This window comes from Burkholderia sp. PU8-34 (assembly GCF_053427725.1).
In genome coordinates this window covers 57,672-173,014 of the sequence record NZ_JBSAXC010000009.1, presented here as the reverse complement: position 1 = coordinate 173,014, position 115,343 = coordinate 57,672, and the positions used below count along the sequence as shown (strand labels likewise).

The 115,343-nt window shown below is 63.3% G+C and carries 86 protein-coding genes, 9 pseudogenes and 2 riboswitches (1 of these 97 only partly in view); of the genes and pseudogenes, 57 read left to right on the top strand and 38 right to left on the bottom strand.

The window, feature by feature from the left end:
- Positions 1-240 precede the first annotated feature (240 nt).
- The 3 genes from phbB to ACV22Z_RS21945 all read right to left on the bottom strand — a co-directional run bounded on the left by phbB (position 241) and on the right by ACV22Z_RS21945 (position 2,613).
- Entirely contained in the window at positions 241-984 is a 744-nt protein-coding gene (phbB, locus tag ACV22Z_RS21955) for an acetoacetyl-CoA reductase (protein WP_448078378.1), read from the bottom strand.
- 722 nt (positions 985-1,706) lie between these two features.
- Positions 1,707-2,267: a TIGR01841 family phasin gene (phaP, locus tag ACV22Z_RS21950; protein WP_448078377.1), complete on the bottom strand. Its 561-nt coding sequence runs from the start codon at positions 2,265-2,267 to the stop codon at positions 1,707-1,709.
- A gap of 148 nt (positions 2,268-2,415) precedes the next feature.
- Complete coding sequence (locus ACV22Z_RS21945; protein WP_448078376.1) at positions 2,416-2,613, bottom strand: hypothetical protein; 198 nt, start codon at positions 2,611-2,613, stop codon at positions 2,416-2,418.
- Positions 2,614-2,882: 269 nt separating this feature from the next.
- Here ACV22Z_RS21945 and ACV22Z_RS21940 point away from each other — a divergent pair.
- The 7 genes and pseudogenes from ACV22Z_RS21940 to ACV22Z_RS21910 form a co-directional block, all read left to right on the top strand.
- A pseudogene (locus ACV22Z_RS21940) lies at positions 2,883-3,185 on the top strand (lyase); the annotation flags it as partial.
- 81 nt (positions 3,186-3,266) lie between these two features.
- On the top strand, positions 3,267-5,288 hold the full coding sequence (locus tag ACV22Z_RS21935) for a thioredoxin domain-containing protein (RefSeq protein ID WP_448078375.1): 2,022 nt from the start codon (positions 3,267-3,269) through the stop codon (positions 5,286-5,288).
- 55 nt (positions 5,289-5,343) lie between these two features.
- Positions 5,344-6,528, top strand: coding sequence for an FIST signal transduction protein (locus tag ACV22Z_RS21930; RefSeq protein ID WP_448078374.1), 1,185 nt, complete (start codon positions 5,344-5,346; stop codon positions 6,526-6,528).
- A 90-nt stretch (positions 6,529-6,618) separates the two neighbouring features.
- A pseudogene (locus ACV22Z_RS21925) lies at positions 6,619-6,915 on the top strand (MBL fold metallo-hydrolase); the annotation flags it as partial.
- A gap of 249 nt (positions 6,916-7,164) precedes the next feature.
- Positions 7,165-7,854: an ABC transporter ATP-binding protein gene (locus tag ACV22Z_RS21920; protein WP_448078373.1), complete on the top strand. Its 690-nt coding sequence runs from the start codon at positions 7,165-7,167 to the stop codon at positions 7,852-7,854.
- Positions 7,855-7,857: 3 nt separating this feature from the next.
- A complete protein-coding gene (locus ACV22Z_RS21915) occupies positions 7,858-10,437 on the top strand; it encodes an FtsX-like permease family protein (protein WP_448078372.1) in 2,580 nt (859 codons plus the stop codon).
- A gap of 4 nt (positions 10,438-10,441) precedes the next feature.
- Positions 10,442-11,599: a lipocalin-like domain-containing protein gene (locus ACV22Z_RS21910; RefSeq protein WP_448078371.1), complete on the top strand. Its 1,158-nt coding sequence runs from the start codon at positions 10,442-10,444 to the stop codon at positions 11,597-11,599.
- A gap of 253 nt (positions 11,600-11,852) precedes the next feature.
- Here the strand turns inward: ACV22Z_RS21910 and ACV22Z_RS21905 are convergent, their stop codons facing one another.
- The 6 genes from ACV22Z_RS21905 to ACV22Z_RS21880 form a co-directional block, all read right to left on the bottom strand.
- Entirely contained in the window at positions 11,853-14,375 is a 2,523-nt protein-coding gene (locus tag ACV22Z_RS21905; protein ID WP_448078494.1) for an EAL domain-containing protein, read from the bottom strand.
- Between the two features lie 823 nt (positions 14,376-15,198).
- Positions 15,199-16,302, bottom strand: a complete 1,104-nt coding sequence (locus ACV22Z_RS21900) for a YncE family protein (protein WP_448078370.1) — start codon at positions 16,300-16,302, stop codon at positions 15,199-15,201.
- Positions 16,303-16,399: 97 nt separating this feature from the next.
- Positions 16,400-16,930 (bottom strand): hypothetical protein, encoded by a 531-nt coding sequence (locus ACV22Z_RS21895; RefSeq protein WP_448078369.1) that lies wholly within the window; start codon positions 16,928-16,930, stop codon positions 16,400-16,402.
- Positions 16,931-17,297: 367 nt separating this feature from the next.
- Positions 17,298-18,398, bottom strand: coding sequence for a PstS family phosphate ABC transporter substrate-binding protein (locus tag ACV22Z_RS21890; protein ID WP_448078368.1), 1,101 nt, complete (start codon positions 18,396-18,398; stop codon positions 17,298-17,300).
- Positions 18,399-18,719: 321 nt separating this feature from the next.
- Complete coding sequence (locus ACV22Z_RS21885; protein ID WP_448078367.1) at positions 18,720-19,184, bottom strand: hypothetical protein; 465 nt, start codon at positions 19,182-19,184, stop codon at positions 18,720-18,722.
- 85 nt (positions 19,185-19,269) lie between these two features.
- The gene (locus ACV22Z_RS21880) at positions 19,270-20,466 is read right to left on the bottom strand and encodes a PstS family phosphate ABC transporter substrate-binding protein (RefSeq protein WP_448078366.1); all 1,197 of its coding nucleotides are present in this window, start codon (positions 20,464-20,466) and stop codon (positions 19,270-19,272) included.
- 325 nt (positions 20,467-20,791) lie between these two features.
- Here ACV22Z_RS21880 and ACV22Z_RS21875 point away from each other — a divergent pair, with 325 nt between their 5' ends.
- The 5 genes from ACV22Z_RS21875 to ACV22Z_RS21855 all read left to right on the top strand — a co-directional run bounded on the left by ACV22Z_RS21875 (position 20,792) and on the right by ACV22Z_RS21855 (position 26,383).
- Positions 20,792-22,369: a substrate-binding domain-containing protein gene (locus ACV22Z_RS21875; protein WP_448078365.1), complete on the top strand. Its 1,578-nt coding sequence runs from the start codon at positions 20,792-20,794 to the stop codon at positions 22,367-22,369.
- A gap of 201 nt (positions 22,370-22,570) precedes the next feature.
- Positions 22,571-23,578 (top strand): ABC transporter substrate-binding protein, encoded by a 1,008-nt coding sequence (locus tag ACV22Z_RS21870; RefSeq protein ID WP_448078364.1) that lies wholly within the window; start codon positions 22,571-22,573, stop codon positions 23,576-23,578.
- A 108-nt stretch (positions 23,579-23,686) separates the two neighbouring features.
- The gene (locus tag ACV22Z_RS21865; protein ID WP_448078493.1) at positions 23,687-24,499 is read left to right on the top strand and encodes an ABC transporter ATP-binding protein; all 813 of its coding nucleotides are present in this window, start codon (positions 23,687-23,689) and stop codon (positions 24,497-24,499) included.
- Between the two features lie 27 nt (positions 24,500-24,526).
- A complete protein-coding gene (locus ACV22Z_RS21860) occupies positions 24,527-25,396 on the top strand; it encodes an ABC transporter permease (RefSeq protein ID WP_448078363.1) in 870 nt (289 codons plus the stop codon).
- A 192-nt stretch (positions 25,397-25,588) separates the two neighbouring features.
- Positions 25,589-26,383, top strand: coding sequence for a hypothetical protein (locus tag ACV22Z_RS21855; RefSeq protein WP_448078362.1), 795 nt, complete (start codon positions 25,589-25,591; stop codon positions 26,381-26,383).
- 18 nt (positions 26,384-26,401) lie between these two features.
- On the opposite strand, the gene ACV22Z_RS21850 is transcribed toward ACV22Z_RS21855, so the two are convergent.
- Complete coding sequence (locus ACV22Z_RS21850) at positions 26,402-27,820, bottom strand: ATP-binding protein (protein ID WP_448078361.1); 1,419 nt, start codon at positions 27,818-27,820, stop codon at positions 26,402-26,404.
- On the bottom strand, positions 27,817-28,482 hold the full coding sequence (locus ACV22Z_RS21845; protein ID WP_448078360.1) for a response regulator transcription factor: 666 nt from the start codon (positions 28,480-28,482) through the stop codon (positions 27,817-27,819). Before ACV22Z_RS21845 ends, ACV22Z_RS21850 begins: the two co-directional genes overlap by 4 nt.
- Here ACV22Z_RS21845 and ACV22Z_RS21840 point away from each other — a divergent pair.
- From ACV22Z_RS21840 to ACV22Z_RS21820, 5 genes are all read left to right on the top strand, one after another.
- Positions 28,481-28,666 carry a hypothetical protein gene (locus ACV22Z_RS21840; protein WP_448078359.1) on the top strand — a complete coding sequence of 62 codons (186 nt, stop codon included), beginning with the start codon at positions 28,481-28,483 and terminating at the stop codon, positions 28,664-28,666. The genes ACV22Z_RS21845 and ACV22Z_RS21840 overlap by 2 nt on opposite strands.
- A 92-nt stretch (positions 28,667-28,758) precedes the next feature.
- The gene (locus ACV22Z_RS21835; protein ID WP_448078358.1) at positions 28,759-30,819 is read left to right on the top strand and encodes a PepSY domain-containing protein; all 2,061 of its coding nucleotides are present in this window, start codon (positions 28,759-28,761) and stop codon (positions 30,817-30,819) included.
- Positions 30,820-30,879: 60 nt separating this feature from the next.
- A complete protein-coding gene (locus ACV22Z_RS21830; RefSeq protein ID WP_448078357.1) occupies positions 30,880-33,786 on the top strand; it encodes a TonB-dependent siderophore receptor in 2,907 nt (968 codons plus the stop codon).
- A gap of 43 nt (positions 33,787-33,829) precedes the next feature.
- Entirely contained in the window at positions 33,830-34,630 is an 801-nt protein-coding gene (locus ACV22Z_RS21825) for a hypothetical protein (protein ID WP_448078356.1), read from the top strand.
- A gap of 25 nt (positions 34,631-34,655) precedes the next feature.
- A complete protein-coding gene (locus ACV22Z_RS21820) occupies positions 34,656-35,693 on the top strand; it encodes an ABC transporter substrate-binding protein (protein ID WP_448078355.1) in 1,038 nt (345 codons plus the stop codon).
- A 116-nt stretch (positions 35,694-35,809) separates the two neighbouring features.
- Here ACV22Z_RS21820 and ACV22Z_RS21815 read toward each other — a convergent pair whose 3' ends face one another.
- Both ACV22Z_RS21815 and ACV22Z_RS21810 read right to left on the bottom strand, forming a co-directional pair.
- Complete coding sequence (locus ACV22Z_RS21815; RefSeq protein ID WP_448078354.1) at positions 35,810-37,249, bottom strand: sensor histidine kinase; 1,440 nt, start codon at positions 37,247-37,249, stop codon at positions 35,810-35,812.
- Positions 37,236-37,922, bottom strand: coding sequence for a response regulator transcription factor (locus tag ACV22Z_RS21810; protein WP_448078353.1), 687 nt, complete (start codon positions 37,920-37,922; stop codon positions 37,236-37,238). The genes ACV22Z_RS21815 and ACV22Z_RS21810 overlap by 14 nt, the downstream gene beginning before the upstream one ends.
- A 143-nt stretch (positions 37,923-38,065) precedes the next feature.
- Between ACV22Z_RS21810 and ACV22Z_RS21805 the strand changes: the two genes are divergently transcribed.
- From ACV22Z_RS21805 to ACV22Z_RS21725, 17 genes and pseudogenes are all read left to right on the top strand, one after another.
- Positions 38,066-38,743 carry a response regulator transcription factor gene (locus ACV22Z_RS21805; RefSeq protein ID WP_448078352.1) on the top strand — a complete coding sequence of 226 codons (678 nt, stop codon included), beginning with the start codon at positions 38,066-38,068 and terminating at the stop codon, positions 38,741-38,743.
- A 115-nt stretch (positions 38,744-38,858) separates the two neighbouring features.
- Positions 38,859-40,376: an efflux transporter outer membrane subunit gene (locus ACV22Z_RS21800; protein ID WP_448078351.1), complete on the top strand. Its 1,518-nt coding sequence runs from the start codon at positions 38,859-38,861 to the stop codon at positions 40,374-40,376.
- The gene (locus ACV22Z_RS21795; RefSeq protein WP_448078350.1) at positions 40,373-41,581 is read left to right on the top strand and encodes an efflux RND transporter periplasmic adaptor subunit; all 1,209 of its coding nucleotides are present in this window, start codon (positions 40,373-40,375) and stop codon (positions 41,579-41,581) included. The genes ACV22Z_RS21800 and ACV22Z_RS21795 overlap by 4 nt, the downstream gene beginning before the upstream one ends.
- The gene (locus ACV22Z_RS21790) at positions 41,578-44,703 is read left to right on the top strand and encodes an efflux RND transporter permease subunit (protein ID WP_448078349.1); all 3,126 of its coding nucleotides are present in this window, start codon (positions 41,578-41,580) and stop codon (positions 44,701-44,703) included. Before ACV22Z_RS21795 ends, ACV22Z_RS21790 begins: the two co-directional genes overlap by 4 nt.
- A 617-nt stretch (positions 44,704-45,320) precedes the next feature.
- Complete coding sequence (locus tag ACV22Z_RS21785) at positions 45,321-45,563, top strand: AbrB/MazE/SpoVT family DNA-binding domain-containing protein (protein WP_448078348.1); 243 nt, start codon at positions 45,321-45,323, stop codon at positions 45,561-45,563.
- A complete protein-coding gene (locus ACV22Z_RS21780; protein WP_448078347.1) occupies positions 45,560-45,991 on the top strand; it encodes a PIN domain-containing protein in 432 nt (143 codons plus the stop codon). Before ACV22Z_RS21785 ends, ACV22Z_RS21780 begins: the two co-directional genes overlap by 4 nt.
- 473 nt (positions 45,992-46,464) lie before the next feature.
- Positions 46,465-47,043, top strand: coding sequence for a DUF4337 domain-containing protein (locus ACV22Z_RS21775; RefSeq protein ID WP_448078492.1), 579 nt, complete (start codon positions 46,465-46,467; stop codon positions 47,041-47,043).
- A 242-nt stretch (positions 47,044-47,285) separates the two neighbouring features.
- A complete protein-coding gene (locus tag ACV22Z_RS21770; protein ID WP_448078346.1) occupies positions 47,286-47,681 on the top strand; it encodes a group II intron maturase-specific domain-containing protein in 396 nt (131 codons plus the stop codon).
- Positions 47,682-48,765: 1,084 nt separating this feature from the next.
- Positions 48,766-49,011: an AbrB/MazE/SpoVT family DNA-binding domain-containing protein gene (locus ACV22Z_RS21765; RefSeq protein ID WP_448078345.1), complete on the top strand. Its 246-nt coding sequence runs from the start codon at positions 48,766-48,768 to the stop codon at positions 49,009-49,011.
- On the top strand, positions 49,008-49,406 hold the full coding sequence (locus ACV22Z_RS21760; RefSeq protein ID WP_448078344.1) for a PIN domain-containing protein: 399 nt from the start codon (positions 49,008-49,010) through the stop codon (positions 49,404-49,406). Before ACV22Z_RS21765 ends, ACV22Z_RS21760 begins: the two co-directional genes overlap by 4 nt.
- Positions 49,407-49,438: 32 nt before the next feature.
- Positions 49,439-49,663: a hypothetical protein gene (locus ACV22Z_RS21755; protein ID WP_448078343.1), complete on the top strand. Its 225-nt coding sequence runs from the start codon at positions 49,439-49,441 to the stop codon at positions 49,661-49,663.
- A 12-nt stretch (positions 49,664-49,675) separates the two neighbouring features.
- Positions 49,676-49,879 carry a hypothetical protein gene (locus ACV22Z_RS21750; protein ID WP_448078342.1) on the top strand — a complete coding sequence of 68 codons (204 nt, stop codon included), beginning with the start codon at positions 49,676-49,678 and terminating at the stop codon, positions 49,877-49,879.
- Between the two features lie 20 nt (positions 49,880-49,899).
- On the top strand, positions 49,900-50,163 hold the full coding sequence (locus tag ACV22Z_RS21745; RefSeq protein WP_448078341.1) for a hypothetical protein: 264 nt from the start codon (positions 49,900-49,902) through the stop codon (positions 50,161-50,163).
- Positions 50,159-50,525 (top strand): annotated as a pseudogene (locus ACV22Z_RS21740) (stress response translation initiation inhibitor YciH). The gene ACV22Z_RS21745 and the pseudogene ACV22Z_RS21740 overlap by 5 nt, the downstream one beginning before the upstream one ends.
- A 188-nt stretch (positions 50,526-50,713) precedes the next feature.
- A complete protein-coding gene (locus ACV22Z_RS21735; protein WP_448078340.1) occupies positions 50,714-52,366 on the top strand; it encodes a SagB/ThcOx family dehydrogenase in 1,653 nt (550 codons plus the stop codon).
- Positions 52,367-52,457: 91 nt separating this feature from the next.
- Positions 52,458-53,447, top strand: a complete 990-nt coding sequence (locus ACV22Z_RS21730) for a methyltransferase domain-containing protein (RefSeq protein WP_448078339.1) — start codon at positions 52,458-52,460, stop codon at positions 53,445-53,447.
- The gene (locus ACV22Z_RS21725; protein WP_448078338.1) at positions 53,444-54,487 is read left to right on the top strand and encodes an alpha/beta hydrolase; all 1,044 of its coding nucleotides are present in this window, start codon (positions 53,444-53,446) and stop codon (positions 54,485-54,487) included. The genes ACV22Z_RS21730 and ACV22Z_RS21725 overlap by 4 nt, the downstream gene beginning before the upstream one ends.
- A gap of 17 nt (positions 54,488-54,504) precedes the next feature.
- Here ACV22Z_RS21725 and ACV22Z_RS21720 read toward each other — a convergent pair whose 3' ends face one another.
- The 4 genes and pseudogenes from ACV22Z_RS21720 to ACV22Z_RS21705 all read right to left on the bottom strand — a co-directional run bounded on the left by ACV22Z_RS21720 (position 54,505) and on the right by ACV22Z_RS21705 (position 56,603).
- Positions 54,505-54,690, bottom strand: coding sequence for a hypothetical protein (locus ACV22Z_RS21720; protein ID WP_448078337.1), 186 nt, complete (start codon positions 54,688-54,690; stop codon positions 54,505-54,507).
- Between the two features lie 118 nt (positions 54,691-54,808).
- On the bottom strand, positions 54,809-55,261 hold the full coding sequence (locus ACV22Z_RS21715) for a hypothetical protein (protein WP_448078336.1): 453 nt from the start codon (positions 55,259-55,261) through the stop codon (positions 54,809-54,811).
- A gap of 198 nt (positions 55,262-55,459) precedes the next feature.
- Positions 55,460-56,464 (bottom strand): annotated as a pseudogene (locus ACV22Z_RS21710) (glucokinase); the annotation flags it as partial.
- Positions 56,445-56,603 carry a hypothetical protein gene (locus tag ACV22Z_RS21705; RefSeq protein WP_448078335.1) on the bottom strand — a complete coding sequence of 53 codons (159 nt, stop codon included), beginning with the start codon at positions 56,601-56,603 and terminating at the stop codon, positions 56,445-56,447. The pseudogene ACV22Z_RS21710 and the gene ACV22Z_RS21705, both read right to left, overlap by 20 nt.
- A gap of 515 nt (positions 56,604-57,118) precedes the next feature.
- Here ACV22Z_RS21705 and ACV22Z_RS21700 point away from each other — a divergent pair.
- From ACV22Z_RS21700 to ACV22Z_RS21685, 4 genes are all read left to right on the top strand, one after another.
- A complete protein-coding gene (locus tag ACV22Z_RS21700) occupies positions 57,119-58,756 on the top strand; it encodes an NADP-dependent glyceraldehyde-3-phosphate dehydrogenase (RefSeq protein ID WP_448078334.1) in 1,638 nt (545 codons plus the stop codon).
- A gap of 11 nt (positions 58,757-58,767) precedes the next feature.
- Positions 58,768-60,186 (top strand): pyruvate kinase, encoded by a 1,419-nt coding sequence (gene pyk / locus ACV22Z_RS21695; RefSeq protein ID WP_448078333.1) that lies wholly within the window; start codon positions 58,768-58,770, stop codon positions 60,184-60,186.
- Positions 60,187-60,381: 195 nt separating this feature from the next.
- Complete coding sequence (gene fucP / locus ACV22Z_RS21690) at positions 60,382-61,677, top strand: L-fucose:H+ symporter permease (protein ID WP_448078491.1); 1,296 nt, start codon at positions 60,382-60,384, stop codon at positions 61,675-61,677.
- A gap of 1,385 nt (positions 61,678-63,062) precedes the next feature.
- The gene (locus tag ACV22Z_RS21685; RefSeq protein ID WP_448078332.1) at positions 63,063-64,637 is read left to right on the top strand and encodes a UvrD-helicase domain-containing protein; all 1,575 of its coding nucleotides are present in this window, start codon (positions 63,063-63,065) and stop codon (positions 64,635-64,637) included.
- 175 nt (positions 64,638-64,812) lie between these two features.
- Here ACV22Z_RS21685 and ACV22Z_RS21680 read toward each other — a convergent pair.
- Positions 64,813-65,469 (bottom strand): annotated as a pseudogene (locus tag ACV22Z_RS21680) (ISNCY family transposase); the annotation flags it as partial.
- On the opposite strand from ACV22Z_RS21680, the gene ACV22Z_RS21675 reads away from it, so the two are divergent.
- A complete protein-coding gene (locus tag ACV22Z_RS21675) occupies positions 65,372-65,872 on the top strand; it encodes a group II intron maturase-specific domain-containing protein (RefSeq protein ID WP_448078331.1) in 501 nt (166 codons plus the stop codon). The pseudogene ACV22Z_RS21680 and the gene ACV22Z_RS21675 sit on opposite strands and share 98 nt — an antisense overlap.
- A 247-nt stretch (positions 65,873-66,119) precedes the next feature.
- Here ACV22Z_RS21675 and ACV22Z_RS21670 read toward each other — a convergent pair.
- Both ACV22Z_RS21670 and ACV22Z_RS21665 read right to left on the bottom strand, forming a co-directional pair.
- Positions 66,120-66,278 (bottom strand): annotated as a pseudogene (locus ACV22Z_RS21670) (IS6 family transposase); the annotation flags it as partial.
- Positions 66,279-66,622: 344 nt separating this feature from the next.
- Positions 66,623-67,627, bottom strand: coding sequence for a helix-turn-helix domain-containing protein (locus tag ACV22Z_RS21665; RefSeq protein ID WP_448078330.1), 1,005 nt, complete (start codon positions 67,625-67,627; stop codon positions 66,623-66,625).
- A 351-nt stretch (positions 67,628-67,978) separates the two neighbouring features.
- On the opposite strand from ACV22Z_RS21665, the gene ACV22Z_RS21660 reads away from it, so the two are divergent.
- Together ACV22Z_RS21660 and ACV22Z_RS21655 are read left to right on the top strand one after the other, a co-directional pair.
- The gene (locus tag ACV22Z_RS21660; RefSeq protein ID WP_448078329.1) at positions 67,979-69,229 is read left to right on the top strand and encodes a D-arabinono-1,4-lactone oxidase; all 1,251 of its coding nucleotides are present in this window, start codon (positions 67,979-67,981) and stop codon (positions 69,227-69,229) included.
- Between the two features lie 34 nt (positions 69,230-69,263).
- A complete protein-coding gene (locus ACV22Z_RS21655; RefSeq protein WP_448078328.1) occupies positions 69,264-70,043 on the top strand; it encodes an SDR family NAD(P)-dependent oxidoreductase in 780 nt (259 codons plus the stop codon).
- A 372-nt stretch (positions 70,044-70,415) separates the two neighbouring features.
- Here the strand turns inward: ACV22Z_RS21655 and ACV22Z_RS21650 are convergent, their stop codons facing one another.
- Both ACV22Z_RS21650 and ACV22Z_RS21645 read right to left on the bottom strand, forming a co-directional pair.
- Positions 70,416-71,948 (bottom strand): amino acid permease, encoded by a 1,533-nt coding sequence (locus ACV22Z_RS21650; RefSeq protein WP_448078327.1) that lies wholly within the window; start codon positions 71,946-71,948, stop codon positions 70,416-70,418.
- Positions 71,949-72,308: 360 nt separating this feature from the next.
- The gene (locus ACV22Z_RS21645) at positions 72,309-73,331 is read right to left on the bottom strand and encodes an ABC transporter substrate-binding protein (RefSeq protein ID WP_448078326.1); all 1,023 of its coding nucleotides are present in this window, start codon (positions 73,329-73,331) and stop codon (positions 72,309-72,311) included.
- A 136-nt stretch (positions 73,332-73,467) separates the two neighbouring features.
- Positions 73,468-73,590: riboswitch (guanidine-I (ykkC/yxkD leader) on the bottom strand.
- A 455-nt stretch (positions 73,591-74,045) separates the two neighbouring features.
- Positions 74,046-74,181, top strand: a riboswitch (guanidine-I (ykkC/yxkD leader).
- A 59-nt stretch (positions 74,182-74,240) separates the two neighbouring features.
- Between ACV22Z_RS21645 and ACV22Z_RS21640 the strand changes: the two genes are divergently transcribed.
- From ACV22Z_RS21640 to ACV22Z_RS21600, 9 genes are all read left to right on the top strand, one after another.
- Positions 74,241-74,996 carry an urea amidolyase associated protein UAAP1 gene (locus ACV22Z_RS21640; protein WP_448078325.1) on the top strand — a complete coding sequence of 252 codons (756 nt, stop codon included), beginning with the start codon at positions 74,241-74,243 and terminating at the stop codon, positions 74,994-74,996.
- Positions 74,997-75,007: 11 nt separating this feature from the next.
- Positions 75,008-75,664 carry an urea amidolyase associated protein UAAP2 gene (locus ACV22Z_RS21635; protein ID WP_448078324.1) on the top strand — a complete coding sequence of 219 codons (657 nt, stop codon included), beginning with the start codon at positions 75,008-75,010 and terminating at the stop codon, positions 75,662-75,664.
- 154 nt (positions 75,665-75,818) lie between these two features.
- Positions 75,819-79,433 (top strand): urea carboxylase, encoded by a 3,615-nt coding sequence (uca, locus tag ACV22Z_RS21630; protein ID WP_448078323.1) that lies wholly within the window; start codon positions 75,819-75,821, stop codon positions 79,431-79,433.
- On the top strand, positions 79,430-81,445 hold the full coding sequence (atzF, locus tag ACV22Z_RS21625) for an allophanate hydrolase (protein ID WP_448078322.1): 2,016 nt from the start codon (positions 79,430-79,432) through the stop codon (positions 81,443-81,445). The genes uca and atzF overlap by 4 nt, the downstream gene beginning before the upstream one ends.
- Before the next feature lie 65 nt (positions 81,446-81,510).
- Complete coding sequence (locus ACV22Z_RS21620) at positions 81,511-82,485, top strand: ABC transporter permease (protein ID WP_448078321.1); 975 nt, start codon at positions 81,511-81,513, stop codon at positions 82,483-82,485.
- Between the two features lie 42 nt (positions 82,486-82,527).
- Entirely contained in the window at positions 82,528-83,442 is a 915-nt protein-coding gene (locus ACV22Z_RS21615; protein ID WP_448078320.1) for an ABC transporter ATP-binding protein, read from the top strand.
- A gap of 418 nt (positions 83,443-83,860) precedes the next feature.
- On the top strand, positions 83,861-84,568 hold the full coding sequence (gene phoU, locus ACV22Z_RS21610) for a phosphate signaling complex protein PhoU (protein ID WP_448078319.1): 708 nt from the start codon (positions 83,861-83,863) through the stop codon (positions 84,566-84,568).
- A gap of 319 nt (positions 84,569-84,887) precedes the next feature.
- Positions 84,888-86,579, top strand: a complete 1,692-nt coding sequence (locus ACV22Z_RS21605) for a phage integrase family protein (protein WP_448078318.1) — start codon at positions 84,888-84,890, stop codon at positions 86,577-86,579.
- 63 nt (positions 86,580-86,642) lie between these two features.
- Positions 86,643-87,113, top strand: coding sequence for a hypothetical protein (locus ACV22Z_RS21600; RefSeq protein ID WP_448078317.1), 471 nt, complete (start codon positions 86,643-86,645; stop codon positions 87,111-87,113).
- A gap of 98 nt (positions 87,114-87,211) precedes the next feature.
- On the opposite strand, the gene ACV22Z_RS21595 is transcribed toward ACV22Z_RS21600, so the two are convergent.
- The 4 genes and pseudogenes from ACV22Z_RS21595 to ACV22Z_RS21580 all read right to left on the bottom strand — a co-directional run bounded on the left by ACV22Z_RS21595 (position 87,212) and on the right by ACV22Z_RS21580 (position 92,733).
- Complete coding sequence (locus ACV22Z_RS21595) at positions 87,212-88,261, bottom strand: PDDEXK nuclease domain-containing protein (RefSeq protein WP_448078316.1); 1,050 nt, start codon at positions 88,259-88,261, stop codon at positions 87,212-87,214.
- 1,294 nt (positions 88,262-89,555) lie between these two features.
- Positions 89,556-89,825, bottom strand: a complete 270-nt coding sequence (locus ACV22Z_RS21590; protein WP_448078315.1) for a hypothetical protein — start codon at positions 89,823-89,825, stop codon at positions 89,556-89,558.
- Positions 89,822-90,319, bottom strand: a pseudogene (locus ACV22Z_RS21585) (electron transfer flavoprotein subunit alpha/FixB family protein); the annotation flags it as partial. The pseudogene ACV22Z_RS21585 and the gene ACV22Z_RS21590, both read right to left, overlap by 4 nt.
- A 1,544-nt stretch (positions 90,320-91,863) precedes the next feature.
- Complete coding sequence (locus tag ACV22Z_RS21580; protein WP_448078490.1) at positions 91,864-92,733, bottom strand: LysR family transcriptional regulator; 870 nt, start codon at positions 92,731-92,733, stop codon at positions 91,864-91,866.
- A 111-nt stretch (positions 92,734-92,844) separates the two neighbouring features.
- On the opposite strand from ACV22Z_RS21580, the gene ACV22Z_RS21575 reads away from it, so the two are divergent.
- Positions 92,845-93,831, top strand: coding sequence for a zinc-dependent alcohol dehydrogenase family protein (locus ACV22Z_RS21575; protein ID WP_448078314.1), 987 nt, complete (start codon positions 92,845-92,847; stop codon positions 93,829-93,831).
- Between the two features lie 185 nt (positions 93,832-94,016).
- Here the strand turns inward: ACV22Z_RS21575 and ACV22Z_RS21570 are convergent, their stop codons facing one another.
- The 5 genes and pseudogenes from ACV22Z_RS21570 to ACV22Z_RS21550 all read right to left on the bottom strand — a co-directional run bounded on the left by ACV22Z_RS21570 (position 94,017) and on the right by ACV22Z_RS21550 (position 100,819).
- The gene (locus ACV22Z_RS21570) at positions 94,017-94,643 is read right to left on the bottom strand and encodes a tyrosine-type recombinase/integrase (RefSeq protein WP_448078313.1); all 627 of its coding nucleotides are present in this window, start codon (positions 94,641-94,643) and stop codon (positions 94,017-94,019) included.
- Between the two features lie 164 nt (positions 94,644-94,807).
- A pseudogene (locus ACV22Z_RS21565) lies at positions 94,808-95,994 on the bottom strand (adenylate/guanylate cyclase domain-containing protein).
- On the bottom strand, positions 95,991-97,604 hold the full coding sequence (locus ACV22Z_RS21560) for a PAS domain-containing hybrid sensor histidine kinase/response regulator (protein ID WP_448078312.1): 1,614 nt from the start codon (positions 97,602-97,604) through the stop codon (positions 95,991-95,993). The pseudogene ACV22Z_RS21565 and the gene ACV22Z_RS21560 overlap by 4 nt, the downstream one beginning before the upstream one ends.
- Before the next feature lie 616 nt (positions 97,605-98,220).
- A pseudogene (locus tag ACV22Z_RS21555) lies at positions 98,221-99,664 on the bottom strand (IS1182 family transposase).
- A gap of 261 nt (positions 99,665-99,925) precedes the next feature.
- Complete coding sequence (locus tag ACV22Z_RS21550; RefSeq protein WP_448078311.1) at positions 99,926-100,819, bottom strand: LysR substrate-binding domain-containing protein; 894 nt, start codon at positions 100,817-100,819, stop codon at positions 99,926-99,928.
- A 528-nt stretch (positions 100,820-101,347) separates the two neighbouring features.
- Between ACV22Z_RS21550 and ACV22Z_RS21545 the strand changes: the two genes are divergently transcribed.
- The 4 genes from ACV22Z_RS21545 (at position 101,348) to ACV22Z_RS21530 (ending at position 104,382) form a co-directional block, all read left to right on the top strand.
- Positions 101,348-101,986 carry a hydrolase gene (locus ACV22Z_RS21545; RefSeq protein ID WP_448078310.1) on the top strand — a complete coding sequence of 213 codons (639 nt, stop codon included), beginning with the start codon at positions 101,348-101,350 and terminating at the stop codon, positions 101,984-101,986.
- Between the two features lie 232 nt (positions 101,987-102,218).
- Positions 102,219-103,337, top strand: a complete 1,119-nt coding sequence (locus tag ACV22Z_RS21540; RefSeq protein ID WP_448078309.1) for a porin — start codon at positions 102,219-102,221, stop codon at positions 103,335-103,337.
- A 373-nt stretch (positions 103,338-103,710) separates the two neighbouring features.
- Entirely contained in the window at positions 103,711-103,878 is a 168-nt protein-coding gene (locus ACV22Z_RS21535; protein WP_448078308.1) for a DUF1427 family protein, read from the top strand.
- A gap of 231 nt (positions 103,879-104,109) precedes the next feature.
- Positions 104,110-104,382 carry a XapX domain-containing protein gene (locus ACV22Z_RS21530; protein ID WP_448078307.1) on the top strand — a complete coding sequence of 91 codons (273 nt, stop codon included), beginning with the start codon at positions 104,110-104,112 and terminating at the stop codon, positions 104,380-104,382.
- A gap of 430 nt (positions 104,383-104,812) precedes the next feature.
- Here ACV22Z_RS21530 and ACV22Z_RS21525 read toward each other — a convergent pair whose 3' ends face one another.
- On the bottom strand, positions 104,813-106,624 hold the full coding sequence (locus ACV22Z_RS21525; RefSeq protein ID WP_448078306.1) for an ABC transporter transmembrane domain-containing protein: 1,812 nt from the start codon (positions 106,622-106,624) through the stop codon (positions 104,813-104,815).
- Positions 106,625-106,855: 231 nt separating this feature from the next.
- Between ACV22Z_RS21525 and ACV22Z_RS21520 the strand changes: the two genes are divergently transcribed.
- Positions 106,856-107,065, top strand: a complete 210-nt coding sequence (locus tag ACV22Z_RS21520) for a hypothetical protein (protein WP_448078305.1) — start codon at positions 106,856-106,858, stop codon at positions 107,063-107,065.
- Between the two features lie 539 nt (positions 107,066-107,604).
- On the opposite strand, the gene ACV22Z_RS21515 is transcribed toward ACV22Z_RS21520, so the two are convergent.
- The 3 genes from ACV22Z_RS21515 to ACV22Z_RS21505 form a co-directional block, all read right to left on the bottom strand.
- Positions 107,605-108,816: an MFS transporter gene (locus tag ACV22Z_RS21515; RefSeq protein WP_448078304.1), complete on the bottom strand. Its 1,212-nt coding sequence runs from the start codon at positions 108,814-108,816 to the stop codon at positions 107,605-107,607.
- A 170-nt stretch (positions 108,817-108,986) separates the two neighbouring features.
- On the bottom strand, positions 108,987-109,871 hold the full coding sequence (locus tag ACV22Z_RS21510; RefSeq protein ID WP_448078303.1) for an NAD(P)-dependent oxidoreductase: 885 nt from the start codon (positions 109,869-109,871) through the stop codon (positions 108,987-108,989).
- Between the two features lie 99 nt (positions 109,872-109,970).
- Entirely contained in the window at positions 109,971-110,954 is a 984-nt protein-coding gene (locus tag ACV22Z_RS21505) for an aldo/keto reductase (RefSeq protein WP_448078302.1), read from the bottom strand.
- Between the two features lie 136 nt (positions 110,955-111,090).
- Here ACV22Z_RS21505 and ACV22Z_RS21500 point away from each other — a divergent pair, with 136 nt between their 5' ends.
- Positions 111,091-111,993 (top strand): LysR family transcriptional regulator, encoded by a 903-nt coding sequence (locus ACV22Z_RS21500; RefSeq protein WP_448078301.1) that lies wholly within the window; start codon positions 111,091-111,093, stop codon positions 111,991-111,993.
- 143 nt (positions 111,994-112,136) lie between these two features.
- On the opposite strand, the gene ACV22Z_RS21495 is transcribed toward ACV22Z_RS21500, so the two are convergent.
- From ACV22Z_RS21495 to ACV22Z_RS21485, 3 genes are all read right to left on the bottom strand, one after another.
- Positions 112,137-112,382, bottom strand: coding sequence for a DUF6429 family protein (locus ACV22Z_RS21495; protein ID WP_448078300.1), 246 nt, complete (start codon positions 112,380-112,382; stop codon positions 112,137-112,139).
- 5 nt (positions 112,383-112,387) lie between these two features.
- On the bottom strand, positions 112,388-113,473 hold the full coding sequence (locus tag ACV22Z_RS21490; protein WP_448078299.1) for an IS630 family transposase: 1,086 nt from the start codon (positions 113,471-113,473) through the stop codon (positions 112,388-112,390).
- A 968-nt stretch (positions 113,474-114,441) separates the two neighbouring features.
- Positions 114,442-115,343 carry the 3' portion of a zinc-binding dehydrogenase gene (locus ACV22Z_RS21485; RefSeq protein ID WP_448078298.1) on the bottom strand. The gene runs 112 nt beyond the window's last position, so only the last 902 of its 1,014 coding nucleotides appear in the window; its start codon lies off the right edge, out of view; the stop codon is at positions 114,442-114,444.

Below are 115,343 nucleotides of genomic sequence, written 5' to 3'. Positions count from 1 at the left end.
TATGTCGATACTGGGCGGGAGTATACGACACAATTGTCGATGTTGGCCTGATATGCGATCAAACCGATCTCCACGCAAACGGCCGATGCACTTGAGACCGCCTGTCCGGTGCGACGGCCCGGTCTGCGCCAGGCTCCGACGAAATCGGCAGGCAGGTCGGCAACAGGCCGAGACGATGGCGGCGTGAGGAACAGTCGGTTTTGTGGACAGGACTGCCAGGGCACATCCACTGCGCGCGCATCAGTGCATGTGCTGGCCACCGTTGATGGCGATGTTCGAGCCAGTCACAAACCCTGCGTCTTCCGAACACAGGTACACGACCAGCGCCGCAACCTCGTCGGGCCGGCCAAGACGCCCCACGGGAATCTGCGGCAGGATTTTTGTGTCGAGAATATCCTGAGGGATCGCCGTCACCATCTTCGTAGCGAGATAGCCGGGCGAGATCGTGTTGACCGTCACCCCCTTGCGCGCGACTTCGAGCGCAAGCGCCTTCGTGAAGCCATGCATACCCGCCTTGGCCGCCGCATAGTTGGTCTGCCCGATGGAACCCTTCGAGCCATTGACTGACGAGATGTTGATAATGCGGCCCCATCCTCGTTCAACCATGCCGTCGCACAATGGCTTGGTCATGTTGAACACAGAATCCAGATTGGTGCGAATCACCGCATCCCAGTTGACCTTGTCGAGTTTGCGCAGCGTCATGTCGCGTGTGATGCCGGCGTTGTTCACCAGAATGTCGATCGGGCCAACATCATGCTGAATCTTCGTTGCACATTGCAGGCACGAGTCGTAGTCGGCCACATCCACGGCATAGGCGCGGAAGCTGCGCCCTTGCGTGTCCATGCCGATCAGCCAGTCGGTCACGCCGGCGTTGGCCGGCGAGTGGGTAACGACGACCTCATAACCCGCGTCGTGCAGCTTCGTGCTGATGGCTTCTCCCAGCCCGCCCATGCCGCCCGTTACCACCGCAACACGTTTCGTCATGTTCTCACCCGTAATGGTCAATATGGCGGGAATGATCCATACCCGATGGCCGCCCCGCTCAACCGGCCACCGGCACGCCAGCACCAGGCCGCCCGCTCCAGGACGACACGGACTGCATGCCGCGCGAGCAGAATCGGCTGGCTTCGATCTAAACCGCGTGTGGATCGTGGCAGGCGCATCTGAGTGATGCACAAACGGCGTTCACCCGGTCAAGCAGCGCGCGGCCCAGCGATGCGAGGTCGCGCAGCAAGTTCGCCGCCTGGAGCGCATGGATCGGAGCGTGCCAGTAGTCTGGCGATGTCACCGGGATTGACCTCCGGTACCGTGATCGTGATTCACGTGCTCGAGTTGCCTGATGATGGCGTGGAGATGCAGCAGTTCCTGCACGGCTTGATCGTAAGCGCTTGTCTGTTTCCCACGCCGATTCATCTTGCCGTGCCGTGCGGATAGATCGTGCGCGTCGACGCTCCCGTCGATAATGGCCGACCACGTAGCCGACCGCGACCACCACCCCCGCCAATCCCATCGCCATGCTCACGCAGCGGTCGTCCATCAACGTCGCCTCCTTTATCGCGGCGACGAGCGGCCCGATCAGTCAGCCCGGTAAGAGCAGCCTGACTGTGCTGTCGCGTGACACGAATCACCTCCGCCTCTCCGTCAAAGATCCAAGGTCTCTGGACGTTGACGAGTGAGCGATTGCGCTCGGCACCCCATGCCAGTAATTAACGCTTCGTGGCCTGTGCCGCCGGCTCGACGCCGCGCTTGACCGATTTCGCGGCCGCGACTGCGGCCATGTCAAAACCGCTCCGGGTCACCTCGACCGCCTGTTGGCCAGTTCGCTGCAGCGTTTCGTAGAGCGTGCTGGCGGCGGTCATCGCCGAATTCAACGCCGCCATGGCGGCCTCTGAGCCGGCGGGCGCGCCTTTCGCGACATCCGCCACCAGCGTTCTGGCCTGGTTACCGTACGCTTCCCACTGAGCCAGCCCCAACCGCGCGATTTCGGCCTGGGTCGCCGTCACGATTTCGACCAGCTGACGACTGTAGGCTTGTATCTTTTCCGCCGTGGGCGCGACAAGGCCGGCCTGCAGTTCGAGCCAGTCGTGCGGCTCTTTGACCGACAAGGATTTCTTGGCCTGATCGAGCGTATCGTCCATCGCGGACCGCATCGCCTGCATGTTCAGCTGGGTGAGCTTCTCGACGCTCTCGACGATGCTATTGGACACGCCGAAGAGCATGTCGAGGTTGGCCTTCTGGGTCGCAGCAAACTGCTCAGGGGTGTTCATGATCAAGCTCCTGTAAGAGGCCGCGCGCGTGCGACACGACGGCCGTCGAGCAATACCACGTGGGGGATCGCGCAGACGAACAGGCCATGCGCTGCATAGGTAGCAACGTCACCTGCGAACGCAGGTGGTCAAGCTTGGTGGATCCGCTTCAGCGATACCGTGCGACGGCCTGCAGCACGGCATCGCCGTCGCGGGTGAGCCGCGGACGCTGCTGTCCCGACGCGAGCTGTTCCAGTGCAACCAGTTGCTGTTCCAGCAGGGTGTCAAGCTCTTCGCGACTGAGATCGATCTGATCAGGTGCGGACTTGACCAACATCAGCGTGGCGAATTCATGGGGACTCAGCATGGCTGTCTCGCAGATGATCTGGATCAACGTTGCTGGAAGGTAGGAATTGCCACTGTCGCGCCGGCGGCACTCCGGTGTCGGTCGCAATTCCTGTCGTTCTGGTCTTGCGAAATCCGCGTTTCCCAACACCAGAATGACTATGCTAGTCCGCGATCAGGAACGGTGCCAGATGAATATTATTGATAAATGACACATTGTTGATAGGTCACATGCTTGTAAGATGACGCGATGACCTTGTTTAGCGCCGCCAATGGGTGTTGCAATGAAGCAAAGTCGGCGTGTTCGACACCGCAACGCATCAATGTCACGAATGGCGACTGCCTGGCCATGATCCGCATGCGTACGCGGTATTCGACGACGACCCGGACATCGTCTGGCTCAGTGAAGGGAACGCAAACGCGTTAGTGCGCTTCGACCCGCGAGCCGAGCGGTCCGAAGTGTTCAAGCTGCCGCGCCCACACGCGAACGTACGCCAGATAATGGGGCGCTCGGGAGAAGTCTGGCTGTCCGAATCCGGCACCGATCATCTGCTGCGCGACCAGACTCGCGCAGGAGATGCCAGCGGCAACTGACCAGCCACGCCCTTGCAGGGCGCGCGAGTCTGCGCGATATTGGTCGTGATGGCTGGCGCATGCGCCTGCCTGGAGACCGCGATGACAAACCGGCTCGCTGCAGAAACCTCGCCTTACCTCCGCCAACATGCGGATAATCCGGTGGACTGGTATCCGTGGAGCGAAGAGGCATTTCGCCGCGCCCGCGACGAAGACAAGCCGATCCTGCTCTCCGTGGGCTACGCCGCGTGCCACTGGTGCCACGTCATGGCGCACGAGTCGTTCGAGAACCCGCGTATTGCCAGCCTGATGAACGAGCACTATGTCAACATCAAGGTCGATCGGCAGGAGCGTCCCGATATCGACGACATCTACCAGAAATTCAACCAGATGACGGGACAAGGGGGCGGCTGGCCGCTCACCGTGTTTCTCACGCCGCAGGGTGACCCGTTCTTCGGTGGCACCTATTTCCCGCCGAACGACCGCGTTGGCCGCCCGGGGCTCGCACGCGTGTTGATAAGTCTGAGTGAAGCCTGGCAGCATCGGCGAGAGGGGCTGCGCGACATTGTTGCGCAGATTCAGGAGGGCTTCCGACAGCTCGATCAAGCAAACCTGGGCGGGCAAGCCGCCGAATTCGAGGAGCTGCCGGCACAGACGGCCCGCGCCCTGGCAACGGACACTGACCCGGTCCATGGCGGGCTGGGCGGCGCGCCCAAATTTCCGAACCCGAGCTGTTATGACCTCATCCTGCGCGTCTATGAACGAAGTGGCGAGCCTGCGCTCCTTGACGCACTGGAACGCACGCTCGATTACATGGCGGCCGGTGGAATCTACGACCAGCTTGGGGGAGGGTTCGCCCGCTATAGCGTCGACCCGCACTGGACCGTGCCGCACTTCGAGAAAATGCTCTATGACAATGGCCAGCTTGTGAAGCTGTACTCGGATGCCTACCGCCTGACCGGCAAGCTGGCGTGGCGCCACATCGTCGAGGAGACCGTCGCGTATGTTCTGCGTGACATGACGCACCCCGATGGCGGCTTTTATGCCGGCGAAGATGCGGACAGCGAAGGCGAGGAAGGCAAGTTCTATGTCTGGACGCCCGCCGAGATCAAGGCAGTCCTTGGCGAATCCGAAGGTACACTGGCGTGCCGGGCCTACGGTGTGACAGAACACGGCAACTTCGATCACGGCGCCACGGTGCTCCACCGCGCGGTCGAGGAGGACGCGCTGGAAGCGCAGTTGGCGGGCTGGCGCGAACGGATGCTGGCGGCGCGCGCCCAACGTGTGCGTCCGGCGCGGGACGACAACATTCTCACCGGCTGGAACGGCCTGATGATCGAGGGGCTCTGTGCCGCCTTCCAGGCGACGGGCCGGTCCGAGTATCTCGGCGCGGCAAAGCGTGCCGCGATTTTCATCGAGAACAGGCTGACACTGTCCGACGGCGGCGTGTTCCGGGTCTGGAAAGACGGCATGGCCAAGGTGCCGGGGTTTCTCGAAGACTACGCCTTCCTCTGCAACGCGCTGCTCGACCTCTACGAATCATGCTTCGACAAGCGCTTCCTCGATCGTGCGATCGAACTTGCGACGCTCATCCTCGACAAGTTCTGGGACGACGGGCTGTATTTCACACCGCGCGACGGCGAGCGACTGGTGCACAGGCCCCGCGCACCATACGACGGCGCGTGGCCGTCGGGCATCTCGTCGAGCGTGTTTGCCTTCCTGCGTCTGCATGAAGTCACCGGCCTCGACTTCTACCGTGACCGCGCCGACCACGAATTCCGGAGATACGCGGCCGCGGCCGGCAGAGCGCCAGCCGGCTTCGCTCATCTGCTGGCCGCCAGAGACTTCGCGCAACGCGGCCCGCTCGAGATCATCTTTGCAGGCGACAAATCGGCCGCTGACGCACTCGTCACCCGCGTTCACCGCGCATACCTCCCCGCGCGCGTGCTGGCCTTTGCCGAAGACGTGCCGATCGGGCGGGAGTGCCACCCGGTCAAGGACAGGCCTGCGGCATATGTTTGCCGAGATCGCACGTGCGCTGCGCCGGTAACCGACGGCAACGCGCTCCTTGAACTTTGTGCATCCGGCAGGGCATCGAGCGCGGGTATTGAACCGGCGGGCTGAACATGTCGTGCCAGCCGAGAGTCCAATGGATTGTTGTCTTCGACAGGGTTCTGCCATGTCTCACGCTTCATTTGTCCACGCTCACGCTGCCCACTCCGATTGGCGGGTGGCCCTGGCCGAGTGCCAGAGGCAGATTCAAGCCAAAATTGCGGCGCGTGCGGCCATCCAGGATGAAACCGAGCTGTTCACCCTCGGTTGGTGCTACCTGAGCGACTATTACGCACCCGAGTCCGAGGCAATCCTCGATGAACTGCACCGCGCTCTGCCGGGCGTCGCGTGGGTCGGCACGGTCGGTGTCGGTGTGGCCGCGAGCGGCATCGAATACATCGACGAACCGGCCCTGGTTTTGATGGTCGCGCCGCTGCCACGGGACTCGTTCCGGCTATTCTCCGGCCTGCAGCCGCTGCCTGCGATATCCTCCGGGTTCGTGCCCCATACGGCGCTGGTTCACGCCGAGGGCAGCACGCCGGACGTGCAGGAGTTGCTGCACGAGCTGAGCGCACGCACGACCACCGGTTATCTCTTCGGCGGCCTGTCCTCGGCGCGAAACCGTCCGCTGCACATCGCGGACGGCGTGTTGACCGGGGGGCTGTCAGGCGTGCTCTTCGGCCCCGAGGTCAGTCTGATCTCACGCGTGACGCAGGGCTGCCAGCCCATCGGGCCGGTGCGCACCATTACCCAGGCCGATCGCAATCTGGTGGTCACGCTGGATGACAAGCCCGCACTCGATTGCGTGCTCGAAGATCTCGGGCTCGACCGGGATCTGCCACCCGATGCGTTGTCGGAGGGGCTGTCAGGCACCCTGGCGGGCTTGAGCATCGGCGCCGAGGACGTGCCGAAGGGACCCGGAAAGTTCGGCGCGGATACACTCGTGCGGCACCTGGTAGGCGTGGATCCTCAGCACCGGATCCTGGCGGTTGCGGATCTGGTCGAGCCCGGCATGCATCTGGCCTTTTGCACGCGCAACCCCGAAGCCGCGCGGGCCGATCTGGTGCGCATTGCAACGGAAATCCGCAGGGAGCTGGAGGGCGGCACGGCGGGACACGTGTCGGGCGCCCTGTATGTCAGTTGCTCGGGACGGGGCGGCCCGCACTTCGGAGCGCGGCATGCGGAGTTGCAGACGGTGCGGGATGCGCTGGGCGACGTACCTCTGGTGGGATTCTTCGCCGGCGGCGAGATCGCAAGGAATCACCTTTACGGCTATACCGGGGTACTGACGGTCTTTACGAGCGGGAATTGAGGCCCCCGGACATGGGTATACAGTGGGAATTCCGCAAAGACCGCTGCCGCACACGTGTAAATCGAGGCGATGCCTGCGCCTCCATCTTGCCAGCGCATTGGCTACGTAACGGACTTGCGCTACACGGAATCGAATGTAGAGACACTGTGTCAGTTGATGCACGATGTGGACCTGCTTTTTATCGAGAGTGTCTTTCTTGACGAGGACAAGGCGCACGGTCTGCGCAAGAACCACCTGACTGCCCGCCAGGCCGGACTGATTGCGCGCCGGATCGGCGCCCGGGCGGTCGTGCCGTTCCACTTTTCGCCGCGTTACGAAGGACGCTCGGCAGCACTGATTGCCGAAGTGCAGGGGGCATGGTCCGGGATGTCGGCGCTGGATGGGTAAAGGCCTGGTGAGACGAGGGAAGCTTCACGAACTGTCGCGCGCTCATCGTGCATTCGGGGCCGACGATTTCCTTTCCGGGGAGCCCAGTCGCGCCAACGACCAGTATGCGCAACCATCCCTCTATACTCACAGGTGGACGTACGTCCATTCTGGCGCGCGGATGCCATGCGGTTCGACCGCGCGTTGTGCAGCGCGCAAACGCCGAACCGGCCCAGTGCGCCTCGCGCGCGGGCGCCGACCTGGGACACCATGCTGACGCTATCGAACGTTTCGAAAAGCTATCCGGGCACCCAGCCGCGCAATGTGCTGAGCGGCGTCAACCTCGAATTGAGCGCGTGCGAGTGTGTGGCGATCATGGGTGAATCCGGCGTGGGCAAGTCGACCCTGCTGAATCTGGCAGCCGGGCTCGACCGCCCCGATACCGGGCAGATCGTTTTCGACGGACAGGATCTCGCGTCGCTCGACGACGATGCCACCACGCTGCTGCGCCGGCAGAAGATGGGCTTCGTGTTCCAGGCGTTTCACGTGCTGCCGAATCTGAGCGCGGCGCAGAACATCGCGCTGCCGTTACTGCTGAACGGCGTGCGCGCAACGGATGCGTCGGCGCAGGTGGCGGCCGTGCTTGCATCGGTCGGACTCGAAGGACGCGCCGATACGATGCCGCGCGAGCTCTCCGGCGGCGAATTGCAGCGCGTGGCGATTGCGCGTGCGCTGGTACACCGGCCACGCCTCGTGCTTGCGGACGAACCAACCGGCAACCTGGATCACGACACCGCGATGCGGATCCTGCGCCTGCTGCGCGAGTTGACGCAACAGTGCCGCGCTGCCGCATTGCTCGTCACGCACTCGGCGGTGGCGGCCGCGACGGCCGACCGTATCCTGCGACTGACGCCGCGCGGGCTCGAGCCGCATGGTCTCGGGCACCATGGAAGCGCATGAGCGATGCGTGCCCCGCAAGCCGTGCCAGCCATTCGTTCACGCAGACGATTCGCCGGACCCGGTGCATACGGGACCGTGCTCGTCTTCGGCGAGACGCGCCGCCACCCGTTGCGGGCATTGGTGGCGATGCTTGCGATCGCAGTCGGCGTCGCGATGGGCTACGCGGTCGATCTAATCAACCGCGCGGCGCTCACCGAACTGTCATCGACGGTCAATTCGCTGATGGGCAATGCCGACGTCGAGATTCGCGGCCCGCGCGCAGGCTTCGACGAAGCGCTGTACCCAGCCATCGCGCGCCTGCCGGACATCGCGATGGCAAGCCCTGTCGTCGAGGTCGATGCGCCGGTGGCGGGCCGCAGGACACCGTTGAAGCTGCTCGGAATCGATGTCTTTCGTGCTGGCTTCGTGACGCCGAATCTGGTCGGACGAAGCGGGGACGCAGGTGCCGGCAGGCTCGACCTGCTGGACCCGGATGCGGTGTTCCTGTCGCCGGCGGCAATGGCATGGACCGGCCTGCGGCCGGGCGAACGCCTTGTGGTGCAGGTCGGGCTTCAATCCGTCGTGTTGCGCATAGCCGGCGCGCTGCCTGCAACGGGCGAGGCCGTGCGCGTCGGCGTGATGGATATCGGCGCGGCGCAGTGGCATTTGCAGCGGCTCGGCACGTTGCAGAGGATCGACATCAAGCTCAGGCAGGGTGTCGACGTCGACGCGTTCAAACGCTCGGTCGTCCAGCTTCTGCCGGCCGGCGTCGCTGCGGTAACGCCGCTCGACAATGCGCGCCGCACGTCACAGCTGTCACGCGCATATCGCGCGAACCTGAACGTGCTGGCATTGGTCGCGCTGTTCACGGGTGCGTTTCTCGTCTTCACGATGCAGGCGCTCGCCGTGCTGCGGCAGCGCACGCAGTTCGCGTTGCTGCGCGCGCTCGGCGTGACACGCCGTGGCGTGCTCGGTCTCGTCGTCGCCGAGGGCGCCGTACAGGGCGCGCTCGGCGCGCTGCTGGGTATCGCGCTCGGCTTCGCACTTGCCGCAGCCGTGCTGCGTTTTGCCGGCGGCGATCTCGGCGGCGGCTATTTCGAAGGCGTGCAGCCGGCGGTGCACTTCACCCCGGGGGCCGCGTCGATGTTCTTCGCGCTCGGCCTGTGCGCGGCGCTGCTCGGCAGTGCCGCGCCGGCAATCGAAGCCGCGCGCGCGCAGCCCGCGCAGGCGCTGAGAGCAGGCGATGAAGAAAAGCCGCTCAAACGCCTGCACGCATCGTGGGCCTGGACGAGCGCACTATGCGCAGTCGGCGCGGGTCTCGCGCTGACGCAGCTGCCGCCTGTCGGCGGATTGCCGGTGTTCGGCTACATGGCGATCGCGTTGCTGCTGCTCGGCGGCATTCTTGCAATGCCCTTTGCCGCCCGTGCCGTGTTCGACGCGCTGCTACCTTCACAACGTGCACTGCCGCAGTTGGCCCTCGCCCAGCTAGCTCACGCGCCCGGTCGCGCGGCGATCGGGCTGGCCGGCATCGTCGTGAGCTTCAGTCTGATGGCGGCAATGACGATCATGGTGTCGAGCTTTCGCATTGCGGTGGACGACTGGCTGCAAGTGCTGCTGCCCGCGCCGCTTTACCTGCGCGCATCGCCAGGCGGCGACAGCGCGTACCTGTCCGCAAACGATCAGGCTGCGATCGTGGCGACACCCGGCATCGAGCGCGCCGAATTTCTGCGCGCGACGCAGATTTCGCCCGACCCGCGCCTGCCGCCAGTCAGCCTGATTGCACGGCCGATCGACCCCCGCAATCCCGGCGCACGCTTGCCGCTCGTAAGCGGGCCTGTCATGCCGCGCGATGGTGAACCTCCGCCGGTGTGGGTCAGCGAGGCGATGACCGATCTGTACGGCCTGCATCCTGGGCAGACCGTGGCATTGCCGGTCGCCGGCCAACGCGTCACGTTCACGGTGGCCGGCATATGGCGCGACTACGCACGCCAGTTTGGCGCGGTGGTGATCGACGAGCGCGACTATCGGCGGCTCACGCATGATATGCGTGTCACCGATGCGGCGTTGTGGCTCGCGTCAGGCGTCACGCCATCACAGGCGATGACGCGTCTGCGCGCGCGCATCGCCGGCGGACAGCAGCTCGCGTTCGCCGAGCCCGGCGAGATTCGCGCGGTAACCCTCAAGATCTTCGATCGGAGCTTCGCTGTCACCTATCTGCTGGAAGCGGTCGCGGTGTTGATCGGCCTGTCCGGCATCGGCGCGAGCTTCAGCGCGCAGGCGCTGGCGCGCGCCAGAGAGTTCGGCATGCTGAGACACATCGGCGTCACGCGCCGTCAGATCGCCGCGATGCTTGCGCTCGAAGGCGCGCTCCTCGCCCTGCTTGGCGTGCTGTCCGGTTTGCTGCTGGGATCGGTGATCGCGGCGGTGCTCGTGTATGTGGTCAATCCGCAGTCGTTTCACTGGACCATGAGCCTGCATATGCCATGGGGACTGCTGGTTGCACTTGCGTCGGCAGTCATCTGCGCCGCCGCGCTCACCGCACTATGGAGCGCTCGCGCGGCCATGCTGGTGGACGCGGTGCGTGCCGTGCGCGACGACTGGTGATGCAATGAACCGGCGCACGTTTCTGCTCGTTCCTGCGGCGCTGGCGCTTGGCTCCCGCGCGTCGGCCGGCACACCGGACTATCCTCAAGTGGTGAACGGACACGCGCTCGAGTTTCCACGCGACTACGGCGCGCATTCGCGCTATCGGACCGAATGGTGGTATGCGACCGGCTGGCTGCAAACCGATACGAGTCCCGCACTGGGTTTTCAGGTGACGTTCTTTCGTTCGCGGCCCGCCCTGGACGATGCGAACCCAAGCCGGTTCGCTCCGTCGCAGTTGCTGTTTGCGAATGTCGCACTAAGCGATACTCAGGTGGGCAGATTGCAGCACGCCCAGCGCGCCGCGCGCAGCGGTTTCGGCCTCGCCGAAGCGAGCGAAGCGGATACCGACGTGCACGTCGGAGATTGGTCGTTTCGGCGTGACGCCAACGGACATTACGGTGCCCGTGTCGCCGCGCCCGATTTCACGTTCGCGCTCACGATGCGCCCGGCGCATCCGGTGCTGCTCAACGGCATATCGGGCTACAGCCGTAAAGGCCCGCTCGCGAACGAGGCGAGCTACTACTATAGTGAGCCGTGGCTGCACGTGAGCGGCACCTTGTTTCGCCGGGACAAGGCCAACGGCCGGGCGGAGCCCGTGCGCGGTCACGCATGGCTCGACCACGAATGGTCGTCGGCGCTGCTGGATGACAACGCTGTCGGCTGGGACTGGATCGGCATCGATCTCGATGACGGCGGCGCGGTGATGGCGTTCGTGATTCGCGACAAGGCGGGCCGCAAGTTCTGGGCGGGCGGCACGCTGCGGGACGCGAATGGTAATACCCGCGCGTTATCGCCGGAGAACGTCCGCTTCACGCCGCTGCGCTGGTGGCGCTCGCCGCATACGGAAACACGCTATCCGGTTGCAATGCGCGTCGATGCGGGTGAGGTGCGGCTGCTGCTCACGCCGTTGATGGACGATCAGGAGCTCGACAGTCGTGCGAGTACGGGAGCGGTGTACTGGGAGGGAGCGGTGACTGCATTCGAAGCGCCGAATCGGGTGCATGCCCGGGGGGCGGCAAGCGCGATTGAAGGAACAAGCGGAACTGACGCGCGCGCCGGAAAGAAGCTTGGGCGGGGGTACCTTGAATTGACCGGGTATTTCCGCCGGCTGGATCTGTAGCTCAGAAATGCTTTGCGGTGCAGAGCGGCGTATCAGCGCAATCTTCTCGCAGCACATCATGCTGCTCAGAAACTGTCGGCGTCGCTGAGTGACCTTCTGATCTTCCGCAAGGGGGCGCATGACGATCTGGATCGGGAGTTGATTGCCAGCATCCACGCGTTGGCGAGTTGCTGAATGCGGCTCACCGATTGCCTTTCGTCGATGTGCCGAGGCCTGTCTACGGCAAATTCCTCATCGTCAGTGATGCACACGATCAATCCGGCTGTTGGATGAATGCGTCGCAATCGTCGAGCATGAGCTCGGTCAGCCGTTCCGCAGGCTGCGGTCTCGCCAGCAGATAGCCTTGCCCCTGGTGGCAACCCGCCTCCCGCAGAAACGCGAGTTGCTCCGTCGTCTCCACGCCTTCCATCACCACGTCGAGGCCGAGCGCGCGTCCCATGGCCACGATCGCGCGAATGATCGCGCGGTCCGGCGTGTGCGCGTCGTTGCCGCTGAGAAACGACCGGTCGATCTTCAACTTGTCGACCGGCAGGTCCTTCAGGTACGCGAGTGACGAGTAGCCTGTGCCAAAGTCGTCGATCGCGAGGCTCACGCGCCGTGCCGCCAGCTCCCGTAGTAGCGTTCCGATCTCTTCACGCGAATTCATTGCCATGCTTTCCAGGAGTTCGAGCTGCAGCCGCTCCGGCGGCAACGCGGTCTCGCTGAGGATCGCCGTCAAGTCGGACAGGAACCCGTCGATGAAGCACTGCCGCGCCGACAGGTTTACCGCGACGCGGCCAAACTCCAGGCCTGCATCGAGCCAGCGGCGCGCCTGCTGGCATGCCTCGCGCAGGACCCAGCGGCCGAGCGGCACGATCAGCGCGAACTGCTCGGCAAGGGAGATGAATTCGCCCGGCGAGATGAGTCCGCGGTGCGGGTGATCCCAGCGCAGCAGGGCTTCGACGCCGACAATGCGGCCGTCCGAAAGGTCATACTGTGGCTGGTAAAAGAGGCAGAATTCATTTTGATCGAGCGCGCGGTGAAGTTCGCCGAGCATCTCGAGCTGCGCCATCGCCGACGACGTCATCTTGCCCTCGAAGAACTGGAACACGTTGCGTCCACGGCTTTTCGCGCCATACATCGCCTGATCGGCGAGCATCATCAGTTGCACGGCCTGCGTAGCGTCGTCCGGATAAATGCTGATGCCGATGCTCGGCGTGGTAAAAATCTCGCGGCTGTCGAGGCTGATTGCCTGCCCCACCAGGTCGAGCAGCTTCTGCGCCAAGTGGCCGATGTCGCGGACATCGGTGAATTCCTCGAGCACGATTGCGAACTCGTCGCCGCCGAGCCGCGCGACGGTGTCGCTCGCGCGCAGGCCGGCCAGCAGCCGCTCGGCCACCGCTTTCAGAACTTCGTCGCCGGCGTTGTGGCCGAGCGTGTCGTTGACGAGCTTGAACCGATCCAGATCGAGATACATCACGGCGACTTTGCGTCCGCTTCGGCTCGCGTGGACAATTGCTCGCTCGAGCCGCTCCTCGAACAGCGCGCGGTTCGCGAGCCCGGTAAGCACGTCGTGCGTCGCGAGATAGCGCAGCCGCTCTTCGTTCTGGCGTCGCTGGGTGATGTCGGCGAAGATGCCTGCGTAGTGCGAGATGTTGCCTTCGTTATCGCGAATGCTCGTGATGGTCAGGTACTCGAGGTAGAGTTCGCCGTTCTTGCGGCGGTTCCAGATCTCGCCTCGCCAGTGTCCGTCTGTCGCGAGCGAGTGCCACAGGTCCTTGTAGAACGTTGGGTCCTGACGTCCCGAGTTGAGCAGGCTCGGGTTGCGCCCGAGGACTTCCTCCTCCGTATAGCCGGTGAGGCGCGTGAATGCCTGATTGACGCGTTCGATCCTCGCATTCCGGTCGGTCACCATGATTCCTTCGAGCGCCGATTCGAATACGCGATCCGCCATGCGCAGGCTGAAGCGCGCACGGCCGAGCGCTTCGTCGCGCTCGCGCAGCGCACTCTCCAGTTCATTGACGTACTCCTCTTCGATGTTCTGCAGGATGTCCGTAAAGCTCAGCAACCTGGTCAGGCGGCCTTCGCGGTCGCGCACGCCGACATGCCGGATATGCTGCTGCAGCATGAAGCGCTGCGCGGCATATAGGCTCTGGGTCGCCGCGAGCACCTGCAGGGGGCGGCTCGCATGATCGCCGACCAAGCCGCCGAGCGCTTCGTTTGCGATCAGGCGTACCACGTCTCGCTCGGTCAGGATGCCGTGCTCGCCGTCCGCATATGCAACGACGAGCGCATCGAGCTTCTGTGTCCGCATCCGCGCGATCGTATCGTGCAGCGAAAGATCAGCCGGCACAACAACGGGAGGGCGCAAGTTAACCGACTCCAACGGCCTCAAGCGCAGAAAAAACTCGGCGCCCTGGTTCACGACCACGTCGGTTTGGGTCAGCACGCCGATGCACGCGCAGTCCCTGACGATGCCGAAGTGGCGGATGCCCGACTGCTTGAAGCGGACCGCCGCTTCGCCGAGCGACGTGTCCGCATCCAGCGTGAGCAGCGGCGCGCTCATTGCGGTGCTGATCGGGCGTTCGAGTGAACGAGCGTCCTCGCCGACGGCCAACGCGTCCTGTTCAGTCCAGATACCGACGGCCTTGCCGCCGTCCATCACGACGATCGAACTGCAGCGCTCGGCGAAGATGCGCCGTGCAACTTCGCGCACGGGCATGGTGGGCGTGCACGTCAGCATCGGGCGCGCGATCAGACGGGAAATGGGAATAGCGTAATTGCTCGTCGTATACATATACTCGGACCCAAGGCGGTGAACCGTTGCAGCGTGCGTCTGTCCGATGCACCGGCGAAACGCCGCACGCGGATGGCTGGCGCATGTGCCGCCGTTCCCGCATTCGTCCGCGGCACGCATATGCGGGAGCGGTTGCGCCGCGCGCGCACGATTCGGATCGGCAGGGTGCCGATCGGGGCAAGCGCGGGGGAATGCGTTGCGTCACGACCATCGAGGCATTTCGGCGGCGCCGCCGGTCTGGCTGATGCGCGTGTAGCGATTTCGCCTGGCTGGCGACGACGGACAATACGCCGTAACTCGTTCTCCGTTAACGGCAGGCGAAGCTGGAAATTGAGCGTCAAAACGTCGCATGGCGCGACGGGGGGCTCGATGCCGTATCGGTGCGGGCCGGCATGCAAGGGGGCGCCGTCTAGCCACGGAAGGAGGTGCGAGCGCGAGCCCGCTCAGCGCGGGTGCGAAGCGCGTGCGATTTGTGGCCCGAGTCCAGGGGAGGCCGCACTGACATCCATCGATTGTCAATTTCGTCGCAATCGTCGCGCACATGTGAGCCACGTTGCATGCTGCGTCCGGTGTCAGGGCGGATTTACCCCGGTGGATCTTCCGGCAAGGGTCGGTTTTCCTCGTGCAGTAACAGAAATTAAACTGTCACTACAGCATCATTCAGCTACAAAATTGCCTAGCAGGAAACCGCGCCCGACCTGGCGTATGTCGATCAGACAGAAAGGCGATCCGACAGGGAATCGCATCGCTTTTTTCTGTCTTCTCGCCAATTTGTAGGGGTCGAGAGTCTCCAACCCGACGCAACATGACACGCAGCGAGCATCTACTTCCCGGCAACCGTCTTCACGCTCCCATTCGGTAACACATCGAAGCGCAGCATTTTTCCGCCGCCGCCTGAATCGCCAGGCGAGACCGCAACATAGAGGCACCTGCGCGCAGGCACGAGAATCGCGGTTTTGGCACCCTTGGCCGTCGGCACGCGCGCGATCTCCTCATAGTGGTCCGCATCCTTCTGCTGGATCACGCCAAGGTAATCGTCGCCGGCCATGTAGATGCGGCGGTTGACTTCGTCGAAGATTACTTCGTTTGTGCGCTGCGGTGCATCAAAAGACGCCAGCGTGTTGCCGTTGGTGGCATCGAGCACCAGCAGCTTGAACGGCTTGCGTGTGCCGACGAACAGCCGTTGATGCACCTCGTCGAACGCGATCGGTGCATTCAGCTCGGCGCCCTGGACCGGCCAGCGGGCGATCACGTCGCGCGTCGCCTTGTCGACGACGGCCAGCGTGCTCTTGCCCGTCACGTTGACGAACAGGCGGTGGCCGTGCTGCTCGGCCGCCATCGCCTCGGTGAAGTCGGTGTCGAACGTCACGTCGCCGACGTGGCGTCCGGTGCGCGGATCGACCTCCGACACCACGGTCTGCTGCATCTTCGGTTCCGCGTTCTTGCCGCCGGTGACGATGTACATGTGGCGGCGCGACGGATCGTAGCGCATCGAGTCCGCGCCGACGGTGAGCGGGATCGAGCCAGTGATGCGATAGCTCGCGCCGTCGACGATGCGCGTCATGCCGGCGCCGCTGTCCGTGACGATCAGCCGGTTCAGGTCCGGCAGGTACAGGATCGCGTGCGGCTGGTCGAAGCCCTTGACCGTGCGCAGATGCTTGCCGCTGCCAAGGTCGAACACTTCGAGCGTGCCGCCGTCCTCGCCAGCGAGGAACAGCCGCCCGCCGGCGACGTCGGCGGCGAAATGGTCGAAATCGCCTTTGTAGTCGGGCAACGCCGTGCTGCCGATCAGCCGCAACGGCTCGCCCGCCGCGCCGGCGGCGTCGGCCGCGAGTGTCGCGGCATCGGCGGCCGGCAGCACCGTCGCGCACAGGGCCGCGACTGCGAACGTCGTCAGCCCCACGATCGCGGAAATTCGCAAACGCATGTTCAGCCTCCTGAACAGGGGGTGAATCGGTGAGGGAGGCATCCACTCCGTCACGCGGGAGGGATGCCTCGTATGCACACGGCGGACCGAGCGTGGCTTACTTCGCGGGCTCGAACAACGCGCCGTAGGTCGGGATCTGTTTCTGCAGCGCATCGCGCAGCGCCGTCGACGCCAGGAAGAAGGCCTTCTCGCCCTTCGCATTCGCGCCGTCGTTCTTGTACGCGAGCACGATCTCGCCGACGTTCTGGCCGTTCACGTCGCGCAGCGGCAGCATCATCACGAACTTCTTGACGGTATCGTTGGGGCGGTGCCAGCGCGGGTCGACGATCGTGATGCCTTTCTTCGAGATGTCGATGTCGTCCGGGTCGTCGGCATTGCCGATCCGGTCGAGGTAGGAGCCCGCGAACATCGTGTAGTTCTCGGTCATGCCCGGCGGGACACCGTGAAACGTCACGCTGAGGAGCTCGGGATGCTGGCTCATGATCTGCTCGGACAGCTTCTGCGCATAGATCTTCGCCGTCGGCGGCGTCCAGTTCCGCGGGTGCGGTGCGGGGTCGGCGGCATACAGCACGGATGCCGTCATCACGCCGAGCGTCGCGGCGATCAAGGTCTTGGTCAGGGTCTTCATGTGTCTCCTCTCTTGGCCCGGCGGGCGTTGTCGAAGCAGGTGAAATCGAGTGTAGGGGCGTCACCTTGAACGAGCGTTAACGCGATCTGAATGCAAATTCAGCTTGAGGGAGCGGGGGCTTCTGCGACGCAACGGGCGAACCCGATTCCGCATCCGAAACCGGTCTCGGGTCGGTTCCGGTCGCTGCGCAAGCAGCGTGAAGTGCCATGAACAGCGAAAGCACGCCCGCCGTGCAGAGCGCGATGCCGACCCAGTCATGGCGGCCATTCCTCGTGGACCACTTCATTGAAACCTCGCCGATGCTGCACGTAGGGAAGGAGGCCGGCGCGAACGACGCAGGCGGCCGATGCGCACCCGCGTCGAAGGATCAATCCGCGCTGTCGAGCTTCGCCAGTTCTTCCTTCACCACGGCCGGCGTCAGCGGGATATAGACACCTTCCTTGGCGACCACGTCCTGGCCCTGCCGGCTCAGCACCAGCTTCAGGAATTCCTTGATCTTCGACTGCAGCGGCTCGCCCGGCTTCTTGTTGACGAAGATGTACACATAGCGCGAGAGCGGATACTTGTGCGTGTATACGTTCTGCAGCGTCGGCGCGAGGTACGGCCCGCCCTGGTTGGCCGCCAGCGGCACGACTTTCACGTTGGGCGTGACGTTCGCGAGCAGCGCATACGTGAGGCCGCCCGGATGCGTGGCCATGTCTTCGGCGGCCACCGTAAACGCGTGCGTGAAGCCCTTGCCCTTCACGAACTGGATGTTGTCCTTGTATTCGCCACCCTCCAGCAGGTTGATCCTGAGGAAGTACTCGATGCCGTTGACCGGTTTCAGGCCGTACAGGTGAATCGGCCGGTCGGCCCATTCGCCGCCGAGGCCGAGGTCGCCCCATGTGTTGATGTCGGCGTGGCCGCGATTGCGCGTTTTCGAATAGATCGCGTCGAGCTGCGCCATCGTCAGGCCCTTGATCGGATTGTCCTTGTCGACCAGGATGACCGACGTCGCGGTCTTGCCGAGCGAGCCGACGCTGCCCGTGGCGACGCGGATCGCGAGTGGCTTGTAGCCGTACTTGTCGACGAACGCCTTTTCCTCGGCCGGCAGCAATTCGCGCCCGACCGGCGCCAGGTCCGCCGTATCGTTGGTCAGCGCGGGGCCGCCCGAGCCGGACGCCTTGGCCTCCATCGTGACGCTCAGGTGCGGGTAGGCCTTGCGATACATCTTGATCCAGCCGAGCGTGATCTCGTCCATCACGTCCGCGCCGACCAGCCGCAGTTCCTCCTCAGGCACCGACTGGACCTCGCCCGGGTGCCAGTTCGGTATCGACGGATCGACCTTCAGATGGTGCTCCACCGCCGCGTACTTCAGCGCGAATGCTGGCGGCGACGTCAGTGCGCCCAGCATCCCCAGCCCGATCATCGCCGCGGCCGATGCCGCCGCGGTCCTGCGCAACCCGCCGATCTTCTGCGTCTGTTTCATGAGTGTCTCCTGAATGAACCGAAGCCAAGGTGGATTCGTATGGTTGCCCTCTGCGGGGCGATGAAGGTGTTGCGGGTTGGCGTGCCCGGGCCGGCTTGGCTTGTCGCCGGGGTTGCCGTCGCGCCGTGTGCGCGACGATCTTTCCGCCTTGTCACCATGGTGGGCCACGAAGTTAAACGTGACCTGAAGGATTTCTGAATGAAATTTCAGGCGGCCGGCTAGGTGCGGCCGGCTAGGTGCGGCCGGCCAGGTGCGGCCGGCCAGGTGCGGCCGGCCAGGCGCGACCCTTCGGGCGCAACCGGCCAGGGCGTCCTGGGAGTGTCATCGCGCCGGCTGGAACAGCGCCGCGAGCGACGGCGTGCGTCCCGCCAGCTCGTCGCGCACCTGCTGGGCGCGGCGCACGATCGCGTCGCGTTCGATGCCCGGCGCGTAGCGGAACGTCGAGCCGATGACGCCGATGGTCTTGCCTCCGGCGTCGCGCATCGGCAACTCGACCGACAGGTCGCCGGTCTTCGTCACCTCGACACGCGGCCGGCCGCTGTCGAGCACGGCGAGGTCGTCGGCATCGGCCGGCTTGCCGATGCGGCCGATGTTCGACGCGATGATGACGTTCTCGCCGCCGGCCGGCGGCGTGACGTGCAGCGCGAGGATCGTCAGCTCGGGATGCGCGGACAGTGTGGTATTGACGAGTTGCTGCGCGTACGGCGCGGCGGGCGTGTCGGCGTGCGCCGACCAGGCGAGCGCGAGCAACAACGCCGCCGTGGCGGCTCTGGGAAAGCGGTGCATGTGAAGACTCCTGGAGACGGCGCCGCGCGGCAGGACGGGCAGGCGGCGCCGGATGGGCGGGGGACGGAAGATGGGGCGTGCGGCGTCAGTTGGCGAGCATTGCGCGCGAGGTTTCGGCCTGCTGCGCGCGCAGCGGCACGTACATTGCGTGGTCGAGCACCGCCTGCTGTCCCTGCCTGCTCAACACATAGTGCAGGAATTCGGCGATGGCCGGATTGAGCGGCTTGCCAGGCGCCTTGTTGGTGTTGAAGTAGATCAGGCGGCTCAGCGGGTAGGTTGCCAGCGCTACGTTCTCGTACGTCGGCGCGACGTACGGGCCGCTTTCCGTTGCGCCGAGCGGCAGCATCTTGACCGGCGCGTCGATGTACGCGATTCCCGAGAATCCGATGCCGTAGCGATCGTCGGCGACGTTCTTCGCGAGCGGGAACACCAGCTTGTCGTAGTGGATATCCTCGCGCCACTCGCCGCGCTTGCCGTCGGCGCTCAGCACGCGCTGCCGGACGAACTCCTCGAAGCCGTTCCATGGCTTGATCGCATAGACATGCACGGGCTTGTCGGCCCACTCGCCGGTCAGCCCGAGGTCGCCCCAGGTCTTGATCGGCTTGCCGCCGCGCAGGTGCGTGCGCGAGTAGAGCGCGTCGATCTGCGCATAGCTCAGCTTCTCGATCGGGTTGTCCTTGTTGACGAAGAAGCCGATCGCGTCGAGGAAGCCGAAATGCCGGTACGAGCCACCGGAGATCGGCACGCTGAGCGGGTCGTAGCCGAACTTGGCCTTGAAGTCGGTGACGTCGTCCGGCTTCAGCTCGCGCGAGACGAACACGAAGTCGAGCTTCTCCTTGACCAGCTCCTTCGCGCCGAGACTGCCCGCGTACGGCGGGGAAATGTGGATGTCGACGTCTGGGTAGTACTTCCTGAAGCCTTCGATCCAGCGGTTGACGAGCGACGGCAGCACGTCGGAAGCCGCGCCCGCGAACGTGCCGGAGAGCTTGACGTCGGTGCGCGGCCGGTAGTCGGGCAGCGCGGCGTCGAGTCGCGGCTGCAGGATTTCCGGCTCGAGCAGCGCGCGGCCGACCTTCATGCCTTCGTCGGCCTGCTCCTTGGTCTGCGGGGTCGCCGTCTTCAGCGCGGGCACGACCCACTCGACCATCGGCGCGTCGGCCGCTGCGGCGGCCATCGTCCAGGACGCCGCGAAGGCCGTGGCCGCCGCGGAAGCGGCCAGTCGGCGCAGGCGGCCGGAAGACGCGAGCGGGGCGCCCGCGGAACGGTGTTCGATTCGATTCACGTGATGTCTCCTCCTTTATTCATGCAAGCCTCGTACGGCTACCGCGCTATTGTGCGGCCGGCGCGAGTGCCCGGAAACCGGGGTACGTGCCGATGCGTTGTGTCCAACGATAGTGTTGCTGGATGAATGCAGTCTGAAGAGATCCTGAAAATTCGTTCATGAAAGATCCGCGCCGAGCATGAATGAATATTCAGCATCGGTTCAGGTTCGCTTCAGCGTCGCGCCGTAACGTTGGGTCGACTTTCTCCATGCGCGATGGCGGGGCGGTGTTCCTGACCGGAAGCCGGGCCGTTGCGCGATCTCACCCCACCGGCAGGAGACCCTCGTGCTTGCTTCCGATTTCTTCTCGCGGCGCGCATTGCTGTCGATGTGGCCGCTGCCGCATCCATCCCGCTTGCAGCGCGCGCGTTCGGCGCGGTCTGGCGCGTGTGGTGCCGGTCGCGGCTTCATGCTCGCCGCATGCCTGGCGCTCGCGGCGCCGTGTGTCGCGCAGGCGGCCGACAGCGTTGCCGGCCCGCCGGCCTATCGACCGCAGGCCCATTTGAGCGGCACGCTCGACAGCGTCGGCGACGACGCGATGGGCCCGCTGCTCGACGCGTGGCTGGCGGCCTTCGAGCAGCGTCAGCCGGGCATCCGGCGCGGGCCGCACTGGCGCCATGCGGGCAGCGCGACCGCGTTCGGCGCGCTGATGTTCGGCGACGCCGACATCGCGCCGCTCGCGCGCGAACCGTTGCCGACGGAACTGCAGCCGTATGCGCACCAGTTCGCCGGCGACATGATGAAGACGCCGCTGCTCGTGCGCGTCGCGACGCTCGACGGGCACGCGGCCTATGTCGCGGTGAACCGGCGTCCCGGTGCGCCACTGCCTCCGAAGATCAAGGCCTTCCTGACGTTCGCGCTGAGCGGCGACGGGCAGGCGATCGTCGCCGCGCAACAGGGCTTCGCGCCGCTCGATGCAAAGGCCGCCGCGCGGGAACGTGCGAAGCTCGACGGCTTCTTGCCGCCGCTCGACGCGGCGCTGCCCGCCTATCGCCCGGTGGCCGGCCTGCACGGCGCGATCGACAGCATCGGCAGCGACGGCATGAAGTCGCTGATGGATACGTGGATCGACGCGTTCACGCAGGTGCAGGCCGGCGTGCGCAAGGGCAGCCGGTGGGAGCATCTCGGCACGCTGAACGGCTTTCACGCGCTGCTCGCGGGCGACACCGAGATGGCGCCGATGGGCCGCGAGCTTTGGCCGGACGAGCGGGCTGCCTATGCGCAAGTCCGGCATCGCGTGGAACCGCTCGAGATCCGCGTCGCACGCGGCGGCTTCGACACGCCACAACGGACTACAGCACAGGCGATCTTCGTGCATCCGGACAACCCGCTCGACGGCATCACGCTCGCGCAGCTCGCGTCGATCCTGCAGCGCAACCCGGGCATCACGCGCTGGGGCCAGCTCGGCCTGACCGGCGAGTGGACGGACCGTCCGATCACGATTTACATGCCGCCGCACGTCGCGCCCAATGCGATGTCGATGCAGGTCATGGTGCTGCACGGCGGCGCGTGGAATGCCGCCGTGCACGAGGGATCGATCGACGATACCGCGCGCGCGATCGCCCGCGATCCGGGCGCGATCGGCTTCGGCGGGCTCGAGGAAGGCATCCCCGGCCTCAAGACGCTGGCGGTCGCGCGCGGCGCGGGCGAGCCGTTCGTGGCGCTCGACGCGGAGAACGCGGCAAGCGGCCGGTACCCGCTCACGCGCTACATGTACATCCGCCTGAACCAGCCGCTGGCGCCGCCGGTGAAGGCATTCCTGCGCTACATCCTGAGCCGCGAGGGCCAGGAGCCGGTGCGCTATTCGGCGTACTTCCCGCTGACCGCGGCCGAAGCACGCGAAGAGCTGGCGAAGCTCAAATGACCGCCATGCGCGGCCGTCCCGCCGCGGGCCGCGCATGCGCTGGCCCGTCCCTGAACAGAGATTCATTTTCCGTTCAGCCTGATTTTAAGGTTGCTCCGTATAACTGAAACCGTTCCGTGAACCGATGCGCGCCGCCCGCGAAAGGGCGCAAGCGCATGGCAGGCGGTACGCCACACCTATCGACTCAGGAGGAGACATCCCATGAAACGCACTGTCCTGCGCATTGCCCTCGGCGCGTTGGCACTCGGCACCTTGGTCCCGGCCGCGCAAGCCGGCGAGAAGATCACGCTGATGGTCGGTGGCATGGAAAAGCAGATTTACCTGCCAGCCAAGCTCGCCGAGCGGCTCGGCTATTTCAAGGAGCAGGGCCTCGACGTCGAGCTCGTCAACGAGGCGGCCGGCGTCGATGCCGAGAACGAGCTGATCGCCGGCGCGGTGCAGGGCGTCGTTGGCTTCTACGACCACACGATCGACCTGCAGGCGAAGGGCAAGTACATCCAGTCCGTCGTGCAGTTCAGCCACACGCCCGGCGAAGTCGAGCTGATCTCGACGAAGCTTGGCGACAAGGTCAAGTCGCCCGCCGATTTCCGCGGCCTGACGCTCGGCGTGACGGGGCTCGGCTCGTCGACCAACTTTCTCACGCAGTACCTCGGCGTATCGCACGGCGTGAAGACGTCGGAGATGACGTCGCTGCCGGTCGGTGCCGGCAACACGTTCATCGCCGCGATCAAGCAGGGCAAGATCGACGGCGGCATGACGACCGAGCCGACCGTGTCGCGCCTCGTCAACGGCGGTGACGCGAAGGTGCTCGTCGACCTGCGCTCGCCGGAAAGCACGCAGAAGTGGCTCGGCGGCCTCTACCCGGCCGCGAGCCTCTACATGGAGAACGGCTGGGTGCAGTCGCACAAGGCGACGGTGCAGAAGCTCGCCAACGCGTTCGTCAAGACGCTGCGCTATATCAACACGCACAGCGCCGACGAGATCACCGCGCAGATGCCGGCCGACTACTACGCGGGCGACCGCGCGATGTACGTGAAGGCGCTGGCGGCCGGCAAGGTGACGTTCATCCCGGACGGCCGCATGCCCGATTCGGGCCCCGCGACCGTGCTGAAGGTGTTGTCGTCATTCGACAAGGCCGTGTCCGGCCACAAGATCGATCTGGCGAAGACCTACACGACCGAGTTCGTCAACGCCGTGCAGGTCAAGTAACCGCGCGCGCCGCGGCGGCCCGGCAGCGGGCCGTCGCGGGCGCATCGTCGATTCCAACCCGGTTCTAAAGGTGGCAACCCCATGACAGCCCCAGCTTCCCTGGCAACCATGCCGAATTCCGCCGCCGCGCCAGCCGACGTCCCGGCCGACGTCCCGGCCATCGAACTCGATCGCGTCAGCCGCCGCTTCGTCAGCCCCGAAGGCAAGGCGATCATGGCGCTGCAGAATTTCAGCATGCGCGTCGCCAAGGGCGAATTCTGCGCCGTCGTCGGCCCGACCGGCTGCGGCAAATCCACCACGCTCAGCCTGATCACCGGCCTCGCCACGCCGAGCGCCGGCGCTGTCAGGATCTGGGGCGAGCCCGTCACCGGCATCGACCGCCGGATCGGCTTCGTGTTTCAGTCCGACGCGGTGTTCCCGTGGAAGAGCGTGCTCGACAACGTCGCGGCCGGCCCGCTCTATCGCGGCGAGAACAAGGCGCAGGCGTATGACCGCGCGATGGAGTGGATTCGCCGCGTCGGCCTCGCGCGTTTCGAGCATCACTATCCGCACCAGCTCTCCGGCGGCATGCGCAAGCGCGTGGCGCTCGCCCAGACCTTCATCAACGAGCCCGAGATCCTGCTGATGGACGAGCCGTTCTCGGCGCTCGACGTGCAGACGCGCACGCTGATGCAGGACGAGCTGCTGCATCTGTGGAGCGTGAACGGCGCGTCGGTGGTGTTCGTCACGCACGACATCGAGGAGGCCATCGCGCTCGCGGACAAGGTGTTCGTGCTGACGTCGGGCCCCGCGACCGTGAAGACATCGTACGAAATCGACCTGCCACGCCCGCGCGACGTGGCGGAATCGCGCTATTCCCCGCGCTTTATCGAACTGTCGCGCCAGATCTGGAACGATCTGCGCGACGAGGTCCACATCTGAGCGCCTGCGGGCGCGTTGAGGAACAGCATGAATACCCCGATGACAGGCGCCGCCTCGAACGAACTCGAGCTGCGGCAGGTGGAAGTGCGGGCCCAGGCGACCATGCGCCGGCGTCAGACGCTCGTGCATGTGCTGCGGCTCGCTGTGCTGGTCGTGACGCTGGGCGGCTGGGAGCTCGCCGGACGTATCGGCTGGATCGATCCGTTTTTCTTTTCGACGCCGTCGCTGATCGTTGCGCAGATCTGGCAGTGGCTGACCGAGGGGACGTCGCAAGGGCCGTTGTGGGTCCAGGTGCTCGTGACCCTCGAGGAGACCGCGCTCGGCTTCCTGATCGGCAGCGTGGGCGGCGTGATTGCCGGGATCGCGCTGGGCCGCAACAAGCTGCTCGCGGACGTGTTCAGCATCTACATCAAGATCGCGAACTCGATCCCGCGCGTGGTGCTCGGCTCGGTGTTCATCATCGCGCTGGGGCTCGGCATGGCGTCGAAGGTCGCGCTGGCGGTCGTGATGGTGTTCTTCGTCGTGTTTGCCAACGCGTTCCAGGGTGTGCGCGAGGCCGATCGCAACCTGATCGCGAACGCGCACATCCTTGGCGCGTCGAGACGCGACGTGACGCTGACGGTCGTGTTGCCGGCCGCGATGAGCTGGATTCTCGCGAGCCTCCACGTGAGCTTCGGGTTCGCGCTCGTCGGCGCCGTGGTCGGCGAATTCCTCGGCTCGAAGCAAGGCATCGGGCTCCTGATTTCGACCGCGCAGGGCGCGTTCAACGCGGCCGGCGTGTTCGCCGCGATGATCGTGCTCGCCGTCGTCGCACTGGGCGCGGAGTTCGTGCTCACGCAGCTCGAGAACCGGCTCCTCAAGTGGCGTCCGCCGCAATTCTCCGACGCCGGCCATTGATTGCCGCGCGCCGGGCCGGTCCGCAAGCGTGACGGACCGGCCACCAGCGTCCGGTATCCGCCATTCGCGCGGCCGCCTCTGCGCCGCGCTTCTTCTGCCCCGCCTGTCTTTCATCCGATCTATCGCGGTCCTGCGTGACGGCGGGCGTTCGCCCGCGGCGCATTCCATCTGTCCGTCAGGAGATTCCGCCTCATGCCATTTGCCCGTGATCCGGCCGCGTGCCGCACGCAGCGTCGTGCGCGTTTCGTCAACGCGGCGCTCGCCGTCGGCGCGTGCCTTGCCAGTCATGCCGCGCTTGCCGGCCCCCCGTTCGTGACCGACGATCCCGAGCCCGTCGAGCGCGGGCATTTCGAAATCGATGCCGCGGCATCGGGCACCGTGCGGCAGGGAAGTCACGCCGGCCTGCTGCCGGGTATCGAGGTCAACTACGGGCTGCTGGACAACCTGCAGGTCAGCGTCAATGCCGGGATGGCCTTCATGCACGACAGCGGGGACCGCACGCATTACGGCTTCGGCGATACCGAGCTCGGCGCGAAGTACCGCTTCGTTACCGAGGACGACGCGGGCTGGCGTCCGCAGGTCGCGTTCGCGCCGGGCGTCACGCTGCCGACCGGCAACGATCGCCTCGGCCTCGGCGACGGGCACGCGCACGTGCTGTTGCCGCTGTGGATGCAGAAATCGATCGGCGACTGGACCACGTTCGGCGGTGGCGGATACGTCGTCAACCATCATGCGGGCCAGAAGGGCTACTGGACTGCCGGCTGGGCCGCGTTGCGCAAGTTCGGCGACAGGCTTCAGCTCGGCGGCGAAGTCTTCTACACGGGGGCGGCGAGCGTGGACGACCCGTCGGCAGTCGGCTTCAACCTCGGCGGCATCTACGGACTGACCGAGCACGACCGCATCCTGTTCTCGTTCGGGCGCGGCATCACGCACGTGAGCGACACCAACCGCTTTTCCTACTACGTCGGCTATCAGCGCGACCTGTGACGCCCGCATGCGGCGCGCTCAGGTGGCGTCGGTCGGGTGAAACGCCGCGTTGGTCGGGACGTTGCCGGCATGCGCGGGCGCTGTCGTCGCGGGAATTTCGAAGATGACGGACAGTCCGCGGCCGCCCGGCCCTGCCTCCGCGAAGATGCGGCCGCCGTGCAGCTCCACGATGCTGCGGCAGATGGCGAGGCCGAGGCCGCTGCCCTTGTCCTCGTTGCCCGGACGATTGACGCGCACGAAACGTTCGAAGATGTGCTCGCGCTGTTCAGCCGCGACGCCGGGTCCTTCGTCTTCCACGCACACCTGCCAGCATTGGTTCATCAGCGTCGAGCGCAACGTGACGCGGCTGCCGGCTGGCGAAGCGGCGAGGGCGTTGCTGAGCAGGTTCAGCAGCACCTGCCGGATCCACTTCGGCTCGATCGCGACGAGGCCGTTGCCGTGATGCGTGAGGAAGAAGCGCTGCTCGCGGTATTCGGCGAGCACATGGGCGTCCTGCGCGAAGCCTTGCAGGAACGGTTCCGGATCCTGCGGTCGCAGATCGAGACTGATCGCGCGCGCGTCGGCGCGCGACAGGAACAGCAGATCCTCGATGATGCGGTTGAGCTGCGCCAGTTCCTTGATCTGGATCTGCACCGCCTGTTCCTGCGCTGGCGTGAGCTGGCCGTCGACGACGAGCTTCTCGGCCTGCAGGCGCACCAGCGTCAGCGGCGTCTTCAGCTCGTGGGACGCTTCCGCGGTAAACCGGCGGATCTGGTCGAACGAATTCTCGAGGCGGTCGAACATCTGGTTGAGCAGGCGCGCGAGGTCCGAGATCTCGTCGCGCGCGCGGGACACCGGGATGCGCTCGCTCAGGTTGTCGGAGCGAATGCGGTCGGCCGTGTCCTGGATCAGCCGCAGCGGCCGCAGTGCCATGCGGCTCAGACCATAGCCGATCACGCTGCTGACCGCGATCATCACGACCAGCAGCCCGTAGAACGTGCGTTCGTACGCGCTCATCACCACGCGCACGTGGCGCTTCGACGTCGCGATCGCGGCCGTATAGGGACCGAGCGCGAATGTGCCGGCACGCAGCTCGCCCAGGCCTTCGACATTGGCGTTGAAGGCCTGCCGCTTGGGCGCGGGCACGATGTCGTGCCCGCGCAGCCCCGGCGAACGAAACACGACCGTGCCGCCGGGCCCGTAGATCTCGATGAAGAACAGCTCCAGGTTGTCGCTCGTCATCGCCTGAACGCGCTGGCGCCACTCCGCCTCCGACGGCGTTGCGCCGAGCGGTGCGATGCTTGCGCGGATCTGTTCGAATTCCGAACGATTGAGCAGGTCCAGCGCGTGGATCGCATGGCCTTCGATGAAGTAGCGCCCGGCCAGGAACAGCGATGCGAACGTGACGGTCGACGCGAGGACGTAGCAGATCGCGAGGCGCGCGCCGATGGATTTCATATGAGCTGGTAGCCGACGCCGCGCACCGTCTTGAACAGTGGCTTGCCGAGCGGCGCCTCGAACTTGCCGCGCAGCCGGCTCATGTAGACGTCGAGCAGGTTGGTGTCCACGTCGTAATGCGATTCCCAGATCTTCTCGGCGATGAGCGTGCGCGTCAGGATGCGGCCGGGATTCTGCAGGAAGATTTCCAGCAGCGCGAACTCGCGGCTCGTCAGGTCGATCGGCTTCCCGTTCAGGTGGACAGTACGGCTCAGCAGATCGAGCTTGATGCCCTGGTGCTGCAGCACGGTCTCCTTGACGGACGACTGGCGGCGCAGCAGCGAGCGCATGCGCGCGAGCAGTTCCTCGAGGCTGAACGGCTTCGGCAGGTAGTCGTCGGCGCCGACGTCGAGCCCCTTCACGCGATCCTCGACGGCATCGCGCGCGCTCAGGATCAGCACGGGCTCGTTGAAGCCGGCCGCGCGCCATTCGCGCAGCAAGTCGAGGCCGTCGCCGTCGGGCAGGCCGAGGTCAAGCACGATCACGTCGTAGCTCGACTCGCACAGCGCTTCGCGTGCCTGTGCGCAGTTCTCCACCCATGTCACCGTGTATGCGCGTTCGGTCAGCGCCTGCTTGAGAAACAGGCCGAGCTTGCGCTGGTCTTCCAGGATGAGGATCTTCATGATGAAACTGCCTGTCGGGGGTGGTTTCAGGCTAGCGCAGGCCGTTCTTCGTGACAAGCGAAGCGTGGGCCGGGGCCGGGTTTTCCTGATCAACCTGAACGCGAATTCAGGAAGCGTTCATGTCCGTTTCAGGATCGCGGCGCGTGCGCATGTCGAGGCGATTTCGACGACGCGCGGCGAATGAGGACTTACCCCGATATCCGCCCCAAATTCAGCTTTCATTCAGGTTTGCCGACAAAGATGATGACCATGCAACGTCGTCGCCTTGGCTACCCCATGACACCTGAAATCCATCGCCTCGTTCTGCAGGTCCATCGCTGGTGCGGCATGACCGTCGGGCTCGTGATCCTGCTGATGGCGATCACCGGCGCATCGATCGTGTTCCGTCCCGACCTCGAGCCCGTGCTCAATCGCGATCTGCTGACGGTGCCGGCTTGCACGGCGCGCGTGCCGCTCGATACGCTGGCCGCAAATGCCGCCGCGTCGCGGCCCGGCACGACGCTCGATTACATCCGGCTCGTCGCAGGTAAGCGCGATGCGCAGCGCATGCCGTCCGCGATGGTACGCTTCACCGACCAGCACTTCATCTATGTCAATCCGTGTACCGGGGACGTAGTCGGTGAGCGCTCGCGCTATGGCGGCCTGCTCGGCACAATCGAGCAGATCCATCGATTCCGCTTCATGCGGAACGGCAGCCTGATTACCGGTACGAGCGCGCTGCTGTTCGGCCTGTTGCTCATCGTCGGCGGCGTCGCGCTCTGGTGGCCGCGCACGCGCCACGGCTGGCGCCATGCGTTCACGCTCCGGTCCGGCGCGCGCGGCGTGGTGTCCGCGTTTCGCCTGCACCGGACGGCCGGCGCGTACGCAAGCGTGGTGCTGCTGTCGATGGTGCTGACCGGGCTGCCGTGGGCATTCGACTGGTACGCGCACGGCATCTACACGATCGCGGGCTCGCCGGTGCCAGCTAAACCGCCGAAGTCGGCCGTGCCTGCACATGGCGCGACGCGCATGCCGCTCGAGAGCTTCTGGCGCACTGCGCAGTCGCTGTCGCCCGATCCGCAGGATGCGCTGCTGCATATCCCCGAGAAACCGCGCGACCCGGTCGAGATGTACCTGATCGATCGCGACGCGCCGCATCCGAACGCCCGCACGATGCTGTTCGTGGACGCGTACACGGGCCAGGTGCTGCGGTTCGTGCCGTATCGGGACAGCAGCCTCGGGCACAAGCTGTATTTCTGGGCGCTGTCGTGGCACACCGGCGCGGTTGGCGGTGTGTTCGGGCAACTGCTCCTGCTGGCCGCTGCGCTGTGCGTGCCGGTGCTCGCGTTCACCGGCATCCGGAACTTCCTGCGCCGCACGCGGCATACGGCATCGAACAAGGCTCGCATGACCGTGCGCGTCGCGAGCAAGACGATCGAGGCTGACGGCGTGTGTGCGTTCGAGCTGACCGACCCGGCCGGACGCAAGCTGCCGCCGTTCACGGCCGGCGCGCATATCGATGTGCATCTCGGCGACGGCCTCGTGCGCCAGTATTCGCTATGCAACGATCCGCGCGAGCGCCGTCGCTACCTGATCGCCGTGCTGCGCGTCGAGCACTCGCGCGGCGGCTCGGCGGCGATGCACGACCGGGTTCGCGAAGGCGGCCTGCTCGAGATCGGCGTGCCGGGCAATCACTTTGCGCTCGACGAATCCGCGCCGCGCTCGCTGCTGATCGCGGGCGGCATCGGCATCACGCCGATCGTCGCGATGGCGGAGCGGCTCGCATGGCGCCGCGCCGATTTCGAGGTGCATTATTGCGTGCGCTCGCGCTCGCGCGCGGCGTTCCTGCCGCGGCTCGCGCGAGCGCCGTTCGCGGGCCGCGTGCGCTGCCACTTCAGCGACGGACGCCCCGAGCAGCACTTCGACATCGAGCGCGTGCTCGACAGCCAGTCGCCGCGCACGCATCTTTATGTGTGCGGTCCGGCCGGCTTCATCGACCGGGTGCTGTACGCGGCGCGGCAGCGCGGCTGGCCGGAACGGCAATTGCACTGCGAGCGCTTCGCGTCGCACGCGCAGAAGCCGGCGTCGACGCATGCATTCGACGTCAAGCTCGCCAGCACGGGCAAGGTGTACCGCATTCCCGGGCACAAAACCGTCACCGCGTCGCTGGCCGAACACGGCGTCAGGATCCCGACGTCGTGCGAGCAGGGCGTCTGCGGCACCTGCGTCACGCGCGTGATCGCGGGCGAGGTCGAGCACCTCGACTGCGTGCTGACGGACGCGCAGCGGGAGCGCCACCGGCACTTCACGCCGTGTTGCTCGCGAGCGAAGGGCGACCTGCTCGTGCTGGACATCTGACCGGGCGCCCACGGCGGCCGGATCGAATACCGATATATCAAAAGCAACCTGGAGGAGACCGTGATCAGAAAGACGATGGTGGCAATGGCCGTCATGGCCGTGTTTTCCCCCGCGCTCTACGCGCAGGCCGACGGCGGCCCGCGCGCGGATGCCCAGGTGTCGCAGCCCGGACAGGCGAATAACTATGCGCAGCTGTTGGTGGAACGGACGGTCGGGCTACACCCGGAGCTCATCGAGCTGGACCTGCACATACGTCCGCCCGGCGAGTCGGAAAGCATCATCGTCGCAGCGAAGTCCGCGAAGCGGATCGGCATGAAATCAGACCGCGACGATCTCGACGTGGTCAAGACCGGCACGCCGTTCGTCGAAGTGAACAAGCGCGCCGACCAGAACGTCGAGGTTCACCTGCCGCTGCTCGACGTCACGCGCAAGGTGATCGGCGAGATCGAAGTGACGTTTCCGTACCCGCCCGGATCGGGACTGGACAAGGATGCGCTGATCCGTGCAGGCGCGGTGATCCGCGACGAGCTGAGCCGGCAGATCCGCTACGGCAACGAGCTGTTCGATCCGGTGCCGACGAACACGGGCATTCCGGCCAATCCGTACGCACAGACGCTCGTCGACGACGTGATCCGCAAGCGCCGCGACGTGATGGTGATCGCGATGCATGTCGCGCGTCCGGGCGCCAGTGGCGACTATCCGATCGTCGCGTCGAACATCGGCCGCATCGGCAAGCCCGCTGACACCGACGACCGCGACGTCATCGAGACCGGCAAGACGCATCTCGCGGTCGGCCGCGACGGCGATCGGCTCGAGGTGGAACTGCCGCTGCAGGATGCGGCGGGCCGCACGGTCGGCGCGCTCGGCGTCGTGATGCCATACCGCGCGGGTGACGAGCAGGCCACGCTCGTCAAGAAGGCCGAGGCGATCCGCAACGAGTTGCGCAAGCGGATCCCCGACGCCGCCGCGCTGTACGAGCCGAGGCGGCTCGAGCCGGCAACGGCGGTGGTCGCGGCGCAGCTCAACGATGAGGCGCTCGGCAACAAGGAATCGCTCCCGATGACCAAGGAAGTGATGGGCGCCGCGACGCTGCAGACCGCGCAGGAAGGCGTGACGGACGCAGTCAAGAACCAGGCCGGCGTCACGCCGACCAACTCGTCGGGCAGCCCGGCCGATGCGGCGAGCATTCGTGGCATCAAGGTCAACCTGTTCGCGAACTACCGGCTCAACGGCGGCCTGCCGACCGCGAATGTGATGTCGGTGCCGGCGGAGAACAAGCAGCGCGTCGAGACGCTGAAGGGCGCGAACGCGCTGATGTTCGGCGTCGCGAGCCCGGCCGGCATCATCAACATGGTGACGAAGCGCGCGCCTATGGAGAAGGACGTCGCGTCGATCGCGGTGCTCGGCAATTCGTTCGGGCAGATCGGCGTCGCGGCCGACGTCAGCCATCGCTTCGGCAGCGAGAAGCAGTTCGGCCTGCGCGTGAACGCGTCCGATACGCACCTCGAGAACGGTGTGCACGGCGCGTCCGGGCGCGGCTGGTTCGGCAGTGTCGGCGCCGACTGGCAGGTCACCAATCGCCTTCACTTCCAGTTCGACGTCGAGACGTTTCGGAAGGAGGTCGTCGAGCAGGGCAGCATCAGCCTGCCGACGGCGGTCAAAGGGCACATTACGCTGCCGCGCGTACCGGATCCGCGGAATCTGCTGTCGGGCCCGTGGGCGGTTTTCTCCGCAAAGACGACGAACGTGCAGGGTCGCGTCGACTACGACATCGCGCCGGGCTGGAAGGCACTCGCCGAAATCGGCCAGTCGGATTCGGATCGTTCGCGCTTTACGACGCGGATCGGCGGATACAACGTGTTCACCGGTGCGGGTGGCATCCCGACGGTCAACGAGGTGACGCAGGTCTATTTCAACAAGTACAAGCGGGCGGAGCTGCTCGGCCAGTTCGCGACCGGCCCGCTCACGCACGATATTACGTTCGGCGTGTCACGCAGCGAACGGATCGCCGAGACACCCGCGCAGAATACGATCGTGCTGCCAGTGCGCGTCAACATCTTCGATCCGATCGCGCTGCCCGCGCCGGTGCCGACGAAGCCCGACACATCATTGCCGAAGCAGGTCAACGCGGATACGGGCCTCTATACGTACGACATCGTCGGCGTCGGGCAGAAGTGGAAATTCCTGCTCGGGTTCCGCGAGAGCCGGTCGTCCGCGAACGACGGCGTCGTGTCGACGTCATCGTGGGTCGGGTCGCCGGCATTCGGCATCCTCTACGACGTGCTGCCGACCACTACGCTGTTCGCGAGCTACATGAAGGGGCTCGAAGACGGCGGCGTCGGGCCTGCGAACGCGAAGAATGCGTATCAGATCCTTGCGCCGGCCGTGTCGACGCAGTACGAATTCGGTATACGCGATCACTACTTCAAGTGGCTGCAATTCAGCGCGTCGGTATTCGACATCAAGCGTGCGAACGCGGTGACGAACTCGGTCACGCAGATCTTCGCGAACGACGGCACGATCGAGTACCGGGGGGCGGAAGCGGTGCTCACGCAGGACATCACGCGCCAGTGGTCGCTGTCCGAGGCGATCCAGTACCTGCACGCGGTGCAGAATCCGGTGAACGACATGACGATCAAGGGCCTCACGCCGGAGAACACGCCGAAATGGATCGGCAACATCGCGCTGACGCACCGCCCGTCCTGGCTGCCCGGCCTGTCGCTGACGGTACGCGCGTCGTTCGTCACGAAGCGCCCGGTCAATCCGCAGGACCAGGGCTACATCCCGGGGTACACGATCTATTCGCTCGGCGCGAGCTACTCGACGCGAATTGGCGGCAAGCATGTCGACTTCAAGGTCGCCGTCGACAACCTGTTCAACAAGCGCTACTGGAACTCCGTGCAGACCGGCACGCTCGGCACCGGCATGGACCGCAGCATCAAGATGCTCGCCAAGATCGACTTCTGACGTGCCGACTTTCAACCGCAACACGCTTTCGACGAAAACCATCATGAAACCCATCTCGATTCGGGCATTCGGCCGGACCGTTGCCATCGCCGTCGCCGTCGCGCTGACGGGCGCGCTGCATGCCGGCGCAGCCAGCCTCGCTGCGCCGTCGGACACCGACGCGCTATCGCTGATCATCACGTACCAGACTGCGCCCGCAAACCGGCCGGCGCTGCGGCACGAACTGGCGCAGTCCACAGCGCGCGAGCTCGCACGGTGGAAACACGACGGACGGATCCGGCAATACAGCCTGCTGTTCAATCGCTATGCCGATTCCGGCAACTGGGATGCGATGGCCGTGCTGACGTTCGCGTCGCCAGATGATCTCTACCGGTGGCGCACGGTAGAGCAGGCGCAACCCGCAGCACTGTCCGGCAAGGCGCTGGGGGTGACGACCGCGATCCGCACGACGCCGGTCGATACGAAGCGCGTGGAAATGCCCGGCAAGCGATCGCCGAACGCCGTGTACGTCGTGATTCCGTACAAGACGCTGGTGTCGGCGGGCGAGTACGAGCAGTATGCGGACGGCTACGTGATTCCGCAGTTCAAGGGATGGATGGACGAAGGCGTGCTGTCCGGCTATTCGCTTTATACGAGCCAGTTTCCGGCGGGCCGGCCCTGGACCGCGATGGTGGTCCTGCAATACAAGGACGAGGCCGCGCTCAGCGCGCGCGAGGCGGTGGTCGCGAAGGTGCGCGAGCGGCTGAAGAGCAATCCGGAATGGAAGGCGATCAGCGACAGCAAGAAGAGCGTGCGCACCGAGGAACAGGTAGTGATCGCCGATCCAATCGCCGTGAATCAATGAAGCATCTGCTCCGATGGAATTTCCGATGAAAAAGCCCACTCTCGCTTTCGTATCCGCATGTCTGATGGCCGGCCACGCATGGGCCGCCGACCCCGCCGGCCCGGCTGCGCCTGCGGCCGACACGCCGCCGCAACGCATCGTCCTGCTGGTCGACGAGATCAAGGCGATCCGCAACTTCCCGGTCGTGCTGGCCGAGCGCCTCGGCTACCTGAACGACGGCAACGCGACCGTCACGGTGATGAACATCCGCGACGACGTGTCGACCGCCGACATGCTGAAGGACGGGCGTGTCGATGCGGTGGTCGCGTACTACCATCACAACGTCGTCAACCAGGCGCACGGCATCGACACAGAGGCGGTCGTCACGCTGGGCGTGACGCCGGGGGCAAAGGTGCTCGTCGCAAACCAGGTGAAGGAGAAGTACCGGAGCGTGGCCGACCTCAAGGGCGCGCGCTTCATCGCGGGCGGCGCCGGCTCGTCGAAGAGCACGGTCGCGAACGCGCTCGTGCTCGCGGGCGGTCACGCGATCGGCGACTACACGCGGCTCGGGACCGACGGCAAGGACCGGAACGTCGACGCGCTGCGCAACGGCGCAGCCGATTTCGTCGTCGCGCCGACACCCGACGGCGATGTCTACGAGTCAAGAGGCGTGGCCACGGTATTCGCGGACCTGACGTCGGTCGACGGCACCCGCCAGGCGCTCGGCACGCTGTTCCCGTCGAGCACGGTCTACATGTCGAGCGCGCGCGTTCGCGCGCATCCGGAGATCGCCCAGCATCTGGCGGGCGCGTTCGTGCGCACGCTGCAGTACATCAACACACATGCGCCTGAGCAGATCATGGCCATGATTCCGCCGGAGATCGTCGGCAAAGACCGAGCCGCATACCTGAAGGTGCTGAAGGAAGAGATCCCGATGTTCGCGAACGACGGACGCATGCCGGCCGACGGCGCGACGAAGGAGTGGCAGGTGCTCGCTGCGGCCACGCCGGCCTACGCGTCAGTGAAGGTCGACCGGACCTATACGAACGCGTTCGTCGACGCGGCGCTGCGGGCGCGGCAGTGAGCGAGCGCATGCGGTAATGCGTGTCGCCGGGCCGGTGTGGGCGGCTGTTGAAGATCGGCGACGTCGCGGGGCCTCGCGCCATGCCCGGCATCCCGGCGCCGAAACTGGCGGGGAAACTAAGGTTTCGATTCGAGTTTCGACTCGACCGGCTTCACCGGTGCGGCGTCCGGCGGCGCCGGCGCGCGGCTGCGTTCCGGCCGCGCGCGTGGCGCATAAAGCGTGATGCTGCAGCCGGCGGCGACATCGTTGAAACGCAGCGTCATCCCGTGCATCGTCGCGATCGCGGAGGCGAGACTGAGCCCGAGGCCGCTGCCGGCCGTATGGCGGCTGGTCTCCGCGCGATAGAACCGTCGCAGCACCGCCTGCCGTTCCTCGGGCGCGATGCCCGGGCCGTCGTCGGCGATCGTGATGCCGACGCCTGCCGCGTCGCGAAACGACTGGATCGACACGTGACCGCCGTCCGGCGCGAACTTGATCGCATTGTCGACGAGATTGGCCAGCGCTTCAAACAGCAGATTGCGATCGCCCAGCAATTCGAACGGCTCATCCTGTGCGCGGCGATAGTCGAGCGTGATGTCCTTGTTTTCGGCAGTGGGCTCGTAGTACTCGACGACGTCGTCGGTGACGGTGGCGAGATCCACGAGGGCAAAGCTTTGCTGGCGCGCGTGCGATTCGATCTCTGAAATGCGCAGCAGCGCGTTGAACGTGTGCAGGATGCTGCCGGCTTCGGCGATCGTATCGTCGATCGCGGCGCGATAGTCGGCATCGGTCCGCGCACGTCGCTGCGCACGTTCGAGCCCCGCGAGCAGGCGCGTGAGCGGCGTGCGCAAGTCGTGCGCGATCGCGTCGCACACGCCCTTGACTTCGTGCATCAGCCGTTCGATTTCGTCGAGCATGCCGTTGACGACATGCACGAGCCGCCCCATGTCGTCGTGCTTCGTATGGACCGGCAACCGCTGGCTCAGGTTGCCGGACACGATCTCCTCGATCGAGCGCGTGACGGCGTCGAGCCGCCGCACCGCGCCAACGCCGACGAACGCCGCACCGACGAGCCCCGTCAACAGCATCAGCAGCCCGGCCATCACCAGCACGTGCAGCAGCTCCTCGTCGAAGTGGTCGAGATCGCGGGTGTTCTGGCACTGCAGCGCGGTGCGGCCGTCCTGCAACTGCGTGGCGATGCAGCGGCCCGGCACGCGGTGCTCGCCATTCACGATCAGCCGCATCGAGAAAGGCTTGTCGAATACCGGGATTGGCGGCCGGTCGCCCACGTAGCCGCCCGCGAGGTGCTTGCCCTGCGGGTCGAACAGGCCGAACGGCCGCTGCTGGCGCGGATCGAACTGGCTCTGGTGCGTGAAGCGCGCGACCAGGTCGGCCTGGGCGTCGCGCACGGTGGCGGCGTGTTCCCGCACCAGCCAGTCGTCGACGCGTTCCGTTTCGAAGCCGGTGATCTCGACGTACAGGTAGGCGAACAGCACCAGCGAGACGACGCCGAACATCGCGAGGAACAGCGTCGCGAGCCGGAAGCTGGTGGTGCGATGGAGGTCAGTCAGCTGCACGGAGCGTATATCCCGAGCCGCGTACCGTCCGGATCAGCGACAGCGTGCCGGTCGGATCGAGCTTCTTGCGCAAGCGGCTGACATGCACGTCGATCACGTTGGTCCGCTCGTCGACCCGGTAGCCCCAGACGGCCTCGAACAGCATCGTGCGGCTCACGGTCTGGTCGGCATGCCGCATCAGGAATTCGAGCAGCCGGTATTCGCGCGGCAGCAGCGAGACGGGCTGCCCGGCGCAGGTGACCTCGCGCGTCAGCAGGTTGAGCGACAGCGGTCCGACCTGGTATTCGTGCACGGCGCTCGCCGGCGCGTCGCGGCGACGCATCAGCGCGTCGAGGCGGGCGGTCAGTTCGATGAAGTCGAACGGCTTCGTCAGATAGTCGTCGCCGCCCGCGCGCAGGCCGCGCACGCGCTCGTCGACCGCGGACAGCGCGCTCAGGATCAGCACCGGCGTGGTTACCCCGGCGCTGCGGATCGCCGCGAGCATGCCGAGACCCTCGAGGCCGCCGGGCAGCATCCGGTCCAGCACGATCGCGTCGTACCGCTTCGCGACGGCGAGCATGAGGCCGTCGCGGCCCGTCCGCGCGGATTCGACCACCCAGCCGTAGTCGCTGAGCGCACTGACGATTTCGTCGAGGGTCTGATGATCGTCTTCGACGACCAGGATATCGGGCATCTGGAATCCGCCAGGGAAGGAGCGTCGGCCGCCGGCCCGCTGACCGGGCGCGAAGCGTAAACTAAGCGCTGGCAGTATGCACCGGCTTGTCCAACATCCGGTTCGCGCCAACATGAAATAAATTTAACCTAATTCGTTCCAGCATGCGGATCCTGATCGTCGAAGACGACACACGCGGCGCGCAGTTCATCGCGCGCGGCCTGACCGAGAGCGGCCACGTCGTGGACACGGCGGGCGACGGCGCGCTCGGCCTCGCGCTCGCACGCGAAGGCATCTACGACGTGATCGTGACCGATCGCAAGCTGCCCGGGCTCGACGGCGCCGAGCTGGTGCGGCGCCTGCGCGAGCAGGATCGCGCGACGCCGGTGTTGATGCTGTCGGCGATCGCCGGCCTGGGCGACCGCGTCGATGGAATCCGCGCCGGCTGTGACGACTACCTCGCCAAGCCTTATGCGTTCTCGGAACTGCTGGCGCGCGTCGAGGCGCTGGCGCGCCGCGCCGACCGCTCGCGGCTGCAGGACGAGTTGCGCGTGGCCGACCTGTCGCTCGACCGGCGCACGCGACGCGCGAGCCGTGGCGGGCGCGACCTGCAGCTTCAGCATCGCGAATACCTGCTGCTCGAATGCCTGATGCGGCACGCGGGGCAGGTCGTCACGCGCAGCATGCTGCTCGAGGCGGCCTGGGACTATCAGTTCGAGCCCCGCGGCAACGTGATCGACATGCACATGCACCGTCTGCGCGGCAAGGTCGACCGCGAGTTCACGCAGCCGCTGATCCATACCGTTGTCGGCGCCGGCTACATGTTGCGCGCAGGCGATTGAGCGAGCGCGCGGCGCCTGCCGGCGCGCGCATGAAATTTATTTCATCTTCGAGCGAAAGGCCGGACAGGAAGGCGTCGCTATCCTCGTCGCATCATAGTTGCGAGGGAGTCGATCCATGCTTCGGTCGAATGGTCCGCCGCCGCTGCGCATCGCGCGGCGCGTGTCGTTGCGCGGCCTGGTTGCCGTCACGGTGCTGTCGGCAACGCTCGCAGGCTGTTCGTTCGTGCCTGCCTACCAGCGGCCGGCGCCGCCCGTACCGGCCGCGTGGGACGATGCCGCGCAATCGCCGCTTGCCGGCACCGTGCCGGTGGCGAGCGGCTGGTGGCGCGCGTACGGCGACTCTGCACTCGACACGCTCGTCGAGCGCGGACTGCAGCACAACTATTCGCTCGCGTCGGCGCTCGCCAGTGTCGACGAGGCGCGCGCCAACGCGGAAAAAGCCGGTGCGCCGCTCTATCCGTCACTGACGCTGAACGGCACGTTCGATCGCAGCCATCGTCGCAGCGGCAGCAGCGGTTCGTCGGGCTCGGGCAGCTCGAGTCGCGGCCAGAGCCTGTTCGCCGAGGCGAGCTACGAAATCGATTTCTGGGGCCGAAACGCGGCCAACGCGAACGCGGCGGGCACGCTGGCGCACGCCGCGGGCTTCGACCGCGACACGGTCGCGCTGACATTGACCGCGTCAATCGTCGATACCTATTTCCAGGTGCAGAGCCTGCGGCAACGGGTGGCGCTCGCGCAGACGATCTCGGCCAATGCCGCGCGCATCCTCGCGTTGCTGCAGGCGCAGCAGGCAGCGGGCGTGGCGACCGAGCTCCAGGTGCAGCAGCAGAGCAATGCGCTCGCGAGCTTCGACGCGTCGATCCCGGCGCTGCGCCAGCAGCTCGACCAGAACCGGCATCTGCTCGCCACGCTCGTCGGCACGGTACCGGAAGGCTTCGACGTCGCGGCAGTGCCGCTGGCCGGCATTGCGGTGCCGCAGCCGCGCGCGAACCTGCCGGCCAGCCTGCTCGACACGCGTCCCGACATCCGCGCGTCCGAGGCGCGCCTGCAGGCGGCCAACTACGACGTCGGCGCCGCGCGCGCCGCGTTCTTTCCGAACCTCATGCTGACGGCGGACAGCGGCCTGAGCAGCAGCGCGCTGTCGCGCTTCCTGTCGAGCCCGTTCGCGAGCGTGGCCGCCGCGCTGACTGCACCGATCTTCGATGGTGGCGCGCTGCGCGGCCAGCTGCACGCGAGCGAGGCGGCGTCCGCGAAGAGCGTCGCCGACTACCGGCAGACGATCGTCGCCGCGCTGCAGGACGTCGAGGACATGCTGAGCGCCGCCACGCAGCAGCAGCAGGTCGAGACGGCCGACGAGCAGGCCGCCGACGCGGCGCGCAAGGCCGCGCAGCTTGCCGAAGCGCAGTACCGCGCCGGCACCGTCGATTTCCTCACCGTGCTCGATACGCAGCGCACGCGCTATCAGTCCGAGGACGCGCTCGTGCAGACGCGTCTCGCGCGGCTGCAGGCGTCCGTCGGGTTGTTTCGCGCGTTCGGCGGCGGCTTCGGCGTGACTGAACACGCGCCGGCGCTGGCCAGCACGGCCGTTCCCGCCGCGTCGCCCGTCACTCCATTCCATTCCATCGCGCCATGAATCACGCTGCCGATCTTCCTCCGCAACAACCGCCACGGCGCGGCCATCGTCTGTCACCGCGATACGCCGCCGGCATTGCCGCCGCGCTCGCGCTCATTGTCTGGTGGCAGTGGCCGAAACACGCCGCGCAGGCCGCCGCGCCGGCGGTGCCCGTCGTCGCCGGCCATCCGGTGCTGGCCGATTTCCCGATCCGCGCCGTCGCGGTCGGCACCGTGCAGCCGCGCAACAGCGTCGACGTGAAGGTGCGCGTCGATGGCCAGTTGCAGCGCGTGCTGTTCGCCGAAGGGCAGGACGTCAAGGCCGGACAGATACTCGCGCAGCTCGACCAGGGGCCGCTCACCGCGCAGCTTCATCAGGCGGAGGCAACGCAAGGCAGGGACCAGGCAAGCCTCGAGAACGCGAAGCTCGATTTCGACCGCTATTCGAAGCTGGTCGGCATCGGCGCGGCGACGACGCAGAGCGTCGACACGGCGCGCGCGCAGGTCAAGGCGCTGACGGCGACGGTCGCGGCCGACGCTGCGATCGTGCAGAACGATCGCCTGCAACTGGGCTTCACGACACTGACGGCACCGTTTGCCGGGCGCGTCGGCGCGCGCGAGGCCGACATCGGCGCGATCGTGCATCCGGGCGACGCGACGGGCATCGTGACCGTCACGCAGATGGAGCCGATCGACGTGCAGTTCTCGGTGCCGCAGGACGTGCTGCCCGACCTGCTCGCCGGCCAGCAGAACGCGCCGCTGCCCGTGACCGTCACGGCGCGCGCGGGCAACGCGCCGCTTGCGCAGGGCATATTGAGCTTCGTCGACAGCCAGGTCGACCGGACCACCGGCCAGATCAGGCTGAAGGGTGCGTTCGCCAACACCGATCGCAAGCTGTGGCCGGGCGAGCTCGTCAACGCGCAGGTGCTGCTGCGCACCGACCGCCAGCGGCTCGCGGTGCCGAGCCGCGCGATCGTCAACACGCAGGCGGGCCCGCAGCTCTATGCGATCGATGCGTCCGGCAAGGCGCGGCTGTGCGCAGTGCGGACGGGTGCCGCGGTCGACGGCATGACGGAGATCGTGAGCGGCGTTACCGCCGGCGATCTCGTCGTGTTCGAAGGGCAGAGCCGTCTCAATCCGGGTAAGCCGGTGGCGGCGAAGCGCGTCGACGCGCGCGAGGAGGCCGCGACACTCGCGCCGGCTGCGACGCTGGATGCATCGTCATGAGCCTGCTAGAACTGTTCATCCGCCGGCGCGTCGCGACGTCGTTCCTCGCGGTCGCCGTCCTGCTCGTCGGGCTCGTCGCGTACTTCCTGCTGCCCGTCGCGCCGCTGCCGCAGGTCGATTTCCCGACCATCCAGGTCGTCGCGAAGCTGCCGGGCGCGAGCGCGGACACGATGGCGACCTCGGTCGCGACGCCGCTCGAGCGGCAGCTGTCGAACATCTCCGGCATCACGCAGATGACGTCGTCGAGCTCGCTCGGCACGACCTCGATCGCGATCCAGTTCGACCTGTCGCGCGACATCAACAGCGCGGCGCAGGACGTCCAGACAGCGATCAACGCGGCCGGCGGCACGCTGCCGAAGAACATGCCGAATCCGCCGACCTACGAGAAGGTCAACCCGGCGGACTTCACGATGCTGTCGCTTGCACTGACCTCGCCGTCGCTGACTCTCACTCAGCTCGACAGCTATGCGGAGAATTTTCTCGCGCAGCAGATTTCGCAGATGCCTGGCGTCGGCCTTGTCGATTTCCACGGGCAGCAGCGGCCATCGGTGCGGATTCGCCTCGACCCGGACAAGCTCGCCGCGCGCGGGCTCACGCTGGAGGACGTCCGCTCGATCGTCGGCGTGCAGACCGTCAACGCGCCGAAGGGCAATCTCAACGGCGCGGACCGCTCGGTCGTGCTCAACGCGACCGATCAGCTCACCTCGGCTGCGGGCTACCGCAATCTCGTCGTCGCCTACAAGAACGGTGCGCCGGTCCGGCTCGACGATCTCGGCACCGTGGTCGAAGCGGCGGAGGACACGCAGCAGGCCGCATGGCTGCAGCACGAGCGCGCGATCATCATCGACGTGCACAAGCAGCCCGGCTACAACGTCGTCGAGACGATCCGCAACATCACGTCGCATCTGCCGCAGCTCGAGGCGTCGCTGCCCGCGGCCGCGCACGTGCACGTCGTCGGCGACCGCACGCAGACGATCGACGCGTCGGTGCATGACGTGCAGTTCACGCTGATGCTGACGATCGCGCTCGTCGTGATGGTGATCTTCTCATTCCTGCGCAACGTCTGGGCCACCGTGATTCCGAGCCTCACGATCCCGCTGTCGCTGGTCGCGACATTCGGCGTGATGTACCTGCTCGGCTACAGCCTCGACAACCTGTCGCTGATGGGGCTCACGATCGCGGTCGGCTTCGTGGTCGACGATGCGATCGTGGTGATCGAGAACGTGATGCGCCACATCGAGGAAGGCGTGCCGAAGTTGCGCGCCGCACTGCTCGGCGCGCGCGAGGTGCGCTTCACGATCGTCTCGATGACGATCTCGCTGATCGCCGTGTTCATTCCGATCCTGATGATGGGCGGCATCGTCGGCCGCCTGTTCCGCGAGTTCGCGGTGACCGTCAGTGTCGCGATCGTGATGTCGGCGCTGGTGTCGCTGACCGTCACGCCGATGCTGTGCGGCTGGCTGATCCGCCCGCCGGGTTCGGACGGCGCCAGGCTGCGCACGCTCGAACGCTGGCTCGAAGTCGCGTTCGTCGCGGTCGAGCGCCGATACGAGCGCGGCCTCGACTGGGCGCTCGCGCATCGCAGGATCATGCTGGCCGTGACCGTCGCGACCGTCGCGCTGACGGCCGCGCTGTTCATCTACATGCCCAAAGGCTTTTTCCCGCAGGAGGACTCGGGGCTGATCATGGGCGTCGCGCAGGCGGCGCCCGACATCTCGCCTCAGTCGATGGCGGAGAAGATGCAGCAGCTCGGCCGCATCGTCGAGGCCGATCCGGCCGTCGACAACACCTATTACTGGATCGGCCCGAACCCCACCGTGAGCCAGGGACGCGTGATGATCAACCTGAAGCCGTTCGGCCAGCGCACGGCAAGCGCGGCGCAGGTGCTCGCGCGGCTGCGGCCAAAGGTGGGAAAGGTCATGGGCATCACGCTGTCGATGCAGGTCAGGCAGGACATCCAGGTCGGCGGACGGATCAGCGCCGCGCAATACCAGTACACGCTGCAGGACGCGGACGTCCAGGAGCTGAACCTCTGGGCACCGCGCCTGACGAAGCGCTTCGCCACGCTGCCGCAGCTGACCGACGTGAGCTCCGACCAGCAGGCGTCGGCAACGAGCGCGACGCTCGTGATCGATCGCAGCACCGCATCGCGCTTCGGCATCACCGCGCAGGCAATCGACGACACGCTCTACGACGCGTTCGGCCAGCGCCAGATTGCGACGCTCTTCACGTCGCTGAACCAGTACCACGTGGTGGAGGAGGTCGATCCGGCATTCCAGATGACGACCGACGCGCTCTCGCATCTGTACGTGCGTTCCCCGCTGACCGGCGAGCTCGTGCCGATGGACATGCTGGTCAAAATCGAGAACAACGTATCGCCGATCTCGATCAACCACCAGGGCCTGTTCCCCGCGGTGACGATCTCATTCAATCTCGCGCCGGGGCAATCGCTCGGCAACGCCGTGACGGCCATTCGAGCGGCCGAGGCGGCTGCGGCCAAGCCGGACACGCTCACCGGCACGTTCCAGGGTACGGCGCAGGCGTTCCAGGCATCGCTGGCGAGCGAGCCGTACCTGATTATCGCCGCGCTCGTGGTCGTGTACCTCGTGCTCGGGATGCTGTACGAGAACCCGATCCATCCTCTGACGATCATCTCGACGCTGCCATCGGCAGGCGTGGGTGCGTTGCTTGCGTTGTTGCTCTGCAGACAGGACCTGTCCATCATGGGCATGATCGGGATCATCCTGCTGATTGGCATCGTCAAGAAGAACGCGATCATGATGATCGACTTCGCGCTCGTGGCCGAGCGGGAGCAGGGCCTTGCACCTGTCGCAGCGATCCGCCAGGCCTGCGTGCTACGTTTCCGGCCGATCATGATGACGACGCTTGCCGCGCTGTTCGGTGCGCTGCCGCTCGCGATCGGGCACGGCGCGGGCGCCGAGTTGCGTGTGCCGCTCGGGATTGCGATCGTCGGCGGACTGATCCTGTCGCAACTGCTGACGCTCTTTACGACACCCGTCGTCTATCTGTGGTTCGATCGCTTTGCGCGGCGTTTTGAACGCGGGGCGCATGGTGACGATCCGTTGCTCGAGCCAGTGGTCGAGACGGAGCGATTGTCATGACACCGCGGCGTTGGCGGTGCCCGACGCAAACATTGAAGGATGCCGCCTGATCGAAAACGGAATGGGCACGGCGAAGTGGACGAATGCTGCATGTGACCTTCAAAAACCCTGGCGCGCTGCGCATTCGTCTCGAAGATGTGGTCGTCGACTACGTGAAACAGACGAGCGACGAGTTTCGTGACAAGGCATCCGACATTTCACTTTGCATGATTATCTTTGACACTTTTTTCGATCGATCGATCGATCGATCGATCGATTCGAGGCGACTCGGCGTCTTCCTGGGCCGGCATCAGTCACTTTTTGAACACCGCCACCGTGTGTTGATCGGCTCGCCAAGCCGAGACAGACGGGGAAGTCGATGGGCTGTTGGAAACAGTAGGCCCTGCGCTTCGCGACCCTGTTCCTGCTCGTGATTTGGTCGCAGACCAGTCCCGCCCCGTGATGGACGGGCGTCCTGATCACTTCCGCCCAAGCACGAGACCCTCATGGTCCCAGCCTGCGCTTGCAAGCGACGTGCTGATTAGTCGCCCACGTGGTGACCATCGAAACCGCCATCGGACTTGAAAAACGTCGGGCTGGATATACAGTGCGCTTTATGTGTATCCATTGGGGTAATCATGCAAGTCGCAAATTGGGGCAACAGCCTTGCAGTCCGACTGCCTGCGAGCGTCGTCGATGCACTCGGTTTGAAGGAGGGCGACGACATTGAGATCTATGCCGACCAATCCGGCGCGTTCTCGGTCGGTAAAAAGCCGACAGCCGCTGAGCGGATCGAGCGCTTGCGCAAGTACCGCGGACGATTGCCTGCCGACTTCAAGTTTGATCGGAAATCGCTCAGCGACAGGGGAAACGCTGAATGACCGTCGAGGCACCGACGCGATTTGCCGTCGATAGAAACGTCATCGCCTGTCTGTTCTCCCGCGACGCTGCGAAGGCTGACAGGGCCGAGGCGCTGCTGGTGCAGCGGACTCCGAAGCCCGTCATCAGCACGCAGGTCATGAACGAGGTCACGCTCGTCATGAGCCGGAAAATGGGCCTGTCGTGGCCAGAGATCAATGTCCTCCTGAGCGATCTGGAGGAGTTTTGCGAGATCTTGTCACCGACCCTTGAAGTCCACAAGGAGGCACGCCGTATCGCCGAACACTACGGATTGCGGTTCTACGATTCGTGCATGATCGCCTTCGCGTTGCTCGAGGATTGCGAAGTTCTCTACAGCGAAGACATGCAACACGGCCAAGTGATCGGTGACCGGCTAACGGTGGTCAATCCGTTCCGATCACCCGGTTGAACGCCGCCTGATTTTTCGTCAGCCGTCGCACAGTTTGTACCGTCGACGCTTTTCCCATCCGGCGCGGCCGACTGCCATGCCTGGAAGCCGCGCCAGCTGCTCGCGCACACGAGGGTGCGCGGCTTTCGGGCGTGAGCCGAAGTGGGGCGTTGGCTCGTGCGCCCCAGGCGCGTGGGAATGACCGGACGGGGAAAACGAAACCTACGGCCAAATTTGTCGCGGCCGTTTGACGCGCCGCGTGAAAGTATCGCCAGCGAGCAAGCCTGTGTCAGACTCGCGGCGATCGCACGGCGCCGCCGGACGCGTCGGAAGTCTTATGTGCGATTGAGAGTCTGCGCGCGTGCTGTCGAACGACGCCGGCGCTCCGAGAATCTGGAGCGCCAGTTTATTTTGTCGCCTTGCCGAATTCATTTACTGTTAGCCATACGGTCGGCCGGCGACGGATTCATTCAACTCTTGCGGGTTTGCCACGGATGTCTGAAGAATACGAAGTTCATGGCCCTCACGACGATGCGGTGGAACATCACGCGGCTCACGGTGGCGATCAAGGTACGTCGCGCATCGCTGTGCTGACGGCCGTGCTTGCCTGCTTCGGCGCGATTTCTGCCTATCAGAGCGGTGCCGAAGAGAGCCTCGCGCTGCTCTACAAGAATGACGCCGCGATCCGGAAAACCGAGGCTGCGAACCAGTGGGCCTACTATCAGGCGAAGGGCGATAAGCAGAACCTCGCCGAACTCGGTGCGGCGTTGAGCCCGGACACGTCGCCGCAGCGGAAGCGGTTCGAGGCGGACGCCGCGCGATACCGCGCCGACAAGGAACCGATCCGCGCACGTGCCGAGGCGCTCGAAAAGGAAGTCGAAAAGAACAACGCGGCGAGCGAGGAGCGGATGCACCGACACCATCGATGGTCGCAGGCGACGACCGTCATCCAGATCTCGATCGCACTTGCGGCGATCACGATCCTCACGCGGCGGACATGGATGCAGGGTCTGTCGATCGGCGTGGCCGCGATCGGCATCGTGATGGCGGGGTTGGCGTTGTTTGGGGTTTGATTGACGGCAAGGCCTGAGCAGGCTAGTCGTATCGAGCCTGTGTATGCGCGAGGTCACACGCAGACCTGTGAACCAAGCCCAGGGAGTCAGGGTGCCCAGTGCTTCAAACCGCCACAAGCTGCGCGGGTAAAGAGCCCCCGTGGTGAGCGTTGTTGGAAAAGTCGGGGTTTAGCCCGGCAGGTGGGAGTCAAAGAGACGAACGTGAGTGAACCGCTGATGACGTGTCGTAAAAATAATAATCGATGTCAAAACCGGGGGAATTGCACGCTCCGGGACACGCCTGCGGTCAGCAACAAGGCTGCGAAGGCGATGCGCCAGCAATTGCGTCGCCGCACCGTCATGACCTGAGTCTATCTGAGTTGGCGGACCGAACCCGTCCGACTTTGCTCGGCTGGATTCAGTATTACGGTCGATTTTATCGGTCAGCACTGGGGCAGGTGCTTCTTGCGGTTGATGCCGCTCTGGTCCGTTGGGCTCAACAGAAATACAAACACCTCCGTGGCCGGAAGGTGCGTGCAGCTGCATGGTTGAAGGACGTTAAGTCCCGGCAGCCAGGCCTGTTTGCGCACTGGGCCATGGCGACCACGGTTGGACGACAGGAGCCGGATGAATCGAGAGATTCACGTCCGGTTCTGTGAGGGCGTGGGGGTGCGATTCCCTTGCGCTACTCGACTTTCCGGTTAGAGCGATCTAGGCTGCATGTGGCGCTCCGGACTACCCCCAATAAATATTGGTTTTAAATCAAATGGTTGCTGTCTGGGTTCCAAGCCCTGCGCTTCCCGGTACGCCAAAACTGCGAGTAGGGCGCGGGCTCTCAACTCGGCTCGCCGGTTCACGGTGATAGCTGAGATGCATGCCAATGGTAAATTTTCCGAGGAGGTGAGGAAATTCAAGGCTGCTGGCCGTGTTTGCTTTTGAATGCGGGCAAAGCTCCTCGTAATACTCGAAAATGACGCATCAAATCCTGTGAGTTCCTCGATGGCAAAGCCTCCAGTTATCGAATCGCATCAGCTCCGCCACCTCTGAAAGTCGCTGCCGTCACCGGCCAAAATCCGATCCGCGACGCGGCGCTTTTGCTACTTTTTTACGGTACAGGGTTGATGCCAAATGAGGCGGGCAAGCTTCTCTTAAGCGACTATTTGCATGCGAACGGTTCTGTGCGCGTCGACTCGGCGGTGCGCGCCGAGATCTCCGTCAACGGCAGGGCTCGACCGTTGGTTTGGTCCAATGCCACGCGGTGCCGAGCGATTGACGACTACCTCGCGTACCGGCTCGTGGCACGGCATGGCATTACCACAGCTCGGGCTGCGTAACGTGGACTGGACCCGCCCGGGTCGCTGTTCAGGGCGCGCGACGGAGAGCCATTCACGTTCACCCGCCGCGTGACGCGCAGCGGGACGACTAGCTACTCGTGCGAAACCCTCACGGAGATTGTGCGACGCCTGCATCAACACGCAGGTGTCGAGGGCGGCAACGTATCCGCGGCCAGGCGGACCTTCGCCGTGAATCTCCACCGGCAGGGTCGGTCGCTCAAGCTCATCCAAACGCTGATTGGCGTGTCTAGTCTGTCTGCCGTTAAAAGTCTTATCGAGGCCGATCCGGTGCGCCCGTCTGCGATTGTGAGCGGGGTAATTTAGGCTCACAAACGGCGCGGAGGGCGGCGCTTCGCCCTTGATTTTCGGCGTTCCTTACCTTAAGGTAAGGAATATTGGAGGTGTCACTATGGCAGTAGCAACTCTCACTTCGAAGGGCCAGGTCACGATTCCGGTTGACGTGCGCAATCAGCTCGGTTTGGAGGCCGGCGACCGGATCGAATTCAGCTTCAACGAGGAGACGGGCCGGTATGAGGTCTATCCGGCCACGCGCTCGCTCGCGTCGCTCAAGGGCATCGTGAAGAAGCCCACTAAACCGGTGTCGGTCGAAGACATGAATCGGGCCATCGCCGGGCAGGGGGCATCCGCGCGATGATCGGACTGGATACGAACGTGCTGGTCCGCTACTTCGCCCAGGACGACGCCGTTCAGTCGAAGAAGGCGACGGTGCTGATGGAGTCCCTGTCGGCCGAGCGGCCGGGGTACGTTTCGCAGATCGCGCTGGTCGAGGTTGTGTGGGTACTCGGGCACTGCTATGGCGTCGAGCGCGAGCAGATGAAGGAGATCATCGACTCGATGATCGGGACCAAGGAACTGGTCGTTGAAGGTGCGGACACGGTGCGAAAGGCACTTCGTGTTTTCGCGGCATCAGATAAGGCGGATTTCGCGGACTGCCTGATCGAGCGGTCGGGGCACGTTGCCAAGTGCGAGTGCACGGCAACTTTCGACGTCGCGGCCTCGAAGGTCACCGGGATGCACTTGATCAAGTAATCGCGGCACAAGCACATAAACTGGAAAACGGGATGGAGAGCAAACAGAGCGGCGGCATGCTGGTCGACGGTGAGTACGTCGCAACGTGCCGGGAGCGCACCATACTCGGCGCAACTGCGAATGGGCACGGTGCCGTGTTCCCCAAAGCCAAGATGACCGTGAAGGACGGGTGGGCAACGTTCAGCCGCGACGGGGTAGAGGTGTGGAACTGCAACGCTCGCTATGCCGCCGCCCACTTCGACGTTCAACCCGCATAGGACATTCCGCCGATGAGTCACCTCGTTCAGATTGCGCCGGGCGTGTTGTTCTCGTCCGATGTACTTAGCCCCGAGTGGGGCCGCGAGTATCGACAGGACGAAGGGACTGTAGAGATCGTTCTGAATACGAAGGCTGCAACGTGGCCGGGCAGTGCTGCAGAGGAAGGCGACTGCGGCACTCGCGAGAGCATCGGCGGACAGATGTCGTTGTTGTAGCGGAAAATAGGGAGACGGCAATGGCGAGTCATGTGCTTTCTCAGTTCCCGCAGGATGAACAGGACGACTTCGCAGCCGCTTGCAAAAAGTACGGGCGCACGGTCGGCGAGTTCGATGTGATCGACGAAGAGCAGTACCCAAGTGGCGGGCGAGTCGGGGCGATCGGGCGGCAAGTGACCGTGGTGCTGCGAGGTAAATCTACCGTGGCCCGATACGATGGCGGACAGGGTAGTCAATGGACTGTGGATTTCGAGAACGACCTGAACGCTGGCGTCTTCAATTGACCGGAAAAATCGTTCAGAAGGCGGCCTTGTGTATTCCACCGATCGCGGACGACTGTGTCCCGAATGCGGGCGGGCGCAGTCGGAATGCGTCTGCAAGGCAGGCGCCAAGTTCGCACCGTAAGTGATGGGGGGGGCGCCTGTCTCGCGAGACCAAGGGCCGCGGCGGGAAGTGCGTGACGCTCGTGAAAGGACTGGCGCTCGCTCCTGTTGACCTGGCCTTGTTGGGCAAGCAGTTGCGCGCGGCCTGCAGTTCTGGCGGAACGGTCAGGGATGGTGTGATTGAAGTGCAGGGCGACCACTGCGAGCGGGTCGTCGACGTGCTTAAAACGTACGGCCATCGCGCGAAGCGCGCCGGTGGCTAACACGTTCAATGCTGGGACGCCTGGTCGCTCGTCACTGACAGGTCCGGGCGGGGCAGATTTATTGGGCGACATGTGCCGATAGCGGGTCAAGTTGGCTTCGGCATCGACACGCCCAGAGCCGAGGCGTCGTGTCACCCGCGGTGATGGCGGCCCTTTGTTGGGACAGGCGTTAACGCGCTGAAGGGAACATGGACCGGTCAAGGCACGCGCTGCTTGAGTATCACGAACGCAGCAAGCACCGCATCAACTTCTACGCGCCTGGCCCCGGGCGACTGGACTGGGCAACTCAGCCGGATCCGTTCCGCGTGTTTCATGGCACACCGCGCGTTGAACTGCCGCTAGCCGCCGATACCCTGGTCACACGCTACAACGCATTGCGCTGCGGCGTTCTGCCGCCCGCGCACAAACTCGATCTTCACACGCTGGCCATCCTGTTCGAACTCTCGCTCGGCCTGTCGGCGTGGAAATCCTACGGCGCCCAGCGGTGGGCAGTGCGCTGCAACCCTTCGAGCGGAAATCTGCATCCGACAGAGGGCTATCTTCTGTGTCCGGCGCTGCCCGGCGTGTCCGCCGGCGTCTACCATTACCTGAGCCGAGAGCATGCGCTCGAACGACGCGCTGCAGTGGATGATCCGCGCTGGACCGAGGCGTTCTCGGACGGTGGCGTCCTGGTCGGCATCAGCTCTATCCACTGGCGCGAGGCGTGGAAATACGGCATGCGCGCCTGGCGCTACTGCCAGCACGATTGCGGCCATGCCATCGCCGGCGTGAGTTACGCGGCGGCCGCGCTCGGCTGGCAGACGCGGCTGGTCGAGGCGGCTGCGGATGATACGGTGGCCCGCTTGCTCGGATTGGACCGCAGCGAAGAGTTCGGCGCGGCCGAATCGGAGGCTCCGGATGTCTTGCTTTGGATCGGCAATCCTGAAATACAGCCGGATCTCAAGCGCATGCGTGCGGCTTTGGAGAAGGCGCAGTGGTACGGCTGCGCGAATCAGCTCAGCTCAGGGCACGTGGCGTGGCCGGATATCGATATGATCCATCGCGCAACGCACAAGCCCCAAACTGTCGAACCGGCGTCGCCGAATCCGGAGCTGTACCCATCGCCCGCGACGCCCGCCCTCGATCTTACCTTTGCCCAGATCGCTCGACAGCGCCGCAGTGCCGTGAGCTTCGATGGCAAGACGCATATTACCGACGTGGCTTTTTTCAGCATGCTGGCGTGCCTGGCGGCATGTCGTTTGACGCCGCCGTGGAATGCGCTGATGTCATCTGCGCAGGTGCATCCTGTGCTTTTTGTGCACCGCGTGGACGGCCTGGAGCCGGGGCTATACGTGCTCGTGAGGAATCTCGGTGCGCTGACCGACCTCAAGCAGTCCATGCGTCCCGAATGGTTGTGGCTAAAGCGCGGACCGGACCCTCTGCCGCTCTACTTTTTGCTGCCTTACGATTTGCGTGACGCGGCAAAGCTGATCTGCTGCCACCAGGATATCGGCGCAGATTCCTGCTTTGCGCTGGGAATGCTCGCGAGATTCGAAATAGCCTTGAAGCAACCCTGGCGTTATCGCCATCTGTTCTGGGAATGCGGCATGCTTGGCCAGACGCTTTATCTTGAAGCCGAAGCCGCCGGAGTGCGCGGGACGGGAATTGGCTGTTTTTTCGATGATGAAATGCACGCGCTGCTCGGCGTCAAGGATTACGTCTGGCAAAGTTTGTATCACTTCACGGTCGGTGGCCCCGTGGACGATCCGCGTCTGTCCGCATTCCCGCCGTATGAGATTCAGCCCGAAACGAAAGCGCTACCGTCTCGCTGGCTAAGTCGGGTTCGACGTCGTCGATACTGATGCGCGCGTCGACGCCGACCTTTCGCCGCTCCGGTGGAAGGCGACCACCGATTTTGCTTCAAGCACGTCGACGAATTCGGCTGCGTCAGCGATGACTGCCGAGCCAGAGTCAGCGTTTCCTTGGTTCAACTTCCCCACGACTTTCAATTTCCTGTCTGTGCAACAACGGCTGTCGGACTGTTTCGTCAACGGCAATCTGGATGGTTACAATGTAACGGCAGCGCCGCCCACTCACTCCCGATACTCAGGCTATCCGATGACCAGCCCCCAACAGCTCTCTCAACTCGGTGATTTCTCGCGTGTCGATGCCGTGGATGCGAACGATTTTGTCACGCGACTGGATGTCATGCAGCGTCTCGACACGTTTCAGATATACAAACAAGAGACATTCGAACTTATGGGTCTGAGGCCGGGCATGCGGATAGCCGATGTCGGGTGCGGAACGGGTGACGATCTGGGTAAGCTGGTCCGGCAGGTGGCGCCTGGCGGTAGTGCGATGGGCTTTGACCTGAGCGAAGCCATGCTGGATGAATCACGGCGTCGCTTTGCTGCCGTCCCCGCCCTTACCTTCAGGAATGCCCCCGCTACAGCGCTCGGAGTGGCGGCGAACACCTTTGATGCAATCCGGGCAGATCGCGTCTTGATCCATGTCCCCACGCCCGAAAATGCGCTCATGGAAATGATTCGGGTGACGCGGCCAGGCGGGCGGATCGTCGTCAGTGAACCCGACATGCCGGGTTGCTGGGTGGCAAGCAGCGATTACGCGTTGACTGGACGAATCATGCAGTCGATTGCTGAGTCTTGTGTGAATCCCTATCTGGCCCGCGATCTTTTCGCGATGTTTCGCGATGCGGGACTTGACGACATCAGCTTCAGAATGCGCAGCGTGACCGCGTTTGATCCGCGGTCTGTCGACAAAATCCTCGATTTCAAGAGCGTTATTGCCACCATGCAGGTGCAGGGTCTGTTTTCGGAGGAGGAGGTCGCGCATTGGCTTGCGGAGTTCGAAGAGCGCGGTCGAACCGGGCGCTTTGTCGCAGGCCTCCCGATCATGATCGTGACCGGAACAAAACCAGAGTGAGCCTCGCGAACAGTATCAAGATGCAGGATACCCGACTGAACTTGCGCACTTTGTGGGGTTACGCGCGTGCCGTCAGCGTGTTTAGCCGGTCGGCATTGCCGGAACTTCATCGTGAAAATTTCGAGCGACTCGCCGAGTACATTGGATGTTCCGGGTCTGGTGCGCCGCAACCAAATCTTCCCGCACATGAAGTACTTGCGATGGCAGACGGCTACCCGCTGGCCTATCGTCACTACCGCTCACTGACAAGTCGCCGTGTCGTCATTCTGGTTCATGGAGCCGGATGCTTCGGGGACCAAATGCAAGTAATAGCGCGTCATTTGTCGCGCTCCGATCTCGCAGATGTCTATACGCTGGACATGCGTGGACATGGGCTTTCACCGGGACGGCCGGGACATGCGGTCGACGAACCACGTCAAATGGTGTCGGACCTCGGCAACGTCGTCGATTTTGTGGTACGCCGCCACGGTGAGTCCGCCATCGTGCTCGGTGGACATTCTGCTGGTGGGGGGCTCGTGCTCGCAGTTTCGCGCAGCCCACTCAACCGACTCATCTCGGCCTATATGTTCTTGGCGCCGTTCGTGGGGCTCGGGTCGCCAGTCGATCGGCCGTATTTCGGCGGATGGGTTCGGCTGCGTGGTCTGCGGTTGCGTGCCTTAAGCGTGATGAGTGCGTTGGGTGTCACTGGATTCAATGGAAGCACGGTCATCGATTTTGCCCCAGCCGCCCAATTGCTGGACAACCGCTATGTTGCGGGTTGGTCCTTCAATACAACGCTTGGGTTTGGCCCCGGACTCTGGCGCGAGCAACCGGTGCCGATAGACAGGAACATTCCGGTTCTGGTCGCTTCGGGGACAGCAGATCAATGCTTCGTGTCGTCGCTCTATCCACAGGTCTTCCGAACGATAGCACCACACGCGGAAATTCATAGCCTGAGCTCGATCGGTCACTGGGACATATTGGTCGATCCAAAGACGCTCATAGCAGTCGAATGCTGGCTACGAGACGTGGCGCCGCGACTTCAGAAAAATTGCGAGTGATATGTACACCGGATCCATCACACTGTCTGGTCCGTGGGCAATTGTTGTTGCAAGTGGGAAAAATGGAACACGCTCAGTAAATGGTAAAGCGCATCATCATGCCGCGTGTCCATCTGCCCGACTTCAAGTCGCCGACGACCGGACAGCTGCGCGCCCTCCGCAGGTTTCGAGTCGAGTGCCTTGTCCACCTCGGGCAAGGTCATGACCATCTCTGCTCATCGGTAAACCGACTCATCTTCATGACATCCTTTTCTCCGTTGGAAGCGATTGTTTGATCAACGGTCACTCGATTTCCGAGGTGACATATGGCTCACAAGCGCCTCAACGTGAAAATGCCGCAGCATGAGGATCCTTTCCGCGCAGCTTGTCCGGTATTTCGATTCGGAGCAAACGGTCGAGTTTGGCGGTGCATTGCAAATATCGTCGGCGACAAACCGAGCCCATTTGCCCATCGTAAATTCGGACGACCTCCTGCATTAAACAGACTGCGTCATCGCCGAGGCGCCAATCATCCGTTGCATAGGCGTGCTCGGCCGCAGCCTCCAATGCTCCTTCCGCCTTGCAATACAGTTCGTATGCCGCGTCACCATACCCGTCCTGCCAAAGCAGGTATGAAAGATAGGTCATGCGGATAAGCTGGTAGAGCTGATGCCGATTTCCCTGGCCCGCGCGGCACACCGCGAACGCCAGATGTGCTGCGAGCGACGCATCCCTGACGTATACCATCGGCAAGGGGAGCAGCATTGCCTTTTGAGATAGCTTGCGGTTTTGCATCGTTTCGTGGGCGTGCCTTTGTCGAACTGGACGACGCGGTCTTGAATGCGTCAGTACTCCAACGTTTACGCGCGGGCAATACGGCCGGTGTATCCGTCGGCACGTGAGCACGCGTGGCCACGATGGATCGATCGGGTTGTTCCTTGCGGTACCGCGAAGTCAAAGCGGCAATGCCTTGCCGGGACCCCTGCGCGGTTCGCTTGACAGGTGTTCTGCGAGGATCGCCGAAACGCCGAGGAACGCCGGATAGTCCGCGGTGATGACGTAGGTCGGCACGTTCGCGAGATAGGCGTCGAAACGCCCCTTGGCTTCGAAGCGCCGGCGAAACGACGAGCGGGTGAACAGCTCGCCCAGGCGTGGCACCACGCCGCCGCCGATATAGATGCCGCCGTGCGAGCCGAGCGTCAAAGCAAGATTGCCTGAGAAACCGCCGAGAATGCCGCAGAAGCATTCGATGGTTTCGGCCGCGAGTGCCTCGCCCTCGTGCGCGCGTTTGACGATCTCGGCGGTGTCGAGGCTCGCGGGCATCTCCTTCTTTTCGCGCGCGGTGAGCGCACCATGGATCAGTTCGATGCCGGGGCCCGCGCACACGCGCTCGAACGATACGTGCGGCGACTTCGTGCGCGCAAACTGCAGCACGAGATCCTCGCGCTCGTCCTGCGGCGAGAAACTCGCATGGCCGCCTTCGCTGCCAAGTGCGATCCAGCGGTTGTCGGCGGGAATCAGCCCCGAGACGCCAAGGCCCGTGCCCGGCCCGAGCAGGCCGATCACGCTGTTCTGGCGGGGTTGGCCGCCGCCCACCTGGCTGCGCTGCGCGTCGGTCATACCCGGCAGCGCCATGGCAAGCGCGGAAAAGTCGTTCACGACCAGGAGCGTGTCGAAGCCGAGCGCACGGCGCGTGGCCTCGATCGAGAAGGTCCAGTCGTGATTGGTCATGCGCACCTGATCCCCGTCGACCGGGTTTGCAATGGCGATGGCCGCGTGCTTCACGCGGCCGGCCTTCGTGTCCTTCAGATACTGCCGGATGACCTCCGCGACACCCGGATAGCCGGCGCACGGATACACGCGCACCTGGCCGATCTCGCCCGCTCCTGACTCCAGGGCGAAGCGCGCGTTGGTTCCCCCGATGTCGGCGAGCATTCTCGGTCCGTCGGCGTGCTGGCTCTCGCCAGGGGCAAATCTGTTAGGTGCACCTGTAGGCATAGAGTCTCACTTCCTTGTCGTTCGCCAGCTTCGAGATGGCACTGCTCTGGTCAGCCGCGGCGGCCTGCTGCTGCACGTAGCGCTTGTGCCGGCGAGCGATCAGCAGGATCAGGCGCTCCACCTGGAGCGGCGCCTGCATCGGAAGCGCGCCAGCGCCGCACCGAAAAGGGCGGTGATACCGCCGGAATCGCCAGACATCTGTCGCTGCCGCCCCGAGGCAATGTAGTTGGGCAAAAATTGCAATTGACACTGCGATGTAGTTTAACTACAGTCGAGCGCAATGAATAGTACCTGGGGACGAAAAGGCGAAGCGATGTCGATGCAGAAAGGGCTGATCAAGTTCGCCGACAAGCGCGCTACGGGGCCTTCCCGGAACAGCGCGAGGTCTTGGCAAAGCGCATGGACAAAATCCGGCACCTCGCAATGACGCAATGAATGCGGGGACGCTAGTGCACTGGTTTCATCTGCCGAATCTGCGCAGGTGTTTCTCGCCGGCTTCAATCCCTCGTTGCTGCAATTCGCGCGCAGGCGCCATGCCCACATGCTCTGCTCCGATCGACTTCGGCGCCGCCTGCAAAGTGCCTTACCACCGTGCGCCTTGAACGCCTCGACTCAACACGCTGCATACCCGGCCCCACTGCCTTCGGAGACCTCATGACGACCGATCACGATTCGCGACTCGCCCAGAACTTCCCAACCCTCGACGAGATACCGGCGGAACACCGTCTCACCGCCCCCGTTCACCAGCGCGATTTCTTGATCGGCGGGCAGATGCTCACATGGGACGGCCCTTGCAAAACCGTGCTGTCGCCGGTCTGCACACGCGACCCGGTGACGGGCGACGTGAGCCAGGTCGAGATCGGCAGCTACCCGCTCATGCACGAGGCGCAGAGCGACGCCGCGCTGAATGCCGCAGTCGCTGCGTACGACAACGGCGGAGGCGAATGGCCGACGATGACGGTCGCTGGCCGCATCGCCTGCATGCAAACGTTCGTGAAAGGCATGGCCGAGCGCCGGCAGTCGATCGTCAACCTTCTCATGTGGGAAATCGGCAAAAGCCTCGCCGACTCGCGCAAGGAGTTCGATCGCACCGTCGAGTACATCCAGGCCACGATCGAAGCCCTGAAGGACATGGACAACGGCCATTCGCGATTCATGGTGGTCGAGGGGACCATTGGCCAGGTCCGCCGCACGCCGCTGGGCGTCGTGTTGTGCATGGGACCGTACAACTATCCGCTCAACGAGACGTTCTGCACCCTGATCCCGGCGTTGCTCATGGGCAATACTGTGGTCCTCAAGCCGCCACAATATGGCACGTTGCTGTTCGAACCGCTGCTTGAAGTGTTTCGGGACGCGTTTCCGCCCGGCGTTGTCAATACCATTTACGCACCGGGCCAACTGGTGGTGCCGCGCATGCTGGCCTCGGGCAACGTCAACGTGCTGGCACTGATCGGGTCGAGCCGCGTTGCGGACCATCTGAAAAAGCAGCATCCGAAATCGCACCGCCTGCGCGCCGTGTTGGGCCTCGATGCGAAGAACGCAGCCATCGTGCTGCCCGATGCCGACCTGGATCTGGCCGCCAGGGAATGCCTGCTCGGCGCACTGTCGTTCAACGGACAACGCTGCACGGCCCTCAAGATGCTGATCGTGCATAGCAGTGTCATCGATGCATTCCTCGAGCGTTTCACGGCTGAATTGGCCCGGCTCAAAACTGGCATGCCCTGGGAAGCCGGCGTGCACATCACGCCTCTGCCGGGGCCGCATCGCACCGCCTACATGACAGAAGCGATCGAAGACGCCGTGGCAAAGGGGGCGCGCGTCGTCAACGAGGGCGGCGGTGTGTTCTGCAGCACGCTGTTCAACCCGGCTGTCGTCTACCCCGTGCGCGAGGGGATGAAGCTGTACCGGGAGGAGCAGTTCGGTCCGGTTGTCCCGGTCATGCGCTTCGACGAGGTGGAAGAGGCACTCGACTACGTGATCACCTCGGATCACGGGCAACAGGTGAGCATCTTCGGGAACGACGCCTCGCAGATCGGCACGCTGGTGGATCCGCTGGTCAACCAGGTCTGCCGCGTGAACATCAACTGTCAGTGTCAGCGCGGGCCGGACGTGTTCCCGTTTGCCGGGCGCAAGGATTCGGCCGAGGGCACGCTGTCGGTCAGCGATGCGCTGCGCGCGTTCTCGATCCGCTCGATGGTCGCGACCAGGCAGACCGAGCCGAACATGGCATTGCTCAACACCATCGTGCGCGAACATCAATCGAAGTTCATCAACACAGACTTCATCTTTTAAGCGGAGTGAACATGACGCGTCGCAAACGTAATGCCCGGATCGTCGCGACACTGGGGCCATCGAGTTCCGACCTGGCCACGGTGCGCGCCCTGTTCGACGCCGGGGCCGATGTGTTCCGACTCAACTTCAGTCACGGGACGCACGCCCAGCACCAGGAGCGGCTCGAGATCATCCGCCGCGTCGAGCGAGACACCGGGCGGCCCATCGCCGTGCTGCTCGATCTGCAGGGCCCGAAGCTGCGCATCGGCACGCTCGCCGACGGCCCGGTCACGCTAAAGGCCGGTTCGGCGTTTCGCCTCGATCTGGACGCCACTCCGGGCGACGCCACACGCGCACCGCTGCTCCACCCGGAGATCTTTGCCGCACTCGAGACCGGCACCGAATTGCTGGTCGACGATGGCAAGGTGCGTCTCAAGGTACTGAGCTTCGGCCCGGACTTCGCCGAGACGCAGGTGATCACCGGCGGCACGATATCGGATCGCAAGGGTGTGAACGTCCCCTCGGTACTGCTGCCCATCCCGGCCATGACACCCAAGGACCGCGCCGACCTCGAGTTCGGGCTGACGCTGGGCGTCGATTGGGTCGCGCTGTCGTTTGTGCAAAGACCCGAGGATGTGCTCGAGGTGAAAGCGATCGTCCAGGGGCGCGCCGCCGTGCTGGCCAAACTGGAGAAGCCGGCGGCCATCGACTCGCTCAACGCGATCGTCGATGCGGCCGACGCGATCATGGTTGCGCGCGGCGACCTGGGGGTCGAACTGCCGGCCGAACAGGTGCCGCGGATCCAGAAACAGATCGTCAGGGCCTGCCGGGCTGCTGGCAAGCCTGTCGTCGTTGCCACCCAGATGCTCGAATCGATGATCGCCGCGCCGGTGCCGACTCGCGCGGAAGCGTCGGACGTGGCCAATGCGGTGTACGACGGCGCAGACGCCGTGATGCTATCGGCCGAGTCCGCGTCCGGCCAATACCCGCGCGAGGCTGTGGCGATGATGGACCGCATCATTGCAGAGGTGGAGTCCGATCCGGACTACCGCAGCGCGATCGACGCCGCTCATACGGCGCCGCAGGCCGCAGTCGCCGATGCGGTCTGCCTTGCTCTGCAGCAGACCGCGAACCTGCTGCCTGCCGCGGCGATCGTCACCTACACGCGATCCGGCTACACGAGCCTGCGCGCGGCGCGCGAGCGGCCGGTGGTGCCCGTGCTTGGCGTGACACCGGAACTCGCCACCGCACGGCGTCTGGCGCTTGTCTGGGGCGTGCATCCGGTGCACGCCGACGAACGCGTCTCCGACGTGCCCGACATGGTGAACAAAGCCTGTGCGATCGCGCGACACGAAGCCTTCGCGCACGCGGGCGACTTCGTCGTCATTGCCTCTGGCATGCCTTTCGGCGTGGCCGGCACGACCAACTTCCTGCACATTGCCAAGGTCTGACGCCTGTCTGGCCTGGCTACTTTGACTTGCGCTGCGCGCGTAACGACAGAATCGCGCCAGGGCAATTTTGCAGCGCGTGGAAGGAAACGCAACGCTTGCGCGCGTCGCCTTCGCCCTGTGTGGCGAACGCGACGCGTCGATTTCCCACGCGCTCATCAGATGATTCGAACTCGAGGAGACAACATTGTGGCGGACATGACTTTAAGAAGCGCACGATCTGGCGGCGGCTCGCCAACTGCGAAACGCTATACGACACCGCTGATCATCCTGACATCCCTGTTCTTCATGTGGGGATTCATCACCTCGCTCAATGACATCCTGATCCCTCATTTGCGAGCGGTATTCACGCTGAGCTATGTGCAGGCGATGTTGATTCAGTTCTGCTTCTTCGGCGCATACCTGATCATGTCGTTCCCGGCAGGCTTTCTGGTCGAAAGGCTCGGATACAAGGCGGGCATTATCCTTGGCCTGTCGGCGGCCGGAACCGGTTGTCTTCTTTTCTATCCCGCGGCGGAACACGCGTCCTATCCGTTCTTTCTTGGGGCGCTGTTCGTGCTCGCCTCGGGTATCACGCTGCTGCAGGTGGCTGCCAATCCGTATGTGGCCATTCTCGGAACGCCGGAACTGGCATCGAGCCGCCTCAACCTGACCCAGGCCTTCAATTCGCTCGGCACCGCGCTCGCGCCGGTTTTCGGTTCGGTGTTGATTCTCTCGGTGGCGATCGAGACATCCGGACAGTTGCAGAAATTGAATCCCGCTGAGCTCGCGGCCTATGGCGTCTCGCAAGCCAGTGCGGTGCAAATTCCGTACATCGGGCTTGCGATCGTGTTCTACCTGCTGGCCTTCGCGATTGGCACGTTGAAGTTGCCGAAGATCGACGCGCCCGAAGCGCGGGTCGAGGTGCCCGACGCCCGTAGCACCTACCGTGTCCACACGAACGTTTGGGCCCATCGCCACCTGGTACTGGGTGCGGTCGGCATCTTCCTGTACGTGGGGGCCGAGGTCGCTATCGGGAGCTTTCTGGTGAACTTCATGGGCCAGCCGCAGATTGCAGGCCTGCAGCAGGAAGCAGCCGCCCGATACCTGTCGCTGTACTGGGGCGGAGCCATGGTGGGGCGCTTTCTCGGCTCTGCGTTGCTGAGCAAGATCCGTCCCGGCTATTTGCTGGCCTTCAACGCCTTCGTCGTATCGGCGCTGCTCGTGATCGCAATACTGGCATCGGGCACGATCGCGATGTGGGCCTTGCTCGCGATCGGCCTTTTCAATTCGATCATGTTCCCGACAATTTTCACGCTGGCGATCGAGGGGCTGGGCAAGCATACCGGCGAGGGTTCTGGAATCTTGTGCATGGCGATTGTCGGTGGCGCGATCGTCCCGCTCATCCAGGGCTTCATGGCCGACCACATTGGCGTACAGCTCTCGTTCTGCGTACCCGTGGTGTGCTACCTGTACATCGCCTATTACGGACTGAAAGGGCATTATGCCGATTGAGGTCCGCTGATCATCGGGTACGCAGCCCGCGTTCTCCGACGGGCTTCATCGTCCACGCTCGCGGTGGCCCAGGAACGTTGCAGTGGTGGCCGGTGTCGAAGCCACCGATGCCGGCGGCGGTAGTCTGGATTTTCAGGGAGGCGGCCGCCGGAACCCTCAAAGGCAGGGCTGCGGCGCCTGTCGACGGCAACTCCGGTGCCATCGTCGACCAGCGCCCGGTTGCGCCGGTGAGTCAGGCTCAGGCGCGCATCGCGTCGTTCGTCGGCTGGCCTGGAAATGCGCGTCGAGCCAGCCCGCGAGGCGCTCGAGCTGTTCGAGTTGCAGGGGGCGGGCGCGCTTCTCCGTCGCGGGATGCAGCGCCGCGATGCCCTTCAGCACGTTGCGGACATGCGGGCTCTTTGTCGGGTCCGGGAAGCCTTGCGTTTGGTGTCATTGCGCGAGCGCCGCCAGCCGGGTGCGCAGCGTATTGATCTACAACGACGCGGCATGGTCGGCGCAGATATTGCGCGACCGCATCGGCACTCGCCGGCAGGAAACCGCGCGACTCACGTTCGAAATGCCGGATCGCCGACTGGTAGCTGCGCCGCGTGTTGTCGTGCGTGGTCGCTTCGACGTAGCGATCGATGGTGGACATGGTGGGTGAGGGCAATCGGGGAATCACGGTGGAACACGATGATAGGCATCCGTAGACGAGAGCGCCCAAAAGTTGGGGAGGCTCTCAACAAGGGCCGCGTGTGCTTCCTGTGGCGGTGCTGGTTTCTTATGGAGTAGCCCGATCAGTCTCGAAATGCTCGGAGCCAAGCCATGCGATTGATCATCGAAGCAAGGTAGGTCGACGGTGAGTACATCGCAACGTGCCGGGAGCGCACCATACTCGGCGCAACTGCAAATGGGTACGGTGCCGTGTTTCCCAAAGCAACGATGACCGTGAAATACGGGTGGGCAACGTTCACCCGCGACGGAGTCGAGGTGTGGAACTGCAACGCGCACTACGCCGCCGCGCACTTCGACGTTCAACCCGCATAGGAAATTCCGCCGATGAGTCACCTCGTTCAGATTGCGCCGGGCGTGTTGCTCTCGTCCGATGTACTTAGCCCCGAGTGGGGCCGCGAGTATCGACGGGGAGAAGTGACTGCGGGTAGGTCGGAACAAGAAGTCTGCAAGGCGACCGAGCAGTGCTGCAGAGGAAGGCGACCGCGTCACTCGCGAGAGCATCGGCGGACAGATGTCGTTGTTGTAGACGAAAGCAGGGAAATGACCGAGGAAGTGGAGTTGCCGGTTGGCGAGTGGATTGTTCGACTGTTCTTCCCTGTGCCCGGATTGGTTCGCGTTCGACGACGCGATACACTATTCGGCCATTCCGTTCTCAATCCTCGTCACCCGCCATGTCCCGTATGTTCAAGCCGACCGCAGAACAGTACGCGATCGTCGATGCGGTCGCGCGGGGCGGTAACCTGAAAATCAAGGCCTATGCCGGCGCCGGCAAGACGTCGACGCTCCGGCTGGTTGCGGATCACCTCGCTGGCAAGCGCGGCAGCTATCTCGCATTTAACAGGGTAATCGCGGACCATGCGCGCAGAGGATTTCCGCCGAATGTCCAATCGCGCACGATGCACTCACACGCGTACGCATCCGTCACGTCGGCACTGCGCAACCGGATGAAGCTCCAGTTCGAATCGCCACATGAACTCGCGATCCGCTATCGGCTTGGCCCCGTACGCGTGCCCAACGTCAACGGCAAGCCCGTCGAAGTCATGCCATTCGAAATCGGCCAAATGATTGCCGATGGTCTCGGCATGTTTTGTCGCTCGGCACAGCTGTGTCCGGAGACTGCGCACATTCCTGTCGACGAAAAGATCGACGACAAGGCGGCCGCCTCGTTGCGCGAATGGTTGCTTCCTTATGTCGTCCGTCTGTGGGAGGAGAGCACCGACCGGCGAGGGCGAAGTGCCGTTACGCCAGATGTGTTGCTGAAAGTCTGGGCACAAGCGGACCCGCGCATCGATGCGGACTTCATCCTGTTTGACGAAGCGCAAGATAGTGATGGTGTCATGCTGTCGGTGCTCGGCCGCCAGCACCACGCGCAGATCATCTACGTCGGCGATCCCTACCAGCAGATCTATGAGTGGCGCGGCGCGGTCAACGCGATGGCCCAGATCGCCGCCCCCGAGTGCGCGCTCACTGAATCATTCCGCTTCGGGTCGACGTTGGCGGTTCTCGCCAGTCGCATTCTCGCTTTGCTGGGCGAAACGACACCGATCCGTGGGCAGGACCACATCGGCTCGATCCTGGTCGAGGATCCGAACCTCTCACCACCGGTCGATGCGGTTTTGTGCCGGAAGAATGTGACGGCGATCTGGCAATTGGCCGTCGGACTCGAATCGGGTCATCGACCCGCGATCCGCATGAGTCCCGCCGAGATAGAAGCATACGCAGATGGCGCCGACCAATTGCTCGCCGGCCGACGAGCGTTTCGCCCCGCCGCATTTTCGCTGTTCGAGACGTGGCAGGATGCTCAATCATTCGCGCGCAGCGCCGTGGGGAGCGACCTGCTACCGATCGTCCAGATCGTCGATGAGTGTGGGACAGGCTATTTGCGCGCGATAGCGCGACGCGTCACACCCGAGGCCAACGCTGACTACGTGATCTCGACCGTCCACCGGTCGAAAGGGCTCGAGTGGAAACGCGTGAAGATCGCGAACGACTTCCGCTTCAAGATGCTGGACGGACGCCTAACGATGGACGACGACGAAATGCGATTGCTGTACGTGGCGGCGACGCGCGCTCGGCATCTCCTCGATGTCTCGTCGTTACGCGACGAGCTCGTGCGCCTGTTTACCCAGCGCCATTTAGCCGGCCACGCACAAAGCTCGACACCAATGGCGAACAGGGTGACGAACGCAAGAACTGCGCGGTTTCATTCGCGCGGAATCATTGCATGCAAAAAAACTTCGATGTGACCACCCTAATGTCAAAGCCGGATTCAAATGTCGCAGCGCCAGCTAAATACAAATGTCGCGGTCTGGCTCATTAGAAATGTCCGGTTTTCGGGTTGGTTTGGCTGCCTGTTTTTCCCTGGTTTGATCGTTACGCAGTGTCGAAGGAAGGCGTCTGAACGGGCAGGGCGCTGACGCTTCAGGCGATGTCCCGGGCAGACCGCCGAGCGGACTTTGAAGGCTCCTGATGCGCCAACTGCACGATGACAGCATCGAGATCGGCCTGCGTGAACTCGCGCTGCTTCTTCGTGCCGGGCAAGCGTTCGGGTTTGCGGACCGCGACACCCTGATTGGTACGCGACGGCGAGCCCGAGATCCGTCGGTTGTCGCGCTGCGCCTGGATCGCTTCAGCCACTTGCAGCGCATGGCTCAGGCGTTTGTGTTCGACGACCGCCCCCTGATCGACCTCCGCCAGCTTGTCGTATTGCCGACAGGACAGCACTGCGCCGTCGGCCCGGAGCTCGATGCGGCCGTCCGGGTACTCCCACACGTCGATGTAACGATGAATCAGCTTCCGGTTGGCCTGCGTGTCGTCCAGCAGGTACAGCACCCGGTCATACAGCACCGTCAGCGACTTCGATACGCGACGCGTCTCGCGCCAGGTCAGCAGCGTGTCGAGATCCTCGTCGTCCCGCAGCGGCCGGTGCGCATTGAAGTCGCTGCGCGGCGGCTTCGCGAAGCGCGCGTTATAGGCCGCCATGAAGGAGGGCGCATACGCATTGGCGCCGGCCACCGTGCTGATGCCACGCAGCCGCAGTTCCTTCACCAATCGATCCTGCAAGGTCAGATGCGCGCGCAACAGCGTCAAGGTTGCCGTCGCCCAAAAGGCGCTCGACACGTTCAAGCAGCGTATCCGGGTCATCACTAGACGTGTCGGTGGCCAAAGCATGGCACAGATTGCCGAGCAGCTGCGGGACTACATGCCCGGTTGGAAGTCCTACTTCCGTTTGGCGCAAACTCCGCAGATCTTCAAAAATCTGGATTCATGGACGCGCCACCGACTCCGGGCCATTCAACTCAAGCACTGGCGCACGGCGACGACCGTCTATAGTCGTCTTCGAGGCCTTGGTGCATCTCACGAGTTGGCCGCTCTCATTGCGGGTGGCGCGAGACACTGGTGGCGACACAGCGAGGCTGGACTGAACCGAATCCTCACGGTCAAATACTTTGACGCCCTTGGTTTCCCCCGACTCACATAACCTCAACTTCTCGAACCGCCCGGTGCGGACCCGCATGCCGGGTGGTAATGGAATGGACGCCCCCGTCCGAAACGGCGTCGCCGTGTCAAAGTGGTCAGTGTGTCGAATCACCACCTTCATCGGAGGAGGGCGTCACCATGAACGTTACTACGGTCGGCATTGACCTCGCCACGAACATCTCGTCAAGGTGTCAGGTGCTGCCCGACTTGCGCCGCACCGCCTTGGCGCAGTTGGCGAATCCAGCACCGAACTTGTCACACGAGCAACGGATCGTTTCGTACGTGACCACGACGCCGCGCTCGAGCAACAACTCTTCGATGTCGCGCAAGCTCAGGCTGAACCGGAAATACCAGCGAACCGCGCAGCTGATGACGACAGCAGGGAAGGGTGGCCGTGATAAAGCGATTTCGTCTTGGTCATCGCCTCATTCTACCGCCGCCTGCCCACCAACCTGACCCAGCCATGCAGCCTGATCCGGCGCGCCGTTATCAGGACGTGCTCGAAGTCTGCTCCGATCTCGAGCGATTCGCCGCGGACTCGACAGCTGCGCAACCTTTGCGGCCTGCACCCTTGCTCGGACGCGAGCCCGTGCTGTTTTGGCAAATGGTGTCGGTATTGCTGCTTGTCGTATTTTTCGCGGTGCTATTGAGATCGACGGTTCATGAATTGAAAACGCTGCCCGTCAAAACTTGTTGCAGACTGCTTCTGCGGAACCGGCGGCCTTGTGGTACTGAATGGTGGCAAGATGGATTACCCGTATTTGCGAGCGTATCGCTTTGCCGTGACAGAAGGCAGTTCTCCGAACATGCTGCGGTAGTCCTGAGCGAAACTGCCCAGATGCCAGAAACCCCACTTCGTAGCGGCGGAAGTTACGGACTCTCCAAGCCGGAACTCCCTACGCACATGGTTCAGTCGAACGGCGCGCAGATACGCAATGGGGTTCAGGTCAAGTGCCTCGTGGAACGCATATTGAACCGTGCGTCTGCTGATACCGAGCTGCACGCAAAGTTCAGCAATGGAGAGCGGACATGTGGAAGCGTCTTGAAGCCTTTCCTGTACGGCATTGACCAGCGACCAGTGCTTTGTGGGGCGCGCGACGTTCGAGCCGGCATCCACAGGGGCAACTGCAATCACCTCGGAGATCGCATACAGCACTGTCCTCGCCAGCAGTTCAATCCTGTCCGGCGACGTCACGGCCTCAACGGGTGAACTCTTCGCCACCACAGCAAGCGTTTGACGCAGCAGGTCACGAAGGTTGTCCGCGACATCAGCGGCCATTGGGATAAGCGGTGCAAGCGTCCTCGCCCGGAGCGAGGCCGCTACCGTCCGCATGGATTCCGACGAAAGCTTGTCGGGCTCGATTTCGATGTTCATCAGCACGTGTCGGGCTGGCGAGTAGAACTCGAACGCCGGAAGGCTTGAAAAGACGTGAAGGCTATCGCGCCCGCTCTTCTCGCCGCACATCCGCGCATGTCCCTCGAGTTCCAGAGGCACGGCCACCGCTATGCGGTCCGATGGCACGGCTCCCTGTTGCAGGATGACCTTGTCCAGGTCTTCGACGAGCAGGCGCACACCCCCAAGAGAAACGATGGAGGACGAGCCATGAAACAGGCCGCCCGAGATTTGCGTGTAGTTCAGGCTCCAGCCATCGAACACCCGTGCCTGCTCCTCCACGTCGGTGAACGCGCAGAACGCTACCTTTCGCGCAAACAACGGGGCGCCCGACACAGTGCTCAGGTGGTTAGACGGCGTCATCGAGGTCGATAGGAAGCTGGCGAGATGAATTCATTGTAGCCGGGACCGCGAAACGGTCAAAAAGGCCCCGGCCGCCCTGTTCGTGGAAACCCTTGCTTGCCGAAATCCGATAGTGGAAAGCATTTCAGCGCAATACCTTTGGCTCGGACATGCTGCATCGGCTGACTGTGCAGACATGAAAGACGTCTGCCCCGCGCGCCCCGCGTTTCATTGAGCCGCGTGGCCATCGAGAGACGGGCTCTGGTGTGGGGCCCCGCAAACGGTTGATGGTCGACGCGCCTGCCGGCTCAACGGGCGGTCGGGCCAGATAACCATTCCAATGAAGCACCTCGGTGCATATCTGGAGGGACGATGATGGAACTTCCACGCGGCGGCTTTTGGAGAAACTGGGTCGGAAATCAGTCGTGCGTTGCTGCACACATGGCATCTCCGACCAGCGAGGCAGAGATTTCGGAACTTGTACGTGCCGCGACGATCCAGGGCAAGAACGTCCGATGCGCCGGCTCAGGACATTCGTTCACGCCGGTGGTGGCGACGAGTGGCTTGCTCCTCTCGCTGGAGGACTACCAAGGCATCGTCAATGTCGATGAACAGCAGAAGCGTGTCACGGTGAAAGCCGGAACGAAGCTCAACACGCTGACGCGCCGTCTGAAGGAAATCGGCTTCTCGCTTGTCAACCAGGGTGACATCGATTCGCAAGCCATTGCCGGTGCGCTCGCGACCGGTACTCATGGTACGGGCACGACGCTGAGCAATCTTTCTTCGCAGGTGGTTGCCATGCGCATCGTCCGGCCGGACGGAACCGTCATGGAAGTGAGCGACAAAAGGGACATCCACCTGCTGCACGCGACGCAGGTCAACATCGGGATGTTCGGCGTCATCTCCGAGATGACGCTGCAGGTGACCGATGCTTTTTGGTTGCACGACCGCGTGTGGCGTGAAGACTTCGAGGCGCTCATGGAGAAGTATGACGAACTCGCAGCGAAGCATCGCCACTTCGGCTTCTTCTGGTGTCCGACCTCCGAAAGTCGGGACCTGTATTGTTTGCCCGACACCACGAAAGTCTCAAACTCGAAGAAAGACCATGACGTCTGCGAAATCAAGGTCATGGACCTCACCGACCAGAGGACCTTCTACGAAGGCGAGCACGAAAAGATTGCATACAGCTCCGAGGTATACGCGATTCATTACGTGCCGAACTTCCACGAACTCGAGTACGCCCTGCCTGTTGAGCATGGCAAAGAGGCGCTTCGTCGAATCCGTGAACTGATTCTCACGAAGCACACGGACTGCATTTACCCGGTCGAGTATCGCTTCACGAAGGGGGACCCGGCCTGGATCAGCCCATTCAACAACCAGGATAGCGTCACTATCTCGTGCTCGGGCGGCCCGAACGGCGTCGATTACTGGCCGTTCCTGAAGGACGTGGACGACATTCTTCGCGAGTACGACTCGCGTCCGCACTGGGGCAAGCTCCACTTCACGAATCGCGAAGACGTCGACCGCTGGTTCCCGAAGGCGCAAGCGTTCCGTGAACTGCGCCGAAGCGTAGACCCCGAAGGCTTCTTCCTCAACGACCATCTGCGGACGCTGTTCAGCTGAACAGGCCCGGACGGAACAACCTGGAGAACGATGAATGAATGCGAAGATTGACGGCCGCCTTGCAGGCAAGGTCGCCATCGTGAGTGGCGGAGCGGGTGGGTGCGGCGCTGCAGCCTCGGAACTGTTCGCCGCACAAGGCGCCAAGGTTGCAATCATCGACCGGAACGGCGACGCCGCCGAAACGCTTGCGTCCAGCCTACGCGGGTCCGGCTTGCAGGCTATCGGCCTCGGTGCCGATGTGTCCAGCCATGCCGAGGTCCAGAATGCAGTGGATGCGGCACAGAAGGAATTCGGAAACGCTGACATCCTTTTCAATCATGCCGGTACGTTGATTGTCAAACCGTTCCTCGAAATTGAAGAGTCGGAATGGGACTGGCTCATGGGTGTGAACGTCAAGAGCATGTTCCTGATGACGAAAGCAGTGCTGCCGCAAATGTTGGAAAAGGGACGCGGAAGCATCATCTGTACATCGTCGATTTCGGCGGTCTGTGCAACGCCAGGCGAGGTTCTGTATGACGCTACCAAGGGCGCCTGCCATATGTTCGCACGGGCCATCGCAGTCGAATACCGTGACAGGGGAATCCGTTGCAACGCGTTGGCGCCCGGCTTTATCCGAACGCCGCACGGGATGCGTGAACTCAAGGACCTGCAGGCAATGGGGGTTGATGCGACAGAAGAGGCAATTGCGATTCAGCAGGGGCGACTGTGCGAGCCTTCTGAAGTGGCCTCTGCGGCGCTTTTCCTTGCATCCGACGAGTCGAGTTTTGTTAACGGGACGCATCTGTTCGTCGACAACTGTTTCTCTGCCGTCTAGGTCGTGAAATCCGCGAGAAGCTGAGCCTTGGTCGTATCGTTTCCAAGGTCAGCGAGCTTTGTCGAAGGATTCGCAGAGACGCGAGCCTTCGACTTTTTTTTTGCCTCCTCATCACGCCGCGCATCCTGGTTCTGTGTCGCAACCCTTTCAGCTGAAAAAGTTCGCCTTTGACGGAAGGGGAGAAAAGGAGCGACAAAAAAACCGGCTTGCAGAAGAGACTCTGCGAGCCAATGAAAACCATGTTTGAGCCGATTGGCCAGGCCGCACGCTCTTATCGTGACGCGGCGGCACTGACATGTGCAGAAACTGCCATGCATGGGCGCCAAAGCAGGCTTCTGCCTGCTTCAGCGGTTGCACGGCACGTCCAGAAGGTCAGACGGTCGGGTCGACGTTTGCTTCGATTTCGCGGATATGTTCCATGTTCTGCTCGTCGGCCAGAATGGGCGGCCCGGCGAATGACTTGCGAACGCCGAAACCGTACCAGATGACCATGAGAACCGCCACAAAGCCGACTAGAACGTAGAGAACTTTCTCGTTTGGTGGCTGGATACCGACATACGCCAGGACGCAAGCCCCGATCAATGCAAGCAGCGCACACGGTTTCGACCAGATGCCGAGCTGAAACGGGCCTTTCTCGGTCCAGGTACGCCCTTCTGCGAGCATCCCCGACCCGATCGGCATCGCGTAAGAGATGAACAGGAACACGGCGCTGCCGGCGCTCAGAACCGAGAATGCGTCGCCGTACAGCGTGACCACGATGGCCAGCAACGCGCAGGTCCAGATTGCAGGTCCAGGGGTGCGATGGTTATGGCTCACGCTGCGCAGGAGTTTCGACCCGGGAAGGCCACCGTCGCGCGCAAATGCATACACCATTCGCGATGTCGACATGATTGCCGCGAGTCCGCAGACATAGTTGATGAAGAACATCGCCAATTCGAGGCAGATGCGCAAGGTCTTGGGAATCGGCGCAAGGATGGCTTCGAAGAACCCGGTGCCCTGTTTCATGCTGGCGGTCAGGTCTGGCATCACCAGTACGAACGCACATACCATCACGTAGCCAAAAACCGCGGACCAGAAGACCGACCCTATGATGCCTCGGGGCACATTCCTGGCCGCGTCGTGCGTCTCTTCCGAAGTGTGTGCCGACGCATCGAACCCGGTGATGGTGTAGGTCACCAGAAGCAGGCCGGAGAGGAACGCGAGAGGCGTTGCCTGTTTCGGCCAGGCGCTACCGTCGACGCCCGTGAAATTGGTGAAGGTCACGAGTCGGTGAACGTCAAACGCAACTGGCGAGTAGTACAGCAGAGCACCGACCAGAGCAATCGTCACGACGAAGATAAGGTAGCCGGACAGGTCGGTGATCTTGCTCGCGATTTTGATGCCGCGCGCATTCAGGATCGCTTGCGAGACGGTAATGAACGTAATGAACGCGGTCTGATGCCACCACGTAAGACTGTCCGGGTTGACCCCGAACATCGGCGCAATCAGGGTTTTGAAGAAGGGGTCGTAAGTGCCGAAATTGATGGCAGCGATGACGAAGATGAGGCCAATCAGGTTGAGCCACGCAGTCATCCACCCCCATTTTTTCCCTCCAAGGATTGCCCCCCAGTGGTACAACCCGCCTGCCGTCGGGAACGCTGAGGCGATTTGCGACATGGAGACGGCTACGATGAGCGCGAAGAGCGACCCGAGGGGCCATCCCAAGCCTATCGATGCCCCCCCTGCAGCGGAGAATGCAAGCTGGAATGCGGTAATTCCGCCTGAGAGAATGCAGATGACTGAAAACGAGACAGCGAAATTCGAGAAGCCGCTCATGCGCCGCGACAACTCTTGGGCATAGCCCATCTTGTGCAGCAGGCTTACGTCACTATCGCCGCCTGCGTCCGGCTGGTATTTCGCATCCATATGCACTCCGTCACGAGTATCCTGCCTGGCAGGACCATGATCGCCGCCTGGAGCCGAGTCACGCGACCAGCTCCCGGGTCTCGTCGGCCAGAGTGCGAGCGTCGCTAGACGGTTATCGCCTCCAGTCCGATGGATGCACCGTATGAAGCCAAATCTCGATGCGCTATCGGATTTCGGCAATTTGGTAAAAGTGCTGATGCCGGTTCCGATATGACACGCGCCTCGCCACGCGAACCGCTCCCGTGAAGCGGTTCTCGTGGCGAGGCGCGATATGCCGCCACGCCGTGACAGGAAGCGACATCGGCGGCACATATCGGCACAACCGGCAGCCAGGCAACGGGCCGCGGCCCGCAGCCTTCGTCAGTGCGATTCGACCAGACGCGGATCGATATACGCGTCGACATCCTGCGACTGCTTGTACACCGCGTTGCGTACGTTGAACGAATTCGCGTTGCGGGTCGACCCGTAAATCGAATCGAGCCCGTCGCCCTTGCGGAACGCCTGCTTTGCGGCTGCGGCATCGAGCAGATGCGTGCCCTTCAGCAGCGGCAGGTATTGCGCAGGCGTGAGGCCCACGCGCGCGGACATGATCTTCACCGCATCGGCCTGCGTCTTCGGATCGTTGATGTATGCAACACAGCGATACCAGACCTTGACCACCTTCGCCCAATCGGCCTTGCGCGCGGCGAGGCTCGTCGGCGTGACCGTGATCGCGTCGTAGATCAGCCCCGGCGCGTCCGCCGACGTGAAGATCGCCCGCGCGCCGGGTGCGCGTTTCAGCGCCTCGCCGGCATTCGGCTGCCACGCGGCGATCGCCGCAATGTCTGCCGATGCACCGAGAACCTGCGGCAGCTCGTTGGTCTTCGCGTTGACGAGCGTCACGTCGCCGTCCTTGAGGCCGTGCTTCTGCAATGCGGTTTCGAGCAGCAGATGATCGACGAGACCGAGCTCGACGCCCACCTTCTTGCCCTTCAGGCCTTCGATGGTCCGCAGCGGGGGCTTCGCGATGATCATGTCGTTGCCGGCCGAATAGTCCGTGAGCAGGATCATCACGTTCTTCGCGCCTGCCGCGCCCGTCACGAGTGCATCGCCGTTCGTCGCCGCGACCGCGTCGAGCTTGCTGGCGGAAAACGCATCGAGCGACGCCGAGTAATCGAACCATTCGAAGTCGACGTCGACGCCGGCTTCCTTGAACCAGCCCTTGTCGAGCGCGACCTGGAACGCGACCCAGCCGGGCCAGTCGCTGTAGCCGATTTTCAGCGGTGTGGCCGCGTGCGCGGCGGGAGCCACCAGCAGCGAAGCCGCGACGGCGGAGGAGCCTAGGACATGGCGGATGAAACGGGAGGACAGCAGGCGGTGGAACGGCGAGGCGTGGCGGGTCATCGTTTTCTCCAGGAGACCGGGATCGGGATCGTCGGCACAGGCTGCGCGTGTGCGCGGCCCGGCCGCGTGGCCGGCTCCTGCGGATGCGGGACGAACGACCGGCCACGGAGAGGCGCGACGGCCATCGCCATCGCCAATCTCCCGGGCTTTTGTCCCGCCGTGTAGCGCCATATTGGTCCGGTCGAATCAGCGGACCAATATGCGCCGGGCTGCTCTCGGACCAGACGTTCAAAGAACCGGAACCCTAGCACCCCTAAGATGCGACTCCGCCGCACCTCTCGGTGTCGGATTGAGCGAGAAGCATGCCAGCGGCATCGTGCGATGGCTACCGCGCGTCGGAGACTTGTCGGTCAGCGGCGGCGCGCAGGCCGCTGCAGATCGATGAAGCGGGCGGAGAAGAGCGCAGCCAGCGCACGCCGAAACAGGTTGAGTGTTTTCATCAGCGGTCGGTCAGGAAGTGACGATATGCGTAATCAGCAATGCCCATGCCATTGCCACCGAGTGCGGCGCGCGTGCAAATTTCCGCCCCGCACTGGTGCGAATCGCGCTCGCCTGGTGCGTCGGCTGCCCGATGCGAGGGCAGGCCGGCGAGCGCGCATCACGCCCGGTTTGGCCGCAGACGCACCGCGGTATGGGGCCGAGCGCAGTTGCAGCACGCGCTGGCACGCAACTCGCTTATTCACTGCCCGAGAGGTGCGAAGCAATTTGCATCATCTTCAGGATCGCTAGGGTTCCGGTCGCGCGGCATTGCACACCGCGCGATGGCTGGTCCGAGAGCAATCCGGTCTTGCTGCTTTCCTCGCATCGAGGAACCGGCGAGGCTCCACGGAGGGATAAAAGCCCGGGAGGTCGCGATGTCGTTCGGTCGCCCTCTCACGCTTTTTTCCCCAACCGATCCGAGGAGCCGCCATGTCGCCGAGCCCCCAAGCCGTCCTTGCCCCGCCGCCACACGTCGTGTGGGAGGCGACCATTCGCGCCGGAACCCACTGGTCCGGCATCCTGCGCCGCGGTCTCGCGCTGCGCGTCGTCGACGTCGACGGCGGCGCGAACCTGTCCGCCGTTTTCCATCGCCACGAAGATCCGCTCGAACGCTACAACATGGCCGATACGCTGAAGGCGCAGTACACCGCGCACTTGACGCGCGGCCACGCGCTGTATACGGACATGGGCCGCGTGATCGCGTCGATCACGGCCGACACGCTCGGCTGGCACGACCCGCTCGGCGGCGTCGGCGACGCGCGGCTGTTCGCGCGCAAGTACGGCGCCTCGTCGTATCAGGCCGAGCGCAACGCGATGATCCGCAACGGCCGCGACAGCCTCGTGCTCGAACTCGCGAAATACGGACTGTCCGCGCGCGACCTCGTCGCGAACGTCAATTTCTTCAGCAAGCTCGCGCCGCGCGACGACGGTTCGTTCGAGTTCGTCTCCGGCCATTCGCCGGCCCGCAGCGCGTTCGACCTGCGCTTCGAGATGAATACGCTCGCCGCGTTCTCGACCGCGCCGCATCCGCTCGATCCTCATTCCGCCTATGCGCCGAAGCCCGTGAAGCTGATCGCCTATCGCGCTTATCCCGCCGACGGCGCCGCGCCCGATGACGACCCGTGCCGCACCGCGTGCGCGGAGAACACGCGTGGCTTCATCAACACCGACCGACTGTTTGCGTGAGGGCACCTGACATGCCGATCATCGAAAGCCGTCTCGACACGCAGCACGCGATCTACGACACCACGCTGAACGCCGGCGAACCGTGGCTGCACGACGTGAAGCGCGGACAGGTCTTCCGCATCCTCGATCTCGAAGGCAACCAGGCCGTCGATACGCTGTTCTATCGCACCGACGAGCCCGACGAGCGCTACAGCGCGCAGGACACGATCCGCGAGCAGCGCAACCTGTACCTGAGCGCGGGCAGCGTGCTGCTGTCCAATCTCGGCAATCCGATGATGACGATCGTTGCCGATACCTGCGGCCGCCACGACACGCTCGGCGGTGCATGCGCGGCCGAGAGCAACACAGTGCGCTACGCGCTGGACAAGCGCCACATGCACAACTGCCGCGACAGCTTCCTCAATGCGATCGCGCACTGCACGTGCGGCACGGGCGCGCGGCTGACCAAGCGAGACATCGTCAGCAACGTCAATTTCTTCATGAATGTGCCGGTCACGCCGCTCGGCCGGCTCACGTTCGAGGACGGCATTTCCGCGCCCGGCAAATATGTCGAGATGCGCGCGGAGATGGACGTCACGGTGCTGATCTCGAATTGCCCGCAGCTCAACAACCCGTGCAACGGCTACAACCCGACGCCCGTGCGGCTCACGATCTGGGAGGGGCAATGAACGACCGCCACGCTCACTTGCTTTGCACGGCACCGGAGTATGCGCTGAAGGACTACTCCGGATCGACACGTTCACTGCCTCTTCCCCCAAAGAAGCTTCCTTCGGGGCGCGAGGGGGCGTTTGCCTTCCTCGGATCGGCCCAGCGGGAGGCAACATGAGATTCACAAAAGTCCTCGTCGCGAACCGCGGCGAGATCGCGTGCCGCGTGATCCGCACGCTGAAACGGCTCGGCATCGCATCGGTTGCGATCTACTCGGAGGCCGACCGCGACGCGCGCCACGTGACGCTCGCCGATGAAGCAGTATGCGTCGGCCCCGCGCCGGCGGCCGACAGCTACCTGAACGTCGCGGCGATTCTCGCGGCCGCACGCGATACGGGTGCACAGGCCGTGCATCCCGGCTACGGCTTTCTTTCGGAAAACGCCGATTTCGCCGATGCGTGCGAAGCGGCCGGCCTGCGTTTCATCGGGCCGCGCGGCGACCAGATGCGCGCGTTCGGCCTCAAGCACACCGCGCGCGAACTTGCGCGCGTGCACGGCGTGGCGCTGCTGCCCGGCACCGGGCTGCTGGCCGACGTCGCGACGGCACTCGCGGAAGCGGACACGATCGGCTATCCGGTGATGCTGAAGAGCACGGCGGGCGGTGGCGGAATCGGCATGTCGCTGTGCCGCGACGCCGCGCAGCTCGCAGCGGCCTTCGAGTCCGTCGTGCGGCTCGGCAGCGCGAACTTCGCGCACGCGGGCGTCTATCTGGAGAAGTTCGTCGAGCACGCGCGGCATATCGAGGTGCAGGTATTCGGCGACGGGCGCGGCGGCGTGATCGCGCTCGGCGAACGTGACTGCTCGGTGCAGCGGCGCAACCAGAAGGTGATCGAGGAAACGCCCGCGCCGGGGCTGACCGGCGCCGAGCGCGACGCGCTGCACACGAGCGCGGTGCGGCTCGCTCGCGCGGCCGCTTACGCGTCGGCCGGCACCGTTGAGTTCGTGTTCGACGCGAGCGAGCGCCGCTTCTACTTCCTCGAAGTCAATACGCGGCTGCAGGTCGAGCATTGCGTGACGGAGGCGGTGACGGGCATCGATCTCGTCGAATGGATGATCCTGCAGGCCGAAGGCGACCTGCCGCCGCTCGATACGCTCGTGGTCGCGCCGCGTGGCGCAAGCATCCAGGTGCGGCTCTACGCGGAAGACCCGCACAAGCAGTTCCAGCCGAGCGCGGGCGTGCTCACGCACGTCGCGTTTCCGGACGCGGCGCGCGTCGATACGTGGATCGACGCAGGCACCGAGGTCAGCGCGTACTACGATCCGTTGCTCGCGAAGCTGATCGTGCGCGGCGACACGCGCGGCGACGCGCTCGCGGCATTGCGCGACGCGCTGGCCGCCACGGAACTGTATGGGATCGAGACCAATCTGGACTACCTGCGTGCGATTGCGGGCTCCGATACGTTTGCGCGCGGCGCGCAGACCACTGCGTTCCTGTCGCGTTTCGCGTTCGCACCGCACACGATCGACGTGCTCGACGGCGGCGTGCAGACGACCGTGCAGCAAACGCCGGGCCGCATCGGCTACTGGGCCGTCGGCGTGCCGCCGTCCGGGCCGATGGACGACCGCGCGTTCGATCTCGCGAATGCGCTGCTCGGCAATCCGCGTGACGCGGCCGGCCTCGAGTTCACGATGGTCGGCGCGACGCTGCGCTTCAACACCGACACGCTGTTCGTGCTCGGCGGCGCGCCGCTCGCGGCGACGCTCGACGGCGCGCCCGCGCCGTTCTGGCAAGTGCTGCGCGCGGTGCCCGGCGCGGTGCTGAAGCTGGGCGGCGTGACGGGCGCCGGAGTGCGCGCGTGTCTCGCGGTGGAGGGCGGGCTGCAGGTGCCGGACTATCTGGGCAGCAAGGCGACCTTCACTCTCGGCCAGTTCGGCGGCCACGCGGGCCGCGCGCTGCGCAAGGGCGACGTGCTGCATCTGCATGCGGACGCGGGGCACGGCGACGCGGGCGCGACGCTCGCCGAGGCCGACCGGCCGGCGCTGACGCATGCATGGACCCTCGGCGTGCTCGACGGTCCGCACGGTGCGCCGGATTTCTTCACGGCGGACGACATTGCGATGCTGTACGACACGCGCTGGACGGTCCATTACAACTCAAGCCGCACGGGCGTGCGGCTGATCGGCCCGAAGCCGCAATGGGCGCGCGCGGACGGCGGCGAAGCGGGGCTGCATCCGTCGAACATCCACGACAACGCGTACGCGATCGGCGCGGTCGATTTCACCGGCGACATGCCGGTGATTCTCGGGCCAGACGGACCGAGCCTCGGCGGCTTCGTGTGCCCGGTGACGGTCGTGCGCGACGAGCTGTGGAAGCTCGGGCAGTTGCGGCCGGGCGATACCGTGCAGTTCGCGCGCGTCGCGGCCACGACCGCGCCTGCGCACGCGCAGGCGTTTGCGGCACCCGCGCCGCTGTCGGCTTCCGCCGATTCGGCCAACCGCGCGAACGCCTGCGTGCTGTACCGCGATCCGTCGGCCGGCAACGGCATCGGCGTCGTCTACCGGCGCTCGGGCGACCGCAACGTGCTGATCGAATACGGTCCGCTCGTGCTCGACCTGAACCTGCGCTTTCGCGTGCACGCACTGATGTGCTGGCTCGACGCGCACCGGCTGCCCGGCATGCTCGACCTCACGCCGGGCATTCGTTCGCTGCAGGTGCATTTCGATGCGCACACGCTGCCGCTCGATACGCTGCTCGCGCATTTTCAGGCGGCCGAGCGCGAACTGCCGGACGTGGCCGACATGCGCGTGCCGAACCGCGTCGTGCATCTGCCGCTGTCGTGGGACGACCCGTCGACGCGCGTCGCGATCGAGCGCTACATGCAGTCGGTGCGGCCCGACGCGCCATGGTGCCCGAGCAATATCGAGTTCATCCGCCGGATCAACGGCCTGGACAGCATCGACGACGTGAAGCGCATCGTGTTCGACGCGCGTTATCTGGTGATGGGGCTCGGCGACGTCTATCTCGGCGCGCCTGTCGCGACGCCGATCGATCCGCGGCACCGGCTTGTGACGACCAAGTACAACCCGGCGCGCACCTGGACGCCGGAGAACGCGGTCGGCATCGGCGGCGCGTATCTGTGCGTGTACGGCATGGAAGGGCCCGGTGGCTACCAGTTCGTCGGCCGCACGGTGCAGATGTGGAATCGTCATCGGACGACGCGCGAGTTCGAGGCCGGCAAGCCGTGGCTGCTGCGGTTCTTCGACGAGATCCGCTTCTACGAGGTCAGCGAGGCCGAACTGACGGCGCTGCGCGCGGATTTCATCGCGGGCCGCGCGCAACTGCGGATCGAGGAGTCCGTGTTCGATCTCGGCGCATACAACCGTTTCCTGCGCGACGAAGCCGCGTCGATCGCCGCGTTCAAGGCATCGCAGCAGGCCGCGTTCGATGCCGAACGCGATCGCTGGCGGGCGGCCGGACACGCCGAATACGTCGGAGAAGCCGGGCAGGGCGATACCGATGCGGCGCCGGCCAACGGCGCGCTCACCGATGCGCAGCGCGGCATCACCGCCGACGTGTCGGGCAGCGTGTGGAAGGTGCTGGTCGAAGCAGGCGGGCGCGTGACCGAAGGGCAGGTCGTCGCGATTCTCGAGTCGATGAAGATGGAGGTGTCCGTGGTGGCGATGGAAGACGGCGTGATCGAGACGGTCGATTGCGCGCCGGGCGCGGCGGTCGTCGCCGGGCAGCGGCTGATGGTGATGAAGGCGGGCGCCGCCGAGGAGGTCGCATGAACAACTTCAATCGTCATGCGATGCCCGACGTGCGCTCGTTCGCCGCGCTCCGCGCGCGTTACGAAGCGGGCAGCCTGACGCCGCACGCGCTCGTCGATGCGATCGCCGCGCACGTCGACGCGGGCGATCCGCATCGTGCGTGGATCCGGCCGCTGACGCGCGACGAGATGATGCGCTACGCGGATGCATTGGCCGGGCGCGACATCGCCACGCTGCCGCTGTATGGCGTGCCGTTCGCGATCAAGGACAATATCGATCTGGCCGGCATTCCGACGACTGCGGCCTGTCCCGCCTACGCGTATACGCCCGAGCGCAGCGCGCCCGTCGTCGAGCGGCTGATCGCGGCCGGCGCGATTCCGGTTGGCAAGACCAATCTCGACCAGTTCGCGACGGGGCTGTCCGGGCAGCGCTCGCCACACGGCGCATGCCGTAATGCGCATGATCCGCGTTACGCATCCGGCGGTTCGAGTTCCGGGTCCGCGGTGGTCGTCGCGCTCGGCGTCGCCGCGTTCTCGCTCGGCACCGACACGGCCGGGTCGGGCCGCGTGCCGGCCGCGTTCCACGGGCTCGTCGGGCTCAAGCCGACCAAGGGCGTGCTGAGCACGCTCGGCGTCGTGCCGGCTTGCCGATCGCTCGATTGCGTGTCGGTATTCGCGCATTCGCCGGAAGACGCGCGCGCGGTGTTCGCCGTTGCGCATGGCGTGACGGACGGCGATCCGTACGGACGTGCGTGGCAGCCGCTGCTCGGCACGGACGGCAGCCATGCGCAGCACGCGAAGCCGCTCAGCCGCATGCGTTTCGGCGTGCCGCGCGCCGATCAGCTCGAATTTTTCGGTGACGAATCGTACCGGGCCGCGTGGCAGGCGGCCGTCGAATGCCTGCGCGCGGCCCGCGCGCAGGTCGTCGAGATCGACTTCGGCGCGTTCCTGGCGACCGCGCGGCTGCTGTACGAAGGGCCGTGGGTCGCCGAGCGGCTCGCCGCGATCGGCGCGTTCCTCACGCAGCAGCCCGACGCGCTGCATCCGGTGATCCGCGAGATCGTCGGCGGCGCAGCGCGCTTCAGCGCCGCCGACGCATTCGCGGCGTTCGACCGGCTGGCCGCGCTGCGCGTGGAGGCCGCTCGCGCGTGGGACGGCCTCGACGCGATCGTGATGCCGACATCCGCCACGACCGCGACTGTCGACGAACTGGAAGCCGATCCGATCCGTGTCAATGCACGCTTCGGCTACTACACGAACTTCGTCAACCTGCTCGACCTGTCGGCGATTGCGGTGCCTGCGGGCATCTGCGAATCCGGGCGTCACGCGGGCCTGCCATTCGGCATCACGTTCGTCGGCCGCGCGCACGACGACGCGCTGCTGCTCGACCTCGCCGAAGCGTGGGGCGATGCGCTGGCCGGAGACGACGCAGCAGGCGAAGGCGACGCGCTGCAAGCGAGCGCCGGCAACGCAGGCGCCGGCGCACGTGCAAATGCGAACGCACATGCACACGCGAACGTGAACTCGAACGATCGCCCCGCCTCCGGGCGTGACAATGGCCCCGTCACCGGGCGCAATAAAGGCCCCGGTGCGATCACGCCGCCGCTCGCCGCGCCAACCGGCGTCGTGCGCGTGGCTGTCGTCGGTGCGCATCTGCGTGGCGAGCCGCTGAACTGGCAGCTCACGCAGCGCGGCGCGCGCTGCGTCGCCGCGACGACGACGGCGCCGGCCTATCGCCTCTACGCGCTAGGCGCGGCGGCGTCCGGCGGCATCGCGAAGCCGGGCCTCGTGCGCGTGCAGGAAGGCGGCGCGGCGATCGCGGTCGAGGTATGGGAGATGCCGATCGCCGCATACGGCAGCTTTGTCGCGGGCATCGCCGCGCCGCTCGGCATCGGCACGCTGGCGCTCGCGGACGGTTCGCAGGTGCAAGGCTTCCTGTGCGAAAGCGCGGCGCTCAACGGCGCCGAAGACATCACCCGATACGGCGGCTGGCGCGCATTTCGTGCAAACGGGGCGCACGGCGCGCCGCACTGAACGCCCGGTCGCGCGTCCGGCCCCGCGCCCGCGCGACAGGCATGCAACACGAAACGGAGATTCCCATGTCAGTAACCCGCAATACGACCGAATGGCTCGCGGTGCGCCGCGAGCTGTCGGCGCGCGGAAAATGGACGCTCGGCATCGCGTCCTTCCTGCTGCCGCTCGCCATCTGGTGCGTGCTTAGCTACGCGCCGTTCGTCTGGCATCCGCAGGTGCGCATCACGAACCCCGGCAGCGTCGACTATTTCCAGACCGGCATGCAGGTCGACCGCGACGTGTTCGACGACGAGCTCGCGCATGCGCGAGCGACTCATGCGGCCGTGCCGGAAGGCATGCGCGCGAACCCCGTCTACCTGCCCGCGCCGCATCAGGTGCTGCGCGCGTTCTACACGGCGTTCACGACGCCGCCCGCATCGCGCGAAGGCGTGTGGCTACACGAGAGCCTGTGGCACAGCATTCGGATCATCTTCTGGGGCTTCGTGATCTCGTCCGCGATCGGTGTGCCGGTCGGTATCGTCTGCGGCACGTTTAGCGCGCTTGCGCGGCTGCAGGAGCCGTTCTTCGAGTTCTTCCGCTATCTGCCCGCGCCCGCGTTCGGCGCGCTGATGGTCGCGATCCTCGGCATCTACGACGCGCCGAAGATCGCGATCATCGTGATCGGCACGTTCTTCCAACAGGTGCTGATCGTCGCGAACACGACGCGCAAGCTCGAATACGGGCTGTTCGAGGCCGCGATGACGCTCGGCACGAAGAAGCCGGGGCTGATCGCGCACGTCGTCATTCCGGGCATCCTGCCCGATCTGTACCGCGACCAGCGGATCCTGCTCGGTTGGGCGTGGACCTACCTGATCGTCGCCGAGCTCGTCGGCACGAGTTCGGGCATCACCTGGTACATCAGTCAGCAGGCGCGGTACCAGCATTTCGACAACGTGTATGCGGCGATCCTGATGATCGGGATCATCGGCCTCGGCACCGACATCGTGCTCGCGCTGCTGGGCCGCAAGTTCTTTCCGTGGGACCGCACGCTAAATGCGTGACGGACGACGATGACGTACCGACTCCATTCAGAAGAGGCGATCATGCAGAACCCGCAAGCCGTTCCCGACTACCTGCTGCAGTCCGACGACGTCCGCGAGCGCTTCGCGCGCCTGAAGTCACGCGACGTGATCCTCGACGTGCGCCATCTCGGCAAGCGTTTCCGCTCGCCGCAAGGCCAGGTGGTCGCACTCGACGACATCAGCTTCCGGACCCATCGGCGCGAGTTCGTCTGCGTGATCGGGCCGTCCGGCTGCGGAAAGTCGACGCTGATCCGCATCCTGGCCGGGCTCGAATCGCAAACGAGCGGCGACGTGCTGCTCGACGGCAAGCCCGTGCGCGGGCCGGGGGCCGATCGCGGGATGGTCTTCCAGGGCTACACGCTGTTTCCGTGGCTGACCGTGAAGAAGAACGTGATGTTCGGCCTCAGGCGCAACGGCAGCAGCAGCGGCGAGGCGGAGCGCGAGGCGCTGCAGTGGCTTGATCTGGTCGGGCTCGCGCACTTCGCCGACGTGTATCCGCACCAGCTGTCGGGCGGGATGAAGCAGCGCGTCGCGATCGCGCGCGCGCTCGCGAACCGGCCGCGCATCCTGCTGATGGACGAGCCGTTCGGCGCGCTCGACGCGCAGACCCGCGCGAAGATGCAAGCGCACCTGCTCGACATCTGGCGCAACATCGACGTCACGATCCTCTTCATCACGCATGATCTCGACGAGGCGATCCTGCTCGCGGACCGGATTCTGGTGCTGAAGGCGAATCCGGGCGAGGTGCAGGAACTGATCGAGGTGCCGGTGCCTCGTCCGCGCGACTATTCGCAGGCCAACACGCGGGAGTTCATCGCGACGAAGGCGCGCCTCGAGGCGCTGATTCATCCCAAGGTGGCCGGCGAAACGGCGGATGACGACACTGTGCGACCGCACATGATTCGCATGACTGACGTATTGGACAACGTCGAGTGACGTCGGGAGGGGCGACGAATGCGGCCGAAAATGCCCCGTTCTTTGCCGATCCGGCTGTAGGTGGATGCCCCGACTCGGAAACGTTACCAGTCGCACCGATTGAGCAAACATGCGAAAACGACATGACGCTCTGGTCGTCAGCAGTCCGTTACCCGACAGTTTGCTCGGAGCCGGTAGGTCACTGCACAAGGCGCCTCAATCGCGCTGAGAGTCGACCAGCGAGCTGTGCCCCGCTGGTGTTGGAGACGTGAATATTGGTCGCGATAGACTGTGACGCATTCTTCCGACCACAATGCGGCGAACGCGTTTCTGGACCGCCCGCCCACAGCACGGACGCACGGGCAGTTGCCTTCTGCGGGCAGTCACCGACTAAAAGCGACGATGACATTGCCGATCGATTCGTCGACGGGAGCTCTCTATGCCATACAAACACATTTCAAGTCACTTCGACGCTGAACTGCAGCACCTGTCGTCCAAATTTCTCGAGATGGGGGGAATCGTTGAGTCGCAATTGAATGATGCGATCGCGGCGCTGAACCACTTTGACTTGGACTTGGTCGAGAAGGTCATTGCCACGGAGCATCGTCTCAACGAGATGGAAGTCGAGATTGATGCCGAGTGCTGCAACATTATCGCGCGACGCCAACCCGCCGCGTCCGACCTGCGACTACTGGTGGCGATCTCAAAGGGCATCACCAATCTCGAGCGCGCCGGCGACGAAGCTCGCAAGGTCGCGAAGCGGTCCCGGCGTATTGCCCAAGAGGGCGCCGGCACGAAGGTCAACATCGCAGAAATACTGTTGTCTGGCCGGTTGGCCGCGGCCATCCTGCGCCATGCCCTCGACGCATTCGCACGACTCGATTCCAGTGCCGCCGCTCAAATCTTGCGTGACGACGAGGCGATCGATGCTCAATACCGTGGATTCATGCGCAAGTTGGTCACGTACATGGCTGAGGACCCTCGTGTCATCTCCGCCGCGCTTGACTACCTGGCCATCGCATCGGCCATCGAGCGCATTGGTGACCATGCGACAAATCTGGCGGAACTCGTCATCTATATCGTCAAGGGAACGGACGTCCGGCACATGCCTCGCGAGCAAATCGAGCAAGAAGCCCTGCGCGAATGAAGGTTTGACAACGCGGCGACGAATTGAACATGCGGTTCGAACGAAGGATCTGTGGAGCCAACGACGAAGCCGATTGCGGTCTCACGAATCCGGACGACCTGAGCGTATCAAAGAGATCTGCTCGTGTTCCTCATCGGCGGCACCCTATTTGGGGAGGGTTAATATCTACTCCAATCACTGCCATTCCTCGTACGCCCATACCAAACTCGTCATTTCGGGCTGCTCATGGGGGCGAGGACGCTATCGGAGCATGCCGCAGATTGCGAGATGACTCGTGGGCAGGGCGGTCTCAAGAGTCAAGTGCAACGTTTAGCAAATCATGAAAACACGCGAGACCCTTCCAGTCGACGACAACGGGCCCGACTTCCCGGACGAAGCCGAGCTCGCCGCACTGCGCGGCTGGTACGCCGGCCTGGACGCGCGGTCAGCCGTGGCCCATTATCTCGGCGACCGCCGGGCGGTCGGGGCATCGTCGCGCGGTATCCTCGGCCGGATTCGCCGGCGGCTCATCGCGTACGCGCAGGCCCGGCATCGCGCCGACCTGGCCGCCGCGTTCGTCGATCGGCCATCGAACGCGGCGGGCGACAGCGTAGCCCGTGCGATCGAGACGCTCCGCAACCTGCCCGCACCGGTGCCGCTCATTACCGACGCGGTCGACCTGTGGCTGCCCCCCCGCATTGTCGGCCCGCTGGACGCGCACGGTATTCGGACACTCGCGGACCTGACCGTGCGGATTCCGCGGCGGCGTCGCTGGTGGTCCGCGATCGCCGGACTCGGTGTTGCCAGCGCACGCCGCATCGAAGCGTTCTTCGCCGCGCATCCTATGCTGACCGAACGCGCGCGGGCATTGATCGTCGCCGCACCGTCCGGCAGCATCGTGCCGTGGGAACAACTGCGCGTGCCGCATGAGGTCGACGGTTCGCGCGGCCAGTTCCGCGCGCCGCGAATCGCCTGCCTGCTGAACGCGTCCAACGACTACGAGGCGATCCAGTCCTGGCTTTCGCTGCACGAGTCGGCCGCCACCCAGCGTGCCTACCGAAAGGAGGCGGAACGCCTGATCCTGTGGGCGATCGTCGAGCGCGGCCGCGCGCTGTCGTCGTTGACGACCGACGACGCGATCGCCTATCGCGGTTTCCTGCGGCGGCCGACGCCGCACGAGCGCTGGGTTGGCCCATCGCGGCCGCGGCACAGCATCGAATGGCGGCCGTTCACCGGTCCGCTGTCCGCCCGCTCGGCAGCCTACGCACTGAACGTCCTGTCGGCGCTGTTTCGCTGGCTGGTCGAGCAGCACTACGTGCTCGCGAATCCGTTCGCCGGCGTCAAGATCAAGAGCCACGCGCAGCGTGCGGGACTGGACGTGTCACGGGGATTCTCCGAGGGCGAGTGGTTGTTGATCCGCGCACTTGCCGACGGCCTCGAATGGTCATACGGCTGGAGCGTGCCCGCGGCGCATCGCTTGCGATTCCTGCTGGACTTCGGCTACGCGACCGGCCTGCGCGCGAGCGAGCTGGTCGGCGCGACGCTCGGCCACATCCGCCGGGACGAGCACGGCGATCACTGGCTGCACGTGCTCGGCAAGGGCGGCAAGCTCGGCAAGGTGGCGCTACCGTCACTCGCTCGAACTGCGCTGGATCAATATCTCGTGCAGCGCGGGCTGCCGGTCACGCCCGTACGCTGGGACCCGGCGACGCCGCTCGTTGCGAGCCTTGACGAGGATGGCGCGGGCATCGAACCCAGACGGCTCTGGCGCGTGCTGCGACGGTTCTTCGTGCTGGTGGCCGATGCAATCCAGGACGATCGGCCGGCGACTGCCGACAAGCTGCGCCGCGCGAGCCCGCACTGGATGCGGCACACCCACGCGTCACACGCGCTGGCGCGTGGTGCCGAGCTGATCATGGTGCGCGACAATCTCCGTCATGCATCAATTTCGACGACGTCGACTTACCTGCATAGCGACGAGGTCCGGCGAGCGCGGCAGTTCGACCAGGCGTTCGAGGCGCGCAAGGTCTAAAGTATGAGCGCGCCGATCGCAAATTGGCCAATTGAGGCGGCCTAGTGAGGAACGAGATCGCGAATGTGCCTCTGCAACGACCAAGGTTTTGCAATGGGATACGCGATTCGAACGTTTCTGATCACGCCGGACGACGGCATCCGGAAGATCGGAGTGACGCGTTACTGGAACATGCTCGGTGCTCCGGACAGTCATCGCCTGCCGGAGTTTGCAGATCAGCGTGTGCACCTCGCTAACCTGACCATTGAACTGGTGGACCGCAAGCCCGTGCACGTGATCAATCGGGATTTTGTGATCGTCACTTTTGATGCGCAGGGCCGCCTCAATGTCGATCAGATCATGCAGCGCGGTAGCTCGCTGTTTGAAGTCTTCATGGCCACCAACCTGGGCCGTAACGACAAAGAGGGCACTGCGAAGGTTGTCGATGCGACGGCACGGTTTACCGTACAAGGCAGTCAATGGACGCCAACACCCGCCTTGATCCAGGCCCTTGACGAGGCGGCACTGGGATTGCGACGGTGTCCCAGCATTTAGGCGGCTAGACACTTATGGCGGTTCGAACATAAGCCGAGCGCATTTCATAACCTCAAGGCTTATGATAGAAAATTGCGCTTACCTTGTTCATCCCCCAATTATGCAGCGGCGTCCGGAAGATCGGGACGCAGCTCGGCCTCGATCTGATCGATGGTCGGGAGGCCGGTCTCCAGCGACGGTGGTACCTCGCGCATGAGCTGGTACTCGGCCACGCCCATCGGTTTGGCCACGCCGCGCAGCGCATATTCCGCCACAAGCCGATTTTTCTCCTTGCACAGCAGCAGGCCGATGGTTGGCTGGTCGTCCGGCGCCTTGACCTGCGCGTCGAGCGCGGAAAGGTAGAAGTTCAGCTGGCCCGCATACTCGGGCTTGAACGGCGTCGTTTTCAGTTCGACGACGACATAGCAACGAAGCTTGAGATGGTAGAAGAGCAGATCGATGAAAAACTCGTCGCCGCCTACCTCCAGCCGGTACTGACGCCCGACGAATGCGAACCCGGCGCCGAGTTCGAGCAGGAAACGTGTGATGTGCTGCGTGAGCGCGCGTTCGATGTCGCGCTCCTGGGCGCTCTCGGTCAGGCCGAGGAAATCGAAGATATAGGGGTCCTTGAGTGCGTCGCGGGCGAGATCCGACTGTGGAGGCGGTAGCCGGTCGGCGAAATTCGTCACGGCGTTGCCGGCGCGCGCATGGGCGGCTGTCTCGATCTGCATGGTCAGCACACTGCGCGACCAGCCGTGCTCGAGCGACTTTTCCGCATACCAAAGCCGCTGCGCGGCGTCGTCGAGCTTGTCGAGCAATGTCACAACGTGCGACCACGGTAATTGTGCAACGGGCTGTTGCACAAATTCCGGCTGCGGAAAGGCTTGGGCGAGCGCGCGCATGTACTTGAGGTTGCGTGGCGAGAACCCGCGCATGTCAGGAAACGCCGCCTTGAGATCGCGCGCGAGCTGGTCGACGACGCCTGCACCCCAGCCTTGTTTCTGCTGCCGGTCGAGAATGTCGCGGCCGATCTGCCAGTAGAGTGCGACCAGCTCGCGATTCGCGCTGGCCACGGCGCGCTGCCGCGCGCGCTCGACGCGCTGCTTGAGTTCGGCAAACCAGTGACGATAGTCTTCAGCCCAGGCGGGCGTACCCAGATCTTTGGTCATATGTTGCGTTGGCGGGCACCGGCTGTCGCGCCCGAAGGGAAATTATCTTGGCGGAGCCGACAATCGACAAGCTCGACCGGCGTGGAGTCGCCTTGATTATAGCATCGCACCCCATTAAATGGTCGATAATGTTAATTATGTCAAATAATAGAGGCCGGAAAGCGCGCTAGGAGTATGGGCGGCAGAAGCCGCGTGCCGCAAAAAGAGGCGATTTCGGGGGCGTCGACCCCGTACCCACCTCGAAAGTACCGCTCCTACGCAATTCTGAGAGGTCGGTTTTTTGCCGCTCATTCTTCGATCCTTCTGCCGCCCAGACTCCTACCGGCAGTCAGCGGAGGGTCCAAACACCGTTTGCACCGTGCCACCCGTTACCGCACCCATCCCCATAGCCGGCGCCATCGGAGCGGTTTAGCTCAAAGAATTTTTAGCGACGCGGGAACGGGTCACTCGCCGTGCCTGACGACACCTCTCTGCGCCGTTCTCGCCTCGCTAAAAATCCTCTGCATTATCAGGATTAGCCGGGGGCAAAAAAACGGCCCGCACCTCGCGGACCCTGATCGTGGCGGGGTAAAGACAGTCAGCGAACCCTCTCGCCAGCCCCACCTTCACCCCGTTTGCGGTCACGTGCCGAAAACACGGACCACGTTTACATAATAGTCACTGCGCCGACGCGCGACTGGATTTTCACCGTCGCCGTACCGCCTCGGGAATCGGTGGCCGCCGTCCGCTACGTGAAGCCGGGGTCCCCATGTACCACGTCGGCATCGCGGCCAATGCGCGAGCCAGACCGCCCCTGAAGCGATTGATGCCGTGCCGGCGCCGGACGGCGGCTCGACACCGGCCGCCCGCCATTGCCCAGCAATCAGTTCCCACAACTTGCAGAATTCAGTCCACCGCGCGCGTGGACCGAAGAGACACAACTTTCGTTGCGCGGGTTGCCGCCGTGCCCGGCTTTGTCCGGAAATGAAGGGGCGGATAGCTGCAACTATCCGCCCCTTCAAATTGCGTGACAGAACCCAGCGATACACCCGCCCTAGCCTCGCCAAGGCCCCGTCAAAAAATGGCTTCGCTCATCCGGATCCTGCTTCGATCAGGTCAGCACGGTTACAACGTCCAACCGTCGTATTCGCCAGCGTCGCACCAAATCCAGGTGGTCAAGGCTCACGCACGTCGACCGGAAAACTTTGCACGTGCAAAGCCAATTTAATCCTGATAGCTCCTGTTATCTGGGTGCAGCGCGCAGCGGCGGCAGGAACATAGGGCCCGTTCTGCATGCGGCAATCACAAGCCGCGTTCAGTCGCCACCCCTTTTGGTCACCCTGATCGCGTCGTAGAAGTTCTGCTCGGTAGCGACGTGGAATCGATCAACATTTACTACCCATCGATTGAACAGTTGACGCCACCGAACTCGTCGCTCTTCAAGCAGCGCGGAAAACCAACGCCAGATCGCCGCATCTTCTGCATTGGCAGCCGCTGCCGCATCCATGCGAACGCGGTGCATCGTATTCCTCTGTTCGGCTCCACTTGAACAATTGCTGATCACGACATCGGGAATCAGGTTCACGTGAGTTGCTCAAGCAATTGCGGCGCAAGCGTGAACAGATCGCCGACGAGGCCGTAATAGGCCACGCTGAAGATCGGCGCTTCCTCGTCCTTGTTGATCGCGACGATCACCTCCGAAGCCTTCATCCCCGCGACGTGCTGGATCGTACCCGAGATACCGATCGCGATGTAAAGTTGCGGCGCCACGATCTTGCCCGTCTGACCCACCTGGTAGTCGTCCGGCACGAAGCCCGCGTCCACGGCCGCGCGCGAAGCGCCGAGTGCAGGCTGCAGCTTGTCCGCCAGCGGCGCCAGCACCTTCGTGTCGTTCTCGCCGCTGCCTAAGCCGCGGCCGCCCGGCACGATGATCTTCGCGCTCGTCAGCTCCGGACGGTCCAGCTTCGTCACCTCGCGGTTCACGAACTGCGAGATGCCGGAGTCCGCCGCCACCGCGTCGAAACCCGTCAAACGGACCGTGATCACGCTGATCGGATCCGACGATTGCACAGTTGCGACAAAAAAATAGGCAACTGCACGGCCGCCGCGTCACTCACTCCTAAAATGCCGTTGGGTGGATCGAGATGTCGCCACCCTGCCCCGAGCCCACCCGGAAAGACCGAGCGCGATCGGCTGTTACCACGACGGACGACTCGGCCGTGCCGCCAGCGCAGATGCCAGTCGCCTGAGCTCCGAGTACATGCTCGCCGACGGGTACATACAATTGCGCCTTTTCGGCGGTAGACAGATCAACGACCGCCGCCCCGTCGAAATAGACGCGAATGTCGCAGGCGGCGCCCATGATCCCCCTATCCCGCTTGACGAGAATCGGCCCGGTGCCGGGTTGCGGTTGAGCAAACTCTCGCGCAAGGTACCGTGATGCCGGTACCGGTATCGCCTCTGCATCGGACACCGGCTGTGTTGCACAGCCTGCTACGAGTAACGGCAACGCTATGGCCAGACACGCGACTCTCACCATGGAAGTACCCCTGTAAGGTCTGCAACTCTTGTTGGCTTACCGCTCGCGGCCCGGCAGACAGCCTGAAGGACCCGGACTCACGCGTGTCCCCACCCACGTTGCATGGAACTGCCCCGAGGATTGGTAACGCCCGTCTGACGGGTGTCCGGGGCGGTCTACCGGATTTTCGCAATTGTCATACAGAGATAGGCGCTCGGACCACTCAGGATTACGCCGATTGGATCGCGGGAAGCCAGAGGGGCATGCGAGTGGCGCTGGTTTCCTCGATCGGACATTCAAGCGAAGGTCGGCGTTAGCGGAGCACTCGCCGGTCAATACTCCGATGTCAATGGCCGTTGTACCTTGGAAGCTGCCATCGGGGCTGCGCTGGGCCGAATTGCTGCCGCGGTTCGGTGTCTGCCTCCCACGCACCGTCGGGCCGCCGGACCTGTGCGGCGGCGTCATCGGTCCCTGACCGGCCACCTGCGGCCGTTCGCCAGAGCTCTCTGGTGGACATTCGAACATCGGCTACGCATCAGGTACCGGCCATTAAGGTACAGGCTCGGTGCGGCAGGTCGTCGGATTTTGCCGACATTGGGGCCGGCTGGGTTCTACGTCAGCAATGTGGCGGACTGCTGACTGCGGCGGCATCGAGCAGCCGAACGTCGGCTTCCTGCATCAGCGAACTCACACTCACGACCCGTTCGAGACATCCACCCAACATTGACGACGGTCCGCTCACGGGCCGGCGCCGAGGCCATGCCAAGGGTGCACAAAACCTTGTGCGCGATCCAATTCGAGAGCTACAGGTTTTAGCAATTAAAACGCATCTGCGAGCAAGCCAAGCTCAACGCCATTGCCAGACGGCTCAATGAACGTCCACGCAAGACACTAAACTTCGATACACCGGCTGAACGATTCCATCAAGCTGTTGCGTCGACTAGTTGAATCCGCCGGCAACAACGGTCATTCGCGCGGCCGGGGGCTTGAGCAATCCCGTATCGCCACTTGAGGACAATTGCTGCAATAACCAGGTCCCTTTGTTTGAACAGCGCTGCAGCGAAGCGGACGCAGACCGCGCGGAGGCACTGATCGCCCACCTGACTCAAACGTTCGCGAGCGCATCGATCGTTGCATTCAGAAGTGCGCGCAGTCGCGCGACGCGACGTAAGTCACGGTGAAAGCCAAGCCAGACATCGCGACCCGGCGGCGCTTCGCCTAAATCGACTCGTCGGATGCCCGGCGTCGCATCACCAAGCGGACACGGCAGCACGGCGAAGCCAGATCCTTCAGCACACATGCGTGCCTGTACGCCGCGATTATTGCTGCCGAACACGATCCTGGCCCGAGGCAGCATGCGCTTGACCCACTCGACGTCGGGCAGCGAACCGAACGCGCTGTCCATGCTGATCAGCGTGTAGCCGTCACCCTCGCCGCGTGATGGCGGGACCAGATCGACGTGCCCGTACAACGCATAGTCGATGCGCATCAGCTTGCGCTGGATGACGTCGGCTTCGTCGAACGGCGTGATGCGGAACAGCAGATCCGCCTCGCGCCGCGCGAGGTTGTAGAGGCGCGAATCCGTGACGAGCTCCAACGAGATGCCCGGGTGCTTCGCCAGAAAGCGCGCGAACACCGGCGTGAGTATGTGCGCGCCGAACCAGTCCGACGAGGAGACGCGCAGCAGACCCGTCAACTGGGTCTCTTTCCCGGTGAGCGTGCGCGTGAAGCCAAGCGCTTCCTCCTCCATTCGCTCGGCATAAGCGAGCACCGCCGCGCCGTCATCCGTCAGGACAAAGCCATCGCTCGTGCGCTGGAACAGCGTATGTCCGAGCGCTTCTTCGAGTGCGCGCAATCTGCGCCCCATGGTGGGCTGGGTCTGGCCCACGCGCTTGGCTGCTGCCCCCAGCGTGCCGCAGCGGGCAATCGCCAGAAAGATCCGGACATCGCCCCAATCCAGGCAGGTGTCATTCATTTTTGCATGGCGCATGTGCAGAAACATTGATTTACATGCGTTCTAGCATAAACCATGATGAACGCATTGACCCGTTTGCTCGACGGGAAAGCAACCCGATAGGAACCCACCATGACCATGCAGGCGCTCGTCCTCAACCGCTACAACGGCCCGCTCGAATTGACCGAAATCTCGATGCCCGAACCCACACACGGCCAGGTGCGCGTGCGCATTGCCGCAAGCGGTCTCAATCCCCTCGACACGAAGATCCGCGCTGGCAGCGCAGCGCATGCGAAGCATCCGCTGCCGCTGGTGCTCGGCATCGATATGGCTGGCGTGGTCGATGCCGTCGGGCCGGGCGTGACCGCTTTCAATGTCGGCGACGAGGTCTACGGTATGACGGGCGGCGTCGGCGGCATTCAGGGCTCGCTGGCCCAGTATGCGGCGGTCGATGCCGACCTGCTTGCGATCAAGCCGGCCAACCTGTCGATGCGTGAATCCGCGGCGCTGCCCCTCGCGTTCATCACCTCCTATTCAGGCATTGTCGACCGGGCCCATCTGCAAGCGGGCCAAACTGTGCTGGTGCAAGGCGGAGCAGGCGGTGTCGGGCATATCTCGGTGCAACTGGCGCGCGCACTCGGCGCCCAGGTCTTCGCAACAGCGAGTTCACGCGACCACGATCTCGTTGCGCGTCTGGGCGCTACGCCCATCGATTACCGGTCGCAATCGGTCGAGCAGTATGTCGCATCGTTGACGCAGGACACAGGCTTCGATGTCGTGGTCGACACCGTCGGCGGCCCTTCGCTCGATGCGTCGTTTGCGGCGGTCAAGCATTTTGGCCATGTCGTCAGCGCGTTGGGTTGGGGTACGCATGCGCTGGCTCCCCTGTCGTTTCGAGAAGCGACGTACTCAGGAGTCTTCACCCTCTATCCGCTCCTGACGGGCATGCATCGTGCGCATCACGGAGCGATGCTGCGCGAGGCCACACGGTTGATCGAAGCCGGCAAGCTCACGCCGAACCTCGATCCCCGCCGGTTCGACCTGCGGTCCGCGGAACTCGCCTACGACGCCATCACGAACGCCACCGCCCGCGGGAAAATCGTGGTGGACGTCGCGTGAGATCGAACGTGTCAGCTTCGCCGTGTCGATTCACGACTGTCCACGGGACGTATGCTGGCGGCCTTCAATCTACTCAGAAGCAAAAGATCGCTATCCGAATGAACCGGACATTCGAGTGTCCGTCGCAGCGCGCGAGCGAATGACTGAAACTGGCCGGCAAGCGTCCCCTTGCTTGCCGGCTTCTTTCACACCTCAGTCTGCTCAGCCATCTCGAGCGCGTCGTCCACTTCGATGCCGAGGTACCGCACTGTGCTTTCAAGCTTCGTATGGCCTAGCAGCAGCTGTACCGCCCTCAGATTTTTTGTGCGCCGATAGATCAACGACGCCTTGGTACGGTGCATGGTATGGGTCCCATACGCAGAGTCGTCCAGCCCAATCGAGGCGATCCAGCGATGAACTAACCGCGCATACTGACGCGTGGAAAGGTGCGGTGACGCGTGAATTCGGCTCGGAAAGAGGTAATCCGTCGCTGACAGGCCTGCTGCCTTGACCCACGCTCCGACGCTCTCCCTCGTTTGCTCGGAAATCTCGAACTGGACCGGTCGCTGAGTTTTCTGCTGCAGGACCATTGCGCGGCTTGCACCGTGGTCTCCGTGACGCACGTCGCGCACGCGCAGCTTCGTCAAATCGCACGCACGCAGCTTACTGTCAATTGCCAAATTGAACATGGCGAGCTCGCGCGTGCGCGACGACAGTTGCAGGCGGAGCCGAATTGCCCAGATTTCCTTGAGCTTCAAAGGCGGCTTCTGACCTGTCAGCCTGCCTTTGTTCCACGGAACGCGTGACGCGGCGCTTTCATCAGACGATTTCATGGCAATCTCCTTTCAAGTGAAGGGAGATTCAGCCTGTCGTCATTTCCGGTGGTCACTGTCCGAGGAACAACTGCCGTTGCCAGGCGCTCTTGCGCGTTTGCTCGAAGCGTGCATGCGTCTGGTTCATGCGATTTCCTATGCGTCTTCGGGGCCAGTGCCGGTACTCATTCGGCCGGCACCCTGCTTCCGCCGACGAGGAACCAGGTATGCAGCTTTCCCTTGCCCTTGGCCTCAATGGTGCCACGCTCCTCGAACTCGAACTGCTCCCCAGCCTGCAACGGGTGGCCTCGGTCACGTGCACGCGACCGGCCACCCCTTGCGATTCCATCCTGCTGGCAACGTTGATGGCGTCACCCCACAGGTCATAGATGAATTTGCGCTTGCCGATCACGCCGGCTACCACCGCCCCGCTGTTAATGCCGATACGCAACTGCAGGCTGTAGCCGGTCAGTTCATTGAAGCGGGCCAGCGCGTCGATCATGTCGAGCGCCATGTGCGCGGCGCGCGCCGCGTGATCGGCTGTCGGTACGGGCAGTCCGGCGGCCGCCATGTACGCATCCCCGATGGTCTTGATCTTCTCGAGGCCACGGTGGTCGGCGATCCTGTCGAACTCGGTGAATATCTCAATGAGCATCGCAACCAGTTGCTCGGGGCTCATGCTCGCGGAAAACCCGGTGAAGTCGACGGTGTCCGCGAACAGTACCGACACTTCGGGAAAGCTGTCGGCGATGATTTCGGTGAGGCTGTCGGCGGCGAGGTCGTCGCGTGCTTGCAAGCGCTCGGCGACCGGGGACGGCAGCATGTTGAGCAACAGCCGCTCCGACACCTTCTGTTCGGCGACCACCTTGCCGTACAGACTCTTAAGCTCGTCGCTCTGGCGGCGGATCAGATCACGGCTCGCCTCCACTTCGCGCACCTTCTGTTCGAGCGCCGTGCCGTAGTTCAGCGACTCCCGATGCAAAAGTCGGACTTCCAGCGTATTGCGAACCCGCAAGAGGACCTCGGCCAGATCAAATGGTTTGCCAATGAAATCCCTCGCGCCAGCGTGCAAAGCCCGCAGCTTTTGCTCCGGTTGGGCGGTAATGACGAGAACCGGCGCGTAGCCCTCGGTTTCGACTGCTTTCAGGCCTTCCATCACCCGGAACCCATCCATGTCGGGCATCTGCAGATCCAGCAGGATCAAGTCGTAGCAGTTCTGGCGATGGAGTTCGCAAACCACGCGTGGATCCGTCGTGGAGGTTACGTGAGCATAGCCGGCTCTGCGCAGCATCTGATCGAGCAGTAGCACATTTGCTTTCAAATCGTCGACGATCAGGATGCTTGCATTGAGCATATCGGAAGAAGTGATCATGCCTCGTGTCCTTGCTCACCGCCTCTGAATCGCTCTGCTTTCGCGTATTCCAGCGCCGCGTTCAGCGCGTCCGTGAATTCGTCAAGCTTGATCGGCTTGGTTAGATAGCGGAAGAAACCCTCCTTCATGCCTCTTTCGACATCGCGTGGCATGGCATTGGCGCTGACGGCGATGACGGGAATTGATGCCGTCGCTGCCACCTGTCGCAGGATTTTGAGTGCTTCGATGCCGTTGATGTCGGGCAGATTGATGTCCAGCAGGATCACCTCCGGCTGGGCAGTAACCGCCAGTTCGATACCGAGCTGCCCGGTTACGGCGGTCAACAACTTCAGGTCTGTGCGGCGCATGATAAGCCGCTCGACCAGTTGCAGATTAGCGGGGTTATCCTCGACATAGAGGAGCGTGCGAATCGTCGTGCCCTCTTGCCGCGGCGCTTCGACCGGTACGGCTGCTACAGAACTGGGCACGACGATTTCCGGTGGCTTTGCCAGGTTCAGTTCGATCCAGAACTTGCTTCCCACGCCAACGGTGCTTTCTACGCCGATAGCGCCGTTCATCAGTTCAATCAGCCGTTTGGCCACCACCAGACCGATTCCCGTGCCTTCTTCCGGCCCTGCCTCCCGACCGAGCCGATTGAAGGGCTGGAACAATTGCGCAAGCTGCTCCAGCGATAACCCGGCGCCGGTGTCGCAGATGCTCACGCGCACACGCTCCGGCGTGCGGAAGCAGTGTACGTCGACCATTCCATGCTCACGGTTGTACTTGATCGCGTTCGAAAGCAAGTTGATCAGAACCTGCTTCAGGCGGGTTCGATCGGCATGGACGAAGCACGGTGCGTCGAACCGCGGAAAGGTCACGTGCAAGCCTCGTTTTTGCGCCTGTGGCTCGACCATCCCCTGGCATTCGACCAATGCGTCCGCGAGCGAGACCGACTCCGGAGAGAGCGACACCTGTCCGGATTCAATCTTCGCGAGATCGAGCACTTCGTTGATCAGGTCCAGCAGATGCCATCCCGCGCGCAAGATTTGATCAATGGAGGACAATTGCGAGGATGTAGGCGGCGGGGAATCGGACGTCATCAATTGCGCGAAGCCTAAAATCGCGTTGAGCGGGCTGCGCAACTCATGGCTCATCCTGGAGAGGAAATCGGACTTGGCTCGGTTGGCGCTCTCCGCCGCAGCGCGCGCCTGCTTTTGATCCTCAATGTCGGTCAGGGTGCCGAACCACTTGACGATGTTTCCATTGGTGTCCTTAACTGGTAAGGCACGACCAAGAAACCATCGATAGGCACCATCGGACGCTCGCTTCCACCGGTATTCAATTTCGTAGGGTTCACCGCTCTCCAGTGCCGTTTTCCAAGCATCGAGGCACCGTTGCAAATCATCGGGATGTAACGGCGGTTGCCAACCCCAACCTAGGCTTCGCTCAACACTGAGGCCCGTATAAGTGACCCACCGTTCGTTCCAGTAGTCAATCCAACCACTCGGCTCGGCCGACCACACCATTTGGGGGATCGCATCTGCGAGTGATCTGAAGCGTCGTTCGGCTTCATCAACTGCGCCATGTGAAGAAGTCAATTTAGCGGACGCACGAACATGCTGTTTCGGCATTTCCTCTCCTCCGTCAAGATGCATCTTAGGGCAGCCCGCCACCAGAAGAGAAGTGACCCGGAAGCTCAATCGGAAATACGTAAATCATATGTCTGATCATCCGACACGCTCGTCATGGCTCGATCCGTCAGCGGAGGTCGCGACCGATGAACGCGCACCATTTTTCCCAGCATAGCGTCAATTTAAGGTATCCATCGATACGTGCAGACCACCAGCGCTCCGGAATAGACAAAGCGACCGCGCATTCATGGCGTCCGCGTCCAGGTTCTTTGCACTGACTTCATCTGCGCCGATCTCGCTTTCCATTCTCGTCGTCTGAAGGTGCCGGTGCCGTCGCAGTACTCGATTTCTCACCGTCGCGGCTCAGCGTCATCGCCGTGAGCGTAGCGAAAATCCCGTCCGCAGCGCGCTCCGGTTTAATCCGATCAATGTCCGAAAGTCCGTTTTCGACCGAGGCCGTGTGGAAACGCCGGTTGATCGGCTATGGACTCGGCCGCCCCCGAAGCGTGGCCTGCTTTTGTGCCTCCACGGTCAATTCGGTGACGAGAAACGGCTGGACGGTTCTGACGCCCTTTTTGCGGTTGTTTTCAGTCTGCTCCGGGGTTCAAATGGGTGCTCATGCACCCACGAGCCGCATCGCTTTCATCATTCTCGAGAAACCTAGAATCCTCAACACTCGTGTGAGATTGTAGGCAAGGACGTGCAGGCTCATCTCAGTGCCGACGTTGGGCAGCCTGCGCGTCAGGAAGTGCGTGTAACCCATCCAATGCTTGAACGTTCCGAAGACGTGTTCGACGGTTCGCCTGCGAACTGTCATCGCGTCCGGGGTCGTGTCGAGTCGACGTTGGACTGCTTCCAGCACCGACTCATGCTCCCATCGTGAGATTCGTCGTTGCGAACTCGGCGTGCACTGCGACTTCATGGCGCACTGAGGACAGGCGCTGCTCCAGTAACGGCGCAGTTGCAGGCCGTGTTCTTCCCGGGTATAGCGGTAAATCGCACGTTCGCCAGCAGGGCATTGGTACTCGTCATCTCGGGCAATGTAGATGAAGTCGGCCCTATCAAATCGGCCGTGGTACTTTGCGCTCGAGGTCGTGGGTTTCGGCAAGATCACTGCAATACCGGCATCTGCGCAGGCCTTGATCTGGGGAGCGTTGTAGTAACCACGATCAGCTATCGCCCGGAGCCTGGTTCTACCCATCGCCGCGCGCAGCTTTGGCTATGGGGCTGAGCTGCGCCCGGTCGCTGCCCGAGTTGGTGACCTCGTGAGCAACGATGAGATGGTGCTTGGCGTCCACTGCGACCTGCACGTTGTAGCCCACCATCCCTGAACCTTTCCCGCTCGTTGCCATGGAGCGCGCATCAGGATCAGTCATGGAGAGTTGACCATCGGGCTGCGTCTTGAGTTGCTCCTTGATTTGATCAAGGCGGTGCATCTGTTCGCGCAATTGCGCGATCTTGTCTCGCAGCCGACTCGTCTTCGCTTCCACCTCCGCAGGTTGCGTGCGATCGGCGGTCTCCAATGCGTTCAGGTACCGCTGAATGCTTTATTCGATCTGCTGCTGACGCTTGTCGATCTTGCCCGATGTGAAATTGCGGTCGCGTGTGTTGACAGCTTTGAACTTACTACCGTCGACGGCAACCAGCGCTTGTGAGAACAGCTTGAGATCACGGCACAGAACAATGAACCTGCGACAGACGCTGCGAATGCCTGCGCCGTTATCCCGGCGGAAGTCTGCAATGGTTTTGAAGTCCGGCGCCAGGCGGCCCGTGAGCCACATCAACTCAACATTGCGCTGACATTCGCGCTCCAGACGACGACTCGATTGGACCCGATTGGGGAAGCCCTTGTAGTAAATCTTCAACAGCACTGCCGGATGATAGGAGGGGCGACCTGTGGTTGAAGGCGTCGCGCCATCAAACCCGAGCGATCCCAGTTCGAGTTCTTCAACGAACGCATCGATGATCCTGACGGGGTTATCCTCGGCGATAAAGTCATCGAGGCACTCTGGAAGCAGCGTGACTTGCTTGCGATCTTCTCCCTCTATGAATCTCTTCATCCGGTCCCCTGACCTGAATGCGTTGATTCAGTCTAGGTGATCAGCGTGTTTTCACACACCCTAGACCCGCAGCGGCCCTCCGTCGCCGGGCGCGTGAACGGCCGTTTTTGATGGCGGACCGGACCTTGGCACGCACAGCGAACCATGCATGGGCAAACTGGGCTGTCTGCTTCGGCAGAGCCAGCCGGAATCGCGCAACGTCGTTTTGAGCCGGCCCTTGGAATGCGGAAGCGATGAGGTAGGCACCTGGGAACAGCCACCTCAGTCTTTCTGAATATGGGTCGCCAGAAAGTCGATGAGTAAGCGAACGCGCGGAAGAAGGCCGCGCCGGGAAGGAAATACCGCATGGATCACGCCTCCCTTGGGGACCCAGCCCGGCAGGGCATCGACAAGGGTGCCATTGCGCAAGTCATCGTCAACAACCATACATGGCAGTTGTGCGATTCCGACGCCATTTATCGCGGCATCGCGTAGCGCATGCATGTCGTCCGTGATGAAGCGAGGATAATGGCGCAATTGCGCTTCTACGCCCTGCGGCCCGACGAATTGCCATACATGGTGTCGTGGTGGCCCCCAATCGAGGCTCGGAACGCCCGCCAATTCGCCTGGGTCCGTCGGCAAATCGTGCCCTCTCAGCAAGTCAGGAGCCGCCACAAGGCGCTGCGGGCTGTCACCGAGGATCCGCATGACAAGGTCGCTGTCCTCCAGAGGAGGAAAGCGCACGCGGAGTGCGAGGTCAAAACCCTCGCTCAGCAAATCGACGCGCCGGTTCGTGGCTTCCAGATGCACCTGCACCTTGGGATAAATGGCCATGAATCGCGCCACCAGGTTGCTGACGCGATACTCGAGCAGCGCTGTTGGGCAACTGAGGCGGACGATGCCCTGCGGCTCAGCGTGCGTGCGCTCTATGACCTCACGCGCTGCCTCGGCTTCCACCAGGACGCCGAGGCAGCGATCGTAAAACTCGCGTCCGGTTTCCGTGATGGTGAAATGGCGTGTTGTTCGCTGCAAAAGTCGCACATCGTATTTCGCCTCCAATTCCCCAATTCGCCGGCTCAGCGTCGACTTCGGAACGTTCAGCGCCCGCCCCGCCTGAGTGAATCCCCCGTGTTCGACCACCTTCACAAAATAATAGAGATCGTTCAGATCATCCATGATTGTTCCACTAGTAGAACACTGAGGGCATTTTACGTGACTGGAAGCCGGCTTGCTCCACGAATAGGATCTTGGTTCACGCAGATTGACTCTGTCGCGAAGCTCACATGATCGCGCGATACCTGGGCCTGTTCACGAGGAAGCCGCTGCTATTCTTCCGATGGATCGTCACGTTGGGCGGCTGTCACCCGTTCAGGACACTGTCCCAGACGAGTCCAGGCACAACCTGGCGGCGCAGTTTGACCTGGCGAAGCATTTCGGTTGGTCGACGATGTTGATCACTCGCTTCGAGATCGGCATGAACGGATCGCCGGTGCCGGAAGGCCGAACGCGCAATTTCCCGAGGCCCCATACATCGCCCGACGGTCGGCGTAACTAACTTGAAGCGTTCGCCCACTGCGCAGCCGGATAGATGTTTGCGACAGTTGGAGATGGCAAGCCGCAACGATTGTCCCGACGTTGCGGATGCTCGAAGCATCGACCATCGGGACTCCTTGTTCACATCCTGCACTGTTTCTGGAGAGAACCATGGCAAGCGAACCCATTCGCGATCCCGCGAGCGATCACCTGCTCACACCGCAGAATGCGGCATTTATCGTCATCGATTACCAGCCAGTCCAGGTGAATTCCATCGCGTCGATGGATCGCCAGCTGCTGATCAACAACATTGTGGGGGCCTCGAAGGCTGCGATCGCGTACAAGCTGCCGATCGTCCATTCGACGGTCAACGTGAAGACTGGACTGAACAAGCCACCCATCCCGCAACTGCGCGCGGTGCTTGGCGACTATCCGACCTACGATCGCACGAGCATCAACTCTTGGGAAGACGTCGAATTCCGCAAGGCCGTCGAGGCAACCGGTCGCAAGAAATTGATCATGACTGCGCTCTGGACGGAAGCCTGCCTGACGTTCCCTGCGCTCGATGCGTTGGAGGCAGGTTACGAGGTATATGTCGTCGTCGATGCGGTGGGCGGCACGTCCGTCTCAGCGCACGAAGCCGCATTGCGCCGTATCGAACAGGCAGGCGCCAAGATGATCAGTGTCGCCCAGCTCTTCTGCGAACTGCAACGCGACTGGGCACGTAGTGAAACTGTACCGGCGTTTATTAACCTGTTCATCGAAACCGGCGGCACCGCCGGCATCCAGTTCTCGTACGACAAGAACTGACGTGTCACGCGCGCGGTTGGTTGCTGTGCCTGTCCGCGCGCATCAGTAATGTCCGAAGAATGACGACACGCAACGAACTTCCCGGATAGACCGCGAGCCGTCACTCACTGCTGACCTCGATCACGCCATGCGAGGTACGGCGGCTAGTCCCGTTCGCTTGGAGGCTGGTCGTATGGCTCGATGTCGGACAGGAAGGTATCCAAATATCGTCGATGGCAGAGAAACGATCACCATGAAGAGACAAGCCGCGCTGATACGCCTGGCGGGCTGCGTGACCGCGGCATGCTTCCACGCCAATCTGTACGCCCAGGGCAGTGTCACGTTGCAGGGCATGATCGATGGTGGTGTGACCTATGTGAACAACCAGCATGGTGGTTCAGTGACGCTGTTCGACAGCGGGATCTTTGCGCCAAACGTGTTGACGTTCAACGGAAGCGAGGATCTCGGTGGCGGAACGAAGGCCGTATTCAATCTGACTTCGCAGTTCGATCTCGGTAGCGGAGTAACCATCCCGGGCGCGGGCCAGATTTTCAATCGCACGGCATACGTAGGCCTGTCCGATGAACGGCTTGGCGCCGTCACGTTTGGCAACCAGTACGACTTCATGTTCGACACCTTGACGCTCGGTCTCTTCGATGGCGCATTCCTTTTTGGCGGCCTTTATGATTTTCGCCAGGGACCATTCAGCGCGCTGGGCGTGCCGCAAAATCCAACCGGTTCGTTCGATTTTGACCGACTGGCCGGCGCAACGCGTGTGGCGAACGCGGTCAAGTATCGCAGCCCATCCTTCGCAGGATTCAGTTTCGGCGCGCTGTATGGCTTTGGCGGCGTTGCGGGTTCGTTTTCCGCCAATTCGACGATCAGTGCAGGGATGAACTACGATAGTGGCCCGCTTGGTGTCGGAGTCGCGTACATTGAGGCCAAATATCCGTCACTGGGTGACGGTCATGACGCAATCCGCAATTTTGGCGCGGGCGTGCACTACCGGTTCGGCAGCGTGCTCGCCATGCTGCTCTACACGAATACAAAGAATACGGCGAGCGGCGCAAAGATCGACGTCTACAAGGCGGGCACGTATTGGACGCTCTCCGGTACCTGGTCGGCAGGACTCGACTACCAGTACATGAAGGGAAACGAGGTGCTCGAGAACAATAAGGCTCACCAGATCACCACAGCGGTGCAATACCACTTTTCGAAGAGGACGATGGCGTACGTCGAAGCCGTCTATCAGCGTGCTAGCGGTGACGCCGAAACGACGCAAGCATGGATCAATGGGTTGCTTGAACCCGGCGCGGCAGCAAGCGACCGTTCACAGACACTGGCACGGATCGGGTTGCAGACGAAATTCTGATGGCGACCCATCGCACATCGGTTAGCACTTTACTTGCGGTCATCCTGCACCGCTGCCATATGTCGGTGATGTGAAACTATTCGCGACTCAAACGGGGATCATCCAGTCGTGATCGAAAAGGGGGAGCCTCCTATCTATCAGGTAACCGAAATAACTGCGTCGCGGCATCAAATCAGCAGACGAAACGAACACACTCGAGATGTTTGGTCTCTGTCACCGTGGACGAGTGGGTGTACAAGAGCTCCGTATCCAGAAGGACGCAGTCAGCAGTAAGGGGGTAGACGAAAAATGACAAAAAATTTCGGCAATTTATATTTTGGTTTGAACTGGGATGCAGTGGCCTGTATTCCAACTTCCCGGAGTGACTGATCATATGAAACCGTATTTGGCATCACTAGCTTCAGGCGCGCTAATAGGAGTGATCTACAGCGCAGTGAAGGTCCGATCGCCTGCGCCGCCGCTGGTTGCTCTCATCGGCTTGCTCGGGATGTTGATCGGTGCTCAAGCCGTCCCGCTCCTCAGGCAATTGTTAGGCTTTTAATCGATATGAGCAACCGCATGTGATGGCGGAGGTATGAAATATGCCGATCCTAATGGTTATTGAACGTGAAAAACACGATGAGAAATTAAAAAAACAAATTGGCATCATTCGTGATTTTTCGTCGAGAAACGATTCTGGCGACGCTTTCTTTATTCCGGAAAGCCCAATACGCTTTCCATCAATTTGCCGCGCAGAGCCTGTAGCTGGTCGATAGTCAACGAGACTCACATCATGAAATCGTATATTCTTTCGCTGCTCGCCGGCATGCTTGCCGGTGCGGTCTACCACACGCTCGGTGTCCAGTCGCCGGCCCCGCCCACTGTTGCGCTGATGGGCCTGCTCGGTATCCTGGCCGGCGAACAGATGCTTCCCATCGGGCGCCTGATGTCATCGGGCCTCAAGCTGAAAGCGGCATGGTGCGAAGCGCAATGCAAACAGCACATGTTCGGCTCACTGCCCGGCCAAGGATCCGACGCAACAGAAAAGGACCAGCGGCCATCGTGACACCTCGCCGTTCGCAAGACTGGCGTGCCACTTGTTTTTCCGGCGGGACAGGAAACGCACCCCGCCGTCCCTGCAGAGAGGATGGAGATGTTCGGTTGGACTGAGCGGTTCTGGTCAAGCTCGTACCATGACGACTGGCGGTAGACCAACCCATACTAGCCTTTGGACTGGCGCGAGGTCAGCGGCGGCTTTCAAGAGTAGAAGCGACGCTTGAGTGTCGGGCCAAACGCGAGTGCGAATGTCGCTTCATGGCCGCTTGCCGCGCCACGCAACCTCGTCACGTCGATCCGTTTGAGCCATTCAGCCGCGGCTCTTGATGATCCGCTTACGGACCACCATGAGCCTGTCGTTCGCGAAGCATGTATCTGTGGCTGGTCAGCCTTTGCGGACGGTTCTGGATCGCGGCCGTTGGGTGACCTCAATCGCGTCGTCACTTGGAGTCGACGTGATCGCGCGCCGCGCCGCGCTGCACCGTCTGCCCCAGCGGCTCGCCGAACTGCAGGGCGGCAAGCTGCGCATAGAGCGGCGAGGTCTGAAGGAGATCGGCGTGACGGCCCTGCGCGACGATGCGGCCCTGCTCCAGCACGACAATGCGGTCGGCTTGTTGTACGGTAGCGAGGCGATGCGCGATGACCAGCGTGGTGCGATTCTGCGCGGCATTGTCCAGCGCCTGTTGGACCAGTCGTTCACTGGCGGCATCTAGCGCACTGGTGGCCTCGTCGAGCAGCAGGATGGGCGGATTCTTCAGGATCGCGCGGGCGATCGCGATGCGCTGACGTTGTCCACCAGAAAGCCGCACCCCACGCTCGCCGAGAAACGTATCGTAGCGTTGCGGCAGTTCTTCGATAAAGCTTGCCGCGGCGGCCATTTCGGCGGCCTGCTGAACTTGAGTGAGTGTGGCTTCGGGCGCGCCGTAGCGGATGTTGTCGAGCACGCTGCCGGAAAAGATCACCGATTCCTGCAGGACCACGCCGATTTCCCGGCGCAACTCGGCAAGCTGCACACGCCGCGTCGGGACGCCATTGATCAGAATGCTGCCGGCCTGCGGGTCGTAAAAGCGCAGCAGCAGTTGGAACAGTGTGGTCTTGCCGGCGCCGGACGGTCCGACCAATGCGACATGCTCGCCCGGGCGGACATCGAGCGAGAGGCTGGAGAGCGCGGCGATGCCGGGGCGAGACGGATACGAAAAGCTGACGTTGTCGAAGCGGATGCCGTCCCCGTGCGTCGGCAACTGGACGGCGGCCTCGGCCTGCGCCACCGGCGAGCGCGCCGCCAGCAGTTGCAGCAGTCGCTCGGTGGCGCCGGCAGCCCGCTGCAGATCGCCCCACACCTCGGCGACCGCCCCCACAGCCCCGGCGGTGACCACTGCGTAGAGGATGAACTGGGACAATTGGCCAGCCGTCATGTGCCCGGCGAGCACCGCCTGCGCGCCTAGCCACAGGACGAAAACGATAGCAGCGAACACCAGTACGATGACCACGGCGGTCAGCCAGGCGCGCGCCCGAATGCGCGTGAGCGCCGTCTCGAATGCCGCTTCCACCATGCCAGCAAACCGCCGCGCCTCGCGGGGCTCCTGCGTAAACGATTGAACGGTCGGCATGGCATTGATCACCTCCCCCGCCAGCGCGCTCGCGTTCGCCACCTTGTCCTGGCTCGCACGCGAGAGCCTCCGCACGCGCCGCCCGAATATGACGATGGGTGCGACCACCACGACCAGCGTGGCCATGATGTAGCCCGACAGCACCGGGCTCGTCAGCGCCAGCATCGCTACGCCACCAGTAAGCAGGAAGAAGTTGCGCAACCCCATAGACAGGCTGGTGCCCACCACCGTCTGGATCAACGTGGTGTCCGTGGTGAGTCGCGACAGCACCTCGCCGCTCTGCGTGGTCTCGAAGAATTGCGGACTCATCCCCAGCACGTGGTCGTAGACCGCCTTGCGCAAGTCGGCCGTGACCCGCTCGCCGAGCCACGACACCAAATAGAAGCGCAGCGCCGTGGCCCCGGCCAGTACCAGCGAAACGGCGAATAGTGCCAGGAAATAGCGATCGATGTGCGCCCGGTTGCCCCCGGCGAAGCCCCGGTCGATCAGATATTTGAACGTTACCGGCAACGCCAGGGTCGCACCTGCCGACGTCACCAGCGCTACGAAGGCAAGCGCCCAGCGTCCGGCATAAGGGCGCAGGAAGGGCAACAGGGCGAACAGGGGACTGATGCGCGGAGTAGACGGGGCGACATCTGGCATGAGGATTCCTGAGCGGCTCGAGGATCCCCACGATTGTGCCAGTCCTGCAGATTCGAAGTCAGTCCGCCTGCAAGCTTGTCATTGATCCATGAGGCCTCATGGCTCGCTTACACCACTGCGGACTGGCAGCCTGTCTGACTACGCGCCGGTCAGCGACCTGCTTCCACATGCTTGCTGCGACTGCGCATCTGTATCAAGATCAAGTCGCCTCATCAGGAACAAGCGACTCCCATGACAGACGATCCCGATCTCGATCCTGATTCCGATCCCGACAAACTGAAAGGCCCCGGCGGCATGACGTTGCGACAGATCCACGAACAGGTGCAGAAGAGCGTCGAGCGCGACCGCGACGCGCAGGCTGCGCACAACTCACCGGCTCCGCCGCAAAGCCGGTGGCGGCGGTGGGTGCACTACGTATGGGGCCGCAGCGAACGTCGCTAGCCATGGTTTGATAAGGGATGTGCCGGTCGCCAGCAGGTTTCTCAGGAAATGAGCCGTATCGCGACTCAGCGCCGTTTCGCTCCGGCCAACCCGAAATTTGTACGCCCGTAGGTCCGCAATGTTGCTAGCGCCTAGTCGTCAACCCATGCGGTTGGCCGCGATTGCCCGTTCGGGAGCAAGCGTGAATAGCCGAGCCTGGTCACTCCTGCGTTGTCGGAGATTGGCGGCTCGCGGCCGATTTTGGCAATCCGTGTCGCTCAGCGGGCATCCAAGGCGCCCGATGTCCTACCGCCCACGCACGTCCTCTCAGCGCGTATCCCGGTCCCGTAAATGCTCACCGTCAACACGTGTCGGGACCGATACGGGCGCCAGCCGGCCGATCTGCCGCGCGCTCGCCGGTTTCCGGCAAGCGGGGTGGATTGCTGCATCCCGCGGGTATTGGAGGGTCGGCCGGGAATCGGAATTATGCGCTGCGGCGCATAAACCCTCCCCTTGTTCATCCCCCATCTACTGTCAGAAACCGGTAATCAATCTCGTCTTCAACGTGGAATGTTTTCGCGGATAGTCGAACCTTTGCCAGCACGACTACGCTCCGCGGCAACAGCAACGAACCAGAGGATCAGACCACCCATTGCGAGCTGACTGCCGACCCATCCCGGCGCCGTCCATCCGTATCCCGCCGCGATCGCCAGTCCGCCGAGAAACGGTCCGAGCGCGTTCGCCGTATTGAATGCGGAATGATTCAACGCTGCCGCGAGCCCTTGGGCGTCCTCCGCGACATCCATCAGTCGTGTCTGAAGAACCGTGCCGAGCGACCCGCCAATGCCGATCAGGAATACATCGAGCGTTAGCGTCCAGATGTTGGATGCCATGAACGGAAATACCGCCAGTGAGACCGCGCTCCACAGCAACAGTGTGCCAGCCGTGCGCATCAAGGCGCGATCGGCAACGATCGGCACCAGGATATTTCCAATCATAAAACCCACACCGAACACGCTCAGCACGATCGGAATCGCCTGCGCTGAGACACCGGTGACAGCCCCAAGCACATCCGCCAGATAGGTGTACACGGCGAACATCCCGCCGAATCCGACCGCTCCGATGCCGAGCGTCAACCACACCTGGGCGCGCTTCAGTGCGCCGAGTTCGCGCAGTGGACTTGATTCGGGATGAGCCGGCTCGCTCGGCGCAAGGCGCCATACGCACGCCATGGTCAGAACGCCGAGCAGCGCAACGAGCACGAAACTCCAGCGCCATCCGATTGCTTGCCCCAACCAGTTCGCCATCGGCACGCCAATGATGGTCGCGAACGTCAAGCCGAGGAAGACACGCCCTACCACCACCGTGCGCCGATTCTCCGGTACGAGAGACGCCGCCACCAATGCGGCCACGCCAAAATAGGCGCCATGCGGCAACCCGCTTAGGAATCGGAAGATCAGCATCCAGTGGTAGTTTGGTGCTAGTGCGCTCAACCCATTGGCTAAAGCAAACATGCCCATCAGCACGATCAGCAGCGTGCGGCGGGGAACCCGCGCACCCAACACCGCAATGACCGGCGCGCCGACGACGACACCGAGCGCGTACGCGCTGATGACATGCCCTGCGGTAGGCGCATCGATCCCAAGGCTGCGCGCGAAAAGCGGTAACAGGCTCATCGTTGCGAACTCGGTCGTACCGATAGCGAATCCGCCAATGGCAAGCGCAAACAAAACCCAACCGGCATGGATCATTTTGCAAACCGTATCACCCATTTGGTATCCTTAATTCGACCGCTTGGCATGGGCAATCGCGTTAAAGCAAGTGGCCGCAGTCAGAGAAGCATGGCTGGACTCCTGGTCAGCCGTGCCACTTAACAGACGTTCATGCTGTGTCGATGTCCGCAGTCGGTTGCTACCTGAAGCACTCGCCCGCCGTGAACCGGCTAGCACATGCCCGCGTCGGACAACGCACACAATGCCATGGCTGACCAGTCATACGCGGCACCAAACCCTTGTGAGCGCAAGGTCAGGCACCGGTCGTGCACGAGACTCGCAAGCGGCAGCGGCACACCCAACGCCTCAGCGGCGGCCAACATCAGGCGGTTGTCCTTCTGACCGAGTGGCAACGAAAAGCCCGGTGGCTGGAACTGCTGCGACGCGATCAATGGACCGTAGATCTTGTACGGCGGCGCATTGAAGTTCGCGCTCGTCAGCAGTTCAACGAGGCGCATTGGTTCGATGCCCGCCTTGCCAGCCACCGCGCAGGCCTCACCCAGGGTCTCGATAATTGCGGACAGCATGAAGTTGCCAATCAGCTTGACGAGATTCGCCTGTGAGGGATCGGTCCCGACGATACCGACGGACTGCCCCAGTTCTTCCAGCAAGGGCACCGCAATCTTCAGGTGTTCGTCCGCGCCTGCCGCCATGATGAAGAGCTTTCGCGCCGCCGCCGCGTCGGGCCGCCCAAAAACCGGGGCCGAGACAAAGCCCAACCCGGCGTCAACATGTCGGGCGGTAAGAGCCTGAGCCGTATCCACGCCGATCGTGCTGAGCGAGATGTGCAGTGCGTCAGGTCTGAGCCCCGCAAGGATTCCATTCTCGCCGAGCGTGACCGAGGTCAGCGCCGCATCGTCAGCGACCATCGAAAATACGACGTCGACCCGATGTGCAGCCTCCGCAGGGCTCGCAGCGACCGAGGCCCCAGCCCTGCTCAGGGGTTCGGTGCGCGCGGCGCTGCGGTTAAACACTTGCACCTCGTGCCCGGACTCGACCAGGTTCATGGCGATCGCGGCGCCCATTGAGCCAAGCCCGACAAATCCAATCTGCATAATGAAACTCCAAATAGCCAACCATGTTGAAGCACCCCGGCAACGCCGCGGTGGCGGTCCAGGCCGCCCGATCGCGTTGCCCGTGACTGCCACTCGGTACTAGCGCAGCGGAGGCGCCATGAATTCCGGCCCGACCGGATCGGTCACATACTGTTTGAGCAACGCATCGATGTCCTCCATGTCCTGTGCGCTCAACCTCCATCCGATCGCATCGCCGATGCCGCGCAACTGGTCCGGGCGACGCGCGCCCCACAGCGCGATCGTGGGTCCCCGGTCGAGAATCCAGCGGATCGCCAATGCCAGCACCGATTTGCCTTGGCGCTCGCGGGCAAAGACAGAGAGCGCCTCGACGGCTGCCAGGTATTGCGCGAAACGCGGCTGCTGGAACTTCGGGTCCGTCTTGCGCAGGTCATCGCCATCGAACACGGTGGACGCGTTCATGCGCCCGGACAACAGACCGCGGCACAGCGCGCCGTAGGCCAGCACGACAAGCCCTTGCTCGCGTGCGTATGGCAGGACGTCGGTCTCGATCGCGCGCTCGAACAGGTTGTACGGCGGCTGGACTGTCGCGAGCTTTGTCGCCACCGAGAATGCATCCATCTGCCGCGGAGCGTAGTTGCTAACGCCGACGGCCAGGATCTTTCCTTCCACGCGGAGTTTTTCCAGTTCGGCTGCGGCTTCTTCAAACGGGACCCGTGTGTCTGGCCAGTGCACCTGGTACAGGTCAATGTAATCGGTGCGCAAACGGCGCAGCGAATCCTCGATCTCCTGTCGAATGCGCGCCGGCGTGGCGTTGCGCCGCACGCCGCCATTGCCCCATTCGAGCCCCACCTTGGTCGCGATCACCGCACGCTGGCGCATGCCGGCCAGTGCCTTCCCGACCACCTCCTCCGAATGGCCGAATCCATACACCGGTGCGGTGTCGATCAGATTGATGCCGCGGTCGAGCGCGCTGCGAATCGTGGCCACGGAGGCATCGTCGTCAACGCCGCCCCACATCCAGCCGCCGATCGCCCATGTACCCAGCGCAATGCGCGATGCCGCGATCGGGATGCCTTCAATTCGTATGGTTTCGATATTCATGCTCAAACACTCCACGGGATGGTTGCCTGCGCGCGTTTGACCTGCACTCGGCCACCGCACGAAGCGTAAAATCTAGCTCATATGTCGTTGAATTGGATTCAACAAGCCATTTAGGCAACCACGCCATCTGTCTGCCATGCCCGCTTTCACTCGCACCGAACTTGCCGACCTCAATGTGTTCGTCACCATCTGCCGCCGCCGCAGCTTCCGCCAGGCGGCCGTCGAACTGGGGGTGTCGACGTCCGCGCTAAGCCACGCCATGCGCAATCTCGAAGCGCGGCTGGGCGTGAAACTGCTCAATCGCACCAGTCGCTCGGTGGTGCCGACTGCGGCCGGCAGTGCGCTTGCAGAACAGCTTGGCAAAGGCTTCGAGACCATCGGCACGGCCATCGACCAACTCGATCGCTACCGCACTTCGCCGGTCGGCCGCCTGCGTATCAACGTGCCGCGCGACGCGTCGCGCCTGCTGATCAGCCCGATCCTGCCGGCATTCACCGAGGCATACCCGGAAATCCAGCTCGACATCACCGTCGACGATCGCCTGGTCGACATCGTTGCCGACGGCTACGACGCCGGCATCCGCTATGGCGACACGGTCGCACGCGACATGATCGCCGTACCGCTGACACCGCCTCTGCGCTGGGTGATAGTGGGATCTCCCGCGTACTTGGCGCGGCATGGAAAACCGACGAAGCCAGACGACCTGATGCGCCACTCGTGTATCCGAATACGCATCGGCGACAACTCGCTTTATCGCTGGGAGCTTGGCAGTGGACGCCAGGCACTCGAACTTGACGTGCCCGGCCCGGTAAGCGCCAACGAGACGGACACGACCGTCGACGCCGCACTGAACGGCGTCGGGCTCGCATACTGCCTTGAACGGCGCGTGGCCGACGACATCGCGGCCGGTCGACTTGAAGTGGTCCTGGCGAAATGGGCGGTCGCCGGTCCCCCCATGGTCATGTACTACCCAAGCCGGCGGCAGACGCTGCCCGGCCTGCGTCAACTCATCGACATGATCCGCTCGGCCAATACCTGACTGGCGAGGGGCGCAAGCGTGCTCCGTCATGCGCTGAAATGTCTACCTTGGCGCACGGAGCGGTCTGATTGATTCATGCCTGCCCACGACAACCGCGCCTGTCGCTACGGGCGCACCACTAGTGTTGTGAGTTAGAAATTCGTTTAATTATTGGTTTTGCTGCCAGCGGCGACGAAATGCTGTTTGAAGAGGCGTTCGGATTCACGCAACCCCTTTTCAGTAAGGATCACGGATTTCGCTTTGTTGACGGGGTCGCCGATGAGGCCGCGTTCATAAAGTCGGTTAAGCGCGTCCCAATCGAAGCTCTTCCAGGCACGGTTATGGTCATGCAGGGTCAAGTAGAGGAGCGCGAGGACGGCGTCGTCGATGGCAACAGTGTCGATGTTCATGACGGTTATTCCGAGACTCTTTGGATCCGCGAGCAAAACCGTTCGAGGCTGGCGAGAATTTCATCGGCCGATTTGCTCCAGGCGAACGGTCGAGGATCCGCGTTATAGACATCGAGGTAATGCCGGATCGCCTCTTCAAGTTGCCGTGTCGAGCGATGCGTGCCACGCCGAATGTACTTCTCGGTGAGCGTAGCGAACCAGCGTTCGACCTGATTGAGCCACGACGCGGAAGTCGGAGTGAAGTGAACATGGAAGCGCGAATGACGAGCGAACCAGTTTTTGATCGAAGGCGTCTTGTGCGTACCGTAGTTGTCCATCACCAGATGCACATCCATTTCGGCGGGCACGCTGGCGTCGATCGTGCGCAGGAACTGCAGGAATTCGCTGCTGCGATGGCGCCGATGCAATTCGCCGATGACTTCGCCGGTGGCGATGTCCAGCGCAGCGAACAGTGTGGTGGTGCCGTGGCGCATATAGTCGTGAGTACGGCGCTCAGGAATGCCGGGGGCCAACGGCAGCATGGGCTGAGTGCGGTCCAACGCCTGGATCTGGCTCTTCTCATCCACGCACAACACCATTGCCTTCAGGGGTGGATCGAGATACAGGCCGACGATATCGCGAACCTTGTCAACGAACAGCGGATCGCTCGAGAGTTTGAAGGTCTCCTGCCGATGCGGTTGCAGACCAAAGGCTCGCCAGATTCGCGACACGGCCGTCTGCGAGAGTTCCATCTCCCGAGCCATCGTGCGCGTACTCCAGTGCGTTGCTCCCGCAGGTACCGATTCGAGCGTCTTCGCAATAACGGCGTTGACACGCGTATCGTCAATCGTTCTGGGCGCACCGGGACGCGGCGCATCGAGCAAACCATCGAGCCGATGCGCCACGTAGCGCGCACGCCACTTCGATACCGTTTGCTGGGTGACCCGCAGTTTCACCGCGACCGTCTTGTTGTCGATGCCATCGGCGCAGGCCAGCACGATCCGCGCTCGCAATGCCGCCGCCTGCGCTGTCTTGCGGCGCATCGTCAGCGCCGTGAGTTGCTCGCGCTCCGCTTCGCTCAACACGAGTTCCGCCTTGGGTCTTCCGCTCATCGCCGCCTCTTCGTGTTCGTGACATTCACTACACGGTACTACAGGAGGCTCATTATTCAATGAATTTCTAACTCACAACGCTAGCGACGCATGTGCTTGTTGCAGTTCACCCGCGCCCGCAAACTGCCGCTTCCCAGCCATCGGCCGCCGGCGCCGAACCACGACTGCTTCTTTGAAGTGGCGCGAGAGTTCCAAGTTGAGTGGATCTCGACAGCAGTCGGCAGGGACCGATAAGAGAGCCGATATAGCACATGAAACTGTTGTGTAATCGTCACACTGGTTTTCATTTTCCTCGGACAATTCCGCAACGGCCGTGCGTGCCAGCGTACGGCACCTGCCCGTCGACGCATCCGGCCCACCGGCGCCTTGGACAGGCTAATGGAGCCAGACCGGAACGGTCCACTTTCCAGGCTCCCAGAGGGGTCCTATGACCAGGCGTAAAGACAGCGACTTCAACGACGAGATCCTGCGGGCGGTGAAGCGTAAGTATCAGGAAGGGTCGCGCGCGCTCGTACGCAGCGGGGCCCGAACCCAGGATTCCATGAGCGGAACACGTCGTCAATTTCATCGTGGGGGTATTCGTACCTTTCGTGCAAATTCTGGCGCTTTGGTTCGGAAATGTCTTTCTGATCAGCGGCTTGCAAGACCGCGTCTTTATAAGCTGTCACAGCGCCGCGGAGCCTCACGGGATAAGGGCTGCGGCAACTGGCTGCCAGAATTTGCGCGAAAGGTACGAATACCCCTTTGACGAGTCCAGAAATCTGGACTCTAACCGATCTGGCCTCGCCGATCTCAAATCCAGTCCTGGCGCGTCTCGCAGACAAATTGCATGATCTCGAAAAAAACTCGCAACCAGTTGCCCTTTTTTGTATAGACATCTTCGTTAAATGACGAAATGCGTTTACGTTAAGACGCGTTGCGACCTGGCCAGACCAGGTCGACGCGCTTTTCGAATTCCGCCTTACGATCTAGATACAAGCGTCTATGACCACCTTACCATGGCTCGAACGGGTAGCACTTAGATAGTCCCAAGCCTCGATATAGGCCTTCATCGGAAAGACGCGGTCGATCGAAGGACTGATCGCTCCCTTGGCAAGCTGTGTGTAAACGAAGTCGGTACCGCGTTGCTTCATCGAAGGGTTTTCAACATAGTTGAACACCGAGTAGGGATGGAACACCACGTTCTTCTGAAACATGTCCAGCAGCGGCAGGTCGGGTGCCATATTATCAATAGTGCCGTAGAAGTAGACGCGCGCGTCGCGCGCGAAAGCGGGGCTATACTTGGAAATGAGACCGTCGCCGATTGGATCGAATACGACGTCTATTCCCTTGCCTTCTGTAATTGCTAACAGTTCCTCGGCGAGCGAGGCTTCCCTACCATCAGTGACAATAACATGGGACGCCCCTTTTTCTTCCAAATACCTGATATTGGTGGCATACCGAGTCGTTCCGATCATCGTTGCGCCTAGAATACTACCTATTTCCAGTGATGCCGATCCGGCAGTCGAGGTTGCGGCAGTGGCAAGCACAAAGCTGCCCGGCCCAACTCTTGATACTTCAGCAAGAGGAAAATACGCGGTCAGGTATTGCATCCAAATCGATGCACTTTCGATAGCTGACAGGCCATCGGGTGCCCGAGTAATATAACGGGAGTTGATGATCAACGTCTCCGAGCTGGCACCTCTATTAAAATAAAAATGCGGTAAGGTGCAGTAGCGGCTTCCTACATCGATTCCTTCTACTCCGGCACCGACAGCTTCTACAATTCCTGCAGCTTCAATCCCGACGCAGGCGGGAAAGTGGTGGAAACGGAACGAATAGTTGTCAATCATCAAGTCCATGTCGCCCCAGTTAAGAGCGAATGCCTCAA

Bases quoted from the DNA above. Each gene is read 5' to 3' on its own strand.
- phbB (WP_448078378.1), bottom strand. From the start codon at position 984: ATGACGAAACGTGTTGCGGTGGTAACGGGCGGCATGGGCGGGCTGGGA.
- phaP (WP_448078377.1), bottom strand. From the start codon at position 2,267: ATGAACACCCCTGAGCAGTTTGCTGCGACCCAGAAGGCCAACCTCGAC.
- ACV22Z_RS21945 (WP_448078376.1), bottom strand. From the start codon at position 2,613: ATGCTGAGTCCCCATGAATTCGCCACGCTGATGTTGGTCAAGTCCGCA.
- ACV22Z_RS21935 (WP_448078375.1), top strand. From the start codon at position 3,267: ATGACAAACCGGCTCGCTGCAGAAACCTCGCCTTACCTCCGCCAACAT.
- ACV22Z_RS21930 (WP_448078374.1), top strand. From the start codon at position 5,344: ATGTCTCACGCTTCATTTGTCCACGCTCACGCTGCCCACTCCGATTGG.
- ACV22Z_RS21920 (WP_448078373.1), top strand. From the start codon at position 7,165: ATGCTGACGCTATCGAACGTTTCGAAAAGCTATCCGGGCACCCAGCCG.
- ACV22Z_RS21915 (WP_448078372.1), top strand. From the start codon at position 7,858: ATGCGTGCCCCGCAAGCCGTGCCAGCCATTCGTTCACGCAGACGATTC.
- ACV22Z_RS21910 (WP_448078371.1), top strand. From the start codon at position 10,442: ATGAACCGGCGCACGTTTCTGCTCGTTCCTGCGGCGCTGGCGCTTGGC.
- ACV22Z_RS21905 (WP_448078494.1), bottom strand. From the start codon at position 14,375: ATGTATACGACGAGCAATTACGCTATTCCCATTTCCCGTCTGATCGCG.
- ACV22Z_RS21900 (WP_448078370.1), bottom strand. From the start codon at position 16,302: ATGCGTTTGCGAATTTCCGCGATCGTGGGGCTGACGACGTTCGCAGTC.
- ACV22Z_RS21895 (WP_448078369.1), bottom strand. From the start codon at position 16,930: ATGAAGACCCTGACCAAGACCTTGATCGCCGCGACGCTCGGCGTGATG.
- ACV22Z_RS21890 (WP_448078368.1), bottom strand. From the start codon at position 18,398: ATGAAACAGACGCAGAAGATCGGCGGGTTGCGCAGGACCGCGGCGGCA.
- ACV22Z_RS21885 (WP_448078367.1), bottom strand. From the start codon at position 19,184: ATGCACCGCTTTCCCAGAGCCGCCACGGCGGCGTTGTTGCTCGCGCTC.
- ACV22Z_RS21870 (WP_448078364.1), top strand. From the start codon at position 22,571: ATGAAACGCACTGTCCTGCGCATTGCCCTCGGCGCGTTGGCACTCGGC.
- ACV22Z_RS21865 (WP_448078493.1), top strand. From the start codon at position 23,687: ATGCCGAATTCCGCCGCCGCGCCAGCCGACGTCCCGGCCGACGTCCCG.
- ACV22Z_RS21860 (WP_448078363.1), top strand. From the start codon at position 24,527: ATGAATACCCCGATGACAGGCGCCGCCTCGAACGAACTCGAGCTGCGG.
- ACV22Z_RS21855 (WP_448078362.1), top strand. From the start codon at position 25,589: ATGCCATTTGCCCGTGATCCGGCCGCGTGCCGCACGCAGCGTCGTGCG.
- ACV22Z_RS21850 (WP_448078361.1), bottom strand. From the start codon at position 27,820: ATGAAATCCATCGGCGCGCGCCTCGCGATCTGCTACGTCCTCGCGTCG.
- ACV22Z_RS21840 (WP_448078359.1), top strand. From the start codon at position 28,481: ATGATGAAACTGCCTGTCGGGGGTGGTTTCAGGCTAGCGCAGGCCGTT.
- ACV22Z_RS21845 (WP_448078360.1), bottom strand. From the start codon at position 28,482: ATGAAGATCCTCATCCTGGAAGACCAGCGCAAGCTCGGCCTGTTTCTC.
- ACV22Z_RS21835 (WP_448078358.1), top strand. From the start codon at position 28,759: ATGACACCTGAAATCCATCGCCTCGTTCTGCAGGTCCATCGCTGGTGC.
- ACV22Z_RS21825 (WP_448078356.1), top strand. From the start codon at position 33,830: ATGAAACCCATCTCGATTCGGGCATTCGGCCGGACCGTTGCCATCGCC.
- ACV22Z_RS21820 (WP_448078355.1), top strand. From the start codon at position 34,656: ATGAAAAAGCCCACTCTCGCTTTCGTATCCGCATGTCTGATGGCCGGC.
- ACV22Z_RS21810 (WP_448078353.1), bottom strand. From the start codon at position 37,922: ATGCCCGATATCCTGGTCGTCGAAGACGATCATCAGACCCTCGACGAA.
- ACV22Z_RS21805 (WP_448078352.1), top strand. From the start codon at position 38,066: ATGCGGATCCTGATCGTCGAAGACGACACACGCGGCGCGCAGTTCATC.
- ACV22Z_RS21800 (WP_448078351.1), top strand. From the start codon at position 38,859: ATGCTTCGGTCGAATGGTCCGCCGCCGCTGCGCATCGCGCGGCGCGTG.
- ACV22Z_RS21795 (WP_448078350.1), top strand. From the start codon at position 40,373: ATGAATCACGCTGCCGATCTTCCTCCGCAACAACCGCCACGGCGCGGC.
- ACV22Z_RS21790 (WP_448078349.1), top strand. From the start codon at position 41,578: ATGAGCCTGCTAGAACTGTTCATCCGCCGGCGCGTCGCGACGTCGTTC.
- ACV22Z_RS21785 (WP_448078348.1), top strand. From the start codon at position 45,321: ATGCAAGTCGCAAATTGGGGCAACAGCCTTGCAGTCCGACTGCCTGCG.
- ACV22Z_RS21780 (WP_448078347.1), top strand. From the start codon at position 45,560: ATGACCGTCGAGGCACCGACGCGATTTGCCGTCGATAGAAACGTCATC.
- ACV22Z_RS21775 (WP_448078492.1), top strand. From the start codon at position 46,465: ATGTCTGAAGAATACGAAGTTCATGGCCCTCACGACGATGCGGTGGAA.
- ACV22Z_RS21770 (WP_448078346.1), top strand. From the start codon at position 47,286: ATGTCAAAACCGGGGGAATTGCACGCTCCGGGACACGCCTGCGGTCAG.
- ACV22Z_RS21765 (WP_448078345.1), top strand. From the start codon at position 48,766: ATGGCAGTAGCAACTCTCACTTCGAAGGGCCAGGTCACGATTCCGGTT.
- ACV22Z_RS21760 (WP_448078344.1), top strand. From the start codon at position 49,008: ATGATCGGACTGGATACGAACGTGCTGGTCCGCTACTTCGCCCAGGAC.
- ACV22Z_RS21755 (WP_448078343.1), top strand. From the start codon at position 49,439: ATGGAGAGCAAACAGAGCGGCGGCATGCTGGTCGACGGTGAGTACGTC.
- ACV22Z_RS21750 (WP_448078342.1), top strand. From the start codon at position 49,676: ATGAGTCACCTCGTTCAGATTGCGCCGGGCGTGTTGTTCTCGTCCGAT.
- ACV22Z_RS21745 (WP_448078341.1), top strand. From the start codon at position 49,900: ATGGCGAGTCATGTGCTTTCTCAGTTCCCGCAGGATGAACAGGACGAC.
- ACV22Z_RS21735 (WP_448078340.1), top strand. From the start codon at position 50,714: ATGGACCGGTCAAGGCACGCGCTGCTTGAGTATCACGAACGCAGCAAG.
- ACV22Z_RS21730 (WP_448078339.1), top strand. From the start codon at position 52,458: ATGACTGCCGAGCCAGAGTCAGCGTTTCCTTGGTTCAACTTCCCCACG.
- ACV22Z_RS21720 (WP_448078337.1), bottom strand. From the start codon at position 54,690: ATGACCTTGCCCGAGGTGGACAAGGCACTCGACTCGAAACCTGCGGAG.
- ACV22Z_RS21715 (WP_448078336.1), bottom strand. From the start codon at position 55,261: ATGCAAAACCGCAAGCTATCTCAAAAGGCAATGCTGCTCCCCTTGCCG.
- ACV22Z_RS21705 (WP_448078335.1), bottom strand. From the start codon at position 56,603: ATGCAGGCGCCGCTCCAGGTGGAGCGCCTGATCCTGCTGATCGCTCGC.
- ACV22Z_RS21700 (WP_448078334.1), top strand. From the start codon at position 57,119: ATGACGACCGATCACGATTCGCGACTCGCCCAGAACTTCCCAACCCTC.
- pyk (WP_448078333.1), top strand. From the start codon at position 58,768: ATGACGCGTCGCAAACGTAATGCCCGGATCGTCGCGACACTGGGGCCA.
- fucP (WP_448078491.1), top strand. From the start codon at position 60,382: ATGACTTTAAGAAGCGCACGATCTGGCGGCGGCTCGCCAACTGCGAAA.
- ACV22Z_RS21685 (WP_448078332.1), top strand. From the start codon at position 63,063: ATGTCCCGTATGTTCAAGCCGACCGCAGAACAGTACGCGATCGTCGAT.
- ACV22Z_RS21675 (WP_448078331.1), top strand. From the start codon at position 65,372: ATGAAGGAGGGCGCATACGCATTGGCGCCGGCCACCGTGCTGATGCCA.
- ACV22Z_RS21665 (WP_448078330.1), bottom strand. From the start codon at position 67,627: ATGACGCCGTCTAACCACCTGAGCACTGTGTCGGGCGCCCCGTTGTTT.
- ACV22Z_RS21660 (WP_448078329.1), top strand. From the start codon at position 67,979: ATGATGGAACTTCCACGCGGCGGCTTTTGGAGAAACTGGGTCGGAAAT.
- ACV22Z_RS21655 (WP_448078328.1), top strand. From the start codon at position 69,264: ATGAATGCGAAGATTGACGGCCGCCTTGCAGGCAAGGTCGCCATCGTG.
- ACV22Z_RS21650 (WP_448078327.1), bottom strand. From the start codon at position 71,948: ATGGATGCGAAATACCAGCCGGACGCAGGCGGCGATAGTGACGTAAGC.
- ACV22Z_RS21645 (WP_448078326.1), bottom strand. From the start codon at position 73,331: ATGACCCGCCACGCCTCGCCGTTCCACCGCCTGCTGTCCTCCCGTTTC.
- ACV22Z_RS21640 (WP_448078325.1), top strand. From the start codon at position 74,241: ATGTCGCCGAGCCCCCAAGCCGTCCTTGCCCCGCCGCCACACGTCGTG.
- ACV22Z_RS21635 (WP_448078324.1), top strand. From the start codon at position 75,008: ATGCCGATCATCGAAAGCCGTCTCGACACGCAGCACGCGATCTACGAC.
- uca (WP_448078323.1), top strand. From the start codon at position 75,819: ATGAGATTCACAAAAGTCCTCGTCGCGAACCGCGGCGAGATCGCGTGC.
- atzF (WP_448078322.1), top strand. From the start codon at position 79,430: ATGAACAACTTCAATCGTCATGCGATGCCCGACGTGCGCTCGTTCGCC.
- ACV22Z_RS21620 (WP_448078321.1), top strand. From the start codon at position 81,511: ATGTCAGTAACCCGCAATACGACCGAATGGCTCGCGGTGCGCCGCGAG.
- ACV22Z_RS21615 (WP_448078320.1), top strand. From the start codon at position 82,528: ATGCAGAACCCGCAAGCCGTTCCCGACTACCTGCTGCAGTCCGACGAC.
- phoU (WP_448078319.1), top strand. From the start codon at position 83,861: ATGCCATACAAACACATTTCAAGTCACTTCGACGCTGAACTGCAGCAC.
- ACV22Z_RS21605 (WP_448078318.1), top strand. From the start codon at position 84,888: ATGAAAACACGCGAGACCCTTCCAGTCGACGACAACGGGCCCGACTTC.
- ACV22Z_RS21600 (WP_448078317.1), top strand. From the start codon at position 86,643: ATGTGCCTCTGCAACGACCAAGGTTTTGCAATGGGATACGCGATTCGA.
- ACV22Z_RS21595 (WP_448078316.1), bottom strand. From the start codon at position 88,261: ATGACCAAAGATCTGGGTACGCCCGCCTGGGCTGAAGACTATCGTCAC.
- ACV22Z_RS21580 (WP_448078490.1), bottom strand. From the start codon at position 92,733: ATGAATGACACCTGCCTGGATTGGGGCGATGTCCGGATCTTTCTGGCG.
- ACV22Z_RS21575 (WP_448078314.1), top strand. From the start codon at position 92,845: ATGACCATGCAGGCGCTCGTCCTCAACCGCTACAACGGCCCGCTCGAA.
- ACV22Z_RS21570 (WP_448078313.1), bottom strand. From the start codon at position 94,643: ATGAAATCGTCTGATGAAAGCGCCGCGTCACGCGTTCCGTGGAACAAA.
- ACV22Z_RS21560 (WP_448078312.1), bottom strand. From the start codon at position 97,604: ATGCCGAAACAGCATGTTCGTGCGTCCGCTAAATTGACTTCTTCACAT.
- ACV22Z_RS21550 (WP_448078311.1), bottom strand. From the start codon at position 100,819: ATGGATGATCTGAACGATCTCTATTATTTTGTGAAGGTGGTCGAACAC.
- ACV22Z_RS21545 (WP_448078310.1), top strand. From the start codon at position 101,348: ATGGCAAGCGAACCCATTCGCGATCCCGCGAGCGATCACCTGCTCACA.
- ACV22Z_RS21540 (WP_448078309.1), top strand. From the start codon at position 102,219: ATGAAGAGACAAGCCGCGCTGATACGCCTGGCGGGCTGCGTGACCGCG.
- ACV22Z_RS21535 (WP_448078308.1), top strand. From the start codon at position 103,711: ATGAAACCGTATTTGGCATCACTAGCTTCAGGCGCGCTAATAGGAGTG.
- ACV22Z_RS21530 (WP_448078307.1), top strand. From the start codon at position 104,110: ATGAAATCGTATATTCTTTCGCTGCTCGCCGGCATGCTTGCCGGTGCG.
- ACV22Z_RS21525 (WP_448078306.1), bottom strand. From the start codon at position 106,624: ATGCCAGATGTCGCCCCGTCTACTCCGCGCATCAGTCCCCTGTTCGCC.
- ACV22Z_RS21520 (WP_448078305.1), top strand. From the start codon at position 106,856: ATGACAGACGATCCCGATCTCGATCCTGATTCCGATCCCGACAAACTG.
- ACV22Z_RS21515 (WP_448078304.1), bottom strand. From the start codon at position 108,816: ATGGGTGATACGGTTTGCAAAATGATCCATGCCGGTTGGGTTTTGTTT.
- ACV22Z_RS21510 (WP_448078303.1), bottom strand. From the start codon at position 109,871: ATGCAGATTGGATTTGTCGGGCTTGGCTCAATGGGCGCCGCGATCGCC.
- ACV22Z_RS21505 (WP_448078302.1), bottom strand. From the start codon at position 110,954: ATGAATATCGAAACCATACGAATTGAAGGCATCCCGATCGCGGCATCG.
- ACV22Z_RS21500 (WP_448078301.1), top strand. From the start codon at position 111,091: ATGCCCGCTTTCACTCGCACCGAACTTGCCGACCTCAATGTGTTCGTC.
- ACV22Z_RS21495 (WP_448078300.1), bottom strand. From the start codon at position 112,382: ATGAACATCGACACTGTTGCCATCGACGACGCCGTCCTCGCGCTCCTC.
- ACV22Z_RS21490 (WP_448078299.1), bottom strand. From the start codon at position 113,473: ATGAGCGGAAGACCCAAGGCGGAACTCGTGTTGAGCGAAGCGGAGCGC.